The organism is Corynebacterium sp. (assembly GCF_030532965.1).
Classification (GTDB): domain Bacteria; phylum Actinomycetota; class Actinomycetes; order Mycobacteriales; family Mycobacteriaceae; genus Corynebacterium.
Genome location: NZ_JAUNKC010000002.1, coordinates 83,013 through 198,355 on the forward strand (window position 1 = coordinate 83,013; position 115,343 = coordinate 198,355).

At 58.3% G+C, this 115,343-nt stretch carries 97 protein-coding genes and 1 tRNA gene (1 of these 98 only partly in view); 36 read left to right on the plus strand and 62 right to left on the minus strand.

Translation table 11 applies throughout. The annotated features are described in order from the left end of the window. The first annotated feature begins 366 nt into the window (after nt 1-366). On the plus strand, nt 367-873 hold the full coding sequence (locus tag Q4D85_RS01680; protein WP_303197802.1) for a GNAT family N-acetyltransferase: 507 nt from the start codon (nt 367-369) through the stop codon (nt 871-873). Here the strand turns inward: Q4D85_RS01680 and purT are convergent. Next, a complete protein-coding gene (purT, locus tag Q4D85_RS01685; protein WP_303197806.1) occupies nt 870-2,078 on the minus strand; it encodes a formate-dependent phosphoribosylglycinamide formyltransferase in 1,209 nt (402 codons plus the stop codon). The two genes, Q4D85_RS01680 and purT, sit on opposite strands and share 4 nt — an antisense overlap. A gap of 33 nt (nt 2,079-2,111) precedes the next feature. Beyond that, nucleotides 2,112-3,401 carry an adenylosuccinate synthase gene (locus tag Q4D85_RS01690; RefSeq protein WP_303197808.1) on the minus strand — a complete coding sequence of 430 codons (1,290 nt, stop codon included), beginning with the start codon at nt 3,399-3,401 and terminating at the stop codon, nt 2,112-2,114. Nucleotides 3,402-3,670: 269 nt separating this feature from the next. On the opposite strand from Q4D85_RS01690, the gene Q4D85_RS01695 reads away from it, so the two are divergent. Then, a complete protein-coding gene (locus tag Q4D85_RS01695; RefSeq protein ID WP_303197810.1) occupies nt 3,671-4,342 on the plus strand; it encodes a hypothetical protein in 672 nt (223 codons plus the stop codon). Here the strand turns inward: Q4D85_RS01695 and Q4D85_RS01700 are convergent. Then, nucleotides 4,339-6,534, minus strand: a complete 2,196-nt coding sequence (locus tag Q4D85_RS01700; RefSeq protein WP_303197812.1) for a hypothetical protein — start codon at nt 6,532-6,534, stop codon at nt 4,339-4,341. The two genes, Q4D85_RS01695 and Q4D85_RS01700, sit on opposite strands and share 4 nt — an antisense overlap. A 225-nt stretch (nt 6,535-6,759) precedes the next feature. Between Q4D85_RS01700 and Q4D85_RS01705 the strand changes: the two genes are divergently transcribed. Next, the gene (locus Q4D85_RS01705; RefSeq protein WP_303197814.1) at nt 6,760-7,194 is read left to right on the plus strand and encodes a YbjN domain-containing protein; all 435 of its coding nucleotides are present in this window, start codon (nt 6,760-6,762) and stop codon (nt 7,192-7,194) included. Next, the gene (locus Q4D85_RS01710) at nt 7,194-8,048 is read left to right on the plus strand and encodes a hypothetical protein (protein WP_303197815.1); all 855 of its coding nucleotides are present in this window, start codon (nt 7,194-7,196) and stop codon (nt 8,046-8,048) included. The genes Q4D85_RS01705 and Q4D85_RS01710 overlap by 1 nt, the downstream gene beginning before the upstream one ends. On the opposite strand, the gene Q4D85_RS01715 is transcribed toward Q4D85_RS01710, so the two are convergent. Next, nucleotides 8,045-9,211: an aromatic acid exporter family protein gene (locus Q4D85_RS01715; protein WP_303197817.1), complete on the minus strand. Its 1,167-nt coding sequence runs from the start codon at nt 9,209-9,211 to the stop codon at nt 8,045-8,047. The two genes, Q4D85_RS01710 and Q4D85_RS01715, sit on opposite strands and share 4 nt — an antisense overlap. 582 nt (nt 9,212-9,793) lie before the next feature. Further along, nucleotides 9,794-10,828 (minus strand): class II fructose-bisphosphate aldolase, encoded by a 1,035-nt coding sequence (gene fbaA / locus Q4D85_RS01720; protein WP_303197819.1) that lies wholly within the window; start codon nt 10,826-10,828, stop codon nt 9,794-9,796. A 192-nt stretch (nt 10,829-11,020) separates the two neighbouring features. Between fbaA and Q4D85_RS01725 the strand changes: the two genes are divergently transcribed. From Q4D85_RS01725 to Q4D85_RS01735, 3 genes are all read left to right on the plus strand, one after another. After that, nucleotides 11,021-12,349 (plus strand): hypothetical protein, encoded by a 1,329-nt coding sequence (locus Q4D85_RS01725; protein WP_303197821.1) that lies wholly within the window; start codon nt 11,021-11,023, stop codon nt 12,347-12,349. 168 nt (nt 12,350-12,517) lie between these two features. Further along, nucleotides 12,518-13,177, plus strand: coding sequence for a hypothetical protein (locus Q4D85_RS01730; protein WP_303197822.1), 660 nt, complete (start codon nt 12,518-12,520; stop codon nt 13,175-13,177). Next, complete coding sequence (locus Q4D85_RS01735) at nt 13,161-13,985, plus strand: hypothetical protein (RefSeq protein WP_303197824.1); 825 nt, start codon at nt 13,161-13,163, stop codon at nt 13,983-13,985. The genes Q4D85_RS01730 and Q4D85_RS01735 overlap by 17 nt, the downstream gene beginning before the upstream one ends. Nucleotides 13,986-14,627: 642 nt before the next feature. On the opposite strand, the gene Q4D85_RS01740 is transcribed toward Q4D85_RS01735, so the two are convergent. From Q4D85_RS01740 to clpB, 17 genes are all read right to left on the minus strand, one after another. Beyond that, nucleotides 14,628-15,086, minus strand: a complete 459-nt coding sequence (locus tag Q4D85_RS01740) for a hypothetical protein (protein WP_303197825.1) — start codon at nt 15,084-15,086, stop codon at nt 14,628-14,630. A gap of 10 nt (nt 15,087-15,096) precedes the next feature. Beyond that, the gene (locus Q4D85_RS01745) at nt 15,097-16,095 is read right to left on the minus strand and encodes a hypothetical protein (RefSeq protein ID WP_303197826.1); all 999 of its coding nucleotides are present in this window, start codon (nt 16,093-16,095) and stop codon (nt 15,097-15,099) included. A gap of 3 nt (nt 16,096-16,098) precedes the next feature. Continuing rightward, complete coding sequence (locus Q4D85_RS01750; protein WP_303197828.1) at nt 16,099-17,076, minus strand: hypothetical protein; 978 nt, start codon at nt 17,074-17,076, stop codon at nt 16,099-16,101. 22 nt (nt 17,077-17,098) lie between these two features. After that, nucleotides 17,099-18,634, minus strand: coding sequence for a hypothetical protein (locus tag Q4D85_RS01755; RefSeq protein WP_303197830.1), 1,536 nt, complete (start codon nt 18,632-18,634; stop codon nt 17,099-17,101). A gap of 23 nt (nt 18,635-18,657) precedes the next feature. Next, complete coding sequence (locus Q4D85_RS01760) at nt 18,658-20,823, minus strand: hypothetical protein (RefSeq protein ID WP_303197831.1); 2,166 nt, start codon at nt 20,821-20,823, stop codon at nt 18,658-18,660. An 11-nt stretch (nt 20,824-20,834) separates the two neighbouring features. Continuing rightward, nucleotides 20,835-23,603 (minus strand): hypothetical protein, encoded by a 2,769-nt coding sequence (locus Q4D85_RS01765; protein WP_303197832.1) that lies wholly within the window; start codon nt 23,601-23,603, stop codon nt 20,835-20,837. Next, on the minus strand, nt 23,600-27,232 hold the full coding sequence (locus Q4D85_RS01770; RefSeq protein ID WP_303197833.1) for a tubulin-like doman-containing protein: 3,633 nt from the start codon (nt 27,230-27,232) through the stop codon (nt 23,600-23,602). Before Q4D85_RS01770 ends, Q4D85_RS01765 begins: the two co-directional genes overlap by 4 nt. A gap of 111 nt (nt 27,233-27,343) precedes the next feature. After that, a complete protein-coding gene (locus tag Q4D85_RS01775; RefSeq protein WP_303197834.1) occupies nt 27,344-30,031 on the minus strand; it encodes a vWA domain-containing protein in 2,688 nt (895 codons plus the stop codon). A gap of 15 nt (nt 30,032-30,046) precedes the next feature. Continuing rightward, nucleotides 30,047-30,526 carry a hypothetical protein gene (locus Q4D85_RS01780; RefSeq protein ID WP_303197835.1) on the minus strand — a complete coding sequence of 160 codons (480 nt, stop codon included), beginning with the start codon at nt 30,524-30,526 and terminating at the stop codon, nt 30,047-30,049. A 74-nt stretch (nt 30,527-30,600) separates the two neighbouring features. Further along, entirely contained in the window at nt 30,601-31,128 is a 528-nt protein-coding gene (locus Q4D85_RS01785) for a TM2 domain-containing protein (protein ID WP_303197836.1), read from the minus strand. Nucleotides 31,129-31,425: 297 nt separating this feature from the next. Beyond that, nucleotides 31,426-32,583, minus strand: coding sequence for a glycoside hydrolase family 76 protein (locus tag Q4D85_RS01790; RefSeq protein WP_303197923.1), 1,158 nt, complete (start codon nt 32,581-32,583; stop codon nt 31,426-31,428). 84 nt (nt 32,584-32,667) lie between these two features. After that, entirely contained in the window at nt 32,668-33,345 is a 678-nt protein-coding gene (locus Q4D85_RS01795; protein WP_303197837.1) for a TrmH family RNA methyltransferase, read from the minus strand. Then, nucleotides 33,345-33,884, minus strand: a complete 540-nt coding sequence (gene pyrE, locus Q4D85_RS01800; protein WP_303197839.1) for an orotate phosphoribosyltransferase — start codon at nt 33,882-33,884, stop codon at nt 33,345-33,347. The genes Q4D85_RS01795 and pyrE overlap by 1 nt, the downstream gene beginning before the upstream one ends. Nucleotides 33,885-33,951: 67 nt before the next feature. Then, complete coding sequence (locus tag Q4D85_RS01805) at nt 33,952-35,163, minus strand: hypothetical protein (RefSeq protein WP_303197840.1); 1,212 nt, start codon at nt 35,161-35,163, stop codon at nt 33,952-33,954. Nucleotides 35,164-35,245: 82 nt separating this feature from the next. Then, nucleotides 35,246-36,082: a sulfurtransferase gene (locus Q4D85_RS01810; protein ID WP_303197841.1), complete on the minus strand. Its 837-nt coding sequence runs from the start codon at nt 36,080-36,082 to the stop codon at nt 35,246-35,248. 67 nt (nt 36,083-36,149) lie between these two features. After that, a complete protein-coding gene (locus Q4D85_RS01815; RefSeq protein ID WP_303197842.1) occupies nt 36,150-36,692 on the minus strand; it encodes a lysoplasmalogenase family protein in 543 nt (180 codons plus the stop codon). Nucleotides 36,693-36,696: 4 nt separating this feature from the next. Beyond that, nucleotides 36,697-39,258, minus strand: a complete 2,562-nt coding sequence (clpB, locus tag Q4D85_RS01820; RefSeq protein ID WP_303197844.1) for an ATP-dependent chaperone ClpB — start codon at nt 39,256-39,258, stop codon at nt 36,697-36,699. Nucleotides 39,259-39,537: 279 nt separating this feature from the next. Here clpB and Q4D85_RS01825 point away from each other — a divergent pair, with 279 nt between their 5' ends. Further along, a complete protein-coding gene (locus Q4D85_RS01825; RefSeq protein WP_303197928.1) occupies nt 39,538-39,675 on the plus strand; it encodes a hypothetical protein in 138 nt (45 codons plus the stop codon). Nucleotides 39,676-39,956: 281 nt separating this feature from the next. After that, entirely contained in the window at nt 39,957-41,093 is a 1,137-nt protein-coding gene (locus tag Q4D85_RS01830; protein ID WP_303197845.1) for an oxidoreductase, read from the plus strand. Between the two features lie 173 nt (nt 41,094-41,266). Here Q4D85_RS01830 and Q4D85_RS01835 read toward each other — a convergent pair whose 3' ends face one another. Next, the gene (locus Q4D85_RS01835; protein WP_303197847.1) at nt 41,267-42,085 is read right to left on the minus strand and encodes a carbon-nitrogen hydrolase family protein; all 819 of its coding nucleotides are present in this window, start codon (nt 42,083-42,085) and stop codon (nt 41,267-41,269) included. Between the two features lie 101 nt (nt 42,086-42,186). On the opposite strand from Q4D85_RS01835, the gene Q4D85_RS01840 reads away from it, so the two are divergent. Both Q4D85_RS01840 and Q4D85_RS01845 read left to right on the plus strand, forming a co-directional pair. After that, nucleotides 42,187-42,438 carry a hypothetical protein gene (locus Q4D85_RS01840; RefSeq protein WP_303197848.1) on the plus strand — a complete coding sequence of 84 codons (252 nt, stop codon included), beginning with the start codon at nt 42,187-42,189 and terminating at the stop codon, nt 42,436-42,438. Further along, entirely contained in the window at nt 42,438-43,700 is a 1,263-nt protein-coding gene (locus Q4D85_RS01845) for an alpha/beta hydrolase (RefSeq protein ID WP_303197850.1), read from the plus strand. Before Q4D85_RS01840 ends, Q4D85_RS01845 begins: the two co-directional genes overlap by 1 nt. A 3-nt stretch (nt 43,701-43,703) precedes the next feature. Here Q4D85_RS01845 and adhP read toward each other — a convergent pair whose 3' ends face one another. The 7 genes from adhP to Q4D85_RS01880 form a co-directional block, all read right to left on the minus strand. Beyond that, nucleotides 43,704-44,732 (minus strand): alcohol dehydrogenase AdhP, encoded by a 1,029-nt coding sequence (gene adhP, locus Q4D85_RS01850; protein ID WP_303197852.1) that lies wholly within the window; start codon nt 44,730-44,732, stop codon nt 43,704-43,706. A gap of 129 nt (nt 44,733-44,861) precedes the next feature. Then, nucleotides 44,862-46,382, minus strand: a complete 1,521-nt coding sequence (locus tag Q4D85_RS01855; protein ID WP_303197853.1) for an aldehyde dehydrogenase family protein — start codon at nt 46,380-46,382, stop codon at nt 44,862-44,864. Between the two features lie 202 nt (nt 46,383-46,584). Next, the gene (locus Q4D85_RS01860) at nt 46,585-46,977 is read right to left on the minus strand and encodes a heat shock protein transcriptional repressor HspR (RefSeq protein WP_303197855.1); all 393 of its coding nucleotides are present in this window, start codon (nt 46,975-46,977) and stop codon (nt 46,585-46,587) included. A 22-nt stretch (nt 46,978-46,999) separates the two neighbouring features. After that, nucleotides 47,000-48,136, minus strand: a complete 1,137-nt coding sequence (dnaJ, locus tag Q4D85_RS01865; RefSeq protein WP_303197856.1) for a molecular chaperone DnaJ — start codon at nt 48,134-48,136, stop codon at nt 47,000-47,002. 88 nt (nt 48,137-48,224) lie between these two features. Beyond that, nucleotides 48,225-49,190 carry a S41 family peptidase gene (locus tag Q4D85_RS01870; RefSeq protein ID WP_303197857.1) on the minus strand — a complete coding sequence of 322 codons (966 nt, stop codon included), beginning with the start codon at nt 49,188-49,190 and terminating at the stop codon, nt 48,225-48,227. A gap of 4 nt (nt 49,191-49,194) precedes the next feature. Then, nucleotides 49,195-49,401 carry a helix-turn-helix transcriptional regulator gene (locus tag Q4D85_RS01875; protein WP_303197858.1) on the minus strand — a complete coding sequence of 69 codons (207 nt, stop codon included), beginning with the start codon at nt 49,399-49,401 and terminating at the stop codon, nt 49,195-49,197. Next, nucleotides 49,402-49,959 (minus strand): hypothetical protein, encoded by a 558-nt coding sequence (locus Q4D85_RS01880; RefSeq protein WP_303197859.1) that lies wholly within the window; start codon nt 49,957-49,959, stop codon nt 49,402-49,404. Nucleotides 49,960-50,443: 484 nt separating this feature from the next. On the opposite strand from Q4D85_RS01880, the gene Q4D85_RS01885 reads away from it, so the two are divergent. Both Q4D85_RS01885 and Q4D85_RS01890 read left to right on the plus strand, forming a co-directional pair. After that, nucleotides 50,444-51,004 (plus strand): excalibur calcium-binding domain-containing protein, encoded by a 561-nt coding sequence (locus Q4D85_RS01885; protein ID WP_303197860.1) that lies wholly within the window; start codon nt 50,444-50,446, stop codon nt 51,002-51,004. A gap of 178 nt (nt 51,005-51,182) precedes the next feature. Continuing rightward, the gene (locus Q4D85_RS01890; RefSeq protein ID WP_303197861.1) at nt 51,183-51,734 is read left to right on the plus strand and encodes an excalibur calcium-binding domain-containing protein; all 552 of its coding nucleotides are present in this window, start codon (nt 51,183-51,185) and stop codon (nt 51,732-51,734) included. On the opposite strand, the gene Q4D85_RS01895 is transcribed toward Q4D85_RS01890, so the two are convergent. From Q4D85_RS01895 to Q4D85_RS01915, 5 genes are all read right to left on the minus strand, one after another. Beyond that, a complete protein-coding gene (locus Q4D85_RS01895) occupies nt 51,731-52,543 on the minus strand; it encodes a glycerophosphodiester phosphodiesterase family protein (RefSeq protein ID WP_303197862.1) in 813 nt (270 codons plus the stop codon). The genes Q4D85_RS01890 and Q4D85_RS01895 overlap by 4 nt on opposite strands. A 38-nt stretch (nt 52,544-52,581) precedes the next feature. Next, nucleotides 52,582-53,766 (minus strand): MFS transporter, encoded by a 1,185-nt coding sequence (locus Q4D85_RS01900; protein WP_303197864.1) that lies wholly within the window; start codon nt 53,764-53,766, stop codon nt 52,582-52,584. 9 nt (nt 53,767-53,775) lie between these two features. Next, the gene (locus tag Q4D85_RS01905; protein WP_303197866.1) at nt 53,776-54,195 is read right to left on the minus strand and encodes a YbjN domain-containing protein; all 420 of its coding nucleotides are present in this window, start codon (nt 54,193-54,195) and stop codon (nt 53,776-53,778) included. Next, nucleotides 54,195-54,626 (minus strand): hypothetical protein, encoded by a 432-nt coding sequence (locus Q4D85_RS01910; RefSeq protein WP_303197867.1) that lies wholly within the window; start codon nt 54,624-54,626, stop codon nt 54,195-54,197. Before Q4D85_RS01910 ends, Q4D85_RS01905 begins: the two co-directional genes overlap by 1 nt. Nucleotides 54,627-54,716: 90 nt before the next feature. Continuing rightward, a complete protein-coding gene (locus Q4D85_RS01915; protein ID WP_303197868.1) occupies nt 54,717-55,472 on the minus strand; it encodes a GNAT family N-acetyltransferase in 756 nt (251 codons plus the stop codon). A gap of 226 nt (nt 55,473-55,698) precedes the next feature. Between Q4D85_RS01915 and Q4D85_RS01920 the strand changes: the two genes are divergently transcribed. Beyond that, complete coding sequence (locus Q4D85_RS01920) at nt 55,699-57,699, plus strand: hypothetical protein (protein ID WP_303197869.1); 2,001 nt, start codon at nt 55,699-55,701, stop codon at nt 57,697-57,699. After that, nucleotides 57,696-58,334, plus strand: coding sequence for an ABC transporter ATP-binding protein (locus tag Q4D85_RS01925; protein ID WP_303197870.1), 639 nt, complete (start codon nt 57,696-57,698; stop codon nt 58,332-58,334). Before Q4D85_RS01920 ends, Q4D85_RS01925 begins: the two co-directional genes overlap by 4 nt. Before the next feature lie 83 nt (nt 58,335-58,417). Here Q4D85_RS01925 and grpE read toward each other — a convergent pair whose 3' ends face one another. Next, a complete protein-coding gene (gene grpE / locus Q4D85_RS01930) occupies nt 58,418-58,978 on the minus strand; it encodes a nucleotide exchange factor GrpE (RefSeq protein WP_368502231.1) in 561 nt (186 codons plus the stop codon). Then, nucleotides 58,975-60,810 (minus strand): molecular chaperone DnaK, encoded by a 1,836-nt coding sequence (gene dnaK / locus Q4D85_RS01935; RefSeq protein ID WP_303197871.1) that lies wholly within the window; start codon nt 60,808-60,810, stop codon nt 58,975-58,977. The genes grpE and dnaK overlap by 4 nt, the downstream gene beginning before the upstream one ends. Before the next feature lie 186 nt (nt 60,811-60,996). Between dnaK and Q4D85_RS01940 the strand changes: the two genes are divergently transcribed. Together Q4D85_RS01940 and Q4D85_RS01945 are read left to right on the plus strand one after the other, a co-directional pair. Next, entirely contained in the window at nt 60,997-62,388 is a 1,392-nt protein-coding gene (locus Q4D85_RS01940) for an AI-2E family transporter (RefSeq protein WP_303197872.1), read from the plus strand. A gap of 609 nt (nt 62,389-62,997) precedes the next feature. Beyond that, nucleotides 62,998-63,426 carry a hypothetical protein gene (locus Q4D85_RS01945; RefSeq protein ID WP_303197873.1) on the plus strand — a complete coding sequence of 143 codons (429 nt, stop codon included), beginning with the start codon at nt 62,998-63,000 and terminating at the stop codon, nt 63,424-63,426. Between the two features lie 12 nt (nt 63,427-63,438). Here Q4D85_RS01945 and Q4D85_RS01950 read toward each other — a convergent pair whose 3' ends face one another. The 8 genes from Q4D85_RS01950 to Q4D85_RS01985 form a co-directional block, all read right to left on the minus strand. Next, a complete protein-coding gene (locus Q4D85_RS01950; RefSeq protein ID WP_303197875.1) occupies nt 63,439-65,040 on the minus strand; it encodes an inorganic phosphate transporter in 1,602 nt (533 codons plus the stop codon). Nucleotides 65,041-65,129: 89 nt separating this feature from the next. Next, on the minus strand, nt 65,130-65,990 hold the full coding sequence (locus Q4D85_RS01955; RefSeq protein ID WP_303197876.1) for a sulfite exporter TauE/SafE family protein: 861 nt from the start codon (nt 65,988-65,990) through the stop codon (nt 65,130-65,132). Continuing rightward, complete coding sequence (locus tag Q4D85_RS01960) at nt 65,981-66,598, minus strand: sirohydrochlorin chelatase (protein WP_303197877.1); 618 nt, start codon at nt 66,596-66,598, stop codon at nt 65,981-65,983. The genes Q4D85_RS01955 and Q4D85_RS01960 overlap by 10 nt, the downstream gene beginning before the upstream one ends. Then, a complete protein-coding gene (locus Q4D85_RS01965; RefSeq protein ID WP_303197878.1) occupies nt 66,595-67,752 on the minus strand; it encodes a sulfate adenylyltransferase subunit 1 in 1,158 nt (385 codons plus the stop codon). Before Q4D85_RS01965 ends, Q4D85_RS01960 begins: the two co-directional genes overlap by 4 nt. Beyond that, on the minus strand, nt 67,752-68,666 hold the full coding sequence (gene cysD / locus Q4D85_RS01970) for a sulfate adenylyltransferase subunit CysD (RefSeq protein ID WP_303197879.1): 915 nt from the start codon (nt 68,664-68,666) through the stop codon (nt 67,752-67,754). The genes Q4D85_RS01965 and cysD overlap by 1 nt, the downstream gene beginning before the upstream one ends. 16 nt (nt 68,667-68,682) lie before the next feature. Beyond that, nucleotides 68,683-69,447, minus strand: a complete 765-nt coding sequence (locus Q4D85_RS01975; RefSeq protein WP_303197880.1) for a phosphoadenylyl-sulfate reductase — start codon at nt 69,445-69,447, stop codon at nt 68,683-68,685. After that, a complete protein-coding gene (locus Q4D85_RS01980; RefSeq protein ID WP_303197881.1) occupies nt 69,444-69,683 on the minus strand; it encodes a hypothetical protein in 240 nt (79 codons plus the stop codon). Before Q4D85_RS01980 ends, Q4D85_RS01975 begins: the two co-directional genes overlap by 4 nt. Next, nucleotides 69,680-71,371, minus strand: coding sequence for a nitrite/sulfite reductase (locus Q4D85_RS01985; RefSeq protein ID WP_303197882.1), 1,692 nt, complete (start codon nt 71,369-71,371; stop codon nt 69,680-69,682). The genes Q4D85_RS01980 and Q4D85_RS01985 overlap by 4 nt, the downstream gene beginning before the upstream one ends. 832 nt (nt 71,372-72,203) lie before the next feature. Between Q4D85_RS01985 and Q4D85_RS01990 the strand changes: the two genes are divergently transcribed. The 7 genes from Q4D85_RS01990 to Q4D85_RS02020 all read left to right on the plus strand — a co-directional run bounded on the left by Q4D85_RS01990 (nt 72,204) and on the right by Q4D85_RS02020 (nt 80,227). Further along, entirely contained in the window at nt 72,204-73,136 is a 933-nt protein-coding gene (locus tag Q4D85_RS01990; protein ID WP_303197883.1) for a DUF559 domain-containing protein, read from the plus strand. Between the two features lie 169 nt (nt 73,137-73,305). Beyond that, the gene (locus Q4D85_RS01995) at nt 73,306-73,809 is read left to right on the plus strand and encodes a hypothetical protein (RefSeq protein WP_303197884.1); all 504 of its coding nucleotides are present in this window, start codon (nt 73,306-73,308) and stop codon (nt 73,807-73,809) included. Nucleotides 73,810-73,905: 96 nt separating this feature from the next. Next, nucleotides 73,906-76,494, plus strand: a complete 2,589-nt coding sequence (locus Q4D85_RS02000) for a heterodisulfide reductase-related iron-sulfur binding cluster (protein WP_303197885.1) — start codon at nt 73,906-73,908, stop codon at nt 76,492-76,494. Between the two features lie 26 nt (nt 76,495-76,520). Beyond that, nucleotides 76,521-77,018 (plus strand): hypothetical protein, encoded by a 498-nt coding sequence (locus Q4D85_RS02005; protein ID WP_303197886.1) that lies wholly within the window; start codon nt 76,521-76,523, stop codon nt 77,016-77,018. A gap of 25 nt (nt 77,019-77,043) precedes the next feature. Next, a complete protein-coding gene (locus tag Q4D85_RS02010) occupies nt 77,044-77,667 on the plus strand; it encodes a DUF1707 domain-containing protein (RefSeq protein ID WP_303197887.1) in 624 nt (207 codons plus the stop codon). Between the two features lie 104 nt (nt 77,668-77,771). Beyond that, nucleotides 77,772-78,962 (plus strand): pyridoxal phosphate-dependent aminotransferase, encoded by a 1,191-nt coding sequence (locus tag Q4D85_RS02015; protein WP_303197924.1) that lies wholly within the window; start codon nt 77,772-77,774, stop codon nt 78,960-78,962. 8 nt (nt 78,963-78,970) lie between these two features. Beyond that, nucleotides 78,971-80,227, plus strand: coding sequence for a YibE/F family protein (locus Q4D85_RS02020; RefSeq protein ID WP_303197888.1), 1,257 nt, complete (start codon nt 78,971-78,973; stop codon nt 80,225-80,227). 460 nt (nt 80,228-80,687) lie between these two features. Here Q4D85_RS02020 and Q4D85_RS02025 read toward each other — a convergent pair whose 3' ends face one another. Beyond that, complete coding sequence (locus Q4D85_RS02025; protein WP_303197889.1) at nt 80,688-80,873, minus strand: hypothetical protein; 186 nt, start codon at nt 80,871-80,873, stop codon at nt 80,688-80,690. 206 nt (nt 80,874-81,079) lie between these two features. Here Q4D85_RS02025 and Q4D85_RS02030 point away from each other — a divergent pair, with 206 nt between their 5' ends. Beyond that, entirely contained in the window at nt 81,080-81,910 is an 831-nt protein-coding gene (locus tag Q4D85_RS02030) for a hypothetical protein (RefSeq protein ID WP_303197890.1), read from the plus strand. On the opposite strand, the gene dcd is transcribed toward Q4D85_RS02030, so the two are convergent. Beyond that, nucleotides 81,907-82,470 carry a dCTP deaminase gene (gene dcd / locus Q4D85_RS02035; protein WP_303197891.1) on the minus strand — a complete coding sequence of 188 codons (564 nt, stop codon included), beginning with the start codon at nt 82,468-82,470 and terminating at the stop codon, nt 81,907-81,909. The two genes, Q4D85_RS02030 and dcd, sit on opposite strands and share 4 nt — an antisense overlap. 110 nt (nt 82,471-82,580) lie before the next feature. Between dcd and Q4D85_RS02040 the strand changes: the two genes are divergently transcribed. From Q4D85_RS02040 to Q4D85_RS02050, 3 genes are all read left to right on the plus strand, one after another. Continuing rightward, nucleotides 82,581-82,654, plus strand: a tRNA-Gly gene (locus tag Q4D85_RS02040). Nucleotides 82,655-82,707: 53 nt separating this feature from the next. Next, entirely contained in the window at nt 82,708-83,112 is a 405-nt protein-coding gene (locus Q4D85_RS02045; RefSeq protein WP_303197892.1) for an ASCH domain-containing protein, read from the plus strand. Nucleotides 83,113-83,320: 208 nt separating this feature from the next. Then, on the plus strand, nt 83,321-83,950 hold the full coding sequence (locus Q4D85_RS02050; RefSeq protein ID WP_303197893.1) for a low molecular weight phosphatase family protein: 630 nt from the start codon (nt 83,321-83,323) through the stop codon (nt 83,948-83,950). Nucleotides 83,951-84,417: 467 nt separating this feature from the next. Here Q4D85_RS02050 and Q4D85_RS02055 read toward each other — a convergent pair whose 3' ends face one another. The 3 genes from Q4D85_RS02055 to Q4D85_RS02065 all read right to left on the minus strand — a co-directional run bounded on the left by Q4D85_RS02055 (nt 84,418) and on the right by Q4D85_RS02065 (nt 89,549). Then, on the minus strand, nt 84,418-86,418 hold the full coding sequence (locus tag Q4D85_RS02055; protein WP_303197894.1) for a hypothetical protein: 2,001 nt from the start codon (nt 86,416-86,418) through the stop codon (nt 84,418-84,420). A 224-nt stretch (nt 86,419-86,642) separates the two neighbouring features. Further along, on the minus strand, nt 86,643-88,340 hold the full coding sequence (locus Q4D85_RS02060; RefSeq protein ID WP_303197895.1) for a VanW family protein: 1,698 nt from the start codon (nt 88,338-88,340) through the stop codon (nt 86,643-86,645). A 42-nt stretch (nt 88,341-88,382) separates the two neighbouring features. After that, nucleotides 88,383-89,549, minus strand: a complete 1,167-nt coding sequence (locus Q4D85_RS02065) for a glycoside hydrolase family 3 N-terminal domain-containing protein (protein ID WP_303197896.1) — start codon at nt 89,547-89,549, stop codon at nt 88,383-88,385. A 70-nt stretch (nt 89,550-89,619) separates the two neighbouring features. On the opposite strand from Q4D85_RS02065, the gene Q4D85_RS02070 reads away from it, so the two are divergent. After that, nucleotides 89,620-89,817: a DUF2613 domain-containing protein gene (locus tag Q4D85_RS02070; protein ID WP_303197925.1), complete on the plus strand. Its 198-nt coding sequence runs from the start codon at nt 89,620-89,622 to the stop codon at nt 89,815-89,817. 5 nt (nt 89,818-89,822) lie between these two features. Next, complete coding sequence (locus tag Q4D85_RS02075) at nt 89,823-92,909, plus strand: alpha-(1->3)-arabinofuranosyltransferase family protein (protein WP_303197897.1); 3,087 nt, start codon at nt 89,823-89,825, stop codon at nt 92,907-92,909. Here Q4D85_RS02075 and Q4D85_RS02080 read toward each other — a convergent pair. The 6 genes from Q4D85_RS02080 to Q4D85_RS02105 all read right to left on the minus strand — a co-directional run bounded on the left by Q4D85_RS02080 (nt 92,887) and on the right by Q4D85_RS02105 (nt 98,178). Next, on the minus strand, nt 92,887-93,546 hold the full coding sequence (locus Q4D85_RS02080) for a metal-dependent transcriptional regulator (protein ID WP_368502232.1): 660 nt from the start codon (nt 93,544-93,546) through the stop codon (nt 92,887-92,889). The genes Q4D85_RS02075 and Q4D85_RS02080 overlap by 23 nt on opposite strands. Further along, a complete protein-coding gene (locus tag Q4D85_RS02085) occupies nt 93,492-94,361 on the minus strand; it encodes a metal ABC transporter permease (RefSeq protein WP_303197899.1) in 870 nt (289 codons plus the stop codon). The genes Q4D85_RS02080 and Q4D85_RS02085 overlap by 55 nt, the downstream gene beginning before the upstream one ends. Beyond that, the gene (locus Q4D85_RS02090; protein WP_303197926.1) at nt 94,355-95,179 is read right to left on the minus strand and encodes a metal ABC transporter permease; all 825 of its coding nucleotides are present in this window, start codon (nt 95,177-95,179) and stop codon (nt 94,355-94,357) included. Before Q4D85_RS02090 ends, Q4D85_RS02085 begins: the two co-directional genes overlap by 7 nt. A 1-nt stretch (nt 95,180) precedes the next feature. Next, on the minus strand, nt 95,181-95,837 hold the full coding sequence (locus Q4D85_RS02095) for a metal ABC transporter ATP-binding protein (protein WP_303197900.1): 657 nt from the start codon (nt 95,835-95,837) through the stop codon (nt 95,181-95,183). 15 nt (nt 95,838-95,852) lie between these two features. Then, entirely contained in the window at nt 95,853-96,938 is a 1,086-nt protein-coding gene (locus Q4D85_RS02100) for a metal ABC transporter substrate-binding protein (RefSeq protein WP_303197901.1), read from the minus strand. 64 nt (nt 96,939-97,002) lie between these two features. Then, a complete protein-coding gene (locus Q4D85_RS02105; protein ID WP_303197902.1) occupies nt 97,003-98,178 on the minus strand; it encodes an acyltransferase in 1,176 nt (391 codons plus the stop codon). A 127-nt stretch (nt 98,179-98,305) separates the two neighbouring features. Between Q4D85_RS02105 and Q4D85_RS02110 the strand changes: the two genes are divergently transcribed. Beyond that, complete coding sequence (locus Q4D85_RS02110; RefSeq protein WP_303197903.1) at nt 98,306-99,493, plus strand: DUF3068 domain-containing protein; 1,188 nt, start codon at nt 98,306-98,308, stop codon at nt 99,491-99,493. A 5-nt stretch (nt 99,494-99,498) separates the two neighbouring features. After that, a complete protein-coding gene (locus Q4D85_RS02115; RefSeq protein ID WP_303197904.1) occupies nt 99,499-100,962 on the plus strand; it encodes a hypothetical protein in 1,464 nt (487 codons plus the stop codon). Here the strand turns inward: Q4D85_RS02115 and Q4D85_RS02120 are convergent. Next, complete coding sequence (locus Q4D85_RS02120; protein WP_303197905.1) at nt 100,857-101,999, minus strand: glycosyltransferase family 4 protein; 1,143 nt, start codon at nt 101,997-101,999, stop codon at nt 100,857-100,859. The two genes, Q4D85_RS02115 and Q4D85_RS02120, sit on opposite strands and share 106 nt — an antisense overlap. A 60-nt stretch (nt 102,000-102,059) precedes the next feature. Here Q4D85_RS02120 and Q4D85_RS02125 point away from each other — a divergent pair, with 60 nt between their 5' ends. Next, on the plus strand, nt 102,060-102,830 hold the full coding sequence (locus tag Q4D85_RS02125; RefSeq protein WP_303197906.1) for a bifunctional 2-polyprenyl-6-hydroxyphenol methylase/3-demethylubiquinol 3-O-methyltransferase UbiG: 771 nt from the start codon (nt 102,060-102,062) through the stop codon (nt 102,828-102,830). A 634-nt stretch (nt 102,831-103,464) separates the two neighbouring features. Here the strand turns inward: Q4D85_RS02125 and eccCb are convergent. Next, the gene (eccCb, locus tag Q4D85_RS02130) at nt 103,465-107,427 is read right to left on the minus strand and encodes a type VII secretion protein EccCb (protein WP_303197907.1); all 3,963 of its coding nucleotides are present in this window, start codon (nt 107,425-107,427) and stop codon (nt 103,465-103,467) included. A gap of 106 nt (nt 107,428-107,533) precedes the next feature. On the opposite strand from eccCb, the gene Q4D85_RS02135 reads away from it, so the two are divergent. Both Q4D85_RS02135 and Q4D85_RS02140 read left to right on the plus strand, forming a co-directional pair. After that, the gene (locus Q4D85_RS02135; protein WP_303197908.1) at nt 107,534-108,982 is read left to right on the plus strand and encodes an EsaB/YukD family protein; all 1,449 of its coding nucleotides are present in this window, start codon (nt 107,534-107,536) and stop codon (nt 108,980-108,982) included. A 39-nt stretch (nt 108,983-109,021) separates the two neighbouring features. Beyond that, complete coding sequence (locus tag Q4D85_RS02140) at nt 109,022-109,171, plus strand: hypothetical protein (protein ID WP_303197909.1); 150 nt, start codon at nt 109,022-109,024, stop codon at nt 109,169-109,171. 385 nt (nt 109,172-109,556) lie between these two features. Here Q4D85_RS02140 and Q4D85_RS02145 read toward each other — a convergent pair whose 3' ends face one another. The 4 genes from Q4D85_RS02145 to Q4D85_RS14505 all read right to left on the minus strand — a co-directional run bounded on the left by Q4D85_RS02145 (nt 109,557) and on the right by Q4D85_RS14505 (nt 114,560). Continuing rightward, the gene (locus Q4D85_RS02145) at nt 109,557-111,419 is read right to left on the minus strand and encodes a hypothetical protein (protein ID WP_303197910.1); all 1,863 of its coding nucleotides are present in this window, start codon (nt 111,417-111,419) and stop codon (nt 109,557-109,559) included. 194 nt (nt 111,420-111,613) lie between these two features. Next, complete coding sequence (locus Q4D85_RS02150; protein ID WP_303197911.1) at nt 111,614-112,021, minus strand: hypothetical protein; 408 nt, start codon at nt 112,019-112,021, stop codon at nt 111,614-111,616. A 17-nt stretch (nt 112,022-112,038) separates the two neighbouring features. Continuing rightward, nucleotides 112,039-112,716, minus strand: a complete 678-nt coding sequence (locus Q4D85_RS02155) for a hypothetical protein (protein WP_303197912.1) — start codon at nt 112,714-112,716, stop codon at nt 112,039-112,041. Between the two features lie 17 nt (nt 112,717-112,733). Next, a complete protein-coding gene (locus Q4D85_RS14505; protein ID WP_368502233.1) occupies nt 112,734-114,560 on the minus strand; it encodes an AAA family ATPase in 1,827 nt (608 codons plus the stop codon). Nucleotides 114,561-114,801: 241 nt separating this feature from the next. Here Q4D85_RS14505 and Q4D85_RS02165 point away from each other — a divergent pair, with 241 nt between their 5' ends. Next, nucleotides 114,802-115,343, plus strand: partial view of a hypothetical protein gene (locus Q4D85_RS02165; protein WP_303197913.1) — the 5' portion only. Its footprint extends 106 nt past the window's final position; 542 of the gene's 648 nt are visible here — the first part of the coding sequence; the start codon lies at nt 114,802-114,804; its stop codon lies beyond the right edge, outside the window.

Below are 115,343 nucleotides of genomic sequence, written 5' to 3' on the forward strand. Positions count from 1 at the left end.
CTCACTGCGGGGCGTCGACAAGCGGCCCGAAAACCCAACAACGCAGCACACGCAAAACCCTTGGATCACTCCCCAACCAACCGCCTGATTCCAGTGTGCTGCGAAACCTCACTGCGGGGCGTCGACAAGCGGCCCGAAAACCCAACAACGCAGCACACGCAAGACCGGGAACACTAAGAAGCGTCCGGCGTGCTTCATTGCAGATTTTTAGCCTTTCATTAGGTTGGATTTTAAGTCACTGGAGCATTTGGCCGTGAACTTGCCCACATCTAGCGCGCTACATAGTGCCGGTGAACTGGGTGAACGCGGTTCACTCAGCATGTCGAGTTCCCCAGTGTGTGGTTTGAAAGTGTAAGTTGGGGCGTCATGAACGTTTTCTTCGCGGTAGATCAACTCTCGCGCTTGTCTGCGCTAGAGGTACATAAGATTTATAAGTTGCGGGTGGATGTGTTTGTTCATGAGCAAAAGAGCCCGTACCAGGAAATTGACGAAGTCGATGCGCTCGACACCACGTTCCACGTCCAGGCGTGGAAGCACGCCGATTTGGTAGAGCGGGATTTGATTGCCTGCGCCCGGCTATATCCCGAGGTGTCACCCTCCGGTGACAAGCGATTCCACCTGGGGCGGGTGTGTGTGGCGCAGCCGTACCGGGATCGGGGGTTAGGCACCGAGATTATGAAGCAGACTTTGCGGCTGGCTGCGGAGCAGAACCCAGAGTTTGACGTGTATATCGAGTCGCAGACCACCGGCGTGCCATTCTATGAGGCACTGGGCTTTACTGTTTCTGGTGCAGAATTCGACTGGGATGGTGTGCCACATCTGCCGATGGTACTGCCCGCCGCCAAGGTGGCAGCGTTTGCCACCTTGGATTAGTTCGCAACCACTTGAATGCTGCCCGCTGCCGCTTTGGCGCGGGCTTTTGCCGTTGTGACGTCTTCGGCGGTGGAAAGCGCCACGCCCATGCGTCGATAAGCAAATGATTCGGGTTTGCCGAACAGTCGGATATCGGATTCGGGGATGGCTAGTGCCTGGGCAAGCCCGGTGTAGCCCACAGCTGGTGCGTCCACCCCGCCATAAATCACGGCGGATGCGCCGGGGCTGGTGCAGGTGACGTCGATAGGCAAGCCGAGAATGGCGCGGGCGTGGAGCGCGAATTGGTCGAAACGCTGGGTCGCCAGGGTAACCATGCCGGTGTCGTGAGGGCGGGGCGAAACTTCGGAGAAGTACACCTCATCGCCAGCGATAAACAGCTCGACGCCGAAAACGCCACGCCCACCCAATGCATTGGTGATCCGGGCCGCGATGGAGCGAGCCGCATCAAGTGCGGTGGGGCTGAGCGGCATCGGCTGCCACGACTCCACATAGTCGCCGCCGAGTTGGCGGTGCCCGATCGGTTCGCAGAACCAGGTGGCTAGCTCGCCGCTTTGCGGGTCGATGGAGCGGATCGTCAGCAGGGTGATCTCGAAGTCAAAGTTGACGAATCGCTCCACCATCACCGTGCTGCTGGGGTTTCGGCCGTCGCGTTGCGCGGTCCGCCACGCACGGGGAATATCCTCCGGCCCCTGCAAGACGCTTTGGCCTTTGCCGCTGGAGCTCATGCTGGGCTTAGCCACGCATGGGAAACCGGCGTTTGCTACCGCCTCTTGGAATTCCGCTTCGGTGCTGGCAAACCAATAGGCGGAGGTAGGAATGCCGAGTTTTTCGGAGGCAAGCCGCCTAATGCCTTCCCGGTTCATGGTCAATTGGGTGGCTTTGGCCGTGGGGACGACGGTTCGGCCCTCTTCCTCCAATTGCACCAGGGTGCGAGTGTTAAGCGCTTCAAGTTCCGGCACGATGAAATGCGGATCGACGAAGTCGACGAGTTCTTTAATAGCGGCACCGTCTGTCATATCGACCGTGTACCCGAAGTGGGACACTTGGTGGGCGGGCGCGTTTTCGTAACGGTCGACCGCGTGCACTTCCACGCCAAGCCGTTGAAAGGCGATGGCGATTTCCTTGCCTAGTTCGCCGGAGCCTAACAGCATGACCCGGATAGCGTTGGGACTGAGCGGGGTTCCGACGGTTTTCGGTGTGAACATGAGGTAACTCTTCGCTTGTGTAACGCTCGTCGTTTAGTCAGCCATCACATCATGGATAACGATGGTCTGATCCCGGCCAGGGCCGACACCAATGTAGGAGATCCGGCAGCCCGAAAGCTCTTCCAACCGGCGCACATAGGCCTGGGCTTTTTCTGGGAGCTCGTCAAAAGTAGTGCAACCAGTGATGTCTTCCTCCCATGCTGGCATGGTTTCGTAGATCGGAACCGCATGGTGAAATTCGGACTGGGTCAGCGGCATTTCGTCGTGGCGTACCCCATCCACATCGTAGGCCACACAGATGGGGATTTCCCCAATGCCGGTGAGCACGTCCAACTTGGTCAGGAAGAGGTCGGTGAAACCATTGACCCGGCTCGCGTAGCGGGCAATCACGGAATCGTACCAACCGCAGCGACGCTTGCGGCCGGTATTGACCCCAACCTCGCCGCCGGTGACCTGGAGGAATTCGCCCCATTTATCGAAAAGTTCGCTCGGGAATGGCCCAGCGCCCACCCGGGTGGTGTACGCCTTGATAATGCCCAAGGAGCTGGTGATCCGGGTCGGACCAACCCCAGAGCCGACGCAGGCACCGCCTGCGGTGGGGTTGGAGGAGGTAACGAACGGATAGGTGCCGTGGTCGACGTCCAGCATGGTAGCCTGGCCGCCTTCCATGAGCACGTGCTTGCCAGCATCGAGTGCCTTATTAAGCTCCAATTCGGCGTCGATCATCATGGGCTTTAGCCGGTCGGCGTAGGAGAGGAAGTAGTCGACAATCTCGTCGGCGACGATCGCCTGCCGGTTGTACATTTTGACCAGGATTTGGTTCTTAACATCAAGAGCGGATTCAATTTTCTGCCGCAGAATCGACTCGTCGAAGACGTCCTGCACCCGAATACCCACTCGGGAGACTTTATCCGCGTAAGTAGGACCAATGCCGCGACCGGTGGTGCCGATGGCGCGCTTGCCTAAAAATCGTTCCTGCACCCGGTCAAGGATTTGGTGGTACGGGGCAACAAGGTGAGCATTTGCGGAAATCCGCAGCCGGGAGGCGTCCGCGCCGCGTGCTTCGAGGCCGTCTATTTCGTCGAAAAGCGCCTCAAGGTTGATTACCACGCCATTGCCAAGAATGGGGGTGGCGTTTTCAGAGAGCACACCGGCCGGCAACAGCTTCAATTCGTATTTTTCGCCGCCGACGACGACGGTATGGCCGGCGTTATTGCCGCCGTTGGGTTTGACCACGTAGTCAACCAAACCGCCGAGGATGTCGGTGGCTTTTCCTTTGCCTTCGTCGCCCCATTGGGCACCGACAATCACTATTGCTGCCATGAATTACACGTCCTTGACTTTGATTTATTGAACTTCCCAGCCAAAACAGAAAGTTCACAGACGTTTGATTATTGTACAGTGAACCACCCTAGTTCCTGGAACTAATGCAGGTTTTCTCAACTGTTGCACGATAATTTTCGCGGATTGCGCTTGTAATTTTCTCATCGACATTGCGCACCAGCGTCCCCGCCCCATATTAAAATTACAACTGCTACGAACACGACTCGAAAGAAAACCTTATGTCATATTCTGGCCCCACACCTTCCGGCATGGATGATAAAAACCAATTACATGACGCATTTCGCGGCACCCAATTGCCCCCAACCGTGGCGGCGCCTGCGGCCACACCCGTGGCAGTAACGCCGCAGCCAACCACCGGAAATTCCCGCCCGCTAACCGCCATTTTGGTTGTGATCGCCATAGCGTTAGTCGTTGTAGGTGTCCTCTTGGGGCTACAACTTCTCAAAAGCTCCACCTCGGAATCTGTGCCCGCTGCCGCGCCCGAAACCGTAACCAAAAAGGTCGAAGTAGTCACCGAGGTTGTTACCGAAACCACGGTGGCAACGCAGCACCAGCAACCACCTGAGCCCGCAGCTGATATCCAGGCCGCCAGCCGGGCGGGGCTGAAAGCTACCGGGTTTTCCGCGCTCTCGTGCGTGGGCAACGATACCTGGGTGTTTGCTGCGCTAAGCACCGACGGCAAACACGTGCTGATCTGCCAAGTCGGCACCAGCGGTGGGTACTACTACACCCACGACTATTTGGCGGATGTTTACCAGAAGGATGTGGACGAGGCCAATCTGGCGGCGGGCACCTTCCGGGTGTTTAATTCCGACGCCACGATCAGCATCGCCCCATCCGGTTTATACGTCGACGCCGTCCAAGGTTCAGATTTCAGCAGTTCGTTTAGTACGTCGTTCACCTCAAACCCCTGGCGCTAGCATTCGGTAAGAAGCCGCTCCACCTGTTCCGTGGCGCTTCGGGTATCGGTTTCACCAGTAGTGCCAGCCCCGTGCGCGGCCGCCCACAGGGCTAGCAGTTCGCCGACCGTCATGCGGGTACTCAAGGATTCCAATTCCGCCCGCACCATGTCGACAGCGCCGGTTCCGCCGGTGTGAAACCTGCCGCGTTTGACGCCTAACGACGTATCCAGCCAGATCAGTTCCTCATTTTTGAGGTCAATGACAAACGGGATCGCAGAGGTGCCATCGTTCACCAGCCGCATCGCGGTTTCCACTGTGCGCGGTTCAAAAACTTCACCCGACATTAATCCGCGGCGCGTCATCACCCCGGTGTAGTTGTCGATCAGCCGAAACGGCAGGCCACTGTAACTAATCAGCACCGGAATGGCGTAGCGAACGCCGGGAATTGTGTCGAAAACAGTAGCCGCCCCGGCGCGACCGGCTTCGGAACGCAGGCGGATATTAATGAATTCCGCCGCACCGTTCGGCTTCGGCGCGTACACGATGTCCCCGGAATGGGTGACCACGTGCCGCAATCTATTGTCGGACAGATTGGTGTAATCGACGTAAGCCAATTGTTGCGTAAGTGTGTCATCGGCGAATATCACCCCGAGGTCAACATCAAAGCCAAACCAGTGCATGAATAGCCGGATCGAGCAATCGTCAGCGGCGACGTCAAGCGGAATACGCTCGCCACGTGCGAGCGGCCGGATGGTGTCGGAGACATCGCGCCGCACCAATTCCACCGGATCCGGGCAGCCGCAGGCGACCGGCCCGCATGGTGGGGTGGTGGTTGTCAGGCGGTTCCGTATGGCCAATTCCAGCGCGGTTTTCACCTGGGCAACCGTTTCTGCTGTTACCCCGTCGGGGATGCGACGCAATAGTTTGGGGCCGACTCCCAGTATTCGGATCACCACTAGTTCCGCGTTTCGGTTGCGCAGGGCGTTATACGCGGAGATTAAGGTGCTCAGCCGTGACTGTGCACCGATTTCAGTAATGGCATCGCATAGCCGCGCCATGGCGGCCGGGTCGGTGTGGCTTAGCCGCATGAGATGTTGGGCACGGCGAATGAGCATTCCGGGGTTGGTTTCCAAAAGTTCAAGGGCGCGCTGCGTTTCGCCATCGGCCACGGCGGTTTCCACCTGGCTGTTAAAGCTGCGGTAGGTGATGTTGTCGTGGATGATATCCAGTTGGAATTTCACTTGGTCGTGTCCGGAAATGGAGTACGGCCGGATGGAGCGCATGACTTTTTGCCACAGGGGTTTCCGGCGCACCAGGAGGTTGAGGTTGGTGGGGTCGTCGAAAAGCGCGAGAGCCTTAAGCACTTGCCGCCGGATTTTTCGCGGCATCGTCGCCACCGCGATACCTGGGTATTTCAGGTCGGCAAAACTGAATCCAGAATTTGGCACTTTGGTGTAGAGCACCAACGCGGCGCGCAGAACGTCGTCGAGATTGCGCGCTTTGCCCAACGCCGACGCCATGATGCGGTCACGGTCAAGCCCGGCGTGCCGCAGCCCGTGCAATGCCGCCCCGAAGTTTTCACTGTTTCCGATTGTGGTGGTTTCCATCAGCGCGATCGGGTCGAAGCCGGTGCGGTTGTCGGTGTTAGCCCGCACCAGCTGCCGGAACCGCCCGAACAGCGGGTTTTTCATGGGCAGTTCGGAAATTTGGGTGCCGCGTAGCGCGTTAATCAGATCGATGCTGTGCAAAACGTCGGCGGCGGACATACTCACTGGCTTGGCCCATAGCTGCGTTAACGCGGATTCGTCGAGGTGGCGGAGCGTGAGTTCCCGGAAATTCTGGGTCCAATCGATGGCTTTGAGCGCTCCCCGCCGATAGCTGCGGCCGCGTGTTGGCAACCACTCGCCGAATTCGTAGTAGTGCATAATCGCGTTGCATACGAGCGTGATGTCGTCTGCGTCCATGACTTCCTGCGGAAAGCCCGGATACATCACCTTATAAGTACGGTCGGCACCGGCGACGGTGCGGGCGTTTTCTAGCAACACGACGAGTTCGATGTCTGTTAAGTGCGCCAGTTCCTCCCATGCGGCAACGAAACCGAGCCGCAATAGTTGATACGCGGCGGTGACTGCTTGCGCTTGAGTGGCAGATGGCTGGGTTGCGGACGCGACGAAGTACCCACGCCGCAGCATGCTTGCGGTGGTAAACACTTTTCCCCCAAAGTTTTTATCTAAAACGGCGAGGAAAGCGACATCCGAGTCCGAATATAAGAATTGAAGTATCGTCTGTCTAGGGCCTCGCCACCTAAGAATCTACACCCGCCCCCACCTACCGTCAACGGATGTGGTGCATATCCCCCTGTGCGGTTGCGTGGTTTCTAATACAATTGGTCGAAAGACGAACGACACGATACAAAAGGGAAAGATCACCACATAATGAGCGAATTGACCGAGCCGTTCACCATCGACCGGGTAGCGGATTATTTACGGGCGCAAGATTACAACTTCACCACCGACGAGGACGGCGATATTTTTACCGGATTCGACGAAAACAACTTTGTTTTGGTTGCCACCGGAAAAATGCGGGAAATTTACGTGGTTCGTGCAACATGGAAAGTAACAGCACCGATTGATGCGCGGGGGAAATTAGTAGAGATCTGCAACGACTGGAATCGGGAAAAGCTGTGGCCTAAAGCCTATGTCACCGTGGACGATGAAGGAATGGTGCGGGTGCATGCCGAAACCAATACCGATTTGGAGCACGGGGTGGGCGACCGGCAGTTAGCCCAGCTGACTGACTGCGGTATCGCCACCGCGTTGCAGCTGTTTAACCGCCTTGATGAGGAATTCCCCGACACCCGGTTCTCCTAATGCGTCTTGTAATTCTTCGGTGCGGGACCGTCCCTGAACTTAGTTTTCCGCCCACCGCCGAGCTTTTCGACGTCTCCGCGGTCCCGGGTCGCCGTGAGTTGAATCCGCTCAACGTCATCACCGCTGAGATTTTGCCGGTTGATCCCACCCCCAGTCTCACGGACATTGCGCAGCAGCCTGACGTCTCCCACCTGGGCACGCCCACCTTCGCGCCGCAGCCTATCGACGAGCCCCTGCGGGTTGTCGTCATCGGATCGGATGCAGCGCTATCGGCCGTTTTGACCAGGCTGATGCGCGCCGACACCATGTGGGTGGAAATCGGTTTCGTCCCCACTGACTCGCACTCCAATGCCGCACAACACTGGGGACTGGCCGACCTTTCGCCCCAGGAGCAAGTGGATTTCGCCACTACCGGCCGCGTGCACCCGCTGCCGGTGATTCGGGACGATTCCGCCACGGTTGTTGCTGGTACCGCCACTGTCACCGATTGGGACAATAAGGAAATCACGGCGGAAATAATCGTCGACGACGACGTTTTGCTACGGCACGAATCCGCCCGACGTATTCCCCGCTACGGGATATTCGGTGCCAAGCTGGTGCCCATGTTTGATGCCCCTGGGATAGCGGCGGCGGTTTTAGATTCACCGCTTTCCCGCCCACCGAAAAAATGGTGGCAGCGCTCCCCTCTCCCGGTTGCCACCACCGACCCGGACACGGTTCACACCGGCCGGGCGTTGCAAGCTGGCGGTGAAACTTTGCGAGTCACCATCGATGGGGTTTCCCGTAAACGCGCAGTGGAACGGGTGACTTTCTACCGGCACCTGCGGGACCTCCAGGCGGTTCGGAAAGTCTAATCCGCCACGCTGCCGTCGTTTTCCCACAGCTCCGGCGGCTGCCCCGGATGTTCCGAGGTTGGCCGCAGGATCGCCACCGCACTGCGTCTCGATAGCCCGCAGATCTGGAGCAGGTCCACAATAATCGACCTGGATTGCCCCAGAATCATCTGTGCCGACAACACCTTGCCTTCTGCTACTTCCAGCCGCGCCTGATTTCCTAATACCCGCAGCCGTTTAATCAGCTCCGGCATTTCCTTATGCGCGTCCTCACCACCGCTGAATAATTCCTGCAGCCGCAAGGAAACGTCGGCAAGCTCGGCGATAATCGCAATTTGTTCGGTCGACACCTCGTCGTGGTCCTCTGACAGCACCAACGCCCGGCGCGCCAACACCCGGGTATTACGAATCGCGTTATCCACCGGATTGAGAATCCGCAGCAAGGACCGAATCTTCGGCCGCTGCCGCCACAACAATGGGCTCACAGTGAGGTTTTCCGCGCCCGCCTTTGCCGCCGCGATCATATTATTGATACCCCCTTGGGTGCCGCGCGCCTCCTGCAGTGCGGTGCGAATCGCCTCGGTATCGCCGGTTTTCAATGCGAAAGCCACTTGATCCAAAACCCGGGACGTGACCCCCATGAGCATGGATATTTCCTTACGACCCTGTTTGAGCGGCGACTCCGGGAACACCGCGATAACCGCAAGCCCCACCAAACCTCCGATGAAGGCATCAAGCATCCGGTCGGTTCCGCCAGTTGTTCCCGGCGGCAAAATCGTGGCGATCAATACTGAGGCGAAAGCGGCCTGATTTGCCACCAGCACTCCCTTATCCAAAAACCGCCCGAATGCGATGGCCACGGCAACCGCGACCGCGATCTGCCACACGCCCGACCCGATGAAAGCTATCATGAGGTCGCCGATGCCCACGCCGACGCTCACCCCAACCACCAGTTCCATCGCGCGACGGAATCGTTCGCCACCGGTGGTGGACAGCACGATGATGGTGGCCATGGGGGCGAAAAACGGGTCTGGGTTTCCCACCACGTGTGCCGCCACCCAATAGGATAATCCGGCGGCGACGGCGGCTTGGATGATATACAACCACCCTTCGTTCAGGCGGTGCCAGCCCTCTTCAATCCGGGTTTTAATACGAGCAGCTGTGTTCTGTGTGGCTTTCGGCATGGTTGTTGTGTTCAGCCTCCAATTTCACCACGAGTTCGACTTTTGCTTCTTGTAGAGTCAACGTCGCCACCACCCGTTGTGTTCCCAACCCACACAGCCAAAGCCCACCACACACCCGAAACCCGTGTGCTGCGAAACCTGCCGTGGGGGCGTCGAAAAGCACCCCACAAACCAGGAAACGCAGCACACACCACACAGCCACGTTCACCCAGCTCACGCACCCTCAAACCCGTGTGCTGCGAAACCTGACACTTAAGCGTCGAAAAGCACCCCACAAACCCAACAACGCAGCACACACCCCACAGCCATATTCACCCAGCTCCCCACCCAAAACCTGTGTGCTGCGGAACCTCCCCACACTCCTAACCAACAAACCCGCATTTCCCACAATCGCAGCACACACCGAAACCACAACTAACCTGGCACAACCCCAGCCGAAACCTGTGTGCTGCGAAACCTAACACCCAAGCGTCGAAAAGCACCCCGGAAACCAGGAAACGCAGCACACACCGAAACCAGGATGAAACGCACAACACCCGCACCTTAATGCGGGTGTGGGTGTGGGTGAAAGCGGGCGTGAGATTACTTGCTTAAGGTGGTACCTACGGAGTGCAGATCCTGGCAAGCCTCAACGATGCGGTCGGCCATGCCCTGCTCCGCCAGCTTCAGGTAGGAGCGTGGGTCGTAGGTCTTCTTGTTTCCGACCTCACCGTCGACCTTCAAAACGCCGTCGTAGTTGGTGAACATGTGGCCTGCGATTGGGCGGGTGAATGCGTACTGGGTGTCGGTGTCAACGTTCATCTTGATAACGCCGTAACGCAGTGCTTCCTCGATCTTTTCCTTCTCGGAGCCGGAGCCACCGTGGAAGACGAAGTCGAATGGGAGGGCGTCGTCGCCGAGTCCCAGCTTCTCGCGGGCGACCTTCTGGCCTTCAAGCAGAACCTCAGGGCGCAGCTTCACGTTGCCTGGCTTGTACACGCCGTGGACGTTGCCGAAGGTGGCGGCCAGCAGGTAGCGGCCCTTTTCACCCACGCCGAGGGCGTCGACGGTCTTGGCGAAATCCTCTGGGGAGGTGTACAGGTTGGCGCCAGCCTTTGCCTCAACACCGTCCTCTTCACCACCAACGACGCCGATTTCGACCTCGAGGATGATGTTGGCTTTGCGGGCCTTCTCAAGAAGTTCCTGGGCGATGACGAGGTTCTCGTCGATTGGGACAGCGGAACCGTCCCACATGTGGGACTGGAACAGTGGCAGTTCGCCGCGGTCAACGCGCTCCTGGGAGATGGCGATCAGTGGGCGGACGTACTCGTCGAGTACTTCCTTTTGGCAGTGGTCGGTGTGGAGTGCCACGTTGATGTTGTAGTGCTTTGCGGCTTCGTGTGCGAATGCTGCGAGTGCGCAGGCACCTGCCACTTTATTCTTGACGGACAAGCCGGAACCGAACTCTGCACCACCGGTGGAGAACTGGATGATACCGTCGGATTCTGCCTCCGCGAAACCACGAAGCGCTGCGTTGATGGTTTCGGAAGAGGTGCAGTTAATCGCTGGGAAGGCGAAGCCGCCTGCCTTGGCGCGATCGAGCATCTCGTTATATACCTCAGGAGTTGCGATTGGCATGTGTCATCCTCCAAGAATGCATGTAGTAATGATTGTTTCGGGAGCCGCAAAACTTTAGGCAACCCGCCTTTACAATTATGCCAGGATCACCGCGTATATGTGTGGTTCTAAGTGGGTGAAAAACCACACATTCGGGCATGGGAAATGCCCACTTGCCGACAAAACCATAAATGAACCTTAGAATGAGAAACCATGCGAGATCTTCGGCCATACCCACCGCTTATTACCGATGACAATGACATCGATTTGTTTGTGCAAAATTTTTCTCGCGCCGCCGATCAACCGTTCCCGGCACCGATTGTGGGTTTCGTTCCGCTTCTTTTCGTCGACCCCTACCGACTGCCGCCTGAGGTCGTCGAAAAGCTAGAGCCTTACCTGGGCAAACTGTATTCGCTTTTCGACGACCCCACGCAGCACGCCACCATCGAACGCATCGTTAACACCTGCGTACCCGTGGCGGCAAGCGCAGCTGATGTGCAGTACTGGGCTGGCGTGTACCACACCATGCTCGGGGTGCTCACCGGCTCAGCGTCCACCGTTTCCGCAGGCTACGCCCGGCAGGCGCGGGGACTGCGGGCGGCCGGGGACAGCGAGCGCGCTGCGGAATTATTAGCACACACCGGGGTGGAACCAGCGCCGGAAAGCTCCCGCATCAACGACATTTTCGCCGGCCGGGCCGATTCCACGGTTAGTGATTCTGGGGTTGCGGTGTCGGATTTCATCGGGGAATTCGCCCACGCCACCCCCGCGCAGGTGGCGGACTGGATGGCGGTGATCCTGCCAGTAATGCAGAACGAACTCGACGCGAACCGCTCCGCCAGCATCAGTTTCGTGACGCAATTCGATACTGAACTGAATAAACGATTATTTGGTTCCGGGCAGGCAAATCCCGCGTTCGATGAGGCTCTGGCCGGTTGGTATGAGCTTTTTAGCACCCAACCCATCCCCATTTTTGAACACCTGTCGCCCCGCACCACTTATTTCGCGCTTTTGCCGTTTGCCCGGGCGGATTACGACCAGCAGCGGCCACTTCACGACGTCTTGAACCGGCTCGATGTTCTTCAAAGCGTGGCCTATAGTCTCGCTGACTACAAAACTTCCCTGGCTGCGGCGAATAACCAGATCCGGTGGGCGCAGACCGCTGGCGATTTCTATCAAGCAAAGAAGGCATCCGAATCAGCTTGGGAATACGCCAACCGGCTATTAAAGACTGGGGTTTCTAATATCCACACCGAAGCCCTGTGGGCGACCCGCAGTTTCGCCCAGTTGATGTCGTTGGATAATAACAAACATCGCGCTGCGGAGCTCCTTTTGAGCGTGCGACAGAACTTTACGTTTAGCTCGCTCGAATTCAGCGCCCAATTAAATTACATCCTGGCGGTCATCGAGCTTGCCGATCTCTTCGGCGAGGCGCACCAAGACGCTAATCGACGCCGGTTACTCGCCGAAGCCGCCCAGCTTTACGACGACATTGGGCTCAGCACCGAGGCGATTAAACTGCGGCAACTCCACAAGCTGTAACGCCTTAGGGCTTGCACAAGGGGTAAAAACGGGTGAAAAATATATAAATTAATCTCAGTTTTCTATCCGCAAACCTAAGGAAACGGTATAGTGCTATCAGGCTAAAGCTAGGGGAAGTCTCCCCTATCACGCCTAATTGACGCCTGACCCCGAACGAAACACACAGCTATGTCGAATACACCCGCGCATCGCCCCGGCACCGACCCCTTCGAGACAACCAGTTTTCCGCCGGTCACTGAGCAATTAGGCAACCCGTTTCACGCCCCACAGCACCCCCAGTATTCGCAGCAGGGGTTCCACCCGCAGCCGCCGATCCAGTATCAACAACCGAAATCCAACACCGGCAAAATCATCGCCTTAATCCTCATTATTTTCTTAGCACCAGTGGTGCTGCTAGCCGGATGCATGCTGGTCACCGGATACACCTTCGTCGATGCGGTCAACAGTGAACTTAGAAGCGCTGGCTTTAGCTTCGAAGACACCGAAAGCGCAGTAGAAACCGTCACCGTGATGGAGACCCCCGCCGCTGGCGAACGCCCTACGGAAGAGAATTTCCCCATCCCGGTCACCCCTGTCAACAGCGCAGCGATCAATGATGAGCCCGCCGGAAAATTCACCAAGTACTTCAAATCCGGCCCCACCAGCGACCCTTTCGCAACGGCGGTCGGTGACCAGTTCCGCATCAATTACAATGCGACTGGCAAAACCAGCGACGAGTTGCAGGTGTTCTCACCAGTGACGAACCAAAGCTACACCATGCAGTGCGTCGACCGGCATTCCTATGTCCACTGCACCGGTGGCAATAATGCAAATGTTTATATCTCCTAAGCGCCTGGTTAGCGGGATGCTGATCGCGGCACTAAGCCTCAGCGCCTGCACTATTCCGGTCGACCGGGTGGCGTCGAAAAGCAAAGCAACATCCACCACCACGGTGACCTTAACAGCACCCACGCCGCGGCCGGGCTCGCTCGACGGAACTGTCCTTGCGACGATAGCGACCAACGTCGAAGCCGAAACCGGGGCACAAGTCGGCATAGCCGTCGATGGCATGGTCGCGGGCAGTATTCTCAGCGGCCCTGCTTGGTCAACCGCGAAGGTTCCGGTCGCAATCGCCGCGCTGCGCCAATCCACCGACCATTACGAGGCGATGCGAAGCGCCATCACGACCTCCGATAACGCCAGCGCCCAGCAGCTCTGGGACGCCCTCGGGGGCGGCGAACCCGCCGCGGAAGCAGCCACTGCGATCCTGCGGGAAGGCGGCGACCTAAGCACTCACATACAGCCGTTTGTCCAGCGTGACGGCTTTTCCGCGTTCGGGCAAACCCAATGGTCGCTCATCGATCAAACCACCTTCGCCCAACGCTTAACGACGATCCCCCAGGCCGAATCAGTCTTCGCCGCGATGGCGGAGATCGCCCCGGACCAGCGCTACGGCCTGGGGCTCTTCCCCGGCGCGCAATTCAAAGGCGGCTGGGGGCCAGAACCCGACCAGGGTTATCTTGTGCGGCAATTCGGGGTCATTCCCGCCACGAACGGTCCGGTCGCCGTCGCGGTTATCGCCAAGGCCGACAATTACGCGGCTGGGCAATCCGCGCTCACCGCGCTGGCAGTCAAGCTGCAACCTCACGTGCACTAGAGGGCTGTGTGCTGCGAAACTTATTTCGCGCGCACTACAACGGGCGCCAAAAACCCACAAACGCAGCACACCTCTTGAGCAAGGCCACCCCACCGTTGTTTCCCCTGCCGCCCGGTGTGCTGCGAAACTTCAAATCTCGCCGGATTTTCCTACCTGCCAAACCCACAAACGCAGCACACAGCACGGTCCCCTGAAACCCCTGCACTACGTGCCCACAAAGGAGTGCTGCGAAACCTATTTCGCGCGCACCACAACGGGCACCAAAAACCCACAAACGCAGCACACCCCTGAGCAAGACCACCCCACCGTTGTTTCCCCTGCCGCCCGGTGTGCTGCGAAACTTCAAATCTCGCCGGATTTTCCTACCTGCCAAACCCACAAACGCAGCACACAGCACGGTCCCCTGAAACCCCTGCACTACGTGCCCACAAAGGAGTGCTGCGAAACCTATTTCGCGCGCACCACAACGGGCACCAAAAACCCACAAACGCAGCACACCTCAGAATGGGAAGTGACCTGCTACAAAACCCCAAGTGACCGTGTGCTGCGAAACCACGTGGGGCGGCGGTGAAAAGCCCCCTAGAAATACACAAACGCAGCACACAAAAATCAGGGGGTGACGTGGGGTTTTAATAGTGTTGATTATGCGCCGAACCACGCGCTATTTCGTGGCAGCCACACCATGCCAGCGGCGATCGCGCCGATGACGCTGAGCGGCCAAAGACTGGTCACAATGTAGAAAAAGCCGACGAAGCTGGTGGTGGTCACCAACCAGCGCGCCCACCGGCGCGCCTTGAGCAAACCCACAGCACCGACGATATTGATGGTGGCGATGAATACGGCGGTGAGCACCACCAGGTCGCGGGCGTTGGCGCGGGTGGTGAACTCGTCGACAAGCAGCCAGAGCATGACACCGGCGACGATGACATACACGGCGGCGGCCACTTTCACCGCCAGTGGTGCATCCCACATGCGCACGGCGGCGAACGTCGGATGCTGGCGGTTCGTGGCGGAGGTAGCCACCACCTGGTAGGCATAGTCGGTGCCGACGCGTAATTCTTGCTGCTCAGGCGGGTCAGCGAACGGGTCATGGAAGCTCATCTAGTTTCCCTCACATCAATACCCGCCGTTCCGAGAGGAACCAGCGGAGCGGATCCAAGACGCGATACGGGGCGATTCCTTTCCGGTCCAAATTCTCACCGCGCGGCGACTCCCCTAGCGCGGAGACCGCGAAATACGAGAGCCGCTCCGGCACGCTGCGGTACGCGTCGGCCATCATGTTAAGCAACCGATCTGCTTCTAATTTGGTCAACAGGGATTGGATTTCCAGGTGCAGTACCCATTGGCTGTGATAGACGTAATTGAAGCCGGTGTCGCGCCGAAACCCGGCACCAAGATTTCCCATGATGCTTTTCCAGTCCTGCTTTTCTTGCAGGCGTTCCAGCTCCTGCAAGGTATCGAACTTGGATACCGCCACCGCCAGTTTCGGGCGGGAATCCCCTAACAGCCGCACGATATTGCGAAAGACATCCTCCGGATTTCCGCCCAATTGGCGGGGCGTGGGGATAAGCCCCTGCAGGTATGTGGCAATGCTTGGGACTTTCAGCGGGTCGAAAAGGAAAATCACCAGGTCACAGTGTTTGAAAAACCGCATGGAGTCGGGATCCACATTGGGGTTTTCTAGGTCTTCGCCAGCCACGTCGCGGATGACCAGGTAGTGTTGGCGCAATTCGCCTTCCGGATCCGGCCAATGCCCCAGGCTGAAAATGAATGGGTCGCGCTGGTAGGCGTCCGCATTCACGCTGGTGGGCGTGGGTGGCATGTGTTTGAGCTCTTGGTACAGCGGCTTTTCGTATTTTTCCTGGTACCGCACTCTGGTTGATTCATCGGCCGCTTCGATGGTGATGTGCGGGAACCGCTGTTGGGCGAGAAGCTCTAATTGCTTCACCAAAACCGCAAGATACAGGCTCTTGCCGGAGGCGCGGGCACCGGCCATCGCCACGCAAATGGTCACGGATTCTTCCCAATCCGGCAATAGCGGCTTACCAGTGTAGGAGGTGGTTTGGCCGGGTGTTAATGGTTCGTAGGTGTCGGGGCAACGCGCGTACATGGCTTAGGAACCTCCATCGGCAAACGGATTGGTGATGGCGACCACAGCTGGTTGCTGCAACGCGGTCGCTACAAGCCGGGCGTTATCGGCGATCGCGTCGTGGTTTCCTTCGGTCAGCGCGGCAATCTGCTTTTCGTCCCACGGCACTAAGGTGAGCCGGTGGTCGGCCCCATACAGTTGGTGGTAATTGCGTACTTCCGCCTCAGCGTGCGTGCCGATGACCATGACGATGGGTTCCGGCCGCAGCTTCGATAACACCGGCCGAGGGGAATCTGTAAGCACCACCACCACATGATCGGGTTTGGTGGTGGTTTCCAATTCGGGGCGGCCCACCCGAACCGGAGCATGGGTCTCAAAATCGGTGAGCTGGGTTTCCACATCACCGGCAACTGTGATGTCGAAATGATCGGCTATTCCCAGCACCGCATGTTCAACCGCGCGCAGATCCGAAACGGAAACGTGGGCGCACATGGCGGCGGAGGCGTCGACAAGCAGGTGGAGGGAGGTGGCCGCGCACTCAGTCGCCTCAAGGGCGCGCAAGGCAGAGACCATCGTCATAGCTTCGCGGGGCAGATCAACCGCCACGTTCGACCCGATGGCGCTGACCGCCACGAAGCCCGGCTGCCCGGCAACAGGATGGATTTCGCCGATGAGACGTTCGCTTGCACCGTCGACGCGGACGACGGGTAATTCCAGGCGAATGTGCTCACCGGCGGTCGGCTGCTCCACCACCACGCTGACCGAGTGCTCCGGCGGGAATTGGCCGCCGCCACTCGGGCGCACCACTATGCCCACCCGATTGTCGCAGCCCGTGAGATAGACCTGGGCCGGGTCGGGGCGATTTAATGTGGTCGCACCGGGGGTAACTAGTTCCACGTCAACTGCCTGGCCGTGGACCAGCCACGCCCGGAGCCGAAGAAAACTACCAGTGGCAAGAACATGCGACTCGCCGTCACGAAGCGTGATCGTTTTCGGTGCCATCCGCATTCACTCCAATCCAGGATCAATTCATCGGTGGGATCGTTTGCGACTGTTGGTTGATAAACCGCTGGCGAACCGCATCAATCGTGGGTGATGCCGGTTTTTCAGCCCGCAGCCGCTGCCGCAAGTCGCCCAGAAGTGCGGCGATACCAGGGTGTGGAGGCAACGGCGACGTCTCGTTAAGCGCATGCGCAACTGCACCCGACTCAGCGGGATCGGCCGCCAATTCGCCGAAGAGTCGCACCGCCTGGTCGAGTACTTCTTCGCGTTTCGTATCCGCCAGCGCCGCCAGGTTGTCAGCCCCATGAAACTGCGGCGGCATGCCGTGCAGCAAGACCAGCGCCAGGAACCCGGCGCGGATCGGCAGGTTGGCTGTTGAGGATAGGAGTTCATGCGCGCGTAGCATCTGGGCGAAAGACTCCGGCCCCGGGGTTTGCCGGAGTCTACCGTAAAGCTCCCGCGCTTGGGACAATTCCGGTGCTGGCAATTCGCCTGGTTGCAGTGGTTTTACCCACGCATTCGACTGAGTGAGGGTTCCCGGTATCGGCGTTGGGGGTAATTGGTGGGAATCCGTAGGCGGCAGGGCGGCTGCGGTTGCTTCGTCTTCGGCGAAAAACGGATTCGCGAGGTTTTCGGCATGAGCCGCGGTAAAGTGCTGCAAATGTGTGGTTTGCGGTAGTGATGCGGGTTGGCTCATCGCCTCCCGATACCGATAAAGTTCGTCCGGAATCGGCTGATCGGTGCGCACCAATAGCGCACCGGTATGTGCCACCACTGGGGCTACCGCCGCAGCGGATTCCAGCGGCACGATCGAGAGCTTGCAACCGACGTGAATGATGGATTGGATGCGCTCGGGGGTTTCGTACGTCGAAAAGCTAAAGTCGTCCGGCAACCCCAATTCGCAGGCAACTGCGGCGACCCACAGTGCTGCTTCGGGAAGCGGGCAGGCCAAAACAACGCACCGCCGGGAAACCGAGATGGTGGCGGCGATACACTGCACAAATTCCCGCCGGTATTTGGGTTCCACCTGGACGAAATGAATCCCCAGCGGGTTGTCCCCCACCCAACCATCGGCGAAAGCATCAACCATTTTCTGGTCGATCGGGCCGGGAACCGTCAATTCGGCAGGGATTTCAGCGTTATCCACCTGGGTTTTCCCGAATGGGGTGGGGATTTCTGGCGAATACATGAACTCCGCGGGGTGGTAATCCCCCATGGAAACATCGCTGCACACTTGGGCGAAGGTGAATACATTGCCCGGCCGACCCGTGGAATCCTGCCCAGCTTGGGCGGAAGCATAGAAAACGAAACCCGGCTGCGGACCGACATTCTGCTCAGCCCGGGGCAGCCACGCAAAGCGACGCGGCAAGCGGGCGATCACCTCAGCGGACGGGTAATTACCTGGGTTCTCCCCGCCCACGATGGAGGACGGAATCCATTTTCTGAGGTTATTAGCCAGGTTTTCATCCACCACGCCAGTGCGTTGTCCAACACCCCAACCCCCGGTGCGGTCATCCCGCCGGGAAAACGAAGCGTAACTAAAAGTACCGTTTAACATTTGCCATCACTTTTTATACGAAATCATAAACACAAACCGGACACTGCATCATCATCGACGACGATGCGATCGCCGAGAGTATCCTGCTCCCGGCCATCATCTTGAATAAATAACCGGAGGAAACCGCCTGAATACGGACGACAGTCGATCACCCAATGTTCTCCGCTTTCCTCCGCCGCCGCAACCGACCCCAAAAGCCTCTGCGGCACCAGCACCGAACCTGGCTTAATGTATCCCGATTCTGCACTCGCGGCGCATTTCACGGGGGTGCCGTCGCCCGGAAACAGGGGAAGCCGCAGCGGGTTATGCACCAGGATGAACCTCGGCGGTTGGCGGTCTTCGACACCGTCGCGCCATAGCCACAACCGCGGAAAGCGCGAATCGCCCGCAATATGGGGGTTATTGTGGTCGATGATGTAGCGGTAGACCTTCAACCCCGGATAGGTGATAACCGCAGGTTTGGCCTTGGTGGTCTCCCCTGCGTAAATGCTTTTCGGGGTCAGCGATACTTCATCACCGAAATTATTCAGCTGCAATCGGATACCACCCTGCCGGTGATAATTCTCCGCCGTCAGCTCCACCGATTCGCCTTGCTTCTGCGCCACCTCGACCAAATCGGCGCCGAAAGGCCAGTCGAAGGTTATCAATTGGCTATCGACGCGTTGAATTAGGGTTGGTTCGTGAATCTCCCCCACCCGGTGCAGCACTTTAAACTCGCCAACCAAGGACTGGTCACCGACCACGTTCACCGGCACGCAATACACCTGCGGCCAGTCACTGGGCCACATGACCTCGATAAACACGGTTTCGCCCGGCTCCGAATCAGTGGTGCTTATCCACTCCGTCGCCCCCAGCGCATCGTCGTCCGCCAAGTAGCGGCTGTCCACGGCCTGATTAATGAGGTCGGGCGCCGGTTCAGATTTTGTGAGATAAATCTTCACCTCGCCAGTCGGCGGTGCCACCCATTCCAGGGCTATGCTGTCGTTATCCTTCTTGGGGATACGTATGGCGGTAAGAAGCTCAACCGCCTGAATGTCCGCACTGATGCGGCGGGTAAAGACGGTGCTTCCGTCGCCACGAATGACTTTCCCGCGGAAGACGATCTCCGGAAAAATCTGAAATTCGTATGTTCCGCCGCGAACCGGGACGCTGCACACGAAGCTGCGGGAATCCACCCCGTCGCGTAGCTGATGCGCCGGAAAATCAATCGGGTTATCGGCCCCTGCCTGCCGCATGAATACCGCCATTGAGCTGTGCCCGCGCAGCGGGGTCCAGGTTCCGTTGACGATCCCGTTTGATTCCACGATCGTGACGTCGTGCGGGGCAATGGCGATGCCTTGCTCACCGACGAAAACCGGTTGTACCTCCAGTAATCCCTCCACCGTGGGGGCGGAGTACGCCCATACCATGTAGTGCCGCATTCCGACGTTCGCGGCGATCTCATCCCGAAACGCGGTGCCGCGGGTAAACACCAGCTGGCTTCCCGACTCGGGACTTTGCGGCTGCTCGCTGTCCGCACCGACAACCAGGTAAACGAGGGTGTGGCCCGGCGGGACGGGGAGGGGGTTCCAGTGAATCAAGGCATGCACGGCGTTGCGGTTGTCGTCTCGGTTGCCGGTGTGCTTGTCGACGTCCCCCGGCGCGGCTTCCCCCTCAGCCCGTTCGATCTCCACCTGAATCCCGGGTGGGACGTTGTCGGAGGCGGCCCACTGGTAGGGAACGAATGCGTCGCGGTCGATGCCGAGGATGAAATCCGCCTCATTGACGACCTTGTGTTGGGCGCGCTTTTTCTTCGCCGCAGCCACAAGTCGTGCGGCAAGATCATCCGACGCGGCGGCTGGGGCCGGGCCGGAAGCGGCGTTGTCGTCGGCGCTCGTGTCGGTTTCCGCCAGTTGGTCACGCGGTCCCGCGGCTGCCGGGGTGGCGGGTGGTTCTTCCGAAAGGGGTGATTCTGCTGCGGCATCTGCTTCTGGTGAAATACCTTCCGGCGCAGCGGCGGTTGCGTGCTGCGCCAGGTATTTTTCGAAGGCGGCTTCGTCGCCATTGAGGATCGCTGAGAGTGCGTGCGCCATGGCATCGACATCTGAATGGCGAATCTCGGCGACGGCTTCGGGGGTTGGGTTAGCCAACGCGGATACCTGTAGTAATTCCGCAGCGGGAATGTCATGCAAGTGTTTTCGTAGCGCCATGCCTGATCCTCCTACACCAATCCATCAAATTCGGGGAAGGTGGTATCCCCACCGTTATCGGGTGACTCCGTATGTGTCTGCATGACTGCGTGATCGGCGTCGAATACTGCCGTTGCAGAATCGAAGCCGGACTGGGGCTCCCCCACCAGGTACATCAGCGGCACCGAGGGGCTAAATTGGGCGACGGTCACGCTGTGGTTGAGGTTATTGCTGGCTGGCTCCTTGATATCCGTCGCTGAGAGATTGGTGTCAATGCTGGTGGCGTTCCGGCTGACCCCGGCCGAGCTGACACAGGCATTGGAGAACCGTGACTGAACCCAGTCGAAATCGTGCAGTGGGCTGAGGAATTCAACGCGGCTTGCCGTCTTAGGCGCGTTGTTTTCATAAAATTCCACCGTGTCCACCGCATGTTCAATACGGTGGGTGACCGACTGGTCACTGATGGTTTCCAACCATTTCTCCGCAATGCGATTGCGGTTTTCCAAGGGCTCACCCACCGCGTAGCTGGCTAATTGATCCAGGGTAGAGTTCGTGCCGTAACCAGGCTGACCAAATAGCTCGGCCATTCGGGTGGGGTTGATGCCTTCGGCGCGTTTCATCTCTGTGAATGTGTCCGCCACAAAGGATTGCAGAGCCGATCCCGCCCAACCGGGGCCAAACAGAACCGACCGGATCTCATTGACCAGTTCGGTCTGGGCGGAATCGCTAGCCACCGCGCGACCCAATTGGGTGGATCTGGGCAAACCAGCCGTCGGAATGTTCAACGTCTTGGTGGATTGATCCGGCTGGCCAAATGGCCGGTGCAGCACCCGGCCGATGATGGTATTCCAGCTTAAAAATTGCAGGTATGCGCCCGATAGTCGGTTGACGTCGTGAATCGCGGCGCAATAATTTTCAGAACAAATCTGGTGGTTGTCCAGCAGTAATCGTTTTCGTTCTATCCCGTCGATAATGCCCCGGCGTGCCGCCATGAATACCGCCATTTGGGTACCCAGAATCACCCCGGTGACAATGACCAACAGCAGTGTGTACCAGCGCCAATCAATTCCTTCCCAGCTTGCCAGGAAGAAACGCCAATCCGGTTTGTAGTAGCGGATCATCGCGTAGGTCAGCAGCACAAACAGCGGCAGCCAGATGAGACTCAACAGGCGAAGCTTCGTGGCTAACGTACGGTTTTCTTTTTCGTAGTCTCGTTCTTTAAGTTGCGCCAGTTCTGACTGAATGGCGTGTAGCCTACCCCAGGATTCCCCTACTCGGGACCGGGCGGTATCTAACAGCCCCAACAGGTGGTTGCCCATCGCCCAGGCGAAACTGGTGGATTGGCGCTGGTGCCACTGGGAGAAATCGTCACGCAGCCGCATGATGGAGGAATCGGTGGACTGGGTGGCGGCGTAGGTGAGTTCGTTTTCGAAAACCCGGGCGCGGTACACGTCAAACGGCAGGATATGGGCGTCGTGTTCGGACATGCCCACCAAGTCTCTAAGAATCGGGTGGTAGCCGTCGAAGGCCTGCGCCACATCGGGAACAACGTCACCTGGTCGACGAGCGATCATGGGGTTGTTGTTATTGTCGCGCGGCCCTGCGAGTTCGCCGTGCAGCCGCTCGGCGCCGTCGACAAGCGTCACGGCTGCGTCCGTGTAGTCTTGCCACAGCATGGACAAACTCGGTTCCGGCTCGACCTTAAACCCGTGCCGTTGCACGTGTTGCGAAATGGTGTGGGACTGATCGCGTAGTTGCTCGATCGAGGCGGGCCGTCCCGAACTGTTACCGACGACAACTTCCACGACGGATTTTTCGCCGTATAGGCCCCGTTGGATCGCTGAGGCGGCATTGTCCGTGACCGCGCCTTTGATGGAATCCGCCCACCGGCGGGGTGTGCCGAAGATGGTGAGGAAAAACTCCCGGATAAACGATTTCACCGCCGCGAATCCGTCTTGCCTGATGCTGGCCAATTGCTTTTCGGCCCGCGGCGTGGTGGTGAGATTCGCCTCGTGTTTGCTGATTAACCCGCTGGTGTAGCGCTGTGCCACCTGGGCGGAATCATTGGTAAAGACCGTGTAGCGACCATCCCTGAAGCTCGTGAGCGGCAATTGCTCCGAAATATCGACCACCTGTCGCACCAATTTTTCTTCCAGCTCGCTCGCGTCGATGGTGCGGTGATACGCCCGGGCCAGCCGAAACGCGGATTTCGGGCCGGTGGAGATCGCATGACCGGTACCGTCTAGCACGGGAATTGTGGTAGAGCTGCGCCACAGACCGCATAAACCGATAAGTACTGGGGCGAACACCCGGGCGGCGCCGCTGGGGTCGGTTGAGCGGTACAGCGGGCTTAACGACGACACCGGGCTGTCGGAATCCTCCGGCGCCAGCGCGATGGTCGACCACCCTTCTCGCTCCGCGGGCGGCTGCACCGGGTGCGGCAGCCGGGGCAATAACACGCGGATGCGCGAAACCCGACCCGATACCCGGTTTTCAATCTCGGCGAGCCACCGATCGACCGGGGCAAAGTCGGTTTCCACATCACTATTTATTTCTTCTAGGGCGATCACCGCGACCGTACCGCGCACCTGACGCAAGGCGGCATCAACGGTGAGGAACGGTTCGGCTGGTTGCGTGTCTATCACCCGTACTGCGGGCGAAAAGACGTCGCTTGCGGTGTCGATCCACAGGAACCGTTTCAGCCGACCCAGGGCGGCCACGTCGGAGAGCGTGTGCCGTATTTCCTCGACCACCAGGCCGTGGCCTAAGACCACTACCTGCACGTTATCTATGTCACTCATACCAAACCACCAAAGTCACCGAAATCAGCGGAGCTTGTAGAACCGTTGTCGCTTAAGTGTCCGGCATCAAACACCGGTGCCGACTCGGCCGCCGGTCGGGCGGCTACCAGTTTCGCCTGATCCACCATGGATTTCAGCTGGCGGATCACCGCCAAGACGTCTGGTGCGAAATCCCGATAAAACGGCATATTTGAGGCGTGCTCCCTACTAGGCGGGTTCGCCCACACCTTTTCCACAGGTGTTGCACCGGGGAAACCATTGCTCGGTGTGTGTACGAATTTATCGGCCACCGCCCCGGCCCGGGTCAGCGCCTCGGTAATCAGCTCGGCACGGTCCTCAATCCCGTCACCGACCACTTTATTGTCCCCCGCCGGGAACACCCCGTCCCGGAGGAATTGCGCAATATAGCCAACCGCCGGGTGCTGGATCCCACCCTGGCTATTGGTTGGGTGCTGGGAAGAATCATCGTAGATGCCGCGCAGCGCCTGGTAGGGGCGCAACGACTGCGCCAACTTGCCGTTCGCATCCTTGTTATGCGATTCGGCGTAAGCCAGCAGGATCGACTCGATGACGGCAGGCATCCAGTCCACCGAGTTTCGCATTTGCGACGGCGGAGTCAACATCGGTTGTGGGAATGGCAACCATTCTTTGCCGTCAAATACCCAGGCACGCGCGTCTTTTTGCCCCTGATTGTGCACGTAGACCCGGCCGGTAGCCAGCCCCAAAATCCAGCCGGCCACCAGGGCACGCCGCTCGTCGTTGGACAGCGGTAGCGCCGCCGGGAGCGGCCGAGCCCGGCGCAGCATCCAGGCGTTTTCTTTATCCATCCGGGCGGACCAGTCGTTGGAAATCGCGGGCAGCAGCGAGCTGAACACAATCGGTGAATAGTTCGGGTAGGAGCCGAAGACGTCGATGCGCTGCACCTTTTTCGCGTCGGAAAGCGACTCCAGGAACACCGTCTTGGTTTGATCGTGCAGGTGCGGGACGGCGTTGAGGACGTCGGAAAGCGTATCGGCGGCGGTTAGGTGCTGGAATGGGATCTCCGAGAAACTGTACCTATAGGTCACATCCGAACCGTGCACCAGGCTCACCATAGCCGCATTCACCCCGGCAAGTGGCCGGGCCTGGCTTAATGCGGTGGAAAACGCCGAGCGGAGCCGGTTGAGCCGCTGCTGGTATTCCACATCGTTGACCGACTCGTCCTGGGTCATGTAGGAGCGCAGATCCATCGAGATAAACCGCTCGAAATGATAACCCGTGCGGTTAATCCAGGACCGGGCCCGGCCAAGAAGATCCGCCGGGCGGATCTTCGCCGCAAATACCGCCGGGCTGGATTCCCGGATCTCCCCGCCTGCCGGAGGCGTCTGGAGGTGCTTAGATACCCAGCCTGCGCGGTTGCCAGAAACCTCGGGTCGGCTCGGTGGCGCTAGGGTGTCCTCCGGCGCCTTGATCGCGTCGGTGCTCTCCCACTTGCCGACGATCACGGACCGAGCCGCCAATCGAACCGCTTGGCTGAGGTCGAAAACTGATGGGTCGGACACCTTGACGGTTTCGATCAGCTGATTCGCGTAATCGATCGGGAACGAATCGACCTCGGTTATCAATATCTCGTTGAAAGACCCCCGGAACCGGTCGCTGATCCGTTCATCGGTATCAGTCGGCCACGCCACCGGATCCGTGGTGGACACATCTGCCAGGTGGGAGACGGTGTCTTTCCTGCGGGCGGCTTCCGAAAGATCAACGTGGGCAGTTTCGAGCTCCCGCATTAACCGCTGCAAGGCGGTGACCCGGAAGTCCTCCAGCACCGGGTGCACCACGCGCGCCAGAGCCACCAGCATGTAGGTGCGCAATTGCGGCCGGTATGCCGCTGCCACCGCGTCGAGGATTTCCCCACCCCCGTGGACTCGTTTATTGCCGCTCAGCGGGTGCAGCAAGGCGTCAATATCCGCAGGTTTCGCCGCCGGGTTCATTCCGGTGGCGTTGCCAATGGCATTGTGCAGCGCCACCGCAATCCCCTGCTGGATAATGTCGTTGATCTCGCCCAGAACCGCCTCGACGAACGGGACACCCACCACGGATAGCTCCCGCTCCGCCACCGACAGTACGCTGTCGAGCAACCAGTCGGCGTATTCGTACACGGCCGCATACGCCGCATTATTGAGGTTTGTCGCCAACGTGGTGGAAATGTTCGGATGCCCCAGGCGCTGCTCAATCTCCCGCGCCCAATCCCGGCTTTGCTGCCCGTCGCTTGGTTGTGGCAGAGCTTGGCGCAGCCAATACACCGCGGCAGAGACTGCGTTTGTTATCTCCGTTTCGAAATTTGCATCCAGCCAACCAGAGATCATGGAACCGGTAGGCTGTGTGCCCCTAAACTCCGGGTTGATCCGTAGTTCTTGCAGGATATACGGCATGCGTTCGGCTAATTTGGCTTTTAATTGCTCTTCGCCGGTTGCCAAGTTCGTGGGATCAATGTGCCCGGTTAATAGCCGGTCGAACGCGCTTCGGGCTAGACGTTGCGCCGAATATTCGGCGTACTTGTCCCGCCCCATGCTCAGCTGCGCATAGCCCATAGAACCCCACGGCATTCCATCCCACTTCAGTTGCGCCGGGTCAGCCCAGCCCAGGTAATCCCGGTTAGCCCCCGGCGATCCGGTATTAGCCAGCGAATACTGGACAAAACTGTCGCTTGCCTGGTCGGAATACATCAACGCGCTCAGCGCCCGCCCTAGTCCGCGGTACACGCCGGTGGAACTGCCGTCGCCGAACTTCGCGCCCTCTTCACCCATCCGATTGCCGATCGGGAACATCCGGCCGAACGTGGTCGGCCGGTTAGCGCCATTGATCCCCAGCGCCTCATACAGCTGCGCATCGGAAGCGGCTGCGGCGCCGGTTTGGCTAGCGATCGCCTCGCCGAACATCGCAAGCGAATTAGGCCACGTACCGACCATCATTTCCGGCGGAATTTCGGAAAACACCTCCGGGGTGAGCATGAAAACACCCGTGTGTTCCGGCTTTGCGTTGGGCAGCGTCGATAAGATCCGGCAGATGTCTAAAAACATCGAAGCGCCCGCGCCACCCGCCATGGAGGAGATCACGAGAATCACCGGTGAGGTGTTTCGCGAATGCGAACTCTTGCCGGTAATCGCCAGGTTAAGTTCGTCTAATTCGGTGTGTGCCTCGGTGGTATTGAGCGCGTCCAATGCGCTATTGAGCCCGTCTTGGATTTTCTTTATCGCGGGAATCGTCAGCATCCGCCCCAATGCCCGGTACTGGCCAGCCCCTTCGGACACCGGTGTGGTGATCGCGCCTGGTACCCGGGGTACCCACGTTGCTACTTCCTTCAACCCGCCGTTGTGGATCAGTTCGCTAGTGGTGCCGGTATCGAAGGTGGAGTAGCGTTGCCTGCTGCCGATGCCGATGTACCGGCCGCCGCATTGTTGGACGTTGGGGAGGTTATCCGGCCCAGCTTCTGGCGCAATCGGAACGTCGATGGTGACGAATTGCCAACACTGCGGCAGTCGCGTGCGCTCCGGTTGGATTGTGCGCAACAATGCCTTGAGCTGGTCAATCATATACGCTTGGGTTTTTGCGCCTGAGCCGCCACAACCAACTACCAAAAATTTACGCATCAATTCTCCTACAAGGATATTTCAGTTAAAGCCTCGGCCGGTTCCTCAACAACCACGACTTTCTTAAGGAACAACCGGTTGAGCTTGAGGTTTCCGACACTATGAACGTTGTTAATCTGCAAAGGGGTCCTGCACACCGCCGGTGGTCGGACCCGCCGGAGGTTTCGTATTCGGATCAGGTCTCTCGGCCGCGTCCGACTGCGATTGTTGCCCACCGAATCCCGACGAACCGCCGAAAGGTCCGCTCTTCGTCCGCGGCGTATCACCACCGTGTGGCTTTACGACGCCACCGGGCCGAACGTCCACCCCATCACCGAATGGATCGGCGGCACTTCCTGGGGCTTCCACCACCGCGCCGACCGCAGCAGTCGGGGCTGGTGGCGCAACCTTTTCGAAGAAATCCGGGGCCTTTTCGGTTATCTCCTGGGACATGCGCTGTAATTCTTCGTTGCTGATATTGTGATCGACGATAACCAAAACCTGCCCCCGGTTCTCGTCCTGCGGGTTGCCGAACAACACCCAGTTTCCGCGCAACGCCAGCGGCAACCGGGCGGCTTCCCCGATCTGTGTGCCAGTACCGGCAATCGCCGGGCTATCAGCGGTGACAGCATAGGCGGCGGTGAAGGGGTTGAGGTCCCGGCCGACGGTTATCTCTTTGCCCGCCAGCACCACCCGGCGCGGCTGCGGGGTTACGCCGGTTGTGTTTAAGACAACGGATTCATAGTCGAGCTGAACCCGGCCGCCGGTGTCTTCGCGCACAAGGGTGCCGTCTGGCGTGCGGGTTACCGGGAAGCTGTATCCGTGCAGTTTCGTACCCACCAAAACACCGGTGATGTGTTTGATGATGTACAAAATAGCCAATGGAATCAGGATTCCCAGCAGGATGGCGATGACGAGAACCGCCACGAATACCGGTGGATTCACGGGCGCACGCATGCTGCCGCGCATTTCCACGGGTACTTCGCCGCTGGCGTTGTCTTCCAATGCCATCATTTTCACCACCGCGTCGAATGCCAGTGGGCCGTCCCGGAGCGAGTCGACGGTTATGGTGAGCGGCAATTCGCCGCGATCGCCTTCCTTCAGCAGCAGGGCGGAATCAGCACTATTGTGTTTTGCGGCAAAGTTTAGCGCGCCAACATTATCCGGGGCGGTTAGGTTTTCTTTGATTCCCGCCGGATCAATCCAGAGCTTTCCGGGCCCTTCGACGGGGATGGTGATGGTGGTTTCTTTTTCTTCCACCGCAAAATTAACGACACGTGGGGCTTTAGGCAGGTGAGCTGGCGAAATGACTATCGGGTATCGCGCCACCACCGGCGATAACTCGGTGCCGGGTGTATCCCCCACGCCGCGCGTGGTGATGGTGGTGCTTAAAACGATCTCACCCGTGGTGGGTTCGGTGACCTCAGCCAGGGCGAATTCCACCGCTTTGCCGTCCACAATCGGCTGCGGTTGTCCCATAGCGACTGGTTCGCCGTTAGCTGGCACAAATTGTGCCGAGATCAATGCGTCACCGTCGAGCGCCCGGGGTTGCCCATGCCGATCGACCAGCGTGGCGTGCAGCGTGTCGTTGGTGGATAAACCCACTGTCTTGGTGTTGCTTAATTCCTTGACAACGGTGTTGAGACCAGGGAATATCTGCATTTTGGCGCTATAATAGGTGGTCTTTTCCCCGTGGGTTTTATAGCCGAACGCCCACTTGCCCGCCCAATCATCGTCCTTGGCCTTTTCCATGGAAATATCGACCATTCCAGGCACACTGGCGCCGAGTTCAGCCTCGATCGTGGCACCATTCACAGTGTGCTTGGGGGTTGTTAGTTCCAGCGTTTCTCCGCTTGGTGTTACCAGAACCGGAATTAAAGTCCCATCGGGTACCACTTCTTCGGGCTGGGAGGAGATGCGCACCTCGGTGATGGAATTGTCCAGCACGAATGCCAGTTGGCTGTGGGTATCGCCTCGATGTTCCACGGAGGCGGAATCTGGAAGCAACGAACGAAACGCAGCGAATAGTCCCGCCGGGTTCGATTCCGCATTGAAGAACGCCCCGTTGGCTTCCTCCCCTGCCGCGCATTCATTGCCTTCGGCCATCGACCGCAGCAATTGTTCCGGGGAGTCTTCGCCAGCGGGGATTAAGCCGACGGTGAATAGTTGGACACCGGCGTCGCGAGCTTTCGATACCACACCATTCTCGCTGCACACCGCCTCCCGGGCAGCAACGTCCGCTTGGCTGTCGCCCGGAACTGTGAGCAAACCGTCAGTGAAGAACAGGATGCTGCGGCACGTATCTGGATCGGGTTGCGCCGCAATATCGGCAAGCGCGCCATCAAGCGCGACCCCGTAATTGGTGTAGAGGTCATTGTTGCGGTTTTCAAAACCAGAGATTGCTGTATCCAGCGCGGCGGGATTCTTCGACACGTTGGTCCATTCCCCGTAGGTTTCGGGGTTGGAACGATACCCCTCGCCGAAGCCTGCGAGTTTGACGTTAATGTCCGCGTCGATGTCGGCTGCGGATTTCCCGAGTTGAGCCACCAAATCCTCAACCGCAGCCACCCGAATGTTTTTCGGGTCCGATGCAGGTCCGCCGTTATGTCCCCGCAGGGAGGCCGACTCGTCGATGACGAAGATGATGTCCGCCTTTTTCTTGGTGGCGATACATGAATTCAGCCGTTCCAGATTGCGGGCACCAGTTTCGGAAACGTTGTTCTGCTGCGCGAATGCGGCTGGGGCCGCGACAAGCCCGGTGAGGACAGCGGTGGCTATAACTCCTATGGTTTTGTAAACGGCGTTACCAAAGTTTTTCACAGCGATGTCCTGACGTTAGTTTCCGATGGTCTTTGACAGCCAGAGGGCGATCTCAACGGCCGTTATGATGACCGCGATGGAACCAAGCGCAAGCGTTGCCCGCACCAAGAGGGTCTGCGTCGGGTTTTCGATATACAGCCCCGCCGCTTTTCGACGATTATCCGCGCCGATGTGCAGCCCCAATAAAATAAACCCGGCGATTCCTGCTAAAAACCACCCGATGATCGCCATAATCCGGAAACCATCGTCCGTCGCACTGCCGCCGATGATGGGGGCACAAACGGCAAGAACCACGGCTATTCCCGCGCACAGTACCGCCACTATCACAAACGGCCACGGGCCGGTTACCGGCGTGGGTACGCTGCGCGGCGCTTCAGGCACCTCCCCGAAGCCGCCCGGTGCCCCGGTTCCGAACTCCGTCGTGCCCGATTGGCTGGGTTGGTTGGAACTGAAGGGGTCAAAAGCGGCCGGACTAGAGCCAAAATTTGTGGACATCCTGGAGTCCTCCTTGCGACGGAACCCTCGTTGCACGGGGTTACCTGTGGTTTTCCTAACTGACCGTGAAGCGACTATCGCTTAAAAGAATATCTAAACCGCCCGCTATCGGTGATCATCTGGATGAGGTCAACCCAAACCCACACGAATACGGCTAACAGCATGGGGAGTCCGATAAAGCTCAGGAGCACCGTGGCCGTGAGTAAAGCACCAAAGAACCCCAAACAAATCTGAGTTATGGCGATGCTGTAAAAACCCGTGTAGAAATTATGCGCGCTGGCACCGGATAGGAAGACCCACAATAGTATTGCGATTGTCTTATCTTTGGTCGGCTGCATGGTACCGGGCACGAAACCATACTGGGGCATTAATCCTGGTTGCGTGTATGTTTGTTCTAGCGGAACCGTACCGTAGGTCGAATCATACATTCCCGGTGTAGAACCGTAAGTGGTTGGGGTTTGATAGGTGGTCGGTTGCGGGGTATACGCGGCATAGCCGTCAGCGTTGTACGGCTGGCCGGTGCCGTAATAATCGTTATGGGCCGACGCCGGGTTCGGGAATGGGTTTGCCATTGGATCCGGGGTGTTATTGGGGTTGGTCATCGTAGCGTTCCTTTGTTTGTAGCATTGTGCTTTTTCTACACCAGGCAATCTTAAATCTTACCTGCAACATGACGACCCAAATGGGGTTAGCCTTCCCATTCGTCCGTGCTATGCGGGATAAAACCCCACGTCACGGCGGAAACTGAATGTCCGGTTTCCTCCCCCAACCTCCCCCGATTTCCGTTAATCAGTAGCACACCCGCCGCACACAGTCTGCGATATACCACCCGGATACGCAAAAAACGACACGAGCCACACCGTGGCCGTGTCGCGTCGACAAGCACAAAGACCGGGCCGTTACGCTTCACCCTCAGCTTCAGCGGTCGCTATCCGGGCGGCGGCCTCAAGCAACATCCACCCCGAAAGCTGAACCGATAGGTCGCGTTCGTCAATGCGCACCAGGCGAACGTAGTCGGTGATGGTGGATGTGGCGGCTAGGCCGAAATTATGGGGTAGCTTCGCATCGCTGAGCCAATCAGAGGAGAATACCGGAAGGCCATCGACCTCAAGCCGGTGGTTCCACACGCTTTCGGCGCTGGCCATAACCATCTTCTTAGCCAGTTTCTTCGTGGCGATATTCGCCTCAGTATCGGCTGGCAGCCGCACCGCAAGGTCGGCTAAGTACCGCACCAGGATACCTTTAAACAATCCGCCGTCGCCGTCGCCGGTGCGCCAATTGATAACGCCGTTGGCGTTGGCCATTTCTTTGAACACGGCGGCCACCACGGAACGAATATGGGTGAGGTAAATGACGGCATCGTCGGCAGTTTCCGGAGACTGGCGCAGGTGAAGCGCTAATTCCAGACACGCGCCGATCATGACGCCCTGGCAATACGGGTGGGTGGGTTTGACCATTTCCGGGCCATTCATCGACATGCGAATGCCGTCCATGACCAACCCGTTGTCGTCGATAAGCTCGTCGAATACCCAGTCCACCAGGAACCGCGCCTTGGCGATCCGGCCCGTGCGCGCCATCATGATCGCAGCCGGGCCGTTGGTGGGAACGTTAAAGAAAGTCTCCCCCACCCGCCACGGCAGAACCGCCGTAACCGGATCGATTCCGTCCAGGATATTTTCTTCCAGCACTTTGAGGTATTTGCGCTTGGTTTTCCCCGGATACAGGACTTCCGACGCGCGGTTTAAGGCGAGGGCAAGCCACAGTTTGTCGTCGTAGTAGTTATTGCGGGTGAATTGCCCGAAATTGCGCAACCGGATTCCCCGGATGGTTTCTTTGATCCGAATCTTGCGGGCTTTGGAGGGACGCCTGTGCGCGGCGTCGATCAAACAATCGAGGTAGTGCGCTTGCCACCAGTAATGCCACCGGTAGAAGAGTTTTTCCTTAGTGTGTGGCGGCCACGCGGCTACCGCGAGATTGGTTCGGGGCAATCCCCATAACCTGCTGGCATGACGCTCGTTAATCGCGGATTCTGCCAGGTCAGCCCGGTGCAGCCACATCTCGTTCACTTAAGGTTCACTCCGCTTCGCGTCATGGATTTTTCTAGCCTTTTGAAGATTATAACGTACAGATAACAACGTTTATTACATCCACGCATGCGAAAGATCGGCATGTTGCCTAATCCATGCGTGCATGGCTATTCCCGCCGCGACCCCCGCGTTGATGGAACGCGTGGAACCAAATTGGGCAATAGAGCAGGTCATGCTGGCATTATCCTGGGCTTGCTGCGTCACGCCCGGCCCCTCCTGGCCGAACAGCAGGAGGCATTTTTCCGGCAACGTGGCAGTTTCTAAGGGGACGCTGCCCGGCGTGTTATCGATAGCGACGATAGTCAGCCCGTGTTCCGCAGCCCACGCTACCACCGAATCAGTATCAGGGTGGTGCATGAGATGCTGGTACCGATCGGTCACCATCGCGCCGCGCCGATTCCACCGTTTCTTCCCTACGATATGCACGGTATCCACGGCGAACGCATTGGCGGTACGTACCACGGTTCCGATATTGGCGTCGTTTTCAAAATTCTCGATCGCGATGTGCAACGCGTGCCGCCGGGTGTCAATATCCGCCACGATCGCTTCCCGACGCCAATACCGGTAGGCATCCACCACATTGCGCCGGTCCCCGTGTTCCAGCAGTTCTGGATCATAACGTGGATCGGTAGGGATCGGTTGATCTGGGTGTTCTTCCCGCCACGGACCCACGCCGTGCCGCCCGGCACCCCATTCGGTAGGGCCAGCTGCCTCGTGATCGTTTTCTGCCATTACAGTCCGAGATCCTCAAGGCCGATGAGGTACCGGTATTCCAAGCCTTCGGCGGCGATCACGTCGTCCGCCCCGGTTGCCCGATCCACAACGGTGGCGATTCCAACCACCTCTGCGCCGATCTCACGCAGCGCCGCGACTGCGGTCAGCGGGGAATTTCCGGTGGTCGTGGTGTCCTCTACCACCAGCACCTTTTTGCCCACCACGTCCGGGCCCTCCACGCGGCGCTGCATTCCGTGCTTTTTCGCTTCTTTGCGCACGACAAACGCGTCGATGGCGCGGCCGTCGGCGTGCATGATTGCGGTTGCTACCGGGTCAGCGCCTAGCGTCAACCCGCCCACGGCCACGTAATCCCAATCCGCGGTCAGTTCCCGCAGCAGCTCACCAATAAGACGGGATGCTTCGTGGTGCAAGGTAGCCCGCCGCAGGTCAACATAATAATCCGCTTCCATGCCGGACGATAAGGTGACCTTGCCGTGCACTACCGCCAGGTCTTTAATCAATTGGGCGAGCTGGGCTTTTTTGGACTGATTCAGCATCTTGTGGTTCTTTCCGGTGGTCGGGGTTGGGTAACACCTGTTCGGCGCAGGCTAACTGTCGGGTAGTTTAGTCTGTTTCCGGGGTGTCGTTAAATATGTGGGCGGGATGGGTTGGTTCGCGCAGTATCCGGGTTCCGTGGTAGTTGGATTGCCGTTTCTGAAGATCATCGGCGATCGGGGTCACGTCGTCCGCCCCGATCTCGTGGGGAATTACCACGCCCCGCATGTCGCCGCGCACCCGGGTTGGCAGCACGACGTGCTCTTCCTTCGGTTTTATGGTGGGAATGAGCTTCAGCGGCGTGGGTTCGATCGGTTCTTCGTCGCAGAACGCGACCGTCGGCATCACTCGAGTGGGGTCCGCATCGGAGTAATTGAGAAGTTCAGCTGGTTGATCGGGCGGCAGCACGCACGCAGAATCCGCCAGGAGCACCAACGGATCGAGCATGGCGTCCCAATCGTGATTGCTGCTGTTTTTCTGGGTTTGCGCCAGCACCCAATTGGCCTCCGCCCATACGGCGACGACGGTTTCCGGCAGGGCTGCCAGCGCGGTTGTCACCCGATTGTCGATAAATCGTTGGCCAACGCCGGGTTCGGTGGCAAAAATGTCGAAATCCGCCACCGATTGGATTTTAACGAGGTCGTCGGTGGGGTGCGCGGTGCTGCCTGCACGAAGCGCGACGATGACCTCGTTGCTGATTGCTTTTCGACGAATCGCCAGCACCGGGTTCCCCTGCACATCCGCAAGATGAACCTCGTACCCGCCGACCATGCCGCTGACAACGTCTTTGGCCACCAAGCCAGCTGCGGTTATCCCCCGAGACCATTCGTCGCTTAAAAAAGAATCTGATTTGCTGTAATCGAAATTGTGGTGATGCGCCCACAGCCGCCGCCGTTTCCGGTTCTGCCCCAATAGCCCCGCCAGGCTGCTGCGCATAGCGGCTTTTTGTTCCGGCTCAGACGCGACATTTTGGTGCTGCTTCTCTCCGAAGCCCGCAGGCTCAGCCTCGGCATCGCCTCCGGCTTCCACAGGTGCTGGCTCAGCAACACCCGATTCCGCAATCTCGAATTCCGCCTGCTGAGCTGTGCGTTCGACCGTGTCTATCCCGGCATCTTCGTCGTCATCATCGCTGCGCGTTTCCCCGGCGAAGCCGGAGCTTTCGGCGGCAGGCGCTACTTGCGCCTGGGCATCCGCAGTGCGACTCATGGGGGTGCGGCGCGATTCCATTAGCAATAATGCCACCCCCAAACCTGCGCATATCGCAGCGATTAGGAAGATCATGCTCTTAGTCTAAGTCAGGGGTCTAACATGGCACCAACAGATTTATCTGAATGTTGGTGCCTTTTTAGGCTTCCCCCATAGTTTAAAAGCCGCGTTCTACCGGATTGCGGGGATTTGCGCACCACTGCGACCAGCCGCCGATGTAATGGCGTGGGGTTCCAATTCCCGCCAGATTCATCGCGGCGATCACCTGCGCCGAATGGTTTCCGGAACCCGAATACACGATCGCGTCCGATACGGTGTGCTCGGTTATGCCGTGCGACAGGAAGATTTCGCGCAGCTCATCGGGGGTTTTAAAGGTGTAATCGGGGTTGAGGACTTCCCGGGTTGGGATATTGACCGCGCCTGGGATGTGTCCTGCTTTCAGGTCTAAGAATTCTTTCCGCCCTGCGAACCGATTGGGTTCCCGGGCGTCGATAAGCACCCCCGCATACGCCTTTACGTCCTCGATGGTTGCGGTGGGCATTCCGCCCAAGACGGGGGACGTTCCTTCCAGGACGCGGGGGTTACCCGGCCCACCGATGGTGCTAAAACCTGCGGTTTCCCAGGCTCCTTGCCCACCGTCCAAGATGCGCACGTTTGATACGCCCGCCCATTTCAGAACCCACCAGGCCCGGGCGGCGAAAAGCCCCCGGTTGTTGTCGTAGACCACCACGTCGCGGTCGTGGGATAGGCCCCAGCGTGTGAACCAACGATCCAAGGTGGATTGGGTGGGCAGGGGATTGCGCCCGGAGGTGGAGCTGGGCACCGAGGCTAGTGCTTGCGCGGTGTCGCAAAACCTCGCGGTGGGAATGTGCTCGGAATTGTATTGCGCATAGCCACCGCCTTCCAGCGGCGACCACAAACTTGCAAGAATAAGTGGTTGGCGACCGGAATTGATCCGTTGTGAGAGTTCGGCTGCGGAAATGGTGACTGTCATGGTTGTTGATTGTAAATCCCAACCGGAGGTTTTAGTAGTTAGCCACGTTTACGCTGCGTGATCGGCTTTATTCCTCGGGCCCTAAAAGTAGATACTGCGCTAACCCGTAGGTTGTAATCACCGCGAAATCCAGACCTGGGTGTGGATACTTATGCTTCAGATCGATCAACGCATCCGACAGCATAAACAGTGGCCCGCCGAGCGAATGCGACAGGCTGCTATACGAGGCCAGCAACGCACCGTAGGTGATGAGCCAGGCATCGCGCACGAGTGGCGCCGCCACCGCCATTGCCGCAAGATGCGGAACGACAAAAGCGGGCCGGTAGCCAGCCCGGAGCCGACGCGCGATAAACGCGGCATGCCCCAGACCGAAGCAGAGCGCACCACGCCGTAGATTCGCACCATCGCGCAGCAACACGATGTCGCCCGCAAGGTGCGCCGCCGCCCCGATGACAAACAGCGGGTCACGTAATCGATGCGGTTGCGCTGCCATCAGGGCGGAGACGATCAGTGGTTTCGCCAGCTTTTCCGCCCGGGTTTTCCCACCACACAGCTTTGCGACGCTTGTGGTTGCGGTGGCTGCTAATGATACGGCGTTAAAGAACTTCACGCCTTTATGCTAATCGACTCGTTTCGGTTGTCACCTCCAACGAACCGGATTCGTTCTTGGTCACCCGAACCGTATCGCCATCCCAAATCTCACCAGAGAGCAACTTCTTGGCCAATTGATCGCCAATTTCTTTCTGGATCAACCGACGCAATGGGCGAGCACCATATGCGGGATCGTAACCATGTTCCGCCAGCCACTTCTTGGCGTCCTCGCTGACATCAAGTTCCAGCCGACGATGCGACAGTCGCTTGCGCAGGTCAGCCAGCTGAATGTCCACGATGCTGGTCAATTGATCCTCGCTCAATGGGTCGAAGATAACGACATCATCGAGACGGTTGATGAACTCCGGCTTGAAGGCACGTTTGACCGCCTCCATCATCTGCTCCCGGGTACCGCCGGCACCAAGGTTGGAGGTCAGGATCAGCACCGTGTTCCTAAAGTCAACAGTGCGCCCCTGGCCATCCGTGAGCCGACCTTCATCAAGCACCTGCAGCAGGATATCGAATACATCTGGATGCGCCTTCTCCACCTCGTCGAAAAGCACGACGGTGTAGGGCCGCCTGCGTACCGCCTCGGTGAGCTGGCCGCCCTGGTCGTAACCCACGTATCCCGGAGGGGCACCGACGAGGCGGGCAACGGAGTGCTTCTCGCCGAACTCGGACATGTCGATGCGCACCATCGCACGATCGTCATCGAACATGAACTCCGCCAATGCCTTAGCAAGCTCCGTCTTACCCACACCCGTAGGACCGAGGAACAGGAAGGAACCCGTCGGACGGTTCGGATCGGCGACCCCGGCGCGGGAACGCCGCACCGCATCGGATACCGCTTCGACGGCCTCCAATTGCCCGACAACGCGCTTACCCAGCTCGCCTTCCATATTGAGAAGCTTCTCCGTTTCCCCGGCGAGCATCTTTCCGGCGGGGATACCCGTCCACGCCGAAACCACTTCGGCAATCGTGTCTGGGGTTACCTCTTCTGTCAGCATGGTCGGAGTTGTCGAGGTTACTTCGGCGTCTGCGAGTTGCTTCTCCAGCTCCGGAATGCGGCCGTACCGCAGTTCCGCAACCTTGCCGTAGTCGCCGTCGCGTTCTGCGATTTCCGATTCCTGGCGCAATTGCTCCAGCTCTTCTTTCGCTTCCCGCACCTTATCAATGGCGGCTTTCTCGTTGTGCCACCGGGCTTTCAGCTCGCCGAGGCGCTCCCGTTCGTCGGCGAGCTCTTGCCGCAGCTTCTCCAACCGGTCTTTCGACGCCGCGTCGGTTTCCTTCGTTAACGCGACTTCCTCGATTTCCAACCGGCGCACGATCCGCTCAAGTTCGTCGATTTCCTGTGGCGAGGAGTCGATTTCCATGCGCAGCCGGGAGGCAGCCTCATCCACCAGGTCGATCGCCTTATCCGGCAGGAACCGCGAGGTGATGTACCGATCCGACAAGGTTGCGGCGGCAACCAGGGCCGAGTCCTGAATCCGGACGCCGTGGTGCACTTCGTAGCGTTCTTTCAGACCACGCAAGATACCGATGGCATCTTCAACCGATGGTTCACCCACGAACACCTGCTGGAACCGGCGTTCCAGCGCGGCATCTTTCTCAATGTATTTGCGGTATTCATCGAGCGTGGTTGCGCCGACAAGTCGCAGTTCGCCGCGAGCGAGCAATGGCTTAATCATGTTACCCGCATCCATCGCGGATTCACCGGTTGCACCCGCGCCGACGATCGTATGCAGCTCGTCGATGAAGGTGATGATTTCGCCTTCCGCTTCCTTAATCTCATCCAGCACAGCCTTGAGCCGTTCCTCGAACTCGCCGCGATACTTCGCACCCGCGACCATCGACCCTAAGTCCAAGCTAATGAGGGTCTTTCCCCGCAACGATTCCGGAACGTCGCCCGCCACGATGCGGCGCGCCAATCCTTCGACAATTGCGGTTTTACCCACACCTGGTTCACCGATAAGAACTGGGTTGTTCTTTGTCCGGCGGGACAGCACCTGGACGACCCGGCGAATCTCGGCATCGCGGCCGATCACCGGATCGATCTTGCCCTCCCGGGCGCGTGCCGTGAGATCCGTTGAGTACTTTTCTAATGCTTGGAAGCTGCCCTCGGGATCTTGGTCGGTGACCTTCTTCGAGCCGCGCACGGTTGGAAAAACGCCTTTAATCGCGTCGTAGGTTGCGCCGCGCTTGGTCAGCAACTCGGCGGCGTCGGATTTTCCACGGGCAATACCGGCGAGCAGCACCTCGGTGGAAACGTATTCGTCGCCTAATTCGCCCGCTAACTCCTGAGCCGCGGTCAGCGCGTTTAACGCTTCGCGATTAAACGTCGGATTCGCCATCCCAGAGCCCTCGGCTCGCGGATAGCCATTAACTAAGGCGACAGCTTCTTGCCGTACCACTTCTGAATCAACACCAGTTGCACGCAAAACCGGAATGGCAATGCTATCTTCCTGGCCTAAAATCGCTGCCAATAAATGGGCAGGCCGAATATCTGGGTTCCCCAGAGCTGAGGCCTGCTGCAATGCCATTTGCAGGGCTTCCTGCGTCTTTGTCGTTGGGTTAAATGCGTTCATTTTTCTCCTTTTCGGGTTCAACTTTTCTGAAATTGAGTAAGTTACACTCAACTTTGATACAAGCATACACCACTTTTGGAAAAATGTTTAGCCCCCTAGACTCAAGTTTTTTAGATTGACGAACCCCACATCCCCGATTCTAGAGAAAACCCCGCGCAGCCAGCCCGCTCCCCCTATAATTTTTAGCCCGCAAACGCAAAAAATTGCGGCCCGGTTAGCTGCAACCTGGCCGCAATTCGATTGGCTTAATTCCAATTAAGCAACTTCACACTCATCCCAGTGTCCATCATGCTCGCGATGCCGATGTCCATCATGGATGTAGTCCACGTGATCGCCGTGCTGAACAGCCTCGTGGCCGCAGCCCTCGCCGTGAACATGGTCATGATTCTCGTGAATCTTGCAGCTCATTTTCAATAACCTTTCCGGTATCCGTTACTCTTCGCTCTCTAATTTACCGAATTTCCGCACGTTGTAAAGGGTATGGCGAAATTTTTTCCAAAGGAAAGCATTTTCAATAGCGACGCGCCGGTGCTGAAAATTTTTCAATAGCGAACCTTAATGAAAACAGCACCACTAAACTGGAAATATTAAAATTAACGATCGAATTTATATGTTTTTCTAAGGAAGGTTACCCCTGTATGAACTAACCACATTCGGGGTTACCGGTTCGGCCCGAAAACAAGGTTAAAATAGACATCGTGACTGTAGAAACCCCGTTGAACCAAACCGTTGAGAAACTACGTGTGCTCAGCGACGAGTTTTCCCGGGACGTTTTCCACTCCTTTTTCCGAAGTCATCCCCATGAACGGCTCGTTATCAGCCCCGAATTCCCCATCGCCGCCGCAATCAGTTTCATTTGCCACGGCGCGGACGCGAACGGGACGTTATACCCCGAAACCGAAAACCGGCTCCGGGAATTAGCAGAAATAATCACCGCCCACGGGTTCCGATCCATCCTGCCGTTTGCCGACGCCATCACCAAGTCCATCCGGCACTACTGCATGCGCGATGATTTTTTTGGTGCCATCGCCGCAGAACGCGCGGTGGAACAAGCTGCCGAGGTCCTCAACCACGCCGCCCAATCGTCGATAAGCCAGCCGGTCATGGCGGAAGTCGTCGAAGTTGAAAAGCGTTGCCGCAATATCTCAGTGGTCCGCGTTCTTACTGATTGTCAGATCGACTACCGCTCCGGGCAGTTTCTCACCGTCAACTCCGACTACACCGGCGGTCGCTGGCGCGACCTCTGCCCCAGCATCCCCTCCAACGAAGCCCGGCAAGTCGAATTCCACGTCTACGCTGGCGACGAAGCCACCTCCATTCTGGGCGCTTCCCGCGCCGGTGACCGGCTACGCATCGGTGCTGCTGGCGGCGGCTTCACCATCGACTACGAAGAAGACCTTCTTCTTCTCGCCCACGGCACCGGCCTTGCCGCCGCCCGTTCGATCATCATCGACCTGCTGATGCGCTCCAACCAACCCCGCACCCACCTCTTTGTGAGCGCCGATTACCCCGGTGAACTCTACGAACTCCAGGGGCTGTGGCAACTCGCCAGTGCCGCCCCTTGGTTATTTATCAAACCGATCGTTCGCAATCGAACCGATGCCTGGTGGGTAGGCGCTACCGAACACAGTACTGCTCCGCGCGGCCTGCACCTGATGGAAGTCGGCAAACTCGGCGAAGTTGTTTCCAGCTACGGCACCTGGGAAGGCCACCAAGTTCTTATCACCGGCCCCACCGATATCGTCACCGAAACCCGGCTCGCGCTGCTACGCGGCGGCACGCCTGACTCCATCATCCAGACCCAAGGTTCCAGCCGCGATTATTTCTGGGACTAATTTCCCACCCATTTTCTCTCCCCCACGCGCACTTTTCCACAGCGTTATTACGTCGGAGATTGCCTCAGCGGGGGTCGAAAAGCGCAGGCCAACACCGGCTACATGTCGAAGTCTCCGACTTTAAAGAAACACACGAAACCCACGTGCATTAGTGCGTGGGATAGTGTTGGTTCTTATTTGGTGGAGTAGTCCTGTGGGTAGTCGACGACCGGGAGCTTTTCGCGAACTTGCGCCACGTCGGCGGTGGTGACGTCGAAAAGCACGAGTTCTTCCTCCGGCCCCGCCTCAGCGGCGATCTGCCCTTCGGGGGTCGTGATCGTGGAATGCCCAACCCCACGCGGCGCGCTGCCGGAAGTGTCGGTCTCAGCCTGGTCCGCCGCGATTACCCAGGAGGTGGAATCGAGGGCACGGGCTTGGCTAAGCAGGTGCTTTTGCCGTAGTTTATCCGGGCCGCCCGCCCACGATATGGGCACCGCGATGACTTCCGCGCCGCGCGCCGCGAGCTGCCGGAAAAGTTCCGGAAACCTCAGGTCATAGCAGATGGCCAGGCCAATTGTGGTGTCGGCGTAGTCGAAAACGACGAGTTTCTCACCGGGTTTCACGGTGTCGGATTCGCGGTAGCCGAAGGCGTCGTAGGTGTGGATTTTATCGTAGTGATAGATGTCACCGCTGGGCAGGGCGGCGATGGCGGTGTTTGTTATCCGATTGATGGTTTTATCACCGCGCTGGACGGAATCGGCCGGGCAAAAAATCCCCACGATAATGGCAATGTTTTCCCGTTTCGCGCAGCGGGCAACGGTGGTGACGAAGTCGCCGTCGAGGGGTTCGGCAGCCTTATCGAGCCGCCCGGTGCCGAAGGCTTGCATGGTTGCTTCGGGGAAGACAATGAGCTGCGCGCCGCGCGCGGCGGCCTCGGCGGAAAGCGTGCAGACTCGTGCAAGATTTGCGGGTTTATCCACAGATGAGCGAATTTGGCCGATTGCGACTTTCATGGCCCCCAGCATAATGCCTGGTTGCCTCCGAAGTTATCCACAGGCAAAAATTTTTTTCGAGATTTTCCCAATTTTAGTTGCGCCGTTGTTGCAATGGGTCTATGAGCACTTTTACATCATTTGATCGAAACGTTGTGTTTCCGTTTTCTCCGCCGCCGCAGCTACCCGCAAGTCAGCACGTTGGGGCAACGAACAACACAAATGCCGCACTGGCACAGTTTCATACAGAAACCCACGCCGCGCTAACAACCCAGGAAGCTGCGTTGGCGGACCACATTTCAGCTTTGCGACGCTTCACCGCCGCCCAAATTCAGATCGATTCTTCCTTCGCCACCAACTTGGAGGACAAATAATGCTCCCACTCGATTCCACTTTGTTGAAACAAGCCGCAGCCTCCCACCGGCAATTTGTCGCCGCAACGGGACAATTCCTAGCAGAACACCAGCCGCAATGGAGTCAAGCCTTCAGCGTGGCAACCGGTCAGGCATACGACGCAGGCCAGGACACGCTGGGGGAACTCGTCACCTCCATGATGAAAAGGTGGGAGAAATCCCACCAGCTGGCAGAATATCTGGAGCTTACCGCCGCAGCGCAGCAAGATTTGGAAGAAAAACTCGACATGGTCAAGCGCATTGCCGCAGCTTTCGGGGTAATTGTCGTGGATCGCGTTGTTACCCCGACAACTATCACTGCGGTGAAAACCGCGCCACTGGTGCAACATATAGTCGATACGATTTATCTCTGGGGAGAGATGCTGGATAAGGCCTGCGCATGGGAAGTCAGGTCGCTGACGGAATGCGCCTTGCCGCCGGACCCCAAGGCCGAGCTTCTGGGCGACATTGAACTTCAGCAACCGCCACAGAACCGATTGGCACAGCAACACAGCCAGGCAATGGCAGTTGCTCCCCCAGAAATTAAACAACTATTGATCGATCATCCGGGGGCCAAACTGCTCCAGGTGTCGGACAATAATTTTGCGGTTGCTTTTGGTGATCCCTACACCGCTACCGCGGTTAACTCCGTCTATCACGGAGTTGGATCGGCTAAACCTGAGCAATGGCACGCAGACCTCGACAGAATCAAGGACTTTCATGGGGCGATTGTGGGAAAACTAGCGCCAGAAAAAATCAGCACCGCAACAGTGATGTTTGTAAACCTAGATTCCCCGCCTGCGCTACATAACGCGATAGAACCATCAGCGGCCATTCGCGGGGCTCAGCAGGTTCAGGATTTTCAACATGCGCTTACCAGCTCTAACCCAAACGCCAAGAGGATAACTTGTGCGCACAGTTTTGCGTCAGTCACGATGGGTTACGCAGCACAGCTTCCCAAAGGCTTAGATACGGATACCGTGATTAATGTTGGCAGTCCCGGAAATCGGACGGATTCCGCACAAGATCTCCAACTTAACAGCGAAAACCCGCGGGTCATAACCGCAATTAACGATGAAGACCCCATACAGCTCGTGGAAGGCATCCACGGGGTTGATCCAGCGTCGCCAGAATACGGCGCCGAGGTGTGGAATTTGCACGGCGATCATTCGTCATATTTCCGTGACCCCACATTCCAACACCTCGTAGCCGAAGAGATCAAGAAACTCGTTCAGTCGGAGTAGTCGCTAGTCGTACCGGATTGCCATACGGCCATCAATGGCACCGCGGCGCATATCCTCAAATACCGAGTTCACGTCACCGAGTTTGCATTCGGTGACGGTGGGCTTGATCAATCCGCGTGCATAGAAGTCCAAGGCCTCTTCCAGGTCTTGGCGAGTTCCCACCAGGGAACCGCGAATTGTCAGAGCCTTGAACACAATATCGAAGATAGGTGCCGGGAAATCCCCTGGTGGCAGGCCGTTGAATACGATCGTACCGCCCTTGCGGGTCATGTCGATTGCCTGGCCGAAGGCCTTAGGGTGCACCGCAGTAACCAGCACGCCGTGGGCGCCGCCCTTGGTGTATTCATTGATGGCGGCTGCGGGATCCGTTTCCGCCGCATTGACGACGAATTCCGCGCCGTGTTTCTTGGCCAGTTCCAGCTTTTCCGGCGCAATGTCGACCGCGATGACCCGCAGTCCCATCGCAACCGCGTATTGCACCGCGATGTGGCCAAGGCCGCCAACACCGGAAATGACCACGAATTGTCCTGGTCGGGTGTCGGTGACCTTGAGGCCCTTGTACACCGTGACACCAGCACACAGGATTGGAGCAACTTCGATCGGATCAGCACCTTCGGGGATACGAGCGCAGTAGCGCGTATCGACCAACATGTACTCGCCAAACGAGCCATCGACGGTGTAGCCACCGTATTCGGCTGAATTGCATAGGGTTTCCCAGCCGGTGCGACAGTGTTCACAGGTGCCACATGCGGACCAGAGCCACACATTGCCCACCATGTCGCCCACTTTCACATCGTGATCGCCGGGCCCTAGTTTCACTACTTCGCCCACACCTTCGTGACCTGGGACGAATGGTGGCTTCGGTTTGACTGGCCAGTCGCCTTCTGCGGCGTGGAGGTCGGTGTGGCAGACACCGGAGGCGAGGTTTTTCACCAGCGCTTGGTGTGGCCCTGGTTCTGGCAGGTCCAGCGTGCCAATTGTGAGTTCTGGACCAAATTCTTCAACGATTGCGGCATTAAATTGATCGGACATAGGGGGATACCTTTCTCCCAAAACCGGTAATAACAACAGTTTTCAATAACTGTTCAAAATGCCGAAAGACCGGGAATGCCCCGGCCTTTCGTTCGCCTAATCTTAAGGATTCGTACGTGCGCAAAACCCCTAGAATAGACCCGTTGGATTCTCATCGTATGAAACCAGCATACACTTGGTTTCCTGGTAGTGATCCATCATCATCGCGTGATTTTCACGTCCAATACCAGACTGCTTATAGCCACCGAAAGCGGCGTGCGCTGGGTAATTGTGATAGTTATTCACCCAGATACGGCCTGCCTCGATAGCGCGGGCAGCACGGTAAGCATTATTTTGATCGCGGCTCCACACTCCGGCGCCCAGGCCATAGATGGTGTCGTTTGCGATCTCCATAGCCTCGTCGAAAGTCTTGAAGGTCGTGACGGCGAGGACTGGCCCGAAGATTTCTTCCCGGAAGCAATTCATGGAGTTATCGCCCTTCATGATGGTCGGCTCAATGTAGTAGCCACCTTCCAAACCATCGAATTGGGCTACCTTACCGCCGGTGAGCACCTCAGCGCCTTCGGCTGGGCCAGATTCGAGGTACCCGGTGATTTTCTCCATCTGCTCTTGCGAGGCCTGGGCACCCATCATGGTGTCGGTATCCAGCGGGTTTCCGGTCTTGATTTCCTTGACCTTTTGCACTGCAAGTGCCAGGAACTCTTCGGCAATGTCTTCATGCACCAAGGCCCGGGACGGGCAGGTACATACTTCGCCCTGGTTAAGGGCGAACATCGCCAGACCTTCGATACACTTCGCCCGGAATGCGTCGTCTTTATCCATGACGTCTGGGAAGAAAATCGATGGGGACTTGCCGCCCAGCTCCAATGTGATCGGGATGATCTTGTCCGAGACTGCTTTATGGATAATCTGGCCGACGGCGGTGGAACCGGTGAAGGCAATCTTGCCAATCCGGTTCGATGCGGTGAGCGCGGCACCTGCTTCTTCGCCGAAGCCGTTAACCACATTAAGCACGCCAGCGGGCAGGAGGTCTTGGATAAGTTCGATAAGCACCAAGAGGCTAGCCGGGGTCTGCTCGGCTGGTTTTAAAACGATGCAGTTTCCGGCCGCGAGTGCAGGCGCGATCTTCCAGGCGGCCATGAGGATGGGGAAGTTCCACGGGATGATCTGCCCCACGACGCCAATCGGCTCCTTGAAGTGGTAGGCGACGGTGTTCTCGTCGATTTGCGAGATTCGCCCTTCTTGGGTTCGCGCCACTCCGGCAAAATAGCGGAAGTGGTCAATAGCAAGCGGAATGTCGGCGGCCAATGTCTCCCGAATGGCTTTGCCGTTTTCCCAGGTCTCGGCGACGGCGAGTTTCTCCAGATTCTCCTCCAACCGGTCGGCGATCTTGTTCAAGATCAACGCTCGCTTAGCCGCCGACACTTGTGCCCACTCTGCCTTGGCGGCATGAGCTGCATCTAACGCCAATTCGATATCTTCCGCCTTTGAGCGCGGCACCCGGGTGAATACTTCGCCGGTGACCGGGGTGATGTTATCGAAGTACTCCCCCGCCACCGGCGGCACCCATGCACCTCCGATGAAGTTTTCGTATTGCTCTTTGTAGTCAAAAATGGCGCCTGGGGTTCCAGGGTTGGCGTAAACAGTCATGAAGATTCCTTTCGGTAGGAATTAACTTTCGGGGCGTTACCCCGCCGTCACGCATGCGTTACCGCCACTATAACCGTGACATAAGTCACTGTAAAGGAAAAGAGTGGCACCGCCCATATGCAAATGGTCGAATGCATATCGACCCCGCAGGCTGCCACCCTTTTTGCTAATTTAGCCACATCCCCCGTTCGCCGAACCGGAATCAGCGTTTCCGACCCCGGCGCGGCTCCCACATGACCACCGCTGTCGAGCGGGGCACGTGGACGATTTCACCCCGGGGGCGACCTCGTTTCAGATCTTCGTTTTCTTGTTTCACTTCGGCTAATTCGGCACGTAGCTTTTCGTTTTCTTTCTTCAACTCGATAATCGCTTTAATACCCGCCAAATTGACGCCGTCTTCTTGGCTGAGCCGTTGCACGGTGCGCAGCAGTTCGACGTCGGCACGCGAATAGCGGCGACCGCCGCCGGTGGTGCGCTGCGGAGTCACCAATCCCATGCGGTCGTAGGTGCGCAGCGTCTGCGCATGCATCCCCGACAGTTCCGCCGCGACGGAGATTACAAATACTTCTTCTACTCGGTTTTCTTTTTGCGCCACTTCTCACACCTCCTTTTACGCCTTAGTTGTTTCCGACCCAGCCAGCGCGAGGGTCAAATCCGGATTCTTTTTCGGTTTCAATGTAGTGCTTGAGCGTACTCGTTGCGGCCGCCGACAGGTTCTTGGGCACCTGCACTTTCACCCGCACATGCAGGTCGCCGGATTGGCCGTCGCGCTTCGGGATTCCGCGACCACGCACTCGGAGTACCCGCCCGTCTGGGGTTCCGGCGGGGATTTTCACCCGCACCGGCGAGTCGAGGGTAGGCACGGTGATCGTGTCGCCGAGCGCCAGTTCGCCGAAGGATACGGGCACTTCGACTTCCAGGTCGTCGCCTTTGCGGGTGAATACTTTGTCGTCACGCACATGCACGATGACGAAGAGATCACCAGCGGGAGTGCCGTGCGGCCCGGCTTCTCCCTGCCCAGCTAGTCGCACCTTTTGCCCGTCGACAACACCGACTGGGATTCGGACGGTGATGGAACGGGAGCGGCGTACCGTGCCGGTTCCGCGACAATCGAGACAGGGGTCAGGAATGATCTTTCCGGTTCCGTCGCATTCGCTACACGGTGCGGAGAAGCCGAACGCGCCTCGGTTTTCCGAGCGATACCCGGTGCCGTTACAGCCTGGACAGTTGACTGCCGCGCCGGATTGCGAACCGGATCCGTGGCAGGCCGCGCAGGGTGCGTCGCCGGTAATTTGCAGCGGGATTGTGGTTCCCTTCGCGGCCTCCCGGAAGTCTAGGGTTATTTCCGTTTCGACGTCCGCGCCCCGCGTCGGCCGAGCTGTCCGGCGAGAACCGCTCCAAGCACCACCGAAGATGTCGCTAAAACCGCCGGCAGCACCACCTCCTCCAAAAATGTCAGAGAAGTCTTGAAACTGTGAGTTTCCACGAAACCCACCTCTTAAACCACCTCCCGCCCGCAGCATGGCTTTAAATTCGTCATACTCTTTACGTTTGGCGGTATCACCTAACACGTCATACGCTTCGGCCACCGCCTTAAAGCGCTCTTCGCGTTTAGCATCCCCAGGATGGGAGTCGGGGTGATTTTCCCGCGCTAGTTTCCGATATGCTTTTTTAATTTCGGCATCGGTCGCGCTTGATGCCACGCCAAGATCCGCATAATAGTCTTTGTCTGCCCATTCGTTTTTCGCAGCCATTAATTCCTCCAGTTTTATAGTTGAGTCTATCTCACTAAAGTTTAGCGCGTTTTCCCTTTGCAGACACTATCGGTTCTCCCACAGCGAACTACTTCGCACATTCCTGATGCAACCAGTCGCGCGCGTGTGCTTCCGGCTGATCGGACCGCTCATCGGGCTCGATCGGGTCCTCGGCGAATTCCTCGCCGGTTCGGGCTACATCTTTTGCGGTTGTGACCATAATTCCGGCGCCGTCGGGCATATCGAATACGGTGTTTGCGCTAGCGTAACCCGCCGACGGCTGCCCAAAGGTTCGCACATTATCAAGGCCGCGGAAACTTAGTAGCGTGGCTTCGCCGGAGCTGCCCGTATGTCCGTCGAAAAGCACCGCGATGGGGCCGGTAAATTTGCTTTGCGACGCCACCGTGATCGGCGACCCACCCCCTTGAACGGAACCACCGGATACCGTGACATCGGAGCTAGCCCGCCCCTTAAAGGTCAGGACCACTCCATCTGGCAATAACGAACTCACCCCCGCCAACATCGGCCCCATATCGCCACCAGTATTACCCCGCAGATCCACGATCACCCCGCACGCTCCCGCAACATTGTCGGCCAACCCCTTAGCCAAGGTGTCAGCATATTGCTGGGCGACAGGGCCCCGCGCCACTCCCGGCACCGTCGCTATCACGATGTCGCCATCCTTGGACACGCTCGGCAACGTCGTATCCTCAGTCGTTGCTGGCGTATTACGTTCCGGCGGAATGACCCCCGAATGTTTACCGCCGGCGGCCTTGAGCACCCGCTCGATGATGGGGTGGGTTTGCTCAATCGAATCCACGCCCTTTACTTCTTCTTTAGCCTCGGCGAGCACGTTGGCGAATTCTTCCGAATCAGCATAAAGCCCTTGCATTTGGGCAACGTCGAAGGCGAAATGTGCGTATCGCTGCGGGGTCGCCACCACAAATATCGGCCGACCCAGCAACCCTGCCCCCAATACCGGCCCGAAGAACCAGGTGACGATGCCCGCCAACACCAGCACCACCACGGCAATAATTCCTAGTACTTTTTTCATTTTCCTACTCCGTTACGCTAAACAGGTCGCCTGGCTGGCAATCCAGCGCCGCACACAACGCCGCCAATGTTGTAAATCGCACAGCCTTCGCCCGGTTGTTTTTCAAAACTGACAAGTTCACCACAGTCACCCCGACCGCGTCCGCAAGGGCTGCAAGGGTCATGCCTCGCTTCTCCAGCAAGCTATCGAGATGACACACCACCTCCGACATTTACACCAGCCCTTCCTGATCCTCTTGCATCTGAATACCTCTCCTCGTCACCAGCCTAAAGAAATACAGCGTTACGAAGACCCCATAGACAATGGCCACCTTTTGCCCCAGGAGCCGGAAATCCCACCAGTCCGCAATATCAAACTGCGCGGCCACATAATTGGCCCCCATATTCTGAACGAAGAATCCCAGCAGGTACACCACGACCGCAACGATCGCGAAGGTGAAGCACTTTCCGTTTTTCTCCGTGAAGAATTGTCCCCGGAGCGCCTGGCCGATCACCAGTGCCAACGCCGTGAAGCTGCCGATGATCGCCAGCCATTTAATGACGACACCAACAACAAGAAGCACCGCGGCCGCCTGCTCCACCCGACCCAGGAGAATCATTCCCGAATCGCCCGCATCGCCGATCGCATAGGCCAGCTCGTGCTCGACCCGACCACGCCACGCAAGATCAATGAAATCTCCGATGACAAAAAGCACCGCAAGACCATAGGCAACCAATAAGGACTTTAAGTCCCGCTGCTCTTCCCGCAGTTCAACACCTGGTTTTTCCATGGGAATCACCTTTCCATACCCCATCGCATATCGACTTTCGATATATCGTTAATCGTTATGCTATATCGAAAAACGATATGACGCAAGGGGTTGAGGAAAAATTCCCCTCACCCCTCCATAAAGTCGGAGATTGCACCTTTAGGGCGTCGAAAAGCAAGGCCGAAGCGGCCACAAAACGCCAATCCCCGACCTCTTACCCCGGCAGCCGACAAACCACCCCGGCCAGCACCCAAGCCCGCCCCCCAACCAAACCCGAGGCCGCCAAGATAGGTCCGGACCCTCAAGTCGGAGATTGCACTTTTGACACACCGGAAAGCCCAGTTCACCCCGCGCACACCCAAACAATCCCCGACCCCTCACACACCCCCATCACGTCGGGCAGCACCCCCGAAGCTTATGGAGAAATCCATAAAACTTACCCCCAAATAAAATCAAAATAAGAAAAACCCCAATCAAGTAACAGTAAACGTGCCATATTATTTTCATGCGTAAGACAATTTCATCACTCGTTCTCGCCACGGCAGTTGCGCTTAGCGCGCAGCCTGCGCTGGCTCAGACCTCCGAAAGCCCGGCGGCCCCCGCCGTTACCGAAACTCAACCGGCACCTAGCCAACCGGAAACCAATCCTGAAAATCCTGAACAGGATCCTCAGCAAGAAGGGTTGAGCCCGGGCCAAATCGCAGGCATCACCGCGGGCGTCGTCGCCGCCATCGGTCTCGCTGGCGCTGGCGTCCACTGGGCCATGCAGGAAGGCTTGATTCCAAACCCATTCCAGCCACCAGCACCGCCTGCACCTCCAGCCCCACCTGCTCCGGCTCCAGCGCCCGCACCGGCTCCCGCCCCAGCTCCGGCACCGGCACCTGCGCCCCGCCCTGCTCCTCGGCCAGCTCCGGCACCAGCCCCAGCACCACAGGCTTTCCGTTACGAGAATTGCCGCGCCGTGTGGCGTGACCTCGGTCGACCAATCCGCAGCAACGAACGCGGATACCACCGTGGCTTAGACCGCGACGGTGACGGCGTCGGCTGTGAGCGTCGCCCACGGTAGTCCTCGATCACTCATTCCTCCGACTTGAGGTCGTGCACCAGTTTCCAAACCGGCGCTGACTACAAGTCGGAGATTACGCATTTCCGCCTACGTTTCCCCAGTTCGGCACCGCTGGCCGGGCCGGAAAACACACAATCTCCGACTTCATAATCCCCCAGGTCCCACCATTTTGTACACCATGAACGTTCAACCGCACCGATCACTAAAAACCCACTTAAGCTGCATCATCACTAGTTCCATCGTTGCTTTCGCCGCCCTGCAATCGCCGGTGGCCGCACAAACACAACCCCCGGTAAACCAGGCACCAGCGCCCACGCAGCCGACCCAGCCAGCGCCTCAACCCGAATCCCCCGCGGAAGACAGCGGGTCGAGCGCATCCTCGGCCGTTGCGGAGCTCAGCCCGGGCGAAATCGCCGCCATCGCAACAACGGGTGTCGTGGTGGTCGGGTTTATCGGAACCGCTGCGGGCTGGGCGATTTCGGAAGGCATTATCCCGAACCCCCTACCAGGTGTCATTCACATCGGCCCGAATCCCAACCAGACCCAACCAGGGCAGCAAAAGGCGCAGCAACAGCAGCAGCCAGTGCCGAAGTTCAAGAATTGTGACGAAGTGGCAGAAGCTTTTAATCGTAGAGGCCCCTACTTCGAAGGCGATCCTGCATATCAAGCACACCTAGATAGAAACAGAGGTGGCAAAAATGGCGTTGCTTGCGAAGAACACGCTAATTAACCCTCCAGCAATTGCTGCAACCGCTTGGGGTAGTCGGTGATCAAACCGTCGCCCCCGAGCGAGATCAGTCGCTGCATGTCGGCTAGGTCATTGACCGTCCACGGCACCACCCGCAGCCCGGCGTCGTGGGCGCGCTGGATCAAGTCGGCATCAACAAGGGTGTAATCCGGCGATAGCACCGCGATGTTATGGTCTTTAGCTGCGGAAATAATATCGGGGTTGTATGGCCCCCACGCGGTGTTCTCGTGCCAGGTCGTTTCGTCCCACAAAGCCACCAGCGGAATGTCCGGGTCGATGGCGTGGACCAGGGGGAAGGTGCGCCAGTCAAAGGACTGGATCATGACTTTATTGCGCACGCCCGCCGCGTCGATCGCGGCGAAGATGGCGGTGACGAATTGTTCGGGGGTGGCGCAGATGTCGGGCTTTTCCGCCTCAATTTTGGTTTCGATATTAAACCACACATCGTGACCTGCGGCGATCGCGAATACCTCGGGCAGGGAAATGATGCGGTTACCCGGCACCACTTCGGCTTCGGGGAAGTCCGGCAGTTGTTTGGCGCATTCGATCTGGCGCAGCTCTTCAAAGGTGAGGTCGTGGACGTTTTCGCCGATGCGGCTGGAACATTTTTCTTCCAGAATGACCGGGTCGTGCCATACCGCTGGCACCAGGTCTTTAGTCAAAACAATGTCGAGTTCGAGGGTTGTTACGCCTACGTCGAGGGCGTTTTTGAATGCTGTTGCGGATTCTTCGGTCCAGTGGCCGCGCCCGCCGCGGTGGGCTTGGGCGTCAAATGTTGGTAGTGGATACACAGTTAAATCTTAGCTTTTCGACGCCACCCGGGCCGCTTTCACGCATCGTGTGCTTTTTGCGCGACGCGCGCCACCGGCACCATGGAAGCCACGCACACAAGTGCGCCAAATAATAAGCAGAGGATAAAGCCTGTTTCTTCCGTAGCCCCTGTGATCCGCGCGATGAGTGGGGCGGTGTATGAGAGGACGAAGGGCACGAAGAATCCGATATATGTCAGCGCATAGAATATGCCGATCAGCGCACCCAGATTGGAATTGCCAGCGATGTCCTCAACTTCCTTTAAGCCACTGACCATCATGATGCCGTAGCTAGAGCCAAGCAGCATCGCGCTGGGAAACACCAGCCACATGTTCGCGGTGTAGACGGTGAGCGCGGCAACGAGCAAGCCGACGCAGGCGGTCGCTAGTCCGGTGATCGCAAGAGGGCGGGTGGTGCGCAGCCGGGCGGCGAACGGTTGAATATTAACGCCCGATAATAGGGCTGTGGCGGCGGCTAGACCGATAAATGCCGTGGGGTATGTGGCATGCGCGAAAGGCGGCAAGCTAGCGAAAGCCACCGTGACCGTGCCAAATACCCACGGTGCCCATGCCGCGACGGCCCAGAAAAACCGTTTGGTTTTCGCCTGCGCCGGAATCCACACCCGTTCCGGCTGAGGGCCGGTGGCGCGAGGTTGGGTTTCGGTAACGGTCCAGATCAGCGGCAGAATGATCGCGACCAAACCAATATGCACCAGGTACGGCAGCACCTCAGGGTGGGGCAAAAACTCGGCTATGAGGCCAGCGCATAACGGCCCGATGCCAAAACCCGCCGACACCGCGACCGTCGCCCGGCGCGGACCTGCGGCTGGGTTGTCGGTGGAGAGTTGTTTAATCCATGCCGCACCCGAAGCCATGGCCATTCCCACCGCGAGCCCCGCTATGAATCGCCCCAGGAAGAGGACGGATTCCGAGCCCACCGCCCAGGCTAAAATCACGGAGCCTAGCGCGGAGAGGACAAGTGCGGGGCGCAGCACCGCGCGGCGTCCCACGTGGTCGGAAAGCGGGCCGAAATACAGTAATGCTGGTACCAGCCCCAGGGCGTAGATCCCTAGCATGGCGGTGACGGAGGAATGGCTCAAGCCGGAATGGGTGCGGTAGACCTGGAGCATGGGCGCGAAGAGATTCGCGCCGAAGCCGATGGCGAACATTGCGAAACCGACGCGGATCCATTGTGTGGCGGGCATGGTCTTAGCTTACGGTAGGTCCAGGTCGAAACGCAGGGCGTCGAAAAGCTCAAACGCCGCTTCGAAGCCGGCGTCGACCCATTCCTGCAACTGTTCGTCGGTGGCGCCGTTGCCGATGGGGAATGCGCAGTCGCGTCGCACGAAAAACCCGCCGTCGGCGACGCTGCCAACGACCGTTTTGCCGAACATGCTCATGCGGTTGGCGTAGCCCGACCATGCTTCCAACTCGGGGAAGCGTTCGGCGGCGATGGGGACGTTTTCGCGGATGACCGCCATGCGCACCACCTGCGGCGATTGGATGTGCATGAGCAGGAATAATCCGTCCAATTCGGCGGCAAGAAAGTCGCCGTCGATCTCTGGAACCACACCATAACCGGCCAAGATATGGGTCAGCCGCTGTGGCGTTACCAACGGAAACTCGGTGGCCATTAGTGTCCCTCCATGACTGTGAGCTCGGGGAATTCCTCCTCCAACGCGGCGATCGCGCTGCGGATGAATTCGATGGATTGGGTCAGGAAACTTTTCAGTTGTGCATCGCTGAGCCCGCTGGCGCAGGCCAATGCGCAACGTCCCGCAACCATCAGGGCGTCTGTTTCTTCGAATTCAAATATGAGATCCGGTTCCAGGTAGTTGCGGTTGTACTCGTGGACGGCTGCGATGACCTTGTTATGTATAGGACCGCGAATTAATGGCCGCCAGATACCGTGAATATCCAAAACCTGCTGGTCTTCGAAGTATTCGCATTCGATGACCACCGTGTCGAACCATATCCGGGTTACTGCTTCATCGTGGGTAATTTCGCCACCCAGAGCATAAGCGGCATCGCGTAGCCGCTGCGCAGTAATGGTTGCTAGCCCCATTGTGCTCCTTGCGTGTAATTAAATATCAGCGTCATAATGCTACGCCACAACCGGTGTTGCTTCCCGCACTTTGTGCTTTACGACGCTCGATCACGCCACATCGAAGCGATACACAGCCGGGGTGGTGTGTTCAACCGCCAGGAAACCCGCACGTTGAAGGATCGGACGCGAGTACTCCGAGCACTCACTCACGACCACGGTTGCCCCAAGATCAAGGGCCCGCTTCGCTCGTGCTGAAAGCAACGCGCGATAAATCCCCCGGCCTCGGTACTGCGGCAGCACCGATCCCGAAAACAATCCGGCCAGTCCCGCCCCCGCCAGTTCCTCCATGCGGCCGATGCCCACCATGCGACCGTCGGCGACAGCCGCGAACAGCCCGGCGCCTGGTATGTCGTGCCGGGTACGTTCGATAAACTGGCGCGTTCGGTCCTCACCCAAGCCGAAGACGTCGCTGCGCACCTGGCTGGCGGCGGAGAGGTCTTCTTCCGTAACAACCTGGTGCACTCGCACCCCGTGCGGATTCGGCCAGCGCGATAAAACCTCAGTGTCGCCCATCATCACCGCTTCTTCCGGCTCCCACTGGAAACCAAACTTATCGAGCGGCAAGCGCGGATCGCTTCGCCAGGTCTTCCATTCAAAGGAGCGGATGTAACCGGTGTTGGCCAAGAAGTCGATGACGTTTTGAATGTCGGGCTCGCGTACCTCCCGCGCTTGCTCCGGCGAATAGCTCACCAGGCCCCACCCCCGGTCGCTGCTTTCGGCCACCCACACCGGACCTATCTGGTGCACCTGCATTCCTGCCATGCTGCGCACCTCAGCTTCGCCGCGCATGGCGGCTTCATACATTGTGCGAAATCGTGCACCCTGGTTTGTTTGCATTTTTAAGGAGTCCGCCTTCCTGCCATAACCTCGCCCTTTTACCCTATACGAATGGTTGTAACCGCCAGTTATGAGCGCAAGGTGACCGCGACACCCCACCCCCTATTGCTGATTCTGCTAACGATGTAGGGTTAGAATCCACAAAACATCAGAATTGCTGATGTAGGTCGATCGCTCGCAACAGGGGGCCGGAATGACTTCGCAACTATATAACCACAAGCTGTTTCGGCTTATCTGTGTAGCGGCCGTGGTGAGTTTCAGCGTTGTCGCTGCCTTTTGGTCGTGTTTAATGGCGTACGGCAACGCCACTCCTCGCACCACGGCGGCGCTACAAGTTGGTGCCGTTGATCCGAAGACGCCATCCGCCGAGTTTTTCGCGGCTCTGCAAAGACTAAGTAGCGAACACGGGTACGCGATTTCCGCACTGGTGGCGCAGGATATCGGCGGCGAATTCGCGCTTTATACCACCAACGAGCAATCCAGCTATGACGGAATCTGGCCTGGCCAGACGATGGCAACATTGCCGCTTGACCAGCTGCCCGCACAAGATCCCCGAGTGACCTATGTTGTGGAGGGCCCCTCAGAATTCCACCAGTTGGTGCACAATGAACTTTCATCATTAGGGGCCACAGCCACGTTTTTACATAATGACGAGTGGCGCTACTTAATTGGTGGTGACCTGGGCAAGTTTCTGGCATTGGGCGTGGGCACCGTGATCTGCGCTGCGTTCTTTTTGGCATTCGCCCATGCCAAGGGCAGCGGCATTGCGCGGCTACACGGACATGGGATTACAAGAATTGTACTGGGGCTCTTCGTCCCCGTCGTGGTTATGTCCGCCCCAGCCATCGCCGTCATCACTGGGATCATCGCGCTTTGGCGTGGGGTGGATATCGGGTATCAATTCGGCCGGTATGTTCTGGTGTTTAGTTCTGTGTTGCTGTGTGCACTAGCGTTCACCCTTGTTCTTAGCATGGGATTGCTCTCCTTCACCCCCATCACACCATTGCTTAAAGGGCGGCTTAGGGCCAGTCCCGTCTTGGGTCTTGCCGCAGTTCTTAGGGTTCTTATGGTGGGGATTTGCCTGTCGTGGGCTTCGCTGGCGATCGCGTATAACACGGAATACCAGTTGCAAACGGAAGATTTGAAGGTCTGGCAGCAACACCCTGTAAGCTACAAAACCTACGTGAATGGGGCTCTTGACGCCGACACGGTGCGTGACGCTGTTGCCCCCATTTCCCAGCAGCTTCGTGCGATGTCGTCGGCTGGCGAATTGTACTATCACAATTTTCAGGTGCGACAAGTAAGAGGCGAAAATCAGTTATCTGCCGCTAATCTCAGTGCCGACGACGTATTTGATTCCATCACGTATAACCGCACTACGGCAGCGAAATCGCTTCCCCCTGAGATCCTGTCCGCGATAGACACACACCCGGCTGATTCCATCGTCGTGATAGCACCACCGACACAACCGCAAGCATTAGAAGATGTACGCATCCATTTTCCGTTGTGCGATGAACAGCCCTCCGCGTGCGTCCTAGAGACTGCGAACCGAGACTATAACGCTTTTAGCTGGCAAGCTGGGGAAGGTGTTTACCAGCCGCGAGCACTGGTCGCCTCACCGGTGGTCATCGTGGTTCCCGATGATCTTCGGGGGATTTCTGATTACAACGTCAGCGCCGGTTTGACCAATAATTCCATTAGCTTCCAATCGCTTGCGCAGCTCAAGCAGTTCACCGCCAGTGACGAACTACTGAAGAATCATTTCTACCAAGCAGTACCATTGGTTCAGAAATGGAAAGAAAACCACGATGATCTGGCAATTTCTCGGTCCATGAGCTTCGTCGGGCTGATCTCAAGCCTGGTGTTGATCTGCATTTTCGGCTTCGCCTACGGCGGCCTTTTGGTACTCAGTTACGCCCAGCGGGCACGCAACTATCGCATCTTCGGGCTGCCGCCGTCTCGTTTTTACCGAAAGGTGGCATGGTGGGACGTGGCAGTGCTTGGTGGTTCAGCGTTATTGCTGTTGCAGAAAGTAATTGCTTTTCGACGCTTCGCCACCACGCCAGCGGGCATCTTTATGCCAGATATTCTGGCTTCTTATGTGTTAAGCCCCTGGGCGGTTGCCGCGATCAGTACGGGCATTGCCGCATCAGCTGCCTTTAGCATCTACACCATTTCTAGGAAACTGTCATGATTACTGCCACTGATCTGAATAAAGCCTTCGACCGCAAAACCCTATGGGAAAACTTGAGTTTCACGGCGCTAAATGGTCAACTAACGGCATTGACGGGCCCGTCCGGTTGTGGAAAAACCACCCTGCTGAATTGCTTAGGCATACTCGATAAACCCGACAGCGGTTCAATCCTGGTGGAGGGGCGCGAGATCACGACCATGAGCGCCCGAAAGGCACGCAAGTTACGCGCCGACTATCTTGGTTACGTCGCCCAAGACTATGCGCTGATGGACAATGAAACTGTCGCTGCCAATATCACAGTCGCGATCCCGCCCCGGGCGCTGCACAAAAAGAAGAAACTGATCGCGAGTGCGCTTGAAAAGGTCGGCCTTGCAGGCTACGAAAAATACCCCGCCCACTCGCTTTCCGGCGGGGAACAACAGCGCGTCAGCATCGCCCGGTTGTATGTCCGCAAACCCTCCCTGATCTTGTGTGACGAACCCACAGGTTCACTCGACCAAGCAAATGCCGAGATCATCATTAATGCGCTACGGGAACAAGCCGACGCTGGTGCAACCGTCATTATCTCTACCCACGATCCCAAGGTGATGGCATTATGCGATAACCACATTGAACTGGCACAAAAGAGTGCGTGAATCCCGCACCGTTGGCGGCAATGAATGAAGGGCTTGTCCCCGATGTCATATCTATCGGGGACAAGCCCTTAGGCTACCAAAGGTTATTCCGCGGAGCCTTCAGCTTCGGTTTCCTCCGCCGCAACTGGATCTGCGATGAGAACCATTGCGGTGCGCAGAAGACGACCGTTTAACTGGTAGCCCTTACGCAGGACGGTGCCGATTGCTTTTTCGTCGCCAGTGGAAAGGTCCTGGACGGCCTCGTGGCGTTCCGCGTCAAACGGATCACCTTCAGCACCGAAGGCTTCCACCTTCATGGATTCCAACACCGTGTGGAACTTATCGTGAAATGCCTTTAGCGGGCCTTCCACCAGGTCGCCGTGCTGAGCAGCCAAATCGAGATCATCCAAGATCGGAAGCAGCTTGGCTATGACCTGGCCCTTGGTGTGCTCCACCACCGCCTCCCGCTCTTGAGCGGTGCGGCGCCGGTAGTTGGCGTATTCGGCGTTGAGTCGTTGCAGGTCCTCGGTGCGTTCGGCTAGTTCTGCCTCCAATGGAGTGACTTCGCCATCGCCGTCAACGTCGGGTTCAACGTCAGCGGTCTCCTCGGTGATTACCTCCTCGACCTGCTCGACCTCTGGCTCAACGTTGTTTTCTGATGTCACTTCTTGTCTCCATCTTCTTCAACTACCTCAGCGTCAACAACATTGTCGTCGGCTGGGGTACCGGAATCGGCGTCTGCCTGTGCCTTTGCAGCCTCAGCTTCGTAGATGGCCTTACCCATCTCCTGAGCCTCGGTGTTCAGCTTCTCAGCGGCGGCGCGAATGGCCTCAAGGTCGTCGCCCTTGAGCGCCTCGTCCACTGCGTCGCAAGCCTCGGTGACCTTGGTCTTGATGGACTCGCTCACCTTGTCGGAGTTTTCGTCCAGGAACTTACGAGTCTGGTAAGCGGTGGATTCCGCAGCGTTGCGGGTCTCCTGCTCTTCACGACGCTTCTTGTCTTCCTCAGCGTGAGCTTCGGCGTCCTTGATCATGCGATCGATTTCTTCCTGGCTCAGGCCGGAACCATCCTGAATCTTGATGGTGTTTTCCTTACCAGTGCCCTTATCCTTCGCGGTGACGTGCACGATACCGTTGGCGTCGATGTCGAAGGTCACCTCGATCTGAGGAACACCACGTGGCGCCGGAGCAATGCCACCGAGCTCGAAGGAGCCGAGCAGCTTGTTGTGCTGCGCGATTTCCCGCTCGCCCTGGAACACCTGAATCTGAACCGAAGGCTGGTTGTCCTCAGCCGTGGTGAAGGTCTCGGAACGCTTGGTGGGGATGGTGGTGTTTCGCTCGATCAGCTTGGTCATCACGCCACCCTTGGTCTCGATACCAAGCGACAGTGGGGTGACGTCGAGAAGCAAAACGTCCTTAACTTCGCCGCGCAAAACGCCAGCCTGCAATGCAGCACCCACGGCAACAACCTCGTCAGGGTTCACACCCTTGTTAGGCTCACGGCCACCGGTTAGCTCCTTCACCAGGTCGGAGACGGCAGGCATACGGGTGGAGCCACCAACCAAAACAACATGGTCGATGTCGGAAACCGAAATGCCAGCATCGGCAATCACCTGGTTAAACGGTGCCTTGGTGCGATCCAGCAGATCCTGGGTGATGCGCTGGAATTCGGTGCGGGACAACGTTTCATCCAAGAACAGTGGGTTCTTGTCAGCGTCAACGGTGATGTACGGCAGGTTGATATTTGCCGACTGCGAGGACGACAGCTCAATCTTGGCCTTCTCAGCAGCCTCACGCAGCCGCTGCATAGCCATCTTGTCCTTAGACAGATCCACGCCGGTGGAGGTCTTGAACTTTTCTACCAACCAATCAACGATACGCTGATCCCAGTCGTCACCACCGAGCTTGTTATCACCGGCGGTTGCACGAACCTCAACCACACCGTCGCCGATCTCCAGGAGGGAAACGTCGAAGGTACCGCCACCAAGGTCGAACACGAGAATGGTCTGTTCCTTCTCGCCCTTTTCCAACCCGTATGCCAAAGCAGCAGCGGTAGGCTCGTTCACGATACGAAGAACGTTCAGGCCTGCGATCTGGCCAGCTTCCTTCGTTGCCTGGCGCTGGGAGTCAGAGAAGTAAGCAGGAACGGTAATAACAGCATCGGTAACTTCGTCACCGAGGTATGCCTCAGCGTCGCGCTTGAGCTTCATCAAGGTACGGGCCGAGATTTCCTGTGGCGTGTACTTCTTGCCATCAATATCGATGCTCCAGTCAGTACCAATGTGGCGCTTAACAGAGCGGATGGTGCGGTCGACGTTGGTGACAGCCTGGTTCTTAGCGGACTGGCCAACAATCACTTCACCGTTTTTAGTAAAAGCAACCACGGATGGCGTGGTGCGTGATCCCTCAGAGTTGGCGATAACCTGCGGCTCGCCACCTTCCAAAACCGACACACATGAGTTTGTGGTACCTAAGTCAATACCGACAGCGCGTCCCATATTCAATTCCTCCTTGAAGTTTTAATGCTTATGAACTGTAATTTTTCGTGAAGTTGATTGGAAACCACTCAACTTCTTACAGATAACCTACCAGAGCCGTCGCCGAAAAGCTAGTACCTTGAGCGAAACTCACTCAACTTTTTGCTAAACTGCCGTTAAGCTCCGGTTTATGGCAAAGTAGACTCCATGAATGAACGCGATGATGACATTCAATCTGTATTAGACAACACCGATCTCGACCTCCATGTGGTGGAATCTGACACCGAACCCAACGTCGCCCACACCGACCGCGCCGTCATTTTAGGCAGGGACGGGCGCTGGGCCGCCGGTTGGGCGCTGCGCTTTATCATCATGGTTGTCGCAGGTTACCTCCTATGGCGCGGATTCGGCGCCATTTGGACCGCACTGCTTCCGGTGCTCCTCGCCCTGCTCGTTTCCACCGTCATGTGGCCGCCAGTGCGCTGGTTACGCAACCGCGGCGTGCCAGCCGCACTCGCGGTAATACTCGTTATCGTTGGGTTCTTCGCCATCCTCGCCGGAATTATTTCCGCCATGGCGCCACGCGTGGCCGGGCAATCCAAAGACCTGGTGCAAAAAGCAACGGAAGGTATTGAGAAACTCCAGGAATGGGTGCAAGGCCCGCCGCTTAACTTGGACCTGGATCAATTCGACAACGTCATCAAGGAAATCCAAGGTTTCGTACAGAACCGCTCCAGCGACATCGCATCGGGCGTCTTTACCGGACTTTCCACCGCAACCTCGGTTGTGGTCACCTTGGTTTTGATGCTGATTCTTACGTTCTTCTTCCTTAAAGACGGCACCCGTTTCCTGCCGATGATCCGCAAAGCAACCGGCCCCAACGTCGGCTGGCATCTTACGGAACTGCTCACCCGCGTGTGGAACACCCTTGCTGGATTCATCCGCGCCCAAGCCATCGTTTCGCTTGTCGACGCAATCTTCATCGGCATCGGCCTCATTATATTAAATGTCCCACTGGCCCTCGTGCTGGCTGTCATCACCTTCTTCGCGGGATTCATCCCCATCGTCGGTGCCTTCACCGCCGGTGCCCTGGCAGTGGTTATCGCCCTGGTTTCCAACGGACCCACCAACGCGTTACTGGTCGTCGGCCTTATCATTCTCGTGCAACAGCTCGAAGGAAATGTCCTCCAGCCAATGCTGCAATCGCGCGCCATGAACCTCCACGCCGCAATCGTGCTGCTGTCCGTGACCTTAGGCTCCACTATTTTCGGTGTTGTTGGTGCCTTCCTGGCTGTTCCCGTCGCAGCAACACTGGCGGTACTCGTGCGCTACCACCAAGAACTCGTGGCGCTACGCGCGGGCGAAATCACCATCGACGACATAGAGATGGCCACCACCTTGGAAAACACCACATCCGTTACCGCCAACGACGCCTTCAAAATCTTCACCGACCGGTTGGCGAAACTCGGCTTCAAACAACCTGGTGGAAAGAGCGCTAGCGGCAAGGATGCTAACGGTAAGAGCGCTAACGGCGGGAAGAAAACCAGCTCCAAAACCAAAGCGGCGAAAGCTCCCGCCGACGACACCAAAGAGGGCTAACCACGACTAGCCATCCGCAGGCACTTACACCCGGACTAAGCCGGGGAGGAATTGCTAAATTGCTATCCTCCCCGGTTCTTGCTTTCCTCTGAAACTTTCCCATCGAGCCAACTACCTACCGATTACAGCTTGCTCGGGTTTTTATGAAGTCGGAGATTCCACGTTTCCGCTTTCTCAGGCTGCCGCTTTCCTGCGGGTTTTCACCCACCGTTTGTGAATCTCCGACTTCAATCCCCGGTGAGGCGGTACCCCGGTCGATGCTTGTAAAACTCCAACTCACGGTTTCGCCTTGTCGACGCAGTCACAACAACGCCAGCCTGCTACTGCCCGCACCCCCAAACCCACCGAATGCGAATCGCGGCTTGCTCATGTTTTTTCAAGTCGGAGATTCCATGTTTCCGCTCTCTCAGGCTGCCGCTTTCCTGCGGGTTCTCACCCACCGTTTGTGAATCTCCGACTTCGATCCCCGACAGCCGTGCCACCTAAGACTTCAACCCCCGACGGACATGCCGCCTTGAATAGCGACCACACCCAGTGCACTAGCTCGCCACCACAACCACTCGCGTTGATTCCAGCTCGTCTTCCAACAACGTTAAGTAGATTAAGCTTATGGAAAATTGCCACCACACAGACTTATTCCCGCAGGAAACCCACGACTTGGTTTCGCAGTTGTTCAGCGCGTTGGGCGAGCCGGAGCGCGTGTCGCTAGCGGGTGAGCTTGAACCGGAAGAAAATCTCAAGAGCATTTATTCGGTTTTGATTTTGAACGATTTTGGCGTTCATTTTGTATTTGGCCTCCTCAGCCACTTCCGGGGAAACGATCAAGGCGATGCCAATATTTTCAGATTCGGAAATCGGGGTGATTTGCTCATGGTTCCGGGTTTTACCGAGGATGGTGACATTCTGGCGATGTGTTTGTGGTTCACGAAGGGAGACTCGTTAGCGTCGCTGCTCAAATGGCCACCGCCTGCGGAGGAAACGACAAAAGCCGACCACAGTCGGCTTTTCGAACTCCTTAAAAGTCACGAGACCAGGTGACCAGGTCCACACCTATCCCCAGATTGCGTTGAGCGCCAGCACGGCGACTGAAGCCACGCTGGCGGCGGCGGGCAGGGTGATGATCCAGGCCAGGGCGATGGGCTTCATAAGCGACCAGTTCGCGGCTTTATTAACAATGCCCACGCCGAGTACCGCACCGATCAAAATGTGGGTCGAGGACACCGGAAGGCCTAAAAGCGATGCCGCCATGACCACACCGGCGGCCGCCATTTCGGCGGCAAAGCCGGAGGCTGGGTGCATTTCGGTAAGCCCAGACCCGACGGTTTGGATAACGTAGCGCCCAATGAACCACAATCCGGCGATCAGCGCCACACCGCAGGTGATCATGGCGGCGGTTGGTACGGCGGCTTTTTCATTGATGGCGTTGGTTTTCAACACATCCAGGACTGCGGAGAACGGACCGATGGCGTTTGCGATGTCATTGGAGCCGTGGCTGAAGGCGAAAGCCGAGGCCGTGAATACCTGCATCCAGGAAAAGAGGATGAAGGTCGCCCGGGAGAGTTCTTGGCGTTTGAGGGTGCGGGAGAAGATGAAAACCGCCATCCAGACGACCGCCGCGATCATAGCGATGATGAGGATGTTTCCCAGGTTGGAGAGTTCAAACTTGAGGTTTTTGAGCCCCTTGAAAATCATCATCGCACCGATGACGGCGGCACCGGCGGCGGCGAGAAGCGGAACCCAGTTTTCCAGGGCGCGGTGGGTATTGAGCATGTCGCGTCGTTCGTTGAGGCGATGCAAGTCCCGGTAGTAGTCGGATTCGAGCTCATTGGGGTCGAAGTCGCGTTCCGCGATCAGTGCGGCGTCGCGGGTCATGGCGTTGGTGTATGCCAGCTGTTGGACCTCGGAAAGCCGCTCGAAGGAGGATTTGAAGTCACGGTGAAGCTTAATGCGTTCCTCTTTAATGGAACGCAGTTCTTCGTCAGCTTTGTCGTTGAAAACCAGGATGTGGCGTTTAATAGCGCCGAAGAGAAAGTATGCGGCAATACCACCGAGCACTGGGGAAAGGACCCACGATAGCGCGATGCTGCCAATCTGATCCCATTGCACCATGTCGGTTCCACCAATATCGAGGAAGAACCCGAGGGTAAGCGAGGAACCAACAATGCCGCCAATGATGGAGTGGGTGGTTGATACCGGCCAGCCCATTCGGGTGGCGACCAGCAGCCAGATTGCGGCACCTAGCAGCGCGGACATCATGATGAAGGCGAAATGCAGCGGGTCAAGGTCGATGGCATCAAGGTCGACGATTCCGGATTTCACCGTGTCGGTCACTTCGCCACCGGCGAGTACCGCGCCGGAGACTTCGAAGATGGCGGCCACCACCAGCGCTTGTTTCATGGAGAGGGTGCCCGCGCCGACGGAGGTGCCAAACGAGTTGGCGACGTCGTTGCCGCCGATGTTAAAGGCCATGAACACGCCGAAGGCGATGGTGGTAATGAGGATGAGTTTATTGGCTTCGGGGCCAACGTAGTCGAAGGACCACAACAAGAACACGATGATCGTGACGCTCAGCAACCCGCCGAAACTCAGGTGCCACCATTTGTCGTTATTTGGGGGGCCAGGTGGAGCAACCGTCATGGTGGAGTTTGTCATGCGTGGTTCTTTCTCTTAAAAGATTGGTGCAGAAAAAGCTTGCAATCTTAAAGTGAACACTAGGTTAACCCTACCCCCGTCAGGGGTGACTATAACGCCTTGACCTTTACATATCGATCAGCACTACGAGGTTCGGTGCTGATGATAATGTGGGCGCGCCGGGAGCGGCGGATGCCACGGCGGGTCAGTAACACCCCAACGACAACTGCCACCGGCCAGAGCACCGGAAGGTTGAGCGCAATGAGCGTCGTGCCGACGAAGCCGCCCAAAATGATCGGATTGACCTTGGTCACCAGCCAGGCCGCCACCGGCGCCGCGATAACACCACCGAGCATGAGCTGCCCGATGGCAAAGAGGTGGGTGTGTAGCTGGTCCCACAGTCCAATGACGAATCCGCCGGTTGCCGCCGCAGCCACCAGGAATTCTGCGGTGTTGACGGTACCGACCACCCGCCGGGGTTCGTCCTTGCCCAGCGCCAGCAACGTCGACGTTGTCATCGGCCCCCAGCCGCCGCCCCCGGTGGCGTCGACAAGCCCGCCGACGGCACCTAACGCGACAAGCATCGGGGTGGAATACCGCTTAGAACTGCGGTTTCGAATGCGCCCCTGCGAGAATCGCCACAGTAAGTTCACGCCGACCAGCGCGAGAATAACGGCGGTTACCGGCCGTGCGGCGTCGGCGGCGATGTGGGACAGCACGGTGGCACCAACACCCGCACCTACCGCGCCGGGCAAGCCCAGCCGGAAAACGATGCGCCAATCGACGTTGCCGAACCGCCAGTGGGCAGCGCCGGAGGCCAGCGTGGTGCCAAGTTCGGCGGCGTGCACCACCGCGGAGGCGTGGGCGGGCGACATTGTGAGCAGAAGGATCGTCGTGGAGGTGACGCCGAAGCCCATGCCCAGGCCGCCGTCGACAAGTTGGGCGATAGCGCCGGCTATGACTATGAGCATCGGATTCGCCTCCCTACTATCTCGGCAAGTTCCGTGATGAGCGGCGGCGAGTAGCTTAAATCCGCACTCGGCGGGTGGTTTTTCACCAGCGCATCCAGCAGCAACCCGTGCGTGACAAACAACGGCACGACGTGGACTCGCCCGCACGGCAGCCGCCCGCCACGCCGGGTGGCAAACAGCGCGGTGCCGCCGATCGTCGCCGCAAGCTTTTCGACGCTCGCATTCGCCGCCTCATCCCTCGAACCCACTGCATAGACCACCGGCTGCGCCCCAGCCGGAACCCGGCGCGCCAACAGTTCCGCGATCTCTGGCCCGGTCCCTAAATACGGGCGCAAGCTCAGGGGAATGTCGCAGGAGGCAGCTATCTCCGGGACGTCGACTTTGTGGTGGTAGGCGTCGGTAAACAGCAGCGGGATGACCTGCGCCGACTCATGCCCGGCGCGCGCGATGGCGGCGGATACGGACGGCAAGGAATCTTCATGGAAGTCGAGGTGGGCGGCGTATACCGGTGTTTCGGTGCGCTGACGCACAGCTGCGGTTAGCTGTCGTATTCCCGCTGCTGCCAGGGGGTGGCGGGAGCCGTGGGCCAACAGCACGGTGGCGGTCATGTCACTAATCCCGCCGCTAATGTGTCACCCGTCGTGGGATGCACCACGAGGAATGCGCCGACGGCCCCGCGCCCGGCGTACGGTTCCACCGGCAGCGCGGTTTGCAGGGAGACCGCGGTGGGCACGATCGCGTTGTGCGCGATCTCATCGGCGATGCGTGCTTTCACCGTTGACGTTGCGTAGCGCAGCTCCACCACCTGCCCCGCAGTCACCTTTGTGGGCGAAAGCCCCACGATCGTCGCCGAGAGTTGGGTGACAGGCTGCGGCGGGTTAATCGCCACCAGATCACCTCGGGAAAGGTCGAGTTCATCGGCGATGCGGAGGGTGACCGCAGCGCCCCGGTGGGCGATGGTCACCGGACCGTCGCTGGTGTCGATGCCGGTGATGGTGGTGGTTCCCGATGGGGTGTCCACCTCTTGCCCTACCCGGATGCTTCCGCTGGCAACACTGCCCGCATAGCCCCGATAGTCGGTGCTGCGGATGACGTATTGGATGGGGAACCGGAAGTCTGATTCTTCGGTTTCCACATCAATGGTTTCTAATAGTTCCAAAACGGTGGGCCCGGTGTACCACGGCAGGTTGGTCGAGGCTTCCACCACGTTATCGCCGTTGAGCGCCGAGATCGGCACCGCATGGGGCTGGGTGATACCCACGTGTGCTGCGATGGAACGGAAATCCGCGTCGATGGTATTGAAGACCGCCTCGCTGTAATCCACCAGGTCAATCTTGTTCACCGCCAGGATCACCGTCTGCACCCCGAGCAACGCCGCGACCGAGAGGTGGGTGCGGGTCTGTTCGATGACGCCTTTGCGGGCGTCGACAAGCAAAACCACCACATCGGAGGTGGAGACCCCGGTGACGGTATTCCGGGTATATTGCACATGACCTGGGGTGTCGGCGAGTATGAAGTTTCGGTGCGCCGTTGCGAAATAGCGGTAGGCGACATCAATGGTGATCCCTTGCTCCCGCTCGGCCCGGAGGCCGTCGACAAGCAAGGAGAGGTCCAGCCCATCGAAACCCCGGGTGGCGGAGCTGCGCTGAATGGAGTCGAGCTGATCCGCCAAGATGGATTTCGTGTCGTGCAGCAGGCGGCCCACGAAGGTGGATTTGCCGTCGTCGACGGAACCGGCGGTGCAGAATCTTAGGGTATGCATCAGAAATAACCTTCCTTTTTACGATCTTCCATTGCGGAATCCGACAGCCGGTCGTCCGCGCGGGTCGCACCCCGTTCCGTGTGGGTGGCGGAAACAATCTCCGCTATCACCTCGTCCACCGTGGCGGCAGACGACTCCACCGCCCCGGTGCAGCTCATGTCGCCGATCGTGCGATACCGCACCGTTTTGGTTTCCACCACCTCACTGCCCCGCGGCCCACCCCAGTCACCGGCGCTTAGCCACATGCCGTCGCGGTTAAACACGGCGCGGCGGTGGGCGTAGTAAAGGCTGGGAAGTTCAATATCGCGGGCCTTGATATAGCGCCAAATGTCCGCCTCCGTCCAATTGGAGATCGGGAAAACCCGGACGTTCTCGCCCGGCTGGTGCTTGCCGTTATACAAATTCCACAGCTCCGGGCGTTGGCGGCGCGGGTCCCACGCCCCAAAACTATCCCGGACAGAAAACACCCGCTCTTTCGCCCGCGCCCGTTCCTCGTCCCGCCGCGCCCCACCGATAACGGCCGTGTAGCGGGAAGCGGCGATGGTCTCGTTCAGCGGCACGGTCTGCAGTGGATTGCGTGTGCCATCAGGGCGCTCGGTCAGTTCGCCCCGGTCGATCCAGTCTTGGACCCGCGCCACCTTCAGCCGGGCACCGTGTTTTTTCACGATCGCGTCCCGAAACTCAAGCACCTCGGGGAAATTGTGGCCGGTATCAATGTGCAGCAATTCAAACGGCATCGGGGCCGGATAAAACGCGCGCCGGGCTAATTCGAAGACCACGACGGAGTCCTTGCCGCCGGAAAATAGCAGGGCTACCTTGTCGAATTGTCCCGCCACTTCGCGCAGAATGTGGATGGATTCGTTTTCTAGGTCTTTGAGGTGTTCGGGCAGGATCGTGGTGGTTGGGCTGGTCATGTGTGCTCCTTAACGGTTAGGTGTGTAGGCCGCATTCGGTTTTGGTGGTTCCTTGCCACCGGCCGGACCGGGGGTCGTCGCCGGGTTCTACGGGGAATGTGCAGGTGGCGCATCCAATTGAGGGGTAGCCCTGCGTGGTCAGTGGGTGGGTGATTAGCTGGTTGTCGGTGATGAATTTCTCGGTGTCGGCAAGGCTCCACGTGACAAGTGGTGAGACTTTTAAGCGCCCAGTCGCATCGAGGCTGAGCGCCGGTGCCGTCGCGCGCGTCGGGCCGTCCGCCCGGCGCAGGCCCGTCACCCAGGCGCTGTAATTGCTTAACGACGCCGCAAGCGGCTCCACCTTCCGCATCCGGCAGCACGCGGTCGGGTTGGAAAGATACAGGCTCGGGCCGTATTCCTCGTTTTGTTCCGCGATGCTCAAGATCGGGGTGGCGGTGAGCACATGCTGCGGATACCGGGCCGCCACCTGGTTTTTCACACTCAGGGTTTCGGGGAAATGGTAGCCGGTGTCTAAAAACAACAAGTCGGCTTCCGGCAGGTGCCGGTGAGCAAGTTCTGCCAGGACGGTGTTTTCCATGGACATGGTCACCGCCACCGGCCCGGGGGCGTGGTCGTTGAGCCAGTCGAGGATTTCGGCGGCGGGGGCGTCGAAAAGCGAATCCGCGTAGCGGTTGACCAGGTCGGCGTTTGCGGCCGCCACCTCGGGGGCTAATGGTGCGGTCCGACTGGTGCCAGCCGGAGAAATTGCTGGGTCTTTTTTCGTGATATTGAGCAGGTTCATAACACATGTCCACGGGTCGAAAGGGAATGATGGAGCGCCTGGCTTGCCGACAGCGCCGGGGCAGGTGAGTGCTGCGCATCGTTGGTGCCGAAGAACTTCACCTCAAACACCCGGCTGCAATCCACGCAATGCCAGGAAAAATCGGAGTCCTCCGCCGGAAACAACACCTCGGCCGCACAATAGGGGCAATGCAGCGGATGGTTGCGATTCGGATTAGGCTTTCGTCGCATCCTCATTGCAGATCCTCCTCCGCTGCCCGTACCACCCAGTCCCGAAACTGTTCGCCCGGGTTGCGTTGCGCCCGGAACTTTTCGACGAGACGCACCACATAATCACCCAATTCCGCACTGGTGACCTTGTGCCCGCGCAGCTTACGGCCAAAATTCGGGTCCAAACCCAACGCCCCACCCAGGTGCACTTGGAAGCCCTCCACCCGGTTACCAGCATCGTCCGTCACCGTCTGGCCCTTGAGCCCAATGTCCGCCACCTGGGACCGCGCGCACGCATTCGGGCAGCCATTGAGCGAAATCTTCAGCGGGACATCCAGCTGACCTAGCCGATTCTCCAGCTCGTCCACCAATTCGATGGCCCTCGCCTTGGTGGTCACATGCGCAAGCTTGCAAAACTCCAGGCCAGTGCACGAAATAATGCCGCGGCGAAACTCCGACGGCTGCGAATACAACCCGGTGGCATCCAGCGCCGCCGCCACCGCCGCCAGCTGGGATTGTTCAATGTCTAGAAACAACAACTCCTTATCGGTGGTGGTGCGCAGCCGGGTGATACCGAACTTCTCCGCCACCTCCGCGATAGCGATCAGCTGCTCACCAGTGGCATGCCCAACCGTGGGCTTAACTCCCAGATAAAACCGGCCGTCCTTCTGCGGATGGATACCGAGATGATCCCTGCTACCTGGGTTGATTGCGGCGGCTGGGCCGTCGACAAGCGGATAGCCCAAATACTCGTCCTCCAGCACCTGACGAAACTTCTCAATCCCCCACTGCGCCACCAAAAACTTCAGGCGCGCCCGATTACGCAACCGCCGGAAACCGTAATCCCGGAAAACCCGCGCCACCCCGGCCCACACCCGAGGCACCTCAGCCAGCGGAATCCACGCACCCAGGCTCTGGGCCAACATCGGATTGGTGGACAAGCCGCCGCCCACAAAGCATTCGAAACCAGGGCCGAACTCCGGGTGCACGCTGCCGATAAACGACACATCCTGAATCTCGTGGGTGACATCCTGGCGCGCATGGCCGCTAATCGCCGACTTAAACTTACGCGGCAGATTCCGAAATTCCTCCCGCGGCAAATACTCGCGGATAATCGTGTCGATCGCGGGGCTGGCATCAATAATCTCATCCGCCGCGATGCCCGCCACTGGCGACCCCAAAATCACCCGGGGCACGTCGCCGCACCCCAGCATCGTCGATAACCCATGTGCCTCCAGCTTCTCCCAAATGGCAGGCACATCTTCGATGCGAATCCAGTGCAGCTGAATATTCTGACGATCCGTAAAATCCGCCGTCGACCGGGCAAAATCCCGCGAAATCTCCCCCACGACCCGTAATTGTTGCGGGCTCAACCGGCCGCCGTCGAAGCGGACACGCAGCATGAAAAACTCGTCCTGCAATTCCGTGTTGCTTAACTGGCCGGTGTGCTCGCCGCCTAAATCCTGCCGCCGCTGGGTGTAAAGCCCTAGCCACTTGAACCGGGGCGCGAGGTCTTCCGCCGAAATCGACGCGAACCCTTTCTTGGAATACACCTCAATGATCCGCCGCCGGGCTTCTAACACGTCTTCTTCTTGCTTAATCCGCTCATCGTCGTTGAGCGGGGCGGTGCCGTCGATTTTCCACTGCCCTTCGGGCTTTGCTTTTCGACGATTCGTGCTCGGCGTTTTGGTTGGTGTTTTGGTTGGCGCGGTCATGTTCACTCCTAAAAATCGAATTATCTGAACGCTAACCGCACCAAGTGGTCTATTTCAAGCATACTATGTAGTTTTTTATTTACACGCAGTTAAATAGCCTATTTTTTAGTGAATCAAATTGTCTAGCCGACTTAGATCAACCCAAGCAAAAGTCATAACAGACCACTTTGTCTACAATCTCCCCCATCGACACTTCCCCAATTTCAGCACCCCCGCCCAACGACGCGCATCGCCCCGCGTCGACAGGCAACACCCATCGCCCAACACGACTGATATGCCCCCACAATCCTGCAAGTCGGAGATTCCCCTCGCATGCCCTAAAACACCACGCTTTTCCATCGCCGACAAACACAATCTCCGACCACTAACCCCACCCCAAAAGCCCAGAACCATACAGGCAAAGACCCGCGCCCACATCGCCAAACATTGCACCCCCGCAAGTCGGAGATTCCCTCCCCAACACCCAGAAACCCCAGCGACACCCACCCAGAAACCCCAAATCTCCGACCGCAACCACACAGAGGAAAACCACGCCGACAACAACGCACATCGCCCCGCGTCGACAAGCAACACCACCCGCCCAACACGACAGATACAACCCCCACACCCCCGCAAGTCGGAGATTCCCTCCCCAACACCCAGAAACCCCAGCGACACCCACCCAGAAACCCCAAATCTCCGACCGCGAGCCCGATCGCGACCACAACCTTCACCCCAATGCACCACAGCCACCCCCGCGCTGCAGCTTTTATTCCCACGTAGAGGAGGCAATGACGCGATACACTACACCCGTTTCGGCAGCCGTGTCGGCGTCAGGTGCGATACTTTTTGCATGTTCACCGATGCGCAGAAAGATTTCATTTACCTACGTTCACTTTCTCGTAATTTAATGCAAGCGAAGGAGTTGGCGGGCCGGTCATGCAGCGTTGTCACGCTTAGCTCAACCGTGGCGATGCCAATGAGATCGTTCGCGAATTTGAAGAGATGGCAGCAGTTTGAAACGCGTGTGCTGGCGGTGGCGCATTCGACAAAACGGGCGGTGTTATGCGGCGTTGCGGCTGCGGCAGCGTGGGGAATTCCATATCTAATGCCGAGCAGGAATTTCAACATGGTGGAGTTGTGCCTTCCGGGCAGCACCTCTCCAAAGGCGAAAAGTCGATGGCAGCCTGGGACTTTGTACCGTTACGGAACGTTGCCCGCCGAGCATATCACCACAGTCAATGGCATGCGCGTGACAACCATTGAGCACACTTTCATTGACCTTTTGCGGCATTTCGGCGAGCTCAATGCATTGGCGTTCATTGAGGCAGCGATGTATAAGTTCAGCCTGTCGAAGGCGAAGATATTGCGCAATTTGTTGTCCATGCGCAATATTGACGGCCGGTCTCGAGCAATCGCGCTCATGAAATCCGCCAGGGAAGGAATACAAAGTATATACGAGACGGTTGCACGATTTTCCCTTGAAAAAGCTCATCTACCAGGTGTTTCCTCGATTATTCCGCAAGCAATTTTGCCGGAGCCGGGCCAGATTTATATCCCTGATCTACTGATAGATGGCTGGCTAATCATCGAGATCGATGGCGCCGCAAAATACCAGCAGAACCCCACCGTCACCATCATGGCGGAGCGAGAGCGGGAGCGTTTATTGCTGCGCCGGGGCTACACAATTCTGCGCTTTAGCCCCCGGGAGGTTTGGCATGACCTGGTACCGACGGTTCAGAACCTCCTGGAAAATCGGAGGAGAAAGAAGCAACTAGCCGCTTAAAACAACAGAAAATAGACAAATCTGTCTATAATTAAATTCACAATAAACACACAGTACAAGGCGAAAATTAACGGAAATTGCACGCCGAAGCCATTTACTTATCAGACTAAGCGGTCTATAGTTTTGAGCATATCAACCAAAACTCATTACTACCGAAAGGGTTGGATCGATGTCTCAACTTCGCATCGCAGTCGTTAGCGCCAATGCTGCTGGCCTTTATGCCGCTGACTTGCTGATGCGTTGTGCCATGCCAATCGCGGTGGACATCTTCGACCAGGCACCCGCCCCGGTGGGGTTAACCCCTAACGCAGTGCACGCAAACACCAATCAGGCAAACACCGAGCAAACAACCCAAAGCTCGGTGCGTGTCATTGGCAATGTGACCATAGGTGCCGATGGCGACCTGTCGCTTGAAAGTCTCAAGCCGTTCTACGACGCGGTAATTGTCGCCGATTTCGCTTCGGAGGCGCAGGCTCATGGTGCGGTAGCGGCTGCGGTTGGTATCGCAAAGTCCAAGGCCAAGCACGCCCTTAGCGACATTACGCACGCGCTTGGCACTCACGGGGTGGCGTTTACCGAGTGGCGCGATGCATTGTCGCTACCGACCGATCGGACTTTGGCACAGTGGCAGGAAGTGGTGCGGGTGGCACGCGGTGTGCCGGTTTGCGTGTAGTTAATCAAGCAGTTAATCCGGGGTAAGTGGTTTGGCCGCTGGCCGTATTAGAGTATGACTCGGACATATTCTTTTATCAGTTGAAAAGGTTTACTCATGCCGTTTACCGCCAGCGTATCCACGATCCTTGGGATCCTAGGTATCGCGTTATCGATCCCTGCGTGGTTGTTTTTTGCGCGGGCGGTGTACCGGATCTTTCGCCTGATTTCCGCAGGTCAACCGTCGCCGAATCGCACGAATCGCCCGTTTACGCGGCTAAAAACGATGGTGACGGAAGTCCTGTTCCACACCGAGTTGATGCGCAAGCCCGCCGTGGCGGTGGCCCACTGGTTTGTCATGATGGGCTTCGCGCTCGGCGCCATCGTGTGGTTCGAGGCATATATTCAAACGTTCAATCCGGCGGGCGGCTGGCCGGTGCTTTCCCGGCTGCGCGGCTACCATTTCGTTGAGGAAGTCCTGGCGGTCGGTACGATCGTCGGTATTTGTTTCCTTTTCGCCGTCCGCTTTTCGACGCACTACCGTCGCAAGTTGTCGCGGTTTTACGGTTCCAACGTGCGGGCGGCGCTCTTTGTAGAGTCGGTTATCTTATTAGAGGGTCTTGGAATGCTCGCGGTGAAAGCGGGCAAGATCGCAACCTTTGGCGATGGATCGCCGTGGGTGGATTTCCTCAGTATTCATATTGCTAAGCTCCTCCCGGCATCGCCGGAGTTGATTAGCGTGTTTGCGCTGATCAAGCTGCTCATCGGCATGGTGTGGTTGGTTGTTGTCGCCCGTAATCTGAACTGGGGTGTCGCCTGGCACCGGTTCTTGGCGTTTTTCAATATCTTCTTCCGCCGCGAGCCCGACGGCGGAAAAGCTCTGGGCAAACTGCCGCCGCTGGTTTCGCATGGCGAGGTCGTGACCTTGGAAAGCCTGGAAGAATCCGAGGAAGAACCCCAATTGGGCGTCGGAACGCTTGCCGACGCCCCCTGGAAGATGCTTCTCGACGTCGCAAGTTGCACGGAATGCGGCCGCTGCCAGGAACAATGCCCCGCGTGGCACACTGACAAACCGCTATCGCCGAAGCTTCTTGTGCAAGACCTGCGCGATGCGGCCGTCGAAAAGCCAGCGTATTTAGCCGACGTCGACGTACTCAAACTCGTCGGCGAAGGGCTCACGATCTCCCCCGACGTCCTGTGGAGCTGCACAAACTGCGGTGCCTGCGTCGAGCAATGCCCTGTGGACATCGAACACATCGACCATGTAGCAAACCTACGACGCTATCAAGTGCTCGCGGAATCCGAATTCCCATCCGAGCTGACCAGCCTGTTTAAAAACCTTGAGGTCAAGGGCAACCCGTGGGGACGCAATAAGATCGAACGCCGCAGCTGGGTCGACGAAGCCCGGCGCGACGGCATCGATGTCCCCATCCTCGGCACCGATGTCACCGATTTCGAGTACCTGTTCTGGGTGGGCTGTGCTGGCGCTTTCGACGACGCCGCCAAGCGCACCACCCGAGCCGTCGTCGAACTGCTCCACACCGCTGGCGTCAACTTCGCCGTCCTCGCCCACAACGAAACCTGCACTGGCGACCCGGCCCGCCGCGCCGGCAACGAATTCCTATTCCAACAACTCGCGCTGGAAAACATCGCCACGCTTAACGGCGCCTTCGACGGCTACCCCAAAGGCCAGCGCAAAATCATCACCACCTGCCCGCACTGCCTCAACACGCTGCGCAACGAATACCCCGATTTCGACGGACACTACGACGTGTTCCACCACACCCAGCTTCTCAACCGGCTGGTTCAGGAAAAACTCCTCACACCCATCCCGCGCAGCCCCGAGAACCGCAAACCGATCACCTATCACGACCCATGTTTTTTGGGCCGACACAATAAAATCTTCGACCCACCACGTGAACTCATCGAGGCAACCGGCGCCAACCTCACCGAAATGCCGCGCAATAAAAACGAAGGATTCTGCTGCGGCGCGGGCGGGGCACGGATGTTCATGGAAGAAAAACTCGGCACCCGAATCAACGAAAACCGCGCCGCCGAAGCCACCGCCACCGGTGCCGCCGAAGTCGCGGTCGGCTGCCCATTCTGCAACACCATGCTCACCACCGGGCTGAAAACCGTCTCCGACACCGCCCCCCAGGTCAAAGACGTCGCCCAAATGCTTCGCGACGCCATACTTATCGACGGTGCCCTGCCCACCCCACAGCCCAAAAAACCCATCAGCATCACCAGGCCGCCGAAGAAACCCACTCCCCCGCAACCGGCAGGCAGCACGCACACAAATGCTGCACCCAAACCTGCAGCTAGCGACGTAAGCACACCCAAACCACCAACAATCCCGGCACCTGTGGCGCCACCTGGCGGTGCCACGCCCGGCGTTGCGAAACCACCAGCAGCGACCCCACCTACCGCAGTGCCACCTGCGGCAATACCTCCTGCGGCTACGCCGCCAACTCCTGCGCCGCCCGCAGGCGCACCTCCCGTTACCGCGCCTCCTACCCCAACGCCGCCTGCGGCTACTCCCCCTGCCGCTGCACCACCCGTCGCTGGCCCACCTGTAGCAACTCCTCCTACTGCGGCACCACCAGCGGCTACTCCCCCTGCCGCTGCACCACCCGTCGCGGGTCCTCCAGCAGCGACTCCGCCAACCCCAATGCCGCCTGGCCGAAGCCCGGAAGAATCTGACTAACCACAGTCATTCGAGAAAGTAGGATCATGTACCGCGTCAAGCTCAGCCCTATGTTGCGTTCATACCTTGAGCAGGCAGGTTACGTGGGCGATTACCTAGTGGATGCGGCTAAAAGCCCGACGGTGGCGGAATATCTGTCCTGGGGGTTTAAGCTGTCGCAGGAGTTAAAGGACGTGTTGTTGGTCTGTGCTGGTTGGCGGATCACGGTTGCAGAAACCACGTCCGGCCAGGCAGCGTTTGATGTGGAGTTTCTCGATTCTGCGCGCCTTAATGAATTGTTTTCGCCGGAGACCATCCAAGATTATGAGCAAAAGTTTGGGCTGGTTGGTCTTGTGCCGTTTGCGGTGTCTCATGATGGGATCGTCGAATTGTTTAAAGACCATTTGCAGCGGGTGGTGGCTGTTGCCTATCGGTCCGAGGTCATAACGTATGGCGGGCGATCGTTTAAAGCCAGTGTGGATGCATGGTTATCGGGTAAGAAAAATGCCCGTATAAATCAGGGCAAACCCTTCAGGGACAGCTGATACTGGATGGGCTATTGTTATGGGTATGAGTCACCCGTTTAACCCCGATTATCGTATTAGTGACACGGAGCGCCAGCAGGCCATGGAAGACCTGGGGGCGCATTTCGCGGCAGGGCGGCTGACCATGGAGGAATACGACGAGCGGCTGACCCTAATTGCGCAGTCCGTAATGAAGTCGGATTTGTACCCGGTGTTTGATGATCTTCCGACGTCGATAAGCCCCGTCGGCGGCACTGCGGTGGAAGCAAGCTATTCCGTGCGCGAGATTGACGAGCTGCGCAACCGGGGCCGCAACGTTCGGTTGGGGATTTTGGGGTTGGCGGCAGTGCTTGGTTTCACGTTGGAGGCGATTGTGATGCCCGCGGCGCCGATCTTTCTTTTCACCATCGTGCCGGTGACGTTCATCATTTTGTATGTCCTGAAGCTGGGGCCGAAGGAGTGGTACACGCCGAGTTCGGCGCGGTTGGAGCGGGCGCGGCTGCGGGAGTTGAAGCTGAGTCAATCGAAAAGACTTATGGAACTTGAGATTGCTAACGCACAGATGCGGGCGGAGCAGAAAGCAATTCGACAGCAGCGGCAGGCTGAGTTAACAAATAATGCGATGGACTTGGCTAATCAAGCTATTAAGAAATGGCGTAACCGTAAATAAGGACAACTTGCGTGCGTGATTGGTTAAAACGTGGCAAAATTTAGCGGGTGAATAAGAAAGCTGCCCCTAAACGCTCCCGGCGGGTATTCGACCAGTCGGAGAAGATGAAGAATGTTCTGTATGAAATCCGTGGCCCGGTCGCGGAAGAAGCGGAGCGGCTGGAGCTGGACGGGCACCGGATTTTAAAGCTTAACACTGGTAATCCGGCTATTTTTGGCTTTGAGGCGCCCGATGTGATCATGCGCGATATGATTGCGTCGTTGCCGACGTCGCAGGGTTATTCCACCTCGAAGGGCATTATCCCGGCCCGGCGCGCTATCGTGACTCGGTATGAGGTAATCCCAGATTTTCCTTATTTTGATGTCGATGATGTGTATTTGGGTAATGGGGTTTCCGAATTAATTACGATGACCACCCAGGCGTTGCTTAACGACGGCGACGAGGTCCTCATCCCCGCCCCAGATTATCCCCTGTGGACCGCCGCTACGTCTTTGGCGGGCGGCAAGCCAGTGCACTATTTGTGCGATGAGGAGGATAATTGGAATCCGTCGATTGAGGATATCCGGTCGAAGGTTACGGAGCGCACGAAAGCAATCGTTGTCATTAATCCCAATAATCCGACGGGCGCGGTGTACCCGGTCAGCGTGCTCAAGCAAATCGTTGAGATTGCCCGGGAGCATGATCTATTGATCCTGGCGGACGAAATTTACGACCGCATACTTTACGACGACGCCGAGCACACCTCTATTGCCACCCTGTGCCCTGACCTGTTGTGCATTACCTACAATGGCCTATCCAAGGCGTATCGGGTGGCTGGTTATCGGGCTGGCTGGATGGTGGTCACTGGACCGAAGGCGCATGCCAAAGGCTTTATTGAGGGCTTGGATTTGTTGGCCGGCACCCGGCTGTGCCCTAATGTTCCAGCTCAGCATGCTATTCAGGTGGCGCTAGGTGGGCGGCAGTCCATATACGATTTTACCTCTGAAAGCGGCAGGTTAACCAAGCAGCGCAATGTTGCGTGGGAGAAGCTCAATGAGATCCCGGGGGTTAGCTGCGTGAAACCTATGGGTGCGTTATATGCGTTTCCGAAGTTGGATTTGGAGTATTACGACATTCATGATGATTCGCAGTTAATGCTGGATCTGCTTCGTGCCGAAAAGATTCTCCTTGTGCACGGCACCGGCTTCAACTGGCCGAAGCCGGACCACTTCCGGGTGGTGACCCTGCCGTGGGCGAGCGAATTGGGTGAAGCTATCGACCGGCTGGGCAATTTCTTGTCCAGTTACAAGCAGTAGGGGCTGGTATGGGTAGACATTCAAATAGGCCAACTGTGCGGGCAGTCGCCGCCCCTCCGCCGTCGAAAAGCAAAGAAACAACCATGACGCTGTGGCGCTGGTTGCTTGTAGGTTTCCTTGCGTTATGGATCGTCGGCACCGGTGTCGGCCTGGTGAAAATGTGGCCCGGTGACCAAAAGCCAAATATCGCGCCGGAATTTTACACCAGCTTTAACTTGGGCCACAAGCAGGTAAACGGCACGGTGTTGTTCGTGCAGCCTGGTGCCTGCTCAGCGGCGGAAACTGGGACGCTTTTCGATACCGCCCCCCGGGTGGTTCTAGGAGCGCCGGAAGAGTGCGAATGGTACATCATTGAAATCAGCGAAGGCGCTGGCGCTGGCATGCGGACTCTGATTATCAATTCCAATCAGCCCGGCGAACCCAAGCTGGAACAAGGCGACAAGATCCTGCTTTTGGAGTCCGAAGGCGAAAACGGGGCGCCGCTTTACGCCTTCAGTGATTTAGAACGCACGATGCCGCTGCTATCTTGGGGGATTCTCATCGCGCTGGTCATTATTGCCTGCGCGTTGCTACGCGGCGTCCGCGCGCTTATCGGCTTGCTCATCACCATGCTCGTCGTCGTGTTTTTCACACTTCCTGTGCTTCTTCTGGGCGCGCCACCGATCAGCACGGCCGTCATCAGCGGCGCAACGATCCTGCTAGCCGTCGTGGTGCTCGTCCACGGATTTAACTGGAAATCCGCCTCAGCGTTGGGCGGCACCCTGATCGCGCTGGGCATCGCGGCGTGGCTCGCAAGCGTCGCGATCGACAATAACCACCTGCGCGGGTTGGGCGACGAGGACAATCTTTCGATCATTCTTTACCTCCCCGACGTGTCCGTTCGCGGGTTGATGTTGTGTGGTTTCATCATTGGCGCGCTCGGTGTGCTCAACGACGTCGCTATCTCCCAGTCCTCCACGGTCAACGAGCTCGCCGAGCTTGACCCCGACGCGGGCCCCATGCGCATCTTTGTTGGCGCGATGAAGGTCGGACGTGACCACATTTCGTCCATGGTCTACACCCTGGTGCTCACGTATACCGGCGCCTCCCTACCGTTGTTGCTGCTGCTGACAATTTCCGACCGTCCACTGTTGCAGACTCTCACCAGCGATACTGTCGCCACCGAGATTCTGCGCTCGGGCATCGGCGCGTTAGCACTCACCCTCGCGGTGCCGATCACGACGCTGATCGCAGCGTTCACGGTGCCCGACTCTACCCGGCGTTAGTGCCCGTTTGCTCGCGCCTACCAGTTGCCCGCTGGTAGGCGTTTTTTGGGTTTCCACCCGGCGACTCGAAGGCAGCCGCACCGCTGTTGTTTAACGTTTCCGCTTGTCGACGCCCCACCCTGCCAAACATTCACCAGCAGCGCTGGGCCCCCGGGGTTCCGGGCGCTTTGTGAAGTCGGAGATTTGCCAAAAGCAATGACGCTACCTACCTGTTTTCCGTGGACAACGAGCACCACGTTGCAAAATCTCCGACTTCTGCGGCTAACACTTTGGCACCCCTAGCCCCATCAGCTTCTATAGCCGCTTGCCGTCCCCGGCAGCTAGCCGGTTATCAAGTCGGAGATTCCGTAGCGATGGTGCCAGAACCCCAGGAAAATATCGCGCACCGACTGCCCCCAATCCAAATCTCCGACTTCAACAATTCACAAGCCCGCCCAACGGTGCAGCGGTCGGATCCCTGTCATGTCCAGGGCGTTGCACAGGAGTTAGAAAGGCCAGAAGCCTGCCACTTTCCACGGCGGCAGGCTTCTTTATTTGCGCGTTTTTTCTTGTCGGGTATGTGTCTCGCCCGACGTCGTAATTGCAGATGGGCTTCCAGTCGTTCTGGATTCATTTTCCACATCCGGCGGTCGGCTTTCTTCGCCATGGTTGCACCTCCTTCTCATGTTTCTGGTGCGGCTTTTATCTTAGCCATTAAAACCGTCGATGTCCCAGCCCGCTGCACCATCAATGCCTTTTCGGTCGCCCGGTCGACCAGAAACAACAGGACAAAATTAAGGTTTCTTAGTTTTTTCCAAGATATGGTAGCATATTGTTTACATTTCAACATTTCTCATATGCCAAGGGAAAATCATGAAAAATCTGCCATTTAATCCCCAAGCACTCACGGCAATCGCCACCGTGCTTGGACTCATCATAAGCGTGCTCAGCCTTGCATCTATGGGGTTGAGCATCGGATTCACCGGCTCCTCGCAGCCACAACAGTACGAGCCCAACCTCAAGCCACAGGGCAACGTCAAAGTAACCCCGCTGAAACCCGGCGAAACAGTCAACGTCTCTCAGGGCGATACAGTATTCACGGCCAGCACCAACAAATTTGGAATTTGCACGCTCGGCTACGTCAATCCTGCCTCTCGTACCGGCGTATACCCAGCACACTGTACAGCCCAATTCCCCGTCGGATCACTGGTGTACCTCAACCCAAAGGGAACAAAGAATGCCATCGAAATCGGGACCTTCACCGGAGCTAACGCCAACTACAGGCCGTTCGGCGGCCAAACGGCGGACAACAACGCCAATAACCTCGCCTATATCTCCTTCAACGATTCGGTCACCTTCACAGCACAACCAAACCGGCATTCTGGCGATACGATCCGCACCAGCGCCCCCGAAGAAGGGACCCGCGCCTGTGTGCTACTTACCAGTGCGAATACCACCGAATGCGGGAGCATCATCTACACAAAGTTTGGCGATCACCCTGTGATTGCGCTTGACGACGCCCCCGCAGGCGAAGCTGGCGGCCCTGTGTGGACCGAAACTAGCGAAATGCTCGGCCTGGCCACCCTGCCGGTAGCCGGAAACCGGTTCACCCCAGAGAACGCCATTGAGCCGTTCTCCGGATACCTGGTAACAACTTTGAGCCACGCCTACGACAGAGACCGCACCGACCTGCCGTTTCGCTAGCGGAAGTTCAAATACGCCCGGGATGGGGTTGGCCCCCGCTGACCTTGATACTTTGACCCCAACGCCCCCGAACCATACGGAACTTGGGCTGGGCTCGTCATACGGAACAGCGCCAGTTGCCCCACCTTCATCCCGGGCCATAAGGTGATCGGCAAGTTCGCCACGTTAGATAATTCCAGGGTGATATACCCAGAGAAGCCCGGGTCGATAAAACCTGCGGTTGAGTGAGTCAACAACCCCAGGCGACCCAAGGAAGACTTGCCTTCCAGGCGGCCTGCCATATGGGGCGGCAACGTGAATTTCTCCAGCGTGGAACCCAACACAAATTCGCCTGGATGCAGAACAAACGGCTCATCTTCGGGCACTTCGACGAGGCTCGTTAAGTCATCTTGCTGCAGCTTCGGATCAATATGGGTGTATTTCGAGTTGTTAAATACTCGGAAGAACCGATCCATGCGCACATCTACACTCGACGGTTGAATCAACGCGGGATCGAATGGGTCAATACTTAAGTCGCCAGCTTCGATCGCTGCACGAATATCTTGGTCTGAGTAAAGCACGCCCTCAAGTGTAACGCCGAAAGCCAGTAAGCACGACAACATACAGGCTATTTGCACGCGCGACGCTGGACAGTGCTAATATATTTTTCGTCGCTCAAGGCACAACCACTGCCGATGTAGTTCAATGGTAGAATTTCTGCTTCCCAAGCAGACGGCGCGGGTTCGATTCCCGTCATCGGCTCCAATCCAACACCCCCTGCACCACCTGGTCAGGGGGTGTTTTTCACACTACCCATCATGACAAACTTACCCATCGGCGAGTATGCCTTCCCCGGACCACTCCGCGATCAACTGGTCGCGGCGATTGTCGCGGGCGTAAAGACGTCGACAAGCAGCCTGGTTGCGGAATACGTGGATGAACCACTCCCTAAGGTCGGCGACAGAGAAATCGTCGTAGATTCCGACAACCAGCATGTTTGTATAACCACCGTCACCGACGTTTCCGTCGTGCGGTTTGCCGACGTCCCACTGTCGCACGCCCTAGCCGAGGGCGAGGGTTTTCGCACCGTTGCGGACTGGGCCGCCGCGCACCGCAGCTTCTGGCAATCGCGCGAGTTTCAAGAATCCCTACCGCGGCCGATTGGTATCACGGATCACACCGAAGTGGTCTGTGTTAGCTTCGTTGCAAGCCAAGTTTTTTAACGCCTTCGCCGCGCGACGCCAGTATTTTTAAAAAATTTTTTCCGACAAAATGCCAGTTCAAACCCCATACAACCCCAAAAATCTCGGGAAACAAACAATCATTGGTTTGCACCAAAGGTTTAAGCGTGTAATGTAGACGAAACTACATCGAAATTAGTGTGGCTATTTTTGTCACCCTCTCACCTACAAAGAAAGGAGCATGCTGGACATGACACTCACAATGAAAAAGACCACCAAGCTCTCGACTCGGTGGGGGCAGTTATTCAGCAACTTCCTTCTGTCCCCCGAGGAGCAGAAGACTACGCGCGAGCCTGCCGAGGCAGTCGTCGAGACTGACACTCCGCAATCGCTGCACGCCTTCATGAAGCAAACGCTACGGGAAAACCGCTCCGCCAAACCAGCTGAGGGCGCCCCGACCTGCAGCATCCTCTTCGTCTCTGAAGACAACGCGGCACGCACCCAGATCGCGTCCGCCTACGCCCGTTTCCTGGGCGGCGAGCAGGTATTCGTTCGCTCCGTAGGCACCACCCCGGCATACCAGGTGGATCCGGCAGTCATTGAGGTTCTGAAGGAACGCGGCGTCCCCACCGAAGACCTCAAGCCAAAGACCTTCAACCCCCACTCCGTCAACAGCGTGGATGAAATCATCATCTTCGGTGAGGACACCAATATTGGCGATGCCGCCCAAACATGGGACATTACCAAGCACACCGACGACAAAGCACGTATTCACGCAATGTGCGACGCGGTGGAGGCTCACGTGCGGGAACTGCTCATTAAGTTCAACATTGAGCCCACGCCCCACGACACCGTGATCCCGGAGTTCCTCGCCGCCTAGCGGCTTGCAGGCTCCGAACCCTACCGCCTACCTCCCTGACACTTAAGGAGGTAGGCGGTTTCGCTTTGCACCCCCACCCCACCGTTCTTGGCACACCGTTGTGAAGTCGGAGATTAGCCTATGCCGGGTGGAACACTCCTGGGGTTTTAGCACCAACAGGGAGGAATCCCCGACCGCAAAAGGGTGCCGCTGGCGCGCGGGGTGTTGTACGACGCCCACACCACCGCACCCGCACTCACCCCACCCGCCTGCTATCGCGCCGCACCGGCGGGTGGATGTGAAGTCGGAGATTAGCCTATGCCGGGTGGAACACTCCTGGGGTTTTAACGCCAACAGGGAGGAATCCCCGACCGCAAAAGTTTCTATAGCCTTGCTTGACTGTGTATGCATGAGACGCATTGAAGTGATACAAAAACGCCAGCGGCTTGCGCTTGAAGACGCAACACCACTGGCGTTAGCAAGAGCAATTAGCCGAGACGCTTAATTGCCTTGTTGGATAGCCGCTCTACAACGAATGCGATGTTCGGAAGATAAGGTGCCAGGAAGGCTGCCACGGTACCAACCAATGCAAGGAGGGAGACACCTAAACCAGCTACCAAACCATAGAACTGCTTCTGGTGCTTAGCGCTCTCTTGCTTATTCTTTTCTTCCAGTTCCTTCGCCTTACGCTCGGCTTCAGCCTTCTCCTGCTCGGCTTTCTGCTTGTCGGCTTCGGCCTTCTTCTTGGCTTCGTCGGCTTTCTGCTTATCGGCTTCGGCTAGCTTCTTAGCTTTCTCGGCTTCATCCTTCTCCGCGATGGCGTTTGCTTTTTCCTGTTCGGCCTGGGCTTGCGCATTCTGTGCTGCAGTTAGTGCATCCTGCGCACGCTTGGCCTCCAATGCAGCTTCAGCGGTTTTCTGTTCCAATTTCTGCTGCGCCTCAGTTGCCTTTTGCTTGGCATCTTCAGCAGCTTTGTGGGCGGTTTGAGCCTCTGCTTTCGCCTTGTTCGCTTCCATCTCAGCCGCCTGCAGCTTGGACTCCAGATCGGTTACTTTGCCTTCAGCGTCCTTTTGCGCCTTTTCGGCGGCAATGAGTTTGACATTCGTCTCAGCCAATGTTGCTTTTGCGGATTTGAGTTCAGCTACAGCGGAAGCCTTGGCCTCTTCAGCGCCCTTTCGAAGGCGTTCTGCCGTGTCAAGTCGCATTTGGAGGTCGTTCTGCCCGTTTTGGTTTTGGCTCTTGAGATTGTCAAGCTCACGGTTAAGGTTTTGGATGGCTTCTTGGAGCTTTTGTTTTTCGTCGCCAAGTGTCTTATGAGCCTGCGTCAATTGCTGGAGCTGATCGTTCAACGTATTGACCTGATTGGCCAGTCCATCGTTGGCGGTGTCCAGGTCTTCCAGCTGCTTTTGAAGCTCCGCTTGTTTTTCCAAAGCCTCGGTCTTTTGGCGCTCAAGTTCCTGCTTTTCGTTAGTGAGCCGCTCCAGCTGCTGGTTTAGGGAATCGCGTTCGTGGGTCAGCGTGTCGTTCTGTTCCTGGGCCGTCTGTAACTCTTTTTCCTTTTCCTTCAGATCCTTAACCGTCACATCAAGAAGCCGTTGGACGTTTGTGAGGTTTTCTTCAGTATTCGCAAGCGTGCCAGCCTGCATTTCCAGCTGCTTTTGAAGCTCTTGCTTTTCGGAAGAAAGTTGGTTGATGGTGGATTCTTTGGTTTTTGCGTCCTCAAGTGCCCGAGTGAGCTCTGTTTCCTTCGCCGCCAGTGCTTGCTGCGCCTGATCGATGTTGGTTTTAGAATCGGCCAATTCCTGGGTCAGCCGCGCTACATCAGCTTTGGCTTGAGTAAGCTCCGCGCCGTCTTTGACGGTGAGGGTGGTCAGAACGTTTTCGTTTGCGTCGAAGGTACAGGTGATCCGGGAGACCCGGACTGGGTTGGCCTTGGTTTCAGCTTTTTGGGCATACAGGTCCGCGGTGAGCGAATCGAAGGCGATTGGCAGTTCGCCGACGGTTTGTGGAACTACCTGAAGGTTCCATGCGCCGCCGAAGGAAACGGTGAATTTGCTTTGTGGGCCGCGCTGCTTTGCTGCGCCCAAATTAACGTCCTGTGGCGCTTTTAATTCCGATAAAAACCCTTGGGAATTTGAGTTTAAATTAAGGTTTTTAAGGTTAAAATAAGGAAGGCCCGTTTTTGGATCTAAACCGAGCGCTTTGTTTGCCTGGAAAGCAGATTTTTCCACACCTGTGGAAGGCAATGCCGCGGTGATGGACACCGGCTTACCCACTTCAACAGCCTCAGGAGCAGTTACGGTGACCGGCAATACGAATGACCCCTGCAGCTCCGTTTGCCCGCCAGTAGCATCAACGTCCTGCACACACTTAGAAACTCTTAGGTTAGCGACCGCTTCTTTTGCGTGGGCAGCTGGCACATGAAAACTTCCAAGTGCGACGGCAGCCAGGGTGATCGCACTGAAACCTGTACGAAACTTTTTCGCCATGAGGTTTTTATCTCCTGTGATTAGGGTGAGCAATTTTCAATAGAAAAAGTTACCTAAATCAGGAAAACCTGAAAGTCGCATAGATGCTTTTTTAGCTTTTTAAATAGAAACCCAAGGTCGCATTAATTCCAATTAGCCGAATTTAGGGGTAAAAGAAACTGGCTTTAATCACCAACGCAATTAAAGCCAGTTAATAGCAAAACAACTACATTTTAAATAGCCAGTTAGCTACATTTAACGATGGGGGAAGGATCGTACACAGTGGTCGTGGTTTTTCGCGAAATCTCATTTCCACTCAAATCCCGCACCACTCGGGTATCGGAGGTTGTAAACCCAGGCGCACCACCAGAGGGGCTGCAGTTAGGGCCCGGCACGCTGACGGTGTGCGGCTGAGTGGTTGCCCACCTGCCACCGCTGATGGATTCCACCTGCACCGTTTTCACACCCATGAGCTTGACCGTCACATTGCCGCCCCCGGCAGAGGTAACGATCCGCACTGGGTGCGGCGAGGTGTTTTTAAAGATCAGGTCGATTTGCCCTTCAAAGACGGTCGCCTCACGGCCTGCTGGGTAGCGGGAAATGTAATAGCTATGCGGTGTGTGTGCCACGTCCTCCATACCGGCGAAATAGGCGGCGTTATATAAGGTGGTTGCAAACTGTGAAATACCGCCACCGACGGCCTTGTCCGCACGGCCGTTAAGGATAATCCCAGACTCGACGAATCCTTGGGCCGCACCACGCGGACCTGTAAAGCCATTGAGGCTAAAGGTATCGCCAGGGGCAACGATGGCACCATTGACCATTTGGGCCACCCGCGCGATGTTCACGCCGGATGCTTCGGAATAACCACCCGTGGTGAATTCGCCAACCACCTGGTCGAAGGTGGCAACTTCAGCCATTTCGGTGGTGAAGGTTGCGGGCTCGTCAATATAGATCGCCTCAAAGTCGCGGGGCTGATCGCCGATGATGCGGTCGTTGATGTTTTCAAAGGTTTTTTCCCAGTCGATCCGCACCCCGTCGACATGTGGGGTGACGGTGCGGGAGGAACCGGAGAAGGTGATGTCCGCGTTTCGTTTGGGTCGCTCCGTCTCATGGAGTCGTTCCAAGAGAATATTGCGCGCATTGTCGTGGTTGACGTCTACCCGGAACTCGCCGTTTTCGGGGATAAAGGTCACCACTTCCCCCATCCGGGCGGTGGGGATTTCGCCCGCAATATCGTTACGCCCATGCAGAATGACAGGACCTGCAACCGCTTGTTTCGCAGCGCCCTCAAGTATCGGTTTTACTTGTTTTTCGCCGTATTCTGGCGAGAATATTTCAGCGTCGACCTGGGGCCCTTTGGGGTCGAGCCATTCCTCAATGATGGCGGCCGAAAGGTCGGCGCGTTCCACCTTTTGCCCGTTGGTAGGTTGAGGTTCGACCACTGGGTTGCCGTCGACAAGCACAATGCCTGCGTTAACCGGAGCTGGGTTGAGCTCCGGGGTTATCCGGTCCAGCACTGCGTCTAATTTCGCCTGGTCAACGTCGGTGGCGATGGGAACTTCTCTGTCGCGGAAGAAACTTGCCAGCCGGGTGAATGGGTTGAGCGGCTGTTCGCCGGAACCGTCGAGGGCGGCTTCCCAGTTGATGCTTAAGCCCGCTTCTTCGGCCCCGAACGTGGCGGTGCGTTCGCCTGCGGTCAGGGTGACCTGCTTGGTTACGTCGTCGGCAAGCTCAGTTTGGAGTTTTTTCAAGGCTGCGGTGCGTTCCAAGCCGCCGATTTTCACCCCGCTGATGGTGCTGCCGCGCGGGATGCTTCCTTGGCTGAGAAAATAATCAATGCCGTATGCGCCGCCACCGAGAACGAGGATTCCGAGCGCAAGCCCACTGAAAAACCGTGCGGTCTTGGTGCGCTTAGTTTGCGAAGTATCGAGCTGTTTCACTCTAACCAGAGTAGTGGAGCACCCCGTCCGCAATCTAACTGTTTAGCGTTGCAATTGCGCAACACGACCCGCTTTTATTGCAACATCCTCGGCTTTTAACCGCCCATCTGTGACATATCCCAAGGTTGTATCGATAGCCGCGCCAAGCTCATCGGTGGTTAACCACAATGCCTGATCGGCACCAGCGGCGATGGCATGAGCGGCAGCTTCATGGGCAGGCAAGGTGTCGCTGATCGCCTTCATGCCGGATAGATCATCGGTGACAATCACGCCGTTAAACCACTGCCCACCTGGGTAGTCGCCGGTGCGCAACAGCTCGTAGGCGTCGTGATTAAGCGAGGTAGGTGCGTCGCCAAGCCCCGGCACGGTCATATGCCCCATCATGACGGCCGCCTGCGGCACGGCGGGCAATGCGTGGGCGTAGGGAGCGAGATCAAAGGTTTTTAATTCCTCCAACGGCGGTGTGGTCACCGTGTTGTGGTGGGAATCGCCACTTGCGCGCCCGTGCCCGGGGAAATGCTTGAATACCGGGGTGACACCGCCATCCACCATGCCTTGGGCAAAGGCCGCCGCGTAGCGGGCTGCCCGTTCCGGTTCGGTGGAAAACGCCCGGTCGCCGACGACGTCAAGCCCTGCGGCGTCGATGTCAAGCACCGGGGCGAAGTTGACGGTGATACCGTGCTGCGCCAGCGAGGTCGCCATCTCTTGGGCGAGGGCGCGAACCTCTTCTTCGGTTTTGGTGTCCGCCATCACCCGCGGTGCCGGGAAGGTGCCCAGGATGCCTGCATGCCGCAGCACCCGGCCCCCTTCAAAATCAATGCTGACGGAAAACGGGCGACCGACCTGGTCGCGCAATGCGTGGATATCGCGTCCGGGCTCGGTGAGCAGGTTGGGGTCGGTGTCGGAGGCGATGAAAATGCCACCTGCCCCTAAGTCCAGCGCCCGCTTGGCGTCGTCGAAGTCGCGTACCCCCACCATCATTAATTGTGCAACAGCGGCGCGTAGCTCGGCGTCGGCGGGTGGCGCCTCAGTTGTCGGCGTTGCCGGTGCCTCGCTCGACGTTGTGGCTGCCGCCTGGCTGCTTGTTGCTGTAGGTTTCGGGGCTGATTCTGGTGCGTTGGTGCAACCACCAACCGTTGTTGCTAGGCCAACGGTGAAAATTATTGGCACGTAGCGGGTGGTGCGGCTGAGTCCTTTCGCGTGAGTCATAGGTTCCACCCTATGGCAATTTGGCCGCATGGCATTCACATCCGCGCCGATCCCTGCTATCTTTGCTGGTATGGCCTATGAATCCGATACGCTTAATCGCCGCACGCTGGGACCTGCTATTGCCAGTGGTGTTGTTGGTATCGCGTTAGGTGTCGTGGCGGTTGTGGGAGTGTCGGTTTTTAGCTCCGCCAATTCGCTGCCGGATTCCGGGGCGAAAGACGTCGATGCGGCCGTGCTGGGGGATCCGGAGTACGGTTCTAGAAACTAGCGGCTATGGCGATACATGTCATTGGCTGGTTGTTATTGGGCTGCCTTAGTGTCGCCCAACCCTTCGGCAAAATCGCCGCGGATACGAAACATGATTTAGTGGCCAACCCGGGCGGGTTTTTGGCCCAAGCCAGCCACGCATGGACGGATGTGTTTCCGTTTGGGCAGCTACAAAACCAAGCCTATGGCTATTTATTTCCCCACGGCACCTTCTTCTGGGTTCTGCAATCCGCCCCCGACTGGATCACACAACGGCTGTGGTGGTGGCTGGTGCTGTCGGTCGGATATTCCGGAATGGTGGCGGTGCTGCGTGCCTGCGGGCTCACCGGGGTTGCGGTTCCGGTGGCGGCGGGTATGTATTGCCTATCGCCACGGACGTTGACGACGCTCACCACGATTTCGTCCGAAACCTGGCCGATGATGGTCGCCCCGTGGGTACTGCTTCCGCTTCTTCGCTCCCCGCTCACAAGCCAAGCGGTGTGCCGGTCGGTCGTGGCGGTGGCGCTGATGGGCGCGGTGAATGCCACCGCCACCATCGCCGCATGTGTGCCCGCTGGCTTGGCATTGCTGTGGCAGGTGGTGTTCTACGCCCGCCCTGCTTGTCGACGCCGCCAGCTTGGCCTGAGTTTATGTTGGCTGTGCGGCTGCGGCTTGGTCAGTGTGTGGTGGATCGTCCCGCTTCTGGTGTTGGGGGCGTATGCCAGCCCATTTACCGATTACATTGAAAACGCCACGGTGGTGACCAATTGGCTCAATATCGCCGAGGTGCTACGCGGCACCACCAGCTGGTCGCCGTTTGTGGAGGCAGAACGCCAAGCTGGGCACCTTCTGGCCACCAACCCGTACCTGGTGATCGCCACCATGATAATGGCTGGTATTGGGGTATATGGCCTCAGTAGAAAGTTTGTCGGACGCGGTTTCTGGTGGGTCATGCTTGCGCTCGGCATCGTCGTTCTGTGCGGTTCGACGCTGGTCACCGGGTTTTTGGACGGGGCTGGGGTGGCGTTTCGTAATGTTCATAAATTCGATGTGTTGGTGCGGCTACCGCTTACGATCGGCCTCGCGCAGGTAATCAGTCGACTCGCCCTGCCTCAACCGCGCAGAGTGGCGGCAGCGGTTGCCGTGGGGTTGATTGCGGCGGCTGCCACGGCACCGGCGTGGTCGTTGCGGTTGCTTCCCCTCGGGGCCTATGACTCGGTACCGGGGTATTGGGCTGAAGCGGCGAAGTATCTCAATACTCACGCCGCCGGGACCCGCACGTTGATCCTGCCCGCGAGTTCCTTCGCCCGCCAAGATTGGGGCTGGACACGGGACGAACCCGCCCAGGCGCTTCTTGAGGTCCCCTGGGCAGTCCGGGATGCGATCCCGCTGGTCAACCCCGAAACCATCCGGGGCTTAGACGGCATGTCGATGTACCCCACCGAAGAGAATTTGAGTAGGCACGGCATCGGGGCGGTGATTATCCGGCACGACCTGGCCCACAAACACCGGCTGTTTTCCGCCGAACGGAATTTCCCGAATGCTATATCCAAACAATTCGGCGAAGTGGAAGTGGTCATCTTCAATGGCCAGCACGATATGTACACCGTGGAAAGCTCAGAGATCCCCAGCGTGGCCGGTGGCGGGGAATCCCTGGCGTTGTTAGGGCCCGGCGCGTTTCGCTTGGTGGCCGGTGATGCAGACATTGTCACCGATTCGCCGCTGCTGCTCGCCCGGAACTTTGGTGGCCACGAGGCGGTTTCCGCCCCGCTGAGCTCGCGGGCGGAGAACACCGACGTGTTCAATCGTGTGATCGACTATCCGAGTATCGGTCCGCTGACCACGGTCGTTGAGGAAGGCGGCACGGTGGCGGTGTCGTCTTCTGCCGCCGACCCGTCAAGTTTCACCGGACCGAACCCGGCGCGGTCGCAGACCGCCGCCGTCGACGGGGATCTCTCCACCGCCTGGTATCCCCGCCCTGGGATGCAGAAAGGCGAGTGGATTGAACTACGCACCCACAGCGCAAAACCCGTTATTGAAGTGACGTTGACGTCGACCAAAGCGGTGCGGATGGAGGTGACCGTCACCTCCGGGGATTCCCACAGCACGGTCATGGTTACCCCAGGTACATCCACCCAGATTCCGGTCCCGGGCGGCGCCACCGACGCGGTGCGGCTGACCCTTGGTGCCGCCGCTGTCCCGGTGGGGGTGGCGGAAATTGCGTTGACGGATTCGCCCATTACTCGCACCGTCACGGTGCCGGATACCTCCCCTGATGCCCACAGTTTCGTGTTCAATCGGGTGTTTTCCAATACCCAGGTGCTAGAACGGGCGGTTACGCTGCATAGCCAGCGGGACTTTGTGGTTGCACTGTCTGCATGTAATCACAGCGTGGAAATTGACGGCGACACCTACCGCTGCGGCGATGTGGTCACGCTTGCTGCGGGAGAACACAGGATAAAAACCACCGCCCGGGTGGTGTCGCTGATTGATCCGCAGCGGAGTCTTGACGGCGCACCGCCGCAGTGGTTATCGCAGCGGCAGGTTCCGAAGTCGGATACTGAGCGGATTCTGGTGACCAACCGGGCCTTTAATCCTGGGCTGAAAGGCACCCTCGATGGTGTCGTTGTGGAGCCGACCATAATCAATGCCGGAATCCAAGCATTCATCATCCCGGCAGGTGAAAGCGGCACGTTCGAATTGTCGTTCCCTGCGGATCGCCCGTACCGGCTGGGTCTTGGCATCGGCGGGGTAATCGCCATCATCACGGTTGTGGTGGGGGCTTTGATCGGGTGGCGTCGACAAGCAAGCGGTGAGATGGCGGCAACCGATAGGGACGAAATCCCCACCACCATCGCGCTCATTGCCGCCACCATCGTTGCGGTCGGCTGGCCCGCGCTTATCGCCGTCCCGCTGGTGTGGGCGGTATTGCGCTACACGTTATTTAATCGCGGAATACTCATCGCCGCCGCGTTCGGTATGGCCGCCATGTGGCTTGGCCGCGCCCCGTGGCCCTCCCCCCACTATGCGGGCGATGCGCTGTTGCTGGGACTTGCCTGCGTCGTGGGAATCCTAGCCATGTGCATCCCCACTACGAGGCGCCGACGACCCTAATATCGCCCGCCGCCTGCACCGATAGCGCCACCGGCGACTGGCCCACCCACACTTCTAACACCCCGGCGACCGGGGCACTGCGGACCAGTAATTCGGTGCCGGGCGCGATATTATGCTGCGCCAAATACCTCAAAAAATCCGGGTCCCCATCGTGGATCTGCTCCACCACCACCGGCTGGCCCGGCAGAACCGTACTGAGCGCTTGGCGCGACAGGGTTTCAATATTCCCATGCGCATCAGGGATCGGATCGCCGTGCGGATCACGGGTGGGGTGGCCCAGCATTCGGTCGACCCGGTCTAAAAACGTATCCGAAACCGCGTGTTCCAGCCGGTCGGCCTCCTCGTGAACCTCGTCCCAGGAATATTCCAATACCTGCACTAAGAACATTTCCACCAGGCGATGCCGCCGCACCATGGCCAATGCAATCGCATTACCCTTTTCCGTCAAGATCACCCCGGCGTATTTTTCGTGGTGCACCAATCCGCGGGCCGCCAACCGCTTGACCGCCTCACTGGCGGTGGGGGTTTTTTGCCCCAAGGCAGTAGCGATGGTGCCCAAGGCGGCGGGTTCACCCGTTCGTTCTACGATGTCCCAAATGCACTTGAGGTAGTCTTGCGTCTTTTCCGGAAATTCCATGACATGCACGTCCCCCATCCTATAAAACGACAGGCAACATAAAACACACCCGCCACAACGGCGATGGTGCCACCTGCGGAAAGACTAAAATGCACCGCAATATAAAGACCAGTTAACCCGATCCCTACCCCCGCAACCGCAGCCAGTAGAACCAAACTGCGCATTCGGCGCACGAACCCCATCACACCGGCAGCCGGGGCCACCAGCAAGGCGATCGATAAAATACTACCCACCGCCGGGATCGCCACCACCATCGCAGCACACAACAAACCCAAGGTGGCGGCCTCCGCCAGGGTCGTCGACAAGCCAGCAACCCGATACGCCACCGGGTCGAAATAATACACCACCAATTTCCGGCCCCACACCGCAAGCACCACCACGGCGGCCAGCAACACCACGATTGAAGCAACCACATCGGATACGGAAACCGCCAAAAGCGAACCGGTTAAAAACCCCTCCACTTTCACCGGCAACGGCTGAAACCACCGCAGCAAAAACACACCCAGGGCGAAACCCAAGGTTAAGACGATACCTGCCGCCGCCGTCGCGGAAATCCCCGGCAATCCGCTTAACAGCCGCATCAACCACGCCAACGGCACACACAATAAACCCGCGCCGATAAACAACCACGTACTAATATCCCCGCCGAGCCACTGCCCCACCACGACGCCGACCACCGCGCCAGGGAAGGTGGCGTGGGACAGCGACTCGGCGAAAAACACCCGCCGGCCCGCGATCGCCAACGCCCCCACACCGCCCATAGCGGCGCCGAGCACCACAACCTCAATGATCGGAAGCAATAAAATACCTAACACGCGCGCCTCCGAAGGAAAGACCCAGCAAAGGCCGCCGCGAAAACCACGATCAGCGAAAGGCTCACCGCTGCCTGCGGCGAAATCTGTCGGCCAACATCAATATTCATCGCAACCACCCCAATGATCGCCGCCACAACCCCGGCACCGACGGCAATAATCACCATCTGCCGGGTATTTTTCGCCAGAAGGCGGGCGGCCGCGCCGGGGATAATCAAATAGCCGATCACGAGCAGCACCCCCACCGCCGAACTAGCCGCCACAACGACAGCCGCAATAGCCGCGTTGAGCACCGCGTCGACTAGCAACACATTGACCCGGCGCGATCGCGCGTAACTGCGGTCGCAGGCACAAAGAACCTGCCGCCGCCACGTGATAATCAACAACACCAGGGCAATGACGCTGCACACGAGGGTTTGATAGAGCCGAATCTCGGTAATATCGAGCAGCCGCCCGAACATGAGCGCATCCAATTGTCCGGAATAATCCCCGATAGAAAGCGACAAAACAACACCGAGCCCGTAGAAGCTGGTCAGGACCACTGCGGTGCCCGCCTCGCTGGCGGCTTTCGTGGTCACCACCGTCAGCGTTGCCGCAGCTATTGCCGCAACCGCCGCCGCGCCGGGGACTATGCCGTTGATGCCGTACAGCGCCAGGCCGACCACCATGCCGGGGAAGATGGAATGCACGAGAGCCTCGACGCTAAATTCCATGGCTCGCAGGTTCACCAGCACCCCGACGCTGCCGCCGACGATCCCTAGGATTAACAGTACGATCAGCGCCCGTTGCAGGTAGGGGATGGTGAGAATATCGACGAGGATGTCACTGCTCATAGTCTGCCAGCGCTTCCTTCGTGTCGCGCACAGTGACGGTCCCATCCGCCACGACCCCGCAGCGTTGGCAGGTGTCGTGCGCCAGGCTGTAGTCGTGGGTTGCGATGATCAACGACGTGCCGTTTGCCGTGAGGCTTTGAATCGTTGTCACCAATTCGGCGCGGCTTTCGGGGTCGAGGCCGTTGAAAGGCTCGTCGAGCAGGAGCACCTGAGGTTGTGTAACCAGGGCACGGGCGATGAGGATGCGTTGCCGCTGGCCGCCGGAAAGGTCGCCGAATCGGCTGTTTTGGATTGCGCGCAACCCTACCGCGTCGATGGCTGCGGTGACCGGCTGAGCGGGTATCCGCCGCCACCATGCTGTGCTGGGATAGAGCCCCATTTCCACAACGCCGCGGGCGGTGGCGGGGAAACTGGGGTCGATGTCTTGGTGTTGTGGTACATATCCCACGGTGCCAGCGATGCTGAGCTGGCCGCTGACCTCACAAAGCCCGGTTATCCCTTTGAGCAGGGTAGATTTGCCGGAACCGTTGGCGCCGATCAGTGCGAGCGCTTCGCCGGGGTGTAGATCGAAGGTGACGTCGCGAATGATCGGTGGGCCGCCGTAGCCGACGGCGAGGTTGCGTGCTGCGATTACTGGTTGAACCATGGGATACCTACAAGGTTATTTCAGTGATGTGGGTAATTCGGCCGGGGTGCCGCCCCACGCCTGAACCAAGGTTGTCACATTGTGGACAATTGAGCCAATGTAGGTTTCGCCGGGGCTGCCGACCGGCCCAAGCGAGTCGCCGTAAAGAGCGTCTGCGTCGGTGATTGCGGTGACGCCAGCGGCGCGGGCGATGGCGGAGATGGATTTATCGTTGTTGGAGTTCTCGGCGAAGAGCACCGTGGCGCCGGATTTCTTTACTTCCTCGGCGGCTGCTTGGATGTGCTCGGCGGTGGCGTCTTGCTGGTGGTTGAAGTCGCTAAGCGCTGCACCGATGAAGGTGATGTCGTAGGCGGCCGCGAGGTAGCCAAACGCGTCGTGGGAGGTAAACAGGGTTCGCTTGTCGACGGGTACTGTATCCAGGCTCTTCTTAGCCCAGGAATCAAGGTCGGCTAGTTTCTTGGTGTAGGATTCCACCGCTTTGGTGAAGGTATCGGCCTTATCCGGTGCTGCCTTGGCCAGGGTGTGGCCGATGTTTTTCACCTGAATGGCGGCCAGCGGTGGTGCGGTCCAGACGTGTGGGTCGTGGCTGAATTCGGCTTCTTCGCCTTCTTCCACGAACGGCCAGGGGCGCACGTCGATGGCTTCTGCACCTTTGTCGATGGTGAAGGCATCGCCTGGGATTTCGCCGACACCGGAGGTCACCGATACCGTTCCGCCGAACCCGGAGGTGGACACCGCGGAATCGAGGAAGTGTTCCAAGTCGACGCCATTGATGAAGAGTACGTCGGCTGCCCCGAGTGCTTTCATTTGCTGCGGGGTCATTTCGTGTTCGTGGGCCGAAGCGTTGGGGGCGAGCAGGCAGGTTAGTTCCATATCCGCTGGGCCGTCGCCGATGGTGCTGTGTTGCCCTTGGGCGTCGGTCTTGTCCATGACGATGCCTGCTTGGGCGATCTGGGTGAGGTAATCGCAGATCTGGGTGGTGGAGGCCACGACCTTAAGCGCATCGGAATTGGTGTCGGTTGGTTCGGTGGTGGCGCAACCGATCAAGGTGAGTGGGAGTGCGGCAGCCAGGGCGGCTGCGAGTTTTCGGGTATGACGCATGTGGGCAACCTAGTTTCTTATTGGCGATATTTCCCCTTTATCTAAACACTCAGAAGTAAAAAGTTCAATTAGATGAACTCTTTAGTTTTTGCCACAGCGCCATTGGATTGCGCAGCGGGGCCTCGATAAGGACATAGGAACAAAACCCGACCGCGATCGACACCACCACGGTGACAACACACACCACCAGGAAACCACCCGAGAACGGCCGCACCCCCACAAGCGGCAACACGGCAGTCAACACTGGCACGTGCCACAAAAACACCGAATAGCTAATCGTGCCCAAAAACTGCATCGGCCGCGATTCCAGAACCGGCGAGACGGGGCTAAACACATAGGGCGCGACTATGCACCACGCGCACACCCCACCGGCAATAACCCGCAGCATGAATTCCAGCGCCGAGGGGTGCACCAATCCCACCGGACCAAACGATTGTTGGCCAGCCAGCCACATGGTCGCCACCGCAATCGCCCACCACAGCACCCGCCACCGACTCAACCGGCGTAGCACCTTAAGCCGCGTGGGGGTGTGGTAAAGCATGCCCTCTAATTCCGCGATCACCAGCCCCACCGCGAACCACAGGAAAAACCCCGGCAGGAATATCTGCATATTCGCACGAGTGTCACTGGGCGAATCCTGCACAAACGGCAGAAACGCCCAACCCAAACTGATAAGCGTCACCCCGATAATCACCCCAAGGCGCTTCCCGCGCGACGCGCCGCGCAACGCTACCCCGAACACCGGCAGCACCACGTAAAACGCCACCTCCACGCACAACGACCACAAGTGGGTGAGCCCACCAAGAAAACTGTGCGGGAAATACAGCTGGGTAAAGGTGACGGTTTGAAAAATCGTCGCCGCACTCGCACCGAAGGTTTCGGGCAGAAACGCCACACATACCACCACGCACACGACATACGCCGGGTAGATTCGCCAGAACCGCCGCCAATAATAAAACCGCACCGTATCGGACGTAAAGTCCATGCCGCGCCACAGCAGAAACGCCGACAGGCTGAAAAACACCGCCACGAAAAAATCGAACCGCGACACTATCGCACCGATATGCGTCCGATAATCCATTCCGGTTTGAAACCACACGTGGGTCACCAACACCCCTAGGGCGGCGACGCCCCGCAACCCTTCCAGGCTCGGGTTAAACCGGCGGCGACGTAATCGACCTTGCCGGTTCACCTGCGCTACTGCTTCAGGTTTGGGTTTTGATGGGTACGATAGAGACACTATTTGCCTTAAGTTTTTTGACCTCGACCCTCAGACGCCACTGTGGCACAATCTGAACGGCCAATCTATTTGGGGCACTTCCCCATGCTTGCAAACAACACAGCAGAAAGGCAATACAGTGCGCGCAGTGTCTTCCGTGCCCAAAGCATCAGTCATAAGCATCATTGCCGCCATACTGCTGTTCCTCGTCGCCGAGAACGTGCCGAAACTGGTCATCACCAACCTCAAACCGCTTCCGGTCAACACCAGCCGAACCATCCACACCACCCCCGCACCGGCCGTTTTCTACGACCCGACCATCACCTGCCCGCCGTCCGCCAGCAACGACTGCCACTCGACTAAAACCACCGTCCAGTGGCGCACCACCTTGCACACAACAAAAGCCGACCTGACGGACGACAAAGGCAAAAAAATGAAAAACGTCGCCGAGCTGTCCGTCACCGAGGACCTGGTTCGCACCGATTCTGGCTACCGGCTCATCAGCATCAAAGACCTCCTCCACCTTCAGCGCGGCTCCGCCCACCCCATCCTGGACGACACCTCCCACATGACGGTCACCGCCAAAGGCTTCGGCTTGAATTTCAAAACCGGCTCCTTCGCCCGGGACGGGCTGCAGTACTTTTTGCCTTTTAACACCGAACGCCGCTCCTATTCCTACTTCGATGTTTTCGCCCAAGCCGCCTACCCCTTGGATTATGTTCGCACCGAACCGAAAGGCGATAACCCCTATATCAGCACCAGCGACGTCTACGTTTTCCGCCAAGAAATCCCGGTCGTCAACCTTGCGCGTTCCGCCACCCGGTCGTTTACCCACTCCGACGAAATCTCTGACGAACCAGCCACCCCCACCAACGAATCTGACTTACCAGAAGCCCAACAAGACCAGATCGCCAAGATGCGGCTCGAAGGCCCCCGCTCCCGCTTCTACCCCGACACCACCGCCGAAGACGACCCCACCATCACACTCACTCCCTATTACACCGCCACCCGCACCCTTTGGGTGGAGCCAACCAGCGGCGTCATCCTTAACCAGGAAGAAGAAATCCACCTGTTCTTCGCCACCGACGCCACAGACGCCCGTTCCACCGCCCACTCCGGGGTCAATAAATACCGCACCCTGCTGCACACCTCATTCTCCTGGGACGACGCCACCATCAACGCTGCCAAAGAAACCGCCACCCCGACGGTACGAGCCATGTACTACCTGCGATTAGGCGCATTCCTGTGCAAGTACCTGGCAGGCGCGTTGCTGCTCTATGGGATCTGGCGGTTTAGCCGCCGAAACCGCACCCAACCACCCACGACCACCGAATAACCACCATGCCCAATAACCACAGCAGGCGAGACTGGTTCCTGTGCGGCTACGCCTGCTTTCTCATCGTGGTTCTACTCGGCAGCCTCCTGCAACCCGGGGTGCTGCTCCTACGCGACATGGTGGTCCTCAACCACCCCGCTTTGCACCTATCCGCCCTCGGCTTCGGCGACCTACCGGCGCGAAACGCTCCCCAAGACGGTTTCCTGGCACTGATCGGCCACGTATTACCCGCCTCCTGGATGGTACGAGTACTGCTTTTTGCCACCGCAGGCATCGGCGCGTGGGCCGCATATAAACTCACCCGCGCCCACACCCTAAGCACACTGGCCGCAGCCGCCGCCATCACGATCACCCTGTGGAACCCATTCACCATCGAACGCCTCCTCCAAGGGCACTGGTCGGTAGCACTCGTCGCCTGGCTGGTCCCCGCCCTGCTCTACTTCCACGATCGACCTGGCCGTCAAACCTTGGCGCTGTGGCTGTGCAGCCTCACCCCCACCGGGGCCGTCCTCGGCACCACCATCGCCGTCATCGCAAGCCGCCACCACCGGCTCCGCATCGCCGTGACCGGGCTGCTGGTATCCCTCCCATGGCTCGTCCCCAGCCTCATCACCCCACCCGCCGCAGGTGCCCACAAACTCTTTATCGGCCGCGGCGAAGCATTCCTCGACCCGATCACCTCCTTCATCACCCTCGGCGGGCTATGGAACAGCGAAGCCATACCCGATTCCCGACACCACGGCTGGATAATCGCCGGTATCGCACTGTTCGCCCTGCTTGTCTGGCACATGCCCCGCAGGTGGGCCATCACCAGCAGCGTAGCCATCGCCCTATACTGCGCACTGTGGCTTGGCCCCTCGGACTGGGTTTTCGCCCACGCACCCGGCGCGGCGCTGTTTCGCGACTCCCACAAACTCGCCCTCCTTCTCATCCCCGGCTATGTCACCGCCGCCACCCGGCTGACTAACCGGTGGTTGGCGGGACTAGCCACCGGGTTAGCGATCCTCCAAATCCCCGACGCTCCCATCGCCCTTAGCGCGCTTAGCCCCCTGCCCGCCCTCCACCAGTGGCACACCCCGGACCGCACCCTCGGCGACCTGCTCAATCTGGACTCGCAGGGGCTCATTACTTACCAGGGTCGCCCCCTCGTCGACCCGCTTTATAAAGCCGAATCCGTGGTGGAATCGGGGCGCTTGATCGTCGACAAGCACCTAGCCGACCCCGCCTCCCGAAGATACCAACAGGCCAGCGCCGCGTGGCGCGCGAACGATACCGCCGCCCTGGCCCGCCTTGGTGTTTCCCAAGTGCTTGTCAACGGCACCCGCACCACCATCCCCCACCCCGCACCGCCGCCTAAACACCGCTACCTCCTAGGGTTAGCCCTCTTGCTTTTGTGGTGCGCGGTTCCCATCGCCGCAGCGTGGTTGAGCTTGTGCAGAAACCGTCGACCGGTTTCCTCCCAGGAATAACCTTGCGCCTTGATCGCCGCTGCCGCCCCCAACCGGTGTCGCAGTGGGGCGTCGACAAGCAAAAGCCGCAACTTGCGCCGCAGCTCGGCGGAATTCGACACCAACACCCCCGTCACGCCGTCCTCAATCGAATCCTGCAACCCGCCGGAACTGCGGTAACCGATGGTCGGAACCTCATGCTGCGCGGCCTCCAAAACCGCAAGCCCCCACCCCTCTTTACGCGACGGCATCACGTGAACCGCCGCCCGTGCCAGCAACGCGTGCTTATAGTCCTCCGTCACCTGCCCATGAAACACCACCTGGCGCGCACCCCGCGCCTGGGCGTACTGCCGCAGCCGGTCGCCCCACCAGCCGGAACCGATCACGTCGAGCACCACATCGTCTAAATCCGCCACCGCATCTATCGCGTGTTCAATCTGCTTGTGTGGCACCAACCGCGACAAGGTGACCACATGCAGCTTCCCATCATCGCCCAACTGCGGAATCACTGCCGGAACCGGATCGACGCCGTTGCGGATAATTTCAATGCCACTCGCCGGAAATCCCAAATCCACCAATTCCTGCGCGCTCGGCACCGAAACGGTAACCACCGGTGTGGAACGATGCACCCGCGGCGAAATCTTTGACTCGATAAACCACCCCACCCGCGCCAGCACCTTACCCGCAACCGGCCACTGTTCCCGGTGGCAATGATGCGTCAACAGCACCGTCGGCCGCCCCGAAAACAGCCGCGCAAAAAACGGAATACCATTCTGGGTATCCACCACCACATCGACACCGCGCAACGGGCCCAACCCCAGCCGCCCGAGCATCATCAGCACTGCTGCCTGCGGATACACCCCCAGCTTCCCGCCGCCTCGGGAAAACATCACCCCGTCCCGCACCGCCCACCGGGGACTATCCGTCGGCTTCGACGTGCGGAACACCACCTCGTGGCCCTGTTCAACCAAATACCTGGCCACGTGTTCTAAGTAGCGTTCGCTACCGCCCCCCTGCGGATGATCGGTGTCCCGCCAGCACAACAATAAAACTTTCATAACAGCTATCTACCCTAGCCCATGCCCAACCCCCGCCGAATTACTAGACTAAAAACCCTCATGTCTTTCTCGCACTTACCGCGCACCGCCCGCCGCGCCACCCTCAGCCGCTCCTTCGGCCTGCTCAACGACTTTCGCTACGAGCAAACCCAACCCGACCGGTTCTACTCCCACCTAGCCCGCGACACCCGGGAACTCATCGAAGCACTCCATGCGGACATCAACCACGCGCCCCTCAGCGGACTCCGTATTCTCGACGTCGGCGGCGGCCCCGGCTACAGCGCCACCGAATTCGAACACAAAGGCGCGACATATATCAGCCTCGAACCCGATGTCGGCGAAATGGCGGCCGCCGGCATCACCATCGCCAACGCGGTGCGCGGCGACGGCATGAACCTGCCGTTTCGCACCGGCAGTTTCGACATCGTCTATTCCTCCAACGTCGCCGAACACGTGCCGCGCCCCTGGGACATGGGCGACGAAATGCTGCGGGTATGCGCCCCCGGCGGGCTTGTGATCCTCAGCTACACCATCTGGCTCGGCCCGTTCGGCGGCCACGAAACCGGGCTGTGGCCCCACTATGTCGGCGGCGACTACGCCCGCGATCGCTACACCCGCCTCCACGGGCACCCGCCCAAAAACAGCTTCGGCACCTCGCTTTTCGACGTCTCCTGCCGCGCAGGACTCACCTGGGCCCACACGAGCGGCGCCCAGGTCGCAGCACTCATCCCTAGGTACCACCCGCGCTGGGCGTGGTGGCTGGTACACGTCCCCCTGCTGCGCGAATTCCTGGTGAGTAACCTCATCATCGTCCTACGCAAGCCCGCCTGACGCCGACAGGTTGCTCGGGCGGGTGGGCCGGTTCGGCTCGCGTCTTGGTCAAGTCGGAGATTCCACTTCTCACCCCACCAAAACCCCAGAACCCACCCCGCCGAAAACCACAATCCCCGACTTCACACAACCACACCAACCCCGGCACACCCCACCGTCGTCAAGTCGGAGATTCCACTTCTCACCCCACCAAAACCCTGCATTCCCCCAGGAAAACACAACGCCTAACCACAATCTCCGACTTCCACACCCCTGCGGCCAACTCACCGCACGCCCCAACCACCAAAATCGTCAAGTCGGAGATTCCACTACTCACCCCACCAAAACCCCTGCATTCCCCCAGGAAAACACAACGCCTACTCACAATCTCCGACTTCCACACCCCCTTGCGGCCAACTCACCGCACGCCCCAACCACCAAAATCGTCAAGTCGGAGATTCCACTACTCACCGCACCAAAACCCCAAGACCCACCCCGCCGAAAACCACAATCCCCGACTTCACACCCCAATGCCCAACCCCTGGCCCATGCGAAACCCCGCGCCCTCAAAGATTTGCGAGGTGCGCGGGGTTGTAGTTTTCGTTTAACTGCCGCCGGTTCAGCGACTGACAGGAGCCTGCCGTCTAGAGCAAACCTAGAACAACAGTGGCGCTGGGTAGTGGGCGAGTTGGATGAGGGTTTTCTCCCCATTGCGTTCGACCCACTGGGCGCGGCCCGGTGGCAGGTTTTGCAGATAAACGTTGGGCCAGATCTGACCTTCATTGTGGTCGCCAGACAGCAGGATTCCGGTAGCGCCCGCGTCCTTGAGCGCTTGGATGACTGCCTCGTAGTTGGCGCGCCCCATTCCGGAGGAGCTGCGGGCGATGATGACGTGCAGCCCGAGTTGGTTTGCGTGGGCAAAGTATGGGATGAGCGGCCGTAATGGGTTGCCGGAGCCTTCGATGAGCTCGTAGTCGTCCACCACGATGTAGATGTCGGGGCCGTCCCAGTTGTCGCCAGTTGTGGTGACCCGCATTCGGTGGTCGAGTTCTTTTTGCAGGAATTCCACCGCAATATCGGCGGTCTTCGTGGTGCCCACGTATTTGGAGATGTAGTCCTTCGGGACGAATCCGAGGAGGGTGCGGCGGATGTCGAAGATGGCGAAGGTTGCCTGCTCCGGGAAGTGTTGGGCCAGCAGTTCGCTGATGATGGTGCGCAGGGTTGAGGTGCGCCCTGTCTTCGTGTCGCCGATGATCATGAGGAGCTGTTGCTCGCCGTCGAGGTCGAGGACTGCCGGGCTGAGGTCGTTCTCCGTGACGCCGACCAGCGCTTCGGGGGTGCCGGGGTGTTCGGCCCGGAGGTCGTCGTAAAGTATGTTGGTCGGCAGCATCTTGCCCACCGGGGTGGCTTCGGCGATGGTGCCGTTCCAGCCGTTGGTGATGGCGGCGACGAGTTCGTGGGCGGTCTGGGCACGTACCACTCCTGGTTGGTTGAAGGTTGGCAGCGCGATCTGGCAGTAATTTTTGTCCATGCTGACCGCGCGGCCGAGCGGGGCGTTTTCCATTTCCATCATGAGGCCGCGGCCGTTAACGGAGGCCAGTGGGTCGTCGATGCGCAGTTCGATGCGGGAACCAATGGCTTCCTGCACGTCGCGGCGGAAGTCGGACCATTGCCCGGTGGTGAAAATGACATGGATTCCGTACTGCAGGCCGCGCTGCGCGAGGTTTTGGACGATTTCGGCCAGGACGTCGAAGCGTTGTTTAAATTCTTCCCAGCCGTCGATGACGAGGAAGAGGTCCGACGCCGCAATTTCGGGCAGCGCGCCGCGTAGCTGCATGTTTCGCATGTCGGTGGCGTCGGCGAGGTTGTGTTTGGTGAAAAGTTTTTCCCGCCGCGACATTGCGATTTGCAGCTGTGCGATCATCCGGTTGAGGCGTTCCTCATCGTTTCCGGTTGCCACTGCGGTGACGTGCGGCAGGTCGGCGAGGTAGTCGAGGTTGCCGCCCGACATGTCAACGATGGTGAAGTTGACTTCGGTTGGGGTGTGCGACAGTGCGGCGGAGAGCACGAGGGTGCTCACAGCGGTGGTTTTTCCGGAGTGTTCGCTGCCCATGATGGCAAGGTTGCCGTGCTCACCAGCGAGGTTGACGGTCAGCGGGCCGCGCCATTGCTCCCGGGGGTTGTCTTTCACGCCGAGGGTGAAATCGAGATACTGGTCCCGCGGCACGGCGAGTCCCCGGTTAGAGGTGAGTTGCGCTTCGTAGAGGACTTCTTCGAGTCCGACTTCTTCGGCTAGCGGCGGCAGCCAGATTTGGTTGGTGCGCAGCTCCGATGGCCGCAGCCGGTCGAGCACTACTTGGATGGTGGAGCGATCGTCGGCGCCGTCGGTGGTTGCGGCGGCATCGGCTGCTTTTCGACGCTCCAGCCACGCGCGTGTCGTGTTGCGCAGCTCCAACGGCATGCCGATGGCTGGCAGGGCACCCGGATGGTGTTTTTCGCTTGGCGAGTACGGGTCGGAAACGATCACCGCCCGGAACCTGCTGTAGGTCCCATTGTCGGTTTTTAAGTACCCGGAGCCGGGTTGTTCCGGCAGGTCAAGCGCGTCGGTGGTGCCGAGGGTGTAACCGGAATCGGTGGCCGAGTCGGTGCGCAGCGTCAGGTGGTAGTTGAGGTACGGCGCGAGCCCGTTGATGGTTTCGTCTTCCAGATGTTCGGTTGCCAGGATTAAGTGCAAGCCGACTTTATGGCCGATTCGACCAATTTGAACCAAGAGGTCAATGAAGTCAGGTTTAACCTCGAGTAGTTCTTGGTATCCGTCGATGACGATGAACAGGTGCGGCATCGGTTCTTGGATTTGGCCGCGTTCGCGCAATCGGTTGTAGTCGTGGATGGTTGCGACGTTTCCGGCGCTTTGCATCATCCGTTGCCGTCGCTGGATTTCGCCCAGGATTGCGTCGTGCAGTCGGGTGATAAGACCAGCCGAATCCTTGAGGTTCTGGACGATAGCGGCGGTGTGCGGCAGGCCGCAGAAGCCGGTGAAGGTGCCGCCCGCTTTAGCGTCGACAAGCACGATGGCGAAGTTCTCCGGCGAATGGCGCACCACATTGCCTAAGACGATGGTTTGCAGCAGCTCGGATTTTCCGGAACCGGTCGCGCCGACACAGATGCCGTGCGGACCCATGCCTTCCAGGTCTGATTCTTTAATGTCGAGCCCCACTGGGTCGCCGTGGGCGTCGATTCCGAATGGGACGGTGAGGAAATCGTCAAGGTGGCGTGGGGCCCAGAGTTCTTCGATGTTGTAGTCGTTGAAATTCCCGACCCCTAACAGGGCATCAAGGGTGATGGGGTGCTGCAATGGGTCGTCGTCTTCGACCGTTTCGTCTGCCCGCAGCGGTGCCAATTCGCGCGCGATGGCGTCGGCAAGCTGCGGCGAAAGATCATCAAGGGTACCGGCGGTACCGCCGTACAAAAGGCGCGCATCGTAACCCTCAACACCAGCGGGTGGGGCAAAGCGCCCGAGGTCGACGGTGAAGTGTGGGGTGGGCGAGCCGAAAACGGAAATTCGGATGTCTGCCGCGACGGAGGCGTTATTGCGCGATGTGACGATCACGCTGATGCCCGCTGCCGCTAAATCCGCGACGGTTGCAACGTGGGAAAGAATTTCCATTCCGTGTTCGGAGTCGGCGTCAGCAACGATGAGCAGGTGTGGCGTGTGTGCGCCAGGTTCCTCGCGACGGCGCTCGATTTCGGCGACGAGGCTCGCCGCGGATTCGGCGTCGTCGCTGACGTTTCGGGTGCCGACCGGGCCGTCCAAGGTGCGGTCGTCGATAAGGTGCGGCAACCACAGCGCCCACGAACCGGTATCGGCGGCGCCGGATAGCGGCAACGCGAGGTGAATCTTCAGATCGCTTGGGGAATGCATGACGGCGGCTTGCAGCATCAGCGCTCGAACCGCATTGGCGGTGGCGTTCGGCGCGCCGGTGATGAGCACCACCCCGCGCAGCGGAACCGCAATGGGCAGGTCGTTGATTCGTTCGACCCGCCGCAGCATCCGCGCAACATGGGCGTAAGCGGTCTGATCGGGCACCGCGTCGGCGGCGGGCACCTCTATCCCGCACGCCAAATCGCCGGGGCCTTGCCCGAGCCGAACAACGAGGAAATCCGAGTCGGAGGGTCGGCGTTCCCAGAGTCGTTCCGGCTGGCGGATTACGGTGCGCAACGCGGTCGGGGCGGGATGGTGCCGTAGCGCCTCGCTGCGTTGCGTTTCCGCCTGGTTTCTAAGCGCAGTTTCGCAGTTTTCCAATTCCGCAATGTACAGCGCCCGTTGCGCCTTCGCTTTTCGACGCCCACCAGTGTTGCCGACCACCCACAACAGGGCGCCCAGCACGATGGCAACAAGAAGCATGCCGCCACCGACGACTAACCAGACCGGGTCCTGCAGGAACCAGATGACGAGCCCCATACCAACGGCACCGAGCAACAGCAACAACACCTTAAGCAGACCTGAAGCCTTGCTTAAGACGCCTGCGGCTGGCGGCAGAGGACTGAGCCGCACTGGATTCTCAGGTGTAATATCGCGCTGCACGCGGTCAGGGCGATGAACTAAACGAGTACTCATGAATTCCCTTCGGAAAACGATTATCCGACGCGTTTAATTATCCACGTTTTCGGCGTTTCAGTCTAAAGCTTTCTTTTAAGCAATAAACCGTGAAATCATCATTATTATGGCAACTGTGTTTATTCGCCTTAGCGTTTTTTACAATGATCGACAATTAGACGTGAGCGTGCCTGCTCACCGGCCAATCGTCGACGTCATCGACGACATCACCAACCTACTCGATGTCCCCTCCGTCGCTCCCGGAAGCGACGATGATCCTAAAGCAGACACTCAGCCTTGGGCCCTGTCCTCCCCCACAAAGGGGTTATTAGATTCGGAATTAACCCTCGACGACTATTCCATCGTCGACGGCCAACGCCTCTACCTCACCCCACAGCTGGCTGCTGCCCATTCCCCCTTTGTCGATCACGCAGTTCCTGAACTACGCAGCGCCGTAGCGGCAACCACCTGGCGCTGGGCGGATTCCATCCGCGCCACTGGTTACTTCATCGTCGCCACGGTGCTTGCGCTATTGGTGTACATCCCCACCCTGGGTGCGGTGTATGGCGCCCCGAACGATTTCACCGCCTGGAAACTCCCCACGATCGTCCCGGCAGCCGTATGCCTAGCTATCACCCTGATATGCCTGATTGCGGCATTCCTCCAGCCTGTTAAACCCATGCGGTGGCTCGGGCTACTCACGCCGCTGACGGCAATGGCCGCCACCAGCCCATTCCTCGCCCCGCTGCCTGCTGGTCGGGAATGGTCCGGCCTGGTATCGGTAGCCTGCATCGCTGCGGTTCCCGCCGTACTCGCGGCTGGCCGAAAGACCGAACGCACCGGCCGGGGTGGCGCACTCGCGCTCTTCCTGGTGGCCCTCGCAGGTGTCGCCCTGTACACCGCCAATTACTTCGGGGTCAGCGCACTGGCGTTTAGCGCCTGGGGTGCCTGGGTTCCAATCGTGGCGCTCATCATCGCCCCGAGCTTCGCCGTGAAATCGGCCGGGCTCACCGCGCTGCTTCGGGAAAACGACAACGGTGCGGCGGTATCGCGCACAGATGTTCGTCGAAAAGCAATCAAAGCCGCGACGGTATGCGACGGTTTGGTGTGGTTCGCCACCGCCACCGCGTTCTTTATCATCGTCACCTTGGCCTCCAGCCCGTACTGGCAGCAAGGCATTCTGGCCGCCGTGCTGTCAATCATCATGCTGCTGCGCACCGCCAGCTTCAGCGATGCCCGCCGCATCACCCCGTTGATTCTCACCGGAACCGTGGGGCTTGCACTGTGCGCCGCCGCCTGCGTGCCGTGGGCTAAGACCTTCTACGACATCGAAAAACCACACAATCCGTGGTGGCTTATGGCAGCATCCGACCAGTGGCTGGCAGGCGCGGTTTTCGCTGGCACCTGCCTGCTGTTCATCCTGCTGATCATCGTCGTTGCCAAACGCAAGCCAAGTACCACGCCTACCAATTCCTCCAGCCTGGTTGGCAAACTCGACACCATTTTCACCGTGGCCGCCATTCCGGTAATCCTCGTGGCACAAGGTGTCTTTACCTACTTCTGGGCGTTGTCGTAGCGCCTGATTCCCCGACATCGTGTCGAACACTCCCGCCGATTGATGCACACGCATCGCGGCGGGAGTGTTATTTTTCACCCCGTCGCTGTCACCCTTGGTGTCTTCGCAATCAGCGCCGCCCTGATTGCCGCAACCCTCCTCTTTTTCGCTTCCGTGATGAAGTCGGAGATTCACAGCGCGGCCCCCTAAGTGGAAGAGTTTTCCCTGGTCACGTTCCACCGGTTCCTCGGCCGTGGCGTAATCTCCGACTTCAACCACTCATGACTTAACCCGAATATGACGTATCCGCTATGGATCCGCTGTGGATCTACCGGGGGACGCGGCTCGAGTCGGATTTTCGCCCTTGGTGGGCATGAATCGGCGTCGGATCCTGGCGGTTTTTCGCATCCGCCGCGCAATCTCCGACTTCAAGTCGGATTATTCAAAAAGCGCTGGCACGTATTTTTGCGAGCGGGAATCTGTTGTGGAGAGCGACCTGCATTGTTGTCGCGGGTGGGCAGCAAAAAGCCCAGTAAAACGAGAATCCTTAGCGTTATGCAACGCGCTCGTTGTACTGGGCAACTGCCATGGTTTTTTACATCATTTGCATGATTTTCGCGGTGGCAATTAAAACAGCAAGCAAAATGACGGCCACAGCGGCAGAGATGACCATGATGTTTAACGTCAGTGGTTTCGTCCGTGGAGTGGAATTGTCAAAGCACAGCGCCTGAGTAGCCAATTGCATCCGTAGGCGATCCGCTTCCCGCGTTGTCGGCATTGGAAACAATGTGCTCGTTTCCAATTGCGCGGCGGGCGGCGCTGGAACAGCTACCGGAGGCTCGGCAGCAACCGCTGGTTGCGGCTCGGGCTGTACCTGAGTGTTCGTCTGGGGGTGCGGCTCAACAACCGGCTGAGGTGTTACAGGCGCTGCCGGTGTCAGAAGCTCCGCTTCCGGCTGTGGTGTGGTCTCGACGACCGGAGATGACGATTCTTCCACCTGCGGGGCTTGCGCAACGGGTGCGGAAGCAGGCTGACGTGTGGTGGCGCTCAGCGCCGCCGCCACGCCTGTAACCGACGCAGCACCAGCGGCGGTGATAACTCCCGGTGCCGCCGATTCATTCACAGGTTCTGCCGCAGGTTCTATAACCGGCTCAGCTACTGGTACAACAGCCGGTTCGACCGGGGTTTCGACCGGCGCTTCCACCACGTTATCCGCAACCGGCGGTACCGGTTCGGTTTCCACCACTGGAGCTAGCGGCGGTTCCACCACAGCAGGCTCAGGTTCACCGGTCGGCCACTCCTCAGTGACGGGGGATACGACAGCCTCTTCTACTGCCGGAGCTGGTTGTTCGACGTAATCGACGGTGTCCACCGCAGCGACCGGCTCAGCCCACTCGGTTGGTTCCGGTTGTGCAACCGGGGTTTCCACCATGACATATTGTTCGGCCACCGCATCAGGGTGCGGCACGAAAACCGACCCGCCTTGAGGTTCGGCAAGGATTTCCCGCTGTGGCTGGACAACCGTCTCTGGCTGCTCGGCCACAACGTCATAGGAAGGTTCCGGCTCGACGGGCTGCGACGTGGTTTCGTCGACAAGCTCGGGGCGTGCTTCCCCCTCGGAAACTGCTACTGGCTGCTGGTAAGCGGCATCCACGTATTGCGGCTCCGCGACAACCTCGGGTTCTGGCTGCATAACGCTGCCGTGTATCCCGCGCATATCTGGGTATTCATTGATGCGGAACTCTGGTGCAGGTTGCTGTACATCATCGACAGCATCATGCGGTTGTGGCTCCAGATGGTAATACTCGGTGGTCTGCTGCGGAGCCGTCTCCTCCGCAACATCCTCGGAAATAGGGATCACGTCCGCTAACTCAAACTGAGCCGCAGCACTGTAGCTGTATCCCTCGTAAGAAACAGCGGGCTGTTCCACCTGATTATCCGCCGCAGGCTGCACTGCATCGTAGTTCTGCACCGACGCCTCATCGGTGTAGGACTCATAGCGTGGCTCCGGGGCGTAATACGGTTCAGGGTTAGTGTCGGCAGGAACGGCCTCTGCGGAAGCGTTGGCATCGTAAAACGGCGTGCTGGGCTGCTCCGCTTCGATCGAAGGCGTGCTGTAATCCGCTACCGCCTGCTGTTCCTGCGGCAGCTCAGCCACACTGGGGTCATACTGTTCACCTACATCTGTTAGCGGCTGCTCAGTGAACGGCTGCTCGGTGAGTGGTTGCTCGGCAAGCGGCTCTTCAACGTACTGGGGCTCATCAGGTTGAACCTGTTGCGGCGCGGCAGACACCGCAGCGACAGGCTGTACAGGCGCAATCGGTGGCGCGGCCGCAGCCGCCGTGGGCGCATACAGGCCACCACGCGCTACCGCCGCAGCCGGATCAAAAGGCGGTTTGAAAACCGGCTGCACCGTTGGCTCTATTATCAAGCTGTCGATGTCTAGTCGTGCCTTCATTTTTGGTTCTTTCTTGTTTTCCTATGAGATTCCTATGATATTGCCTTAACAGAAATTATGTAAGCCGCTTTTTATTTTTGGCGCGGTTTCGGCGCTTTTATACCAATGTGTGCCAACTTTATGCCGACACCGTGGCGGGCTTTCGACCACCGCGGTTGTCCGGCAGCAGATTTTCTGTTTTTCTCACACCTGGATTAGAACGGTATAGGTATTTCAGGCAATGGAAGCCCCGGAATTCCCGGAATGCCTGGGATCCCCGGAATGAATGGTTCCGGTGCAGGTGGTGGCTCAGGAGCCGGTAGCGGCGCTGGTTCCGCCGGAGCTTGCGGCCGAACTGGGCTCGGCTGTGGATTCCGGTTCTGCGGAACCTCAATCTCCGGCTCCGGAATTTCCGAACTTGACGTCGAGGAAGTGGTCGAAGGCGCCGTGTAGGAAGCGGGTAGGCCCGGTAATTGTGCAACCGGCGGGGTGCGTTGCTCAAAATCCTGCATCTTCGCCCAGCCTGGTTCTTTGCAGGCAGCAATGGAGAGCACCAAACAAATTCCGGCGGTGGCAGTCAACACCCGGCGAATGGCCGTGGGGATCAAAGGGGCATCGTGCATGTTATCCATCGTGTGTTTTACCCTGCGCTTTTTGAGTATTCGTGAGCTTTGGCGTGAACCGCTTTAATGAAGTCGGGGTTCGGGTTAACCAATTTCATCCCATTATCCCAAGCGGCCGGGGTATTCAGTGAGCCTTTGGCGCATAATTGGCGCGCAATGGCCAAGCTGGCGTCGTCGATATTGTCGGGTGACGGAACAGTGTCTGGTTGAGCGCTTTCGCCAAATTTTTCCCAAGCTGTTGCTTTGATCTGCATCGGCCCCATTCCAACATCCATGGTGGGGTCGCCGTCGAGCATGCCTTCGTCGGTATCAGCGACTGCCTCATTGCCAACGAATTTAAGATCCCGCAGCTTTCGGCTGGTCGTTCCATCGTTATCGACGGTCGCCCCCGCGATAAAACCGTGGTTACTGGCGACATATCCGATCGCGGCTAGGGTTTGCCACCCAACATCGCAACCCGATTCACTCATGGTGACTGATGCATAGGCATACGCTTGAAGCGAGCGCGGCGGAATCGACCGGATAGCGCCCTCTTGCGTCGACCATTCCGCTAACTGAAAGGTATTGGAATAGTTTTCCGGTGTGGGGGGCTCTAGGCGGTCGGCGCAGCCGGTGAGCGCTGTCGCAGAAAGTACTGCCACTGCAGTCAGCGCAATAGGTGTGGTTTTCACAACCACGGTCGGGGTGCGACGCATTTTCCTTCAATCACCTCTTAGTTGGCGTGTCGGTGCCAGTTGGGAAAATCCTGAGCCACCAGGCCAGCGAGCTCAAGAAATGCCAAATATGTCCTCTTGTCCAACCGCTCTAAGTCGATGATGGTCCCTTCGGCGAGGTGCCGATCGAATGGGATCACCTGCACCGCACGGGTGCGTGACTTGAAGTGCTCAGAAAGCTGCTGAATATCAATTCGCGGGTTTCCGGGCGTGGATTCAGAGACGACAACAATGGCGTTTGTTGCGAGTTTTTCATATCCGTGGTGATTCAACCAATCGAGGGTAGCCGAGGCGGATTGCGCCCCGTCCAACGCGGATGATGTCACCAGGATAAGTGTATTCGCTAAGTCCAAAACTCCCGCCATCGCCGAGTGCATTAACCCCGTTCCGCAGTCCGTCAAAATGACGTTATAGTGATGCTGCAAAATATCTATTGCATGCCGGTAGTCCATCTCGCTGAACGCCTCGGAGACCTCCGGGTCGCGGTCGGACCCGATGACTTCCAGGCGACTTTCCGCCTGGGTTGTGTAGTAGCGAATCTGGGAATATCGCTCCAGGTGTTCCGCATTGAGCAGGTCACGGATGGTAGGGCTGCCGGGAAGCGCGGCGCGTTGCGCCAGGGTGCCAAAGTCGGGGTTAGCGTCGATAGCGATCACTCGATCGCCGCGCAGGCTGGCGAAGATGCCACCCAGCATGACGGTGGTTGTGGTTTTACCCACACCGCCTTTCAGCGACATCACTGCGATCCGGTGGTCGCCGCGCAATGGGGTACCCGCTAACCGGATGAGCTGTTCGTACCGCAACGCTCTCTGCGAATCCCCTAGGTTGAGGTAGCCGCGTGTGACGTTGTAGACAAACCGCCGCCACCCGTTTTTGGGGGCAGCTTTGATGGGGTTAACCAAGATCGACTGGTCCAGCGCAGGCGGCGGCGCCAAGTATTCGGCACCGCTGGTGTCGATTTTTGCTGCTACATCGAGCTTTTCGACGTCCCCAGCGATGACCTTCCCCGGCTCGTCGTCGGAGCGCGCAACGAAAACCCGAGAGTCATCGGAAGTACTAAAGCTAAAAGCCTTGCTGGCGGTCGCGACGGGCGGCGTCGCCTTTTCAGCCGGTTTGGCTGCGGTTTTATCCCCCGCCGCTGGCTCTTTCGCCGCGTCGGCTTGGGGGGATTCAACAGATTCCTTAGATTCTTTTGGCTCCTTCGGCGGAAGGCTTTGCGCAAAATATTCGCGGATGAATGTGGTGTCTTCCGGAATCGAATCGACTTTCAGCGTCCGGGTATCCGGCGCAGCTGGCGGTTCCGGCTGTTTCGGGGCGGCTGCTTCGGTCGGGGGTGGCACTTCGACCGGCTCGGTGGGAATACCGTCGCCGGTGAAGTCGACTCGTGTAGCCGCGCTAGCGGTCGGCTGTGTGGGGCTTCCGCCCCGACGTGGCCGATCAGATGCATCGGTGCCTAAATTCCACGAATTTGGCGTTTTCCGTTCCACGGAGGGCGTAGATGAAAGATTATTAATGGAAACTCGATCAGAAACTACACCCGAATGTGTGAGTTTCTCCCCAATAGTGGGGGGAGGTGTCGGACTTTGCGACGACCCCAACGAGTAGCTCGACGGCTCATCAGACCCCGCCGGTTTGGCATGCCGGGCACGCCTGGGGGCATCCTCCGCCCGCCGACGCCCGGGCCGTACATCAGCGAAAGCCCGATTCGGGGAACCGGTTTCTGCCCGATCATCACCAGTTACAGCAGATTCGGGTGCTGAATTTGCTAATTCGGTTTTTTGCAACCACGGTGGCACATTCTGAGGATTATCTATTCCTGTCACCATTTGCTCCTTCACGAATCTATTCAGCTTGCCGCCCACTAAAATCATTTAACATAGTCACCATACCGCGTTACCAACAATCCATATTTAGTTAATGGACAGTTTTTTGCTTAAGGAAACCCGCAACGTGCCAATTAATAATTTACCCATTTTAAATTCTTTGCAATGGACAAATAGATTCGCACATTCACAGCGCCGGGCGCCAGTTGGTACTGAAAACGCAAAGATTATCGCGGTTGCGGCAATGGATAATCGGCTTTTAACGAGCCCAATTACTGCATTAATTGCCCAGGTAGTTAATGCCGAATCGAAATTACCGGTCGTTACGGTGGACGCTGACGGGGAAAATCAGCCGTTAAGAATTCACCTTCAGGCTGGCGATAACACAGATTTGATTGAATTAATAAATTACAAACATGACATTTTAGATCAAGAAGTAATTACCAAATGCGTCGACCAAACCGGCGATATTCCCATGCTTTCTTGCAACCGGGAAACCCCATTCGCATTAACGCCACCAATGCTGGCACACGCAGTGCGCCGGGTACAGCACCGCTGGCCAACGGTGATCCTCAACCTGCCGCACACCTGTGCACCTGACACCATTGCCGCCGGGGTGAATATGGCCGACCACGTCCTCCTTCTTACCGATCGCGCCCACAAAAGCCATCAGTGGCTATACCAACCGGGACACCAGCTGAGCCTTCTGGCCGCCGATAACCGGGTGACGATCCTTACCGTGGGCGGGTCGGCAGCCACGGAAGTATCGGCGGATACCATTCATCT

What these genes read in the sequence shown, in the direction of transcription:
- Q4D85_RS01995 (WP_303197884.1), top strand. Translation starts at nt 73,306, where the DNA reads ATGTCTCAACTTCGCATCGCAGTCGTTAGCGCCAATGCTGCTGGCCTT.
- Q4D85_RS01725 (WP_303197821.1), top strand. Translation starts at nt 11,021, where the DNA reads ATGCGAGATCTTCGGCCATACCCACCGCTTATTACCGATGACAATGAC.
- Q4D85_RS02010 (WP_303197887.1), top strand. Translation starts at nt 77,044, where the DNA reads ATGAGTCACCCGTTTAACCCCGATTATCGTATTAGTGACACGGAGCGC.
- Q4D85_RS02120 (WP_303197905.1), bottom strand. Translation starts at nt 101,999, where the DNA reads ATGAAAGTTTTATTGTTGTGCTGGCGGGACACCGATCATCCGCAGGGG.
- Q4D85_RS02065 (WP_303197896.1), bottom strand. Translation starts at nt 89,549, where the DNA reads ATGACTCACGCGAAAGGACTCAGCCGCACCACCCGCTACGTGCCAATA.
- Q4D85_RS02020 (WP_303197888.1), top strand. Translation starts at nt 78,971, where the DNA reads ATGGGTAGACATTCAAATAGGCCAACTGTGCGGGCAGTCGCCGCCCCT.
- Q4D85_RS02145 (WP_303197910.1), bottom strand. Translation starts at nt 111,419, where the DNA reads ATGAAGGCACGACTAGACATCGACAGCTTGATAATAGAGCCAACGGTG.
- adhP (WP_303197852.1), bottom strand. Translation starts at nt 44,732, where the DNA reads ATGTCCGATCAATTTAATGCCGCAATCGTTGAAGAATTTGGTCCAGAA.
- Q4D85_RS01755 (WP_303197830.1), bottom strand. Translation starts at nt 18,634, where the DNA reads ATGTTAAACGGTACTTTTAGTTACGCTTCGTTTTCCCGGCGGGATGAC.
- Q4D85_RS01945 (WP_303197873.1), top strand. Translation starts at nt 62,998, where the DNA reads ATGGAAAATTGCCACCACACAGACTTATTCCCGCAGGAAACCCACGAC.
- Q4D85_RS01980 (WP_303197881.1), bottom strand. Translation starts at nt 69,683, where the DNA reads ATGAGGATGCGACGAAAGCCTAATCCGAATCGCAACCATCCGCTGCAT.
- Q4D85_RS01760 (WP_303197831.1), bottom strand. Translation starts at nt 20,823, where the DNA reads ATGGCGCTACGAAAACACTTGCATGACATTCCCGCTGCGGAATTACTA.
- Q4D85_RS01990 (WP_303197883.1), top strand. Translation starts at nt 72,204, where the DNA reads ATGTTCACCGATGCGCAGAAAGATTTCATTTACCTACGTTCACTTTCT.
- Q4D85_RS01690 (WP_303197808.1), bottom strand. Translation starts at nt 3,401, where the DNA reads ATGGCAGCAATAGTGATTGTCGGTGCCCAATGGGGCGACGAAGGCAAA.
- Q4D85_RS01840 (WP_303197848.1), top strand. Translation starts at nt 42,187, where the DNA reads ATGAGCACTTTTACATCATTTGATCGAAACGTTGTGTTTCCGTTTTCT.
- Q4D85_RS01785 (WP_303197836.1), bottom strand. Translation starts at nt 31,128, where the DNA reads ATGACCAACCCCAATAACACCCCGGATCCAATGGCAAACCCATTCCCG.
- Q4D85_RS14505 (WP_368502233.1), bottom strand. Translation starts at nt 114,560, where the DNA reads ATGGTGACAGGAATAGATAATCCTCAGAATGTGCCACCGTGGTTGCAA.
- cysD (WP_303197879.1), bottom strand. Translation starts at nt 68,666, where the DNA reads ATGACCAGCCCAACCACCACGATCCTGCCCGAACACCTCAAAGACCTA.
- Q4D85_RS02115 (WP_303197904.1), top strand. Translation starts at nt 99,499, where the DNA reads ATGCCCAATAACCACAGCAGGCGAGACTGGTTCCTGTGCGGCTACGCC.
- Q4D85_RS01975 (WP_303197880.1), bottom strand. Translation starts at nt 69,447, where the DNA reads ATGAACCTGCTCAATATCACGAAAAAAGACCCAGCAATTTCTCCGGCT.
- Q4D85_RS01770 (WP_303197833.1), bottom strand. Translation starts at nt 27,232, where the DNA reads ATGCGTAAATTTTTGGTAGTTGGTTGTGGCGGCTCAGGCGCAAAAACC.
- Q4D85_RS02100 (WP_303197901.1), bottom strand. Translation starts at nt 96,938, where the DNA reads ATGCGTCATACCCGAAAACTCGCAGCCGCCCTGGCTGCCGCACTCCCA.
- Q4D85_RS02050 (WP_303197893.1), top strand. Translation starts at nt 83,321, where the DNA reads ATGACACTCACAATGAAAAAGACCACCAAGCTCTCGACTCGGTGGGGG.
- Q4D85_RS01880 (WP_303197859.1), bottom strand. Translation starts at nt 49,959, where the DNA reads ATGGAAAAACCAGGTGTTGAACTGCGGGAAGAGCAGCGGGACTTAAAG.
- Q4D85_RS01715 (WP_303197817.1), bottom strand. Translation starts at nt 9,211, where the DNA reads ATGCCGAAAGCCACACAGAACACAGCTGCTCGTATTAAAACCCGGATT.
- Q4D85_RS02125 (WP_303197906.1), top strand. Translation starts at nt 102,060, where the DNA reads ATGTCTTTCTCGCACTTACCGCGCACCGCCCGCCGCGCCACCCTCAGC.
- Q4D85_RS01985 (WP_303197882.1), bottom strand. Translation starts at nt 71,371, where the DNA reads ATGACCGCGCCAACCAAAACACCAACCAAAACGCCGAGCACGAATCGT.
- Q4D85_RS01780 (WP_303197835.1), bottom strand. Translation starts at nt 30,526, where the DNA reads ATGTCCACAAATTTTGGCTCTAGTCCGGCCGCTTTTGACCCCTTCAGT.
- Q4D85_RS02075 (WP_303197897.1), top strand. Translation starts at nt 89,823, where the DNA reads ATGGCGATACATGTCATTGGCTGGTTGTTATTGGGCTGCCTTAGTGTC.
- Q4D85_RS01795 (WP_303197837.1), bottom strand. Translation starts at nt 33,345, where the DNA reads ATGGCAGAAAACGATCACGAGGCAGCTGGCCCTACCGAATGGGGTGCC.
- Q4D85_RS01905 (WP_303197866.1), bottom strand. Translation starts at nt 54,195, where the DNA reads ATGGCCACCGAGTTTCCGTTGGTAACGCCACAGCGGCTGACCCATATC.
- Q4D85_RS02045 (WP_303197892.1), top strand. Translation starts at nt 82,708, where the DNA reads ATGACAAACTTACCCATCGGCGAGTATGCCTTCCCCGGACCACTCCGC.
- Q4D85_RS01890 (WP_303197861.1), top strand. Translation starts at nt 51,183, where the DNA reads ATGAACGTTCAACCGCACCGATCACTAAAAACCCACTTAAGCTGCATC.
- Q4D85_RS01680 (WP_303197802.1), top strand. Translation starts at nt 367, where the DNA reads ATGAACGTTTTCTTCGCGGTAGATCAACTCTCGCGCTTGTCTGCGCTA.
- Q4D85_RS01885 (WP_303197860.1), top strand. Translation starts at nt 50,444, where the DNA reads ATGCGTAAGACAATTTCATCACTCGTTCTCGCCACGGCAGTTGCGCTT.
- Q4D85_RS01765 (WP_303197832.1), bottom strand. Translation starts at nt 23,603, where the DNA reads ATGAGTGACATAGATAACGTGCAGGTAGTGGTCTTAGGCCACGGCCTG.
- Q4D85_RS02055 (WP_303197894.1), bottom strand. Translation starts at nt 86,418, where the DNA reads ATGGCGAAAAAGTTTCGTACAGGTTTCAGTGCGATCACCCTGGCTGCC.
- Q4D85_RS02030 (WP_303197890.1), top strand. Translation starts at nt 81,080, where the DNA reads ATGAAAAATCTGCCATTTAATCCCCAAGCACTCACGGCAATCGCCACC.
- Q4D85_RS02150 (WP_303197911.1), bottom strand. Translation starts at nt 112,021, where the DNA reads ATGCACGATGCCCCTTTGATCCCCACGGCCATTCGCCGGGTGTTGACT.
- Q4D85_RS01940 (WP_303197872.1), top strand. Translation starts at nt 60,997, where the DNA reads ATGAATGAACGCGATGATGACATTCAATCTGTATTAGACAACACCGAT.
- Q4D85_RS02015 (WP_303197924.1), top strand. Translation starts at nt 77,772, where the DNA reads ATGAAGAATGTTCTGTATGAAATCCGTGGCCCGGTCGCGGAAGAAGCG.
- Q4D85_RS01950 (WP_303197875.1), bottom strand. Translation starts at nt 65,040, where the DNA reads ATGACAAACTCCACCATGACGGTTGCTCCACCTGGCCCCCCAAATAAC.
- Q4D85_RS02005 (WP_303197886.1), top strand. Translation starts at nt 76,521, where the DNA reads ATGTACCGCGTCAAGCTCAGCCCTATGTTGCGTTCATACCTTGAGCAG.
- Q4D85_RS01735 (WP_303197824.1), top strand. Translation starts at nt 13,161, where the DNA reads ATGTTTATATCTCCTAAGCGCCTGGTTAGCGGGATGCTGATCGCGGCA.
- Q4D85_RS01920 (WP_303197869.1), top strand. Translation starts at nt 55,699, where the DNA reads ATGACTTCGCAACTATATAACCACAAGCTGTTTCGGCTTATCTGTGTA.
- Q4D85_RS01835 (WP_303197847.1), bottom strand. Translation starts at nt 42,085, where the DNA reads ATGAAAGTCGCAATCGGCCAAATTCGCTCATCTGTGGATAAACCCGCA.
- Q4D85_RS02000 (WP_303197885.1), top strand. Translation starts at nt 73,906, where the DNA reads ATGCCGTTTACCGCCAGCGTATCCACGATCCTTGGGATCCTAGGTATC.
- Q4D85_RS01810 (WP_303197841.1), bottom strand. Translation starts at nt 36,082, where the DNA reads ATGACAGTCACCATTTCCGCAGCCGAACTCTCACAACGGATCAATTCC.
- Q4D85_RS01740 (WP_303197825.1), bottom strand. Translation starts at nt 15,086, where the DNA reads ATGAGCTTCCATGACCCGTTCGCTGACCCGCCTGAGCAGCAAGAATTA.
- Q4D85_RS01870 (WP_303197857.1), bottom strand. Translation starts at nt 49,190, where the DNA reads ATGAAAAAAGTACTAGGAATTATTGCCGTGGTGGTGCTGGTGTTGGCG.
- clpB (WP_303197844.1), bottom strand. Translation starts at nt 39,258, where the DNA reads ATGAACGCATTTAACCCAACGACAAAGACGCAGGAAGCCCTGCAAATG.
- Q4D85_RS01790 (WP_303197923.1), bottom strand. Translation starts at nt 32,583, where the DNA reads ATGTGGCTGCACCGGGCTGACCTGGCAGAATCCGCGATTAACGAGCGT.
- eccCb (WP_303197907.1), bottom strand. Translation starts at nt 107,427, where the DNA reads ATGAGTACTCGTTTAGTTCATCGCCCTGACCGCGTGCAGCGCGATATT.
- Q4D85_RS01730 (WP_303197822.1), top strand. Translation starts at nt 12,518, where the DNA reads ATGTCGAATACACCCGCGCATCGCCCCGGCACCGACCCCTTCGAGACA.
- Q4D85_RS01915 (WP_303197868.1), bottom strand. Translation starts at nt 55,472, where the DNA reads ATGTATGAAGCCGCCATGCGCGGCGAAGCTGAGGTGCGCAGCATGGCA.
- Q4D85_RS01750 (WP_303197828.1), bottom strand. Translation starts at nt 17,076, where the DNA reads ATGGCACCGAAAACGATCACGCTTCGTGACGGCGAGTCGCATGTTCTT.
- Q4D85_RS01845 (WP_303197850.1), top strand. Translation starts at nt 42,438, where the DNA reads ATGCTCCCACTCGATTCCACTTTGTTGAAACAAGCCGCAGCCTCCCAC.
- fbaA (WP_303197819.1), bottom strand. Translation starts at nt 10,828, where the DNA reads ATGCCAATCGCAACTCCTGAGGTATATAACGAGATGCTCGATCGCGCC.
- Q4D85_RS02080 (WP_368502232.1), bottom strand. Translation starts at nt 93,546, where the DNA reads ATGGAATTTCCGGAAAAGACGCAAGACTACCTCAAGTGCATTTGGGAC.
- Q4D85_RS02070 (WP_303197925.1), top strand. Translation starts at nt 89,620, where the DNA reads ATGGCCTATGAATCCGATACGCTTAATCGCCGCACGCTGGGACCTGCT.
- purT (WP_303197806.1), bottom strand. Translation starts at nt 2,078, where the DNA reads ATGTTCACACCGAAAACCGTCGGAACCCCGCTCAGTCCCAACGCTATC.
- Q4D85_RS01805 (WP_303197840.1), bottom strand. Translation starts at nt 35,163, where the DNA reads ATGATCTTCCTAATCGCTGCGATATGCGCAGGTTTGGGGGTGGCATTA.
- dnaK (WP_303197871.1), bottom strand. Translation starts at nt 60,810, where the DNA reads ATGGGACGCGCTGTCGGTATTGACTTAGGTACCACAAACTCATGTGTG.
- Q4D85_RS02095 (WP_303197900.1), bottom strand. Translation starts at nt 95,837, where the DNA reads ATGGTTCAACCAGTAATCGCAGCACGCAACCTCGCCGTCGGCTACGGC.
- Q4D85_RS01705 (WP_303197814.1), top strand. Translation starts at nt 6,760, where the DNA reads ATGAGCGAATTGACCGAGCCGTTCACCATCGACCGGGTAGCGGATTAT.
- Q4D85_RS01965 (WP_303197878.1), bottom strand. Translation starts at nt 67,752, where the DNA reads ATGCATACCCTAAGATTCTGCACCGCCGGTTCCGTCGACGACGGCAAA.
- Q4D85_RS01745 (WP_303197826.1), bottom strand. Translation starts at nt 16,095, where the DNA reads ATGTACGCGCGTTGCCCCGACACCTACGAACCATTAACACCCGGCCAA.
- Q4D85_RS01695 (WP_303197810.1), top strand. Translation starts at nt 3,671, where the DNA reads ATGGATGATAAAAACCAATTACATGACGCATTTCGCGGCACCCAATTG.
- Q4D85_RS01960 (WP_303197877.1), bottom strand. Translation starts at nt 66,598, where the DNA reads ATGACCGCCACCGTGCTGTTGGCCCACGGCTCCCGCCACCCCCTGGCA.
- Q4D85_RS01910 (WP_303197867.1), bottom strand. Translation starts at nt 54,626, where the DNA reads ATGGGGCTAGCAACCATTACTGCGCAGCGGCTACGCGATGCCGCTTAT.
- Q4D85_RS02025 (WP_303197889.1), bottom strand. Translation starts at nt 80,873, where the DNA reads ATGGCGAAGAAAGCCGACCGCCGGATGTGGAAAATGAATCCAGAACGA.
- dnaJ (WP_303197856.1), bottom strand. Translation starts at nt 48,136, where the DNA reads ATGGCTGCGAAAAACGAATGGGCAGACAAAGACTATTATGCGGATCTT.
- Q4D85_RS01925 (WP_303197870.1), top strand. Translation starts at nt 57,696, where the DNA reads ATGATTACTGCCACTGATCTGAATAAAGCCTTCGACCGCAAAACCCTA.
- Q4D85_RS01710 (WP_303197815.1), top strand. Translation starts at nt 7,194, where the DNA reads ATGCGTCTTGTAATTCTTCGGTGCGGGACCGTCCCTGAACTTAGTTTT.
- pyrE (WP_303197839.1), bottom strand. Translation starts at nt 33,884, where the DNA reads ATGCTGAATCAGTCCAAAAAAGCCCAGCTCGCCCAATTGATTAAAGAC.
- Q4D85_RS02155 (WP_303197912.1), bottom strand. Translation starts at nt 112,716, where the DNA reads ATGCGTCGCACCCCGACCGTGGTTGTGAAAACCACACCTATTGCGCTG.
- Q4D85_RS01875 (WP_303197858.1), bottom strand. Translation starts at nt 49,401, where the DNA reads ATGTCGGAGGTGGTGTGTCATCTCGATAGCTTGCTGGAGAAGCGAGGC.
- Q4D85_RS01955 (WP_303197876.1), bottom strand. Translation starts at nt 65,990, where the DNA reads ATGCTCATAGTCATAGCCGGCGCTATCGCCCAACTTGTCGACGGCGGC.
- Q4D85_RS02135 (WP_303197908.1), top strand. Translation starts at nt 107,534, where the DNA reads ATGGCAACTGTGTTTATTCGCCTTAGCGTTTTTTACAATGATCGACAA.
- Q4D85_RS01900 (WP_303197864.1), bottom strand. Translation starts at nt 53,766, where the DNA reads ATGCCCGCCACACAATGGATCCGCGTCGGTTTCGCAATGTTCGCCATC.
- Q4D85_RS01855 (WP_303197853.1), bottom strand. Translation starts at nt 46,382, where the DNA reads ATGACTGTTTACGCCAACCCTGGAACCCCAGGCGCCATTTTTGACTAC.